This window comes from Amycolatopsis sp. NPDC051102 (genome assembly GCF_040682815.1).
In the GTDB taxonomy this organism is placed as follows: Bacteria; Actinomycetota; Actinomycetes; order Mycobacteriales; family Pseudonocardiaceae; genus Amycolatopsis.
Map to the genome: position 1 here is coordinate 1 of NZ_JBFBBT010000023.1, position 110,681 is coordinate 110,681.

Below are 110,681 nucleotides of genomic sequence, written 5' to 3' on the forward strand. Positions count from 1 at the left end.
CAGTTCGGCGAGCAGGCGTTCGTGCAGTTGCTGCCAGACGCCGGCCTCGTGCCATTCGGTCAGCCTTCGCCAGCAGGTGGCCCCGGAGGCGCCGAACAGCGCGGTGGGCAGGCGGTTCCAGCCGATGCCGGTGCGGATGACGTACAAGATGCCTTCGAGTGCGGCGCGGTCGTCGGCGCGCTTGCGGCCGGGATAGCGGAACCGCCGTGGATGCACCGGAAGGAGCGGCTCGAGCCGCCCCCACAGCTGGTCGGTCAGAACCTCCTCACGCATGCGAACATTCTGGAAAGCCCCGCATACCAGGCAAAGCCGACACGCCGACTCATTCTGAACTGACCCCTTAGTGGCGGAATGCCTCCGCCAGCCACCACGACCCACCGTCGTCCGCGATCTTCGCGTCGATCACCAGCGGGGCCGTGCGGGGTTCCGTCAGCCACTCCCGGACCGCCGACAGGTCTTCCCGTGTCCGGATCGTGACACCTGTGCAACCGAAGCCGCGGGCTATTGCCGCCAGGTCCGAATCCGGGAAGCGGACCGTTGACATGTCGGCGTCGCCGAAATGGTGGACCTCTGCTCCGTACGCCGCGTCGTTGTAGACGATCACCACCAGTGGCAGGGACAGGCGGACCGCTGTATCCAATTCGGACAGTGCCATGTGGAATCCGCCGTCGCCCGTGCCCAGGACCGGGAGGCGGTCCGGGCGGGCCAGGGCCGCTCCGATCGCCGTGCCCAGGCCCAGGCCGATGCTCTGGAACGCCTGGGTGAAACAGAAACCCTGCTCGTCCGGCACCGACAGGTACGCGCTCGGGTAGCCCATGAAATTGCCCGAGTCGATCGAGACGATCCGCTCCGCCGGCAGCAGCTCGTCTAGGAGCCTGCTCAGCGTGCGCGGGTCGATCCGGTCCGCCGTCGACAGGTCCTCGTGCTCCACGTCGTTCCAGCGGCCGGTTGCCATCCGGGTCGCGACGTCGTCCGTTCGGTAGCCTCGCTGTTCCGGAACCAGGGAGAGCACCTCGGAGGCGGTGCAGCCGACGTCGCCGACGATGCCCAGGTCGATCGGGCGGTGGGCGCCCAACGCCGCCTGTGAGACGTCGACCTGGACCAGTTTTGCGTGCGGGCTCAGCAGCTTTCCGTGGCGGGTCGTCCACATGTTCAGCGCGCAGCCCCAGCCCACGACCAGGTCCGCGCCCACGATCAGCTCCGCCGCCACCGGGGAGGCGAACCCGCCCGAGATGCCCAGTGCGAACGGGTCGTCGTGGAACAGGCCGTGCGCGACGGCGGACGTCGCCAGCAACGCGCCGCACCGCGATGCCAGCCGGCGCAACGGTTCCCGGCTCGCCCGGGCGCCGCGGCCGGCGATGAACACCGGGCGCTGTGCCGTGGCCAGGAGGTCCGCGAGGGCGGCCGCCGCCGCGGTGTCCGGCCGGATCGGGGCCGGTCCGGGCACCGGCGGCAGGGGGAACTCCGGTGGGGCCGGCTCGGCCTGGACGTCCAGGGGCAGGTTCAGCACGACCGTCCGGCGCTGCTGCACCGCCGTCCGGAACGCCCGTACCGTGTCCGCGGCCGCGCTCGCGGCCGAATGCACCCGCTCCGGCACCGCGCCGACCGCCGTGGCCAGGCCGTCCTGGTCGATGCGGAAGTTCGACAGCACCGACGACCCGGCCGAGTCGGCGGCCAGCACCAGCATCGGCGTCCGGCTCTTGGCCGCCTCGGTGATCCCGGTGACCGCGTTGGTCAGGCCGCAGCCCTGGTGCAGCGACAGCACCGGCACCTTGCCGCTCATCCGGGCGTACCCGTCGGCCATGCTCGCCGCGCCGCCTTCGTGGCGGGCGGCGACGAACCGGACGCCGCCCGCGCGCAGCGCGTTCGTCACCTCGAAGTTGCCGCTGCCCACCACGCCGAACGCCGTGCCGGCGCCGAGGCGCGCCAGGGTCCGGCCGACCAGTTCGGCGACGTTCACCGCTCCACCAGGGCCAGCACGCGGGCCGGGCTGCCCGAGCCGCCGACGATCGGCAGCGGCGAGACCACCAGCAGCACGCCGGTCGGCGGCAGCGAACCCAGGTTCTGCAGCTGCGTCAGGCCGTGCTTGCCCGCGCCGAGCAGGAGCTCGTGGCACGGGAACATCGGCTCGAGCCCCGGCGCCTGGCCCGCGTCGGTGCCGACCGTCTCGACGCCGAGCCCGGTGATCGGCGTTTCCTCGGCGAGCCAGCGGGCGCACTCCGGGGCGACGCCCGGGGTGTGCGAGCCGGACTCGTCGGCGTTGAGGAACTCCGCCTGGTCGGCGCTGCGCGCGTCCCAGCCGGTGCGGTACAGCAGCCAGCCGCCGTCGGGCAGCGGGCCGTGCTCGGCCGTCCACGCGCGGACGTCGTCGACCGAAAGCAGGAAGTCCGGGTCCGCGGCCGCCCGCGCGGAGAAGTCGAGCACGACCGCGGGCGCCACCAGCGTCTTCAACGGCACCTGCGAGACGTCGTGACCGTCCTTTCCGGACACCCAGTGCACCGGGACGTCCAGGTGGGTGCCGGTGTGCTCGCCGGTGTGGATGTCGTTCCAGTACCAGCGCGGGCCCCGCTCGTCGTAGCGGCTGATCTCCTCCAGCCGGAACGGGATGGTGTTGGCGAACGGCTCCGGCAGCTGCAGGATCGGCGTGCTCGAACTCAGGGGAGCGGTGAGGTCGACGATCTCGATCGTGCCGCCCGCGATCGCCTTGCTCAGTCCGTCCAACAACGACATGCCTGCCTCCCGGTGCCGGTGTGCGTCCCGAGCGAACCCTATGCCCGCGGAGTCGTCCTTGACAGCCGAGCGCCGGCGGGTGTTGTCTTATTGTCGTAGGACAATAGGAAGGTGCCGGGTGATCGAGTTCGTCCTGGACGGCCGCTCCAAGGTCGCCACGTACATGCAGCTCGTCGTGCAGGTGAAGCAGGCGCTGCGCGTCGGCCTGCTGCGGCCCGGCGACCAGCTGCCGAAGGTGCGCGAGGTGGCCCAGGCGCTGGCGATCAACCCGAACACCGTGCTCAAGGCCTACCGCGAGCTGGTGCTGGAAGGGCTCGCCGAAGGGCGGCCCGGTGTGGGCACGTTCGTCACCGGCAGCCTGGCCGGGCCGTCGCTGGGGAACCAGGCGCAGCTGCGCGACGAGCTGGTGGCCTGGCTCGCGCGCGCCGAAGCCGCGGGGATGTCGGACGACGACATCGCCGCGCTGATCGATACCACGATGCGCGGCGCGCGGGCGCCGCAGGACCTGGCGTAGGGGAGTCCGGAAAATGGAACTTGCGGTGGAGACCCGGGGCCTGGGGAAGCGGTACGGGCGCACCTGGGCAGTGCAGGACTGCGCGCTCGAACTGCCCGCCGGCCGGATCGCGGCCCTGGTGGGCCCGAACGGCGCGGGCAAGACGACGTTGCTGCACCTGCTCGTCGGGCTGCTGCGGCCCGACGCGGGGGAGGTGCGCGTGTTCGGCCGCGACCCGCGGGCCGTGCTCGCCGACGTCGGGTTCGTCGCGCAGGACACCCCGCTCTACCGGGACTTCACCGCGGCGGAGCTGGTCACCATGGGCGGCAAGCTCAACCGCCGCCGCTGGGACGCCGCGCTGGCCCGCGACCGGCTGGCCATGCTAGGCATCCCGCCGGACAAGGCGGTGGGGAAGCTGTCCGGCGGGCAGCGCGCCCAGGTGGCACTGGCGCTGGCGCTGGCCAAGCGCCCGCGGCTGCTGCTGCTCGACGAACCCATCGCGACCCTGGACCCGCTGGCGCGCCGCGAGTTCATGCAGACGCTGATGGGCGCGGTCGCCGAGAGCGAGACGACCGTGCTGCTGTCCTCGCACCTGCTGGCCGACCTCGAACGCGCCTGCGACCACCTCGTCGTCCTGCAGCGGGCCCGCGTCCAGCTCACCGGCGGGGTCGACGAGCTGCTCGAAACCCACCGCACGCTCGTCGGCCCGCGGGCCGGCAGCGAGTCCATCGCCGGCGTCGCGCACGTCGTCCGCGCGAGCCACACCGAACGCCAGTCGACGCTGCTGGTCCGCCGCGGCGACGGCCCGATTGATCCACTGTGGACGGAGCATGAAGTGACCCTGGAGGACGTGGTGCTCGCGCACCTCGCCGAAGCCGAAGCCCGTGTCCCGGCGTCCGCGTGGGAGGTGCCGGCATGATCTGGCTGACCTGGCGCCAGCACCGCAGGCAGGCGCTGTTCACCCTCGGCGCGCTGGCCGTGCTCGCCGCGATCATGGTCCCCACGGGCCTGGCGATGCACGCGAAGTACGACAGCCTCGGCTTGCCCGGCTGCCGGGCCGCGCTCGGCACCGCGCCGTTGATCACGCAGACCGAGGCGGTGGCGCGCTGCGAGAACCTCGGCCACCAGTTCCAGGACCAGTTCAGCGGCCTGGTGTTCGTCGCCGTCCTGTTCGTGGTCCTGCCCGTGCTGGTCGGCGTGTTCTTCGGCGCGCCGCTGGTCGCCCGCGAGGTCGAGCAGGGCACCCACCGTCTCGTGTGGACACAGGGGGTCAGCCGCCTGCGGTGGGCGCTGGTGAAGTTCGGCCTGGTCGGCGCGATCACCGCGGTGCTCGCCGTCGGGTACGCGCTGGGCGTGTCCTGGTGGTTCCAGCCGCTGGTCGGCGCGACCACCGGCCGGCTGGCCTACGTCACGTTCGACGTCCAGGGGATCGTGCCGATCGCGTACACGCTGTTCGCGCTCGCCCTCGGCGTCTTCGCCGGGACGTTCTGGCGGAAAGTGCTGCCCGCCATGGCGATCTCCCTGGCCGGGTTCGCCGCGGTCCGGGTCGCGATCGAAGTGCTGGCCCGGCCGCGGTACCTGCCGGCGCAGACCCTCTCGTTCGGCCCGGGGGACCAGCGGACGCCGAACTTCGCGTCGGGGGACTGGGTGATGCAGCAGGGTGTCCGCAACGCGGCGGGCGAGCTCGTGCTGCCGGACGCGCAGATCGGCCCGTGCCCGCCCACCGGGTGCGGGGCCGGCCCGCAGGAGGCGGGACCGGGCGCGTACAACTGGCTGCAGTACCAGCCGGGCGACCGGTTCTGGCTTTTCCAGGGCATCGAAACGGGGATCTTCGTGTTGCTGGCGGCCGCGCTGGTGTTCTTCGCGATCCGCCGGTTGCGCACGATCGCGTGACGGGCGCGGGTTCCCCACCGGACGCCGTCGCCGGTTCGTGAGTTCTCCACGCGGCCAGGGGAGACTGCGGCCGATCGGGTGATCTGCCGGGACAAGCGGGCGAACCCTCGCCGGACTGTCGGCGCACCGTCGTAAAGTCGCACCCGGTGAGGGAGCACAACGGTTTTTCCGCTGGGCGCGCGGGGGATTCGGAACCGTGGCAGGTATGCCTGCTGAGTTCGTCGGGCCGGATACTGGGCGCCGGGATGCTGCTGGGCGAAGCCACCGTGCTGACCTGCGCGCACGTCGTGCAAGCCGCCGGAGAGGAAGCGCTTTCGGGGCAGCACTTGCGGGTCCGGTTCGTCGGCCTGGCCGGGGCGCCGGAAACGCGCGCCGGCGTGCGGCCCGGCTGCTGGGTGCCGCCGGCGGCGGACCACCGGGGCGACATCGCGCTGCTGGACCTGACCGACGCCTTCCCCCGGGTGGCCGGAGCGCCACTGGTGCGCCTCGGCGCCCTGCGCGGCCGGGCGGTCCACACCTACGGCTTCCCGCGCCCGCACGGCAACGGCGTCCGGGTGGACAACGCCGAGCCGGCCGGCGTCGCGGGGGAGCGGATCCGGCTCGACGCGAAACTGCCCGGGGAACGGGCCCGCGGCGGGTTCAGCGGCGCGGGCGTGATCGACGAGGCCACCGGTTCGGTGCTCGGCATGGTGGTGACCGAACACACCGGCCCCGCTTCCCTGATCCCGGTCGAGGTGATCACCGGGTACGTGCCGGAAGTGGCGCGGTGGGTGGGCGAACCCCCGCGGCCGGCGGACGGGCCGTTGATCGTGCTCATCGGGGAAAGCGGGGCGGACGTCTTCGGGTACCTCCTGGCGCAGGTGCGGCGGGAACGCCGGGTGTCCCGCCCGGCGGCGGCGGAGCGGGGGCCCGGCGATCGGCTCGCCGCGATCGTGGACGCCACCGGCCGGACCGCCGAGGAGGTGGCCGAGCACGTCAAGGCCGGCATCAGCACCGAAGAGGTCACCACCGTGCTGGCGAGCACGCCGGAGGCCGTCGCCGTCGCGGTGACCGGCATCGACTCGGCCCGCGCGCCGGAGGAGGTGCTCACCGGGACGGTCAAACCGTTGACGGACAAGGGAGCCACCGTGCTGGCCCAGTTCAGCTCACCGGACTCGCCCGGCCTGCGCCTCGCCCGCCGCTGGGAGCGGGAGCGGAACGCGCACGGCCTGGAGCGGCTGGCGCTGCTGGTCGAAATGGTGGAGCACGAAGAGGAACGGACGCGGGAGCTGGCCGCCCGGCTGGGATCGCGCACGGTGGTGCCCGGCCGATCGGCGGACCTGCGCCTGCGGCTGGGCGCGCTGCGGTCCGCGGGGGAGCGGGTCGAACCGGGCCGGGTGCGGCGCGCACTGGCGGCGACCGAGCGCGCCGCCGAGGCCGCGTGGCGGGAGCTCGTCGGGCGGCACGCCGACCTCGGCGCGCAGCGTGCCCGGCACGACGAACTGCACGGACGGCTGCGCGGCTACAACGCGAAGGCCACCGACGCGGGCTTGATGGAGGACGAGGACCTGGCGGAGCTGTACCGCCCGGCCATGGCGGCGCTGACCACGCGGCCGGACGAGCCGGAAGCCGCGGCCGGGCTGGTCGAGCGGTACGTGTGCGCGGTCCGCCGCCGGCTGGAGGGCACGTGACGGCCGAAACGGTGTGGTGCCACGAGCGGCCGGTCGGGCCGATCGGGTTCTGCGAGGTCTGCGGCCGCCGCCGGGTCCCGGCCGCCGCCCCGGACGTGGCCGCCCCGGCGAAGCAGAGCACCCGTCGCAGCGCCGAGCTCCGAGGCGGCGACGCGGACTTCCCGTCCCTGCCGGCGATCGAGGTGCCGGACCCGGAGAAACTCCTCCTCACCGACCCCGACTACCCCGAGCAGAACCGGTTCTGCGGCCGCTGCGGCGAGCCGGTCGGCCGCGCCTACGCCGGTGAGCCGGCGTTCGCCGAAGGGTTCTGCGAAAGCTGCGGCGAACGCTTCTCCTTCCTGCCCAAGCTGACCAGCGGCGAGCGGATCGGCGACCGCTACGACGTCATCGGGTGCTTCGCCCACGGCGGGCTCGGCTGGATCTACCTGGCCGCCGACACCGCGCTCGGCGACCAGCACGTCGTGCTCAAGGGCGTGATCAACAGCGGCAACGCGGTGCGGCGCGCGCAGGCGCGGGTCGAACGGGACGTGCTCGTCCGGCTCGACCACCCCAACATCGTGCGGATCACCGACTTCGTCGAGCACGGCGACGAGCCGGACACCTACCTGGTGATGGAGTACGTCGGCGGGCGGTCGCTGCGGAACCTGCTGCAGGAGGGCCCGCCGCCGCGGGTCGAGCACGTGATCGGCTACGGCCAGGCGATTCTCGCGGCCCTGGGCTACCTCCACGACGAGGGCCTGCTCTACTGCGACATGAGCCCGGCGAACGTGATCCACGGCGACAAGCGCGTCAAGGTGATCGACCTCGGCGCGGCGCGCCCGATCGGCGGCGCGGCCGGCCCGAGCGTCGGGACGAAGGGGTACCAGGCACCGGCGGAGGAGATCGAGAGGTACGGCCTGACCGTCCGCTCGGACCTGCACGCCGTGGGCGCGACCCTGAAGGACCTGTTCGACGCCGCGAGCGAGGGCCCCGACCCGGACCGGGTCGCCGGTGGCGTCGACTCGCTGCGGAAGGTGCTCGAACGGGCGGTCGCGCCGTTCGAACTGCGGTTCGCCACCGCGGCCGAAATGGCGGAGCAGCTCGAGGGCGTGCGCCGGGAAATCCTGTCCCTGCGCGACGAACAGCCGCGGCCGGCGCCGTCGGCGCTGTTCGAGGACACCGCGGAACTGCTCGACGACGGCCTCGGCGCGGTGCCCGGCCTCGACCACTGGGTCACCGGCGACCACGCCGCCGGCCGGCTGGACCTCGGCCTGCCCGCGGCCGCCGACGGCGCCGGCCGGCTGCCGGTGCCGCGGGTCGCTCCCGACGACCCGGCGGCCGCGTTCATCGCCGCCGCGGGCGCGCCCGGCCCGTACCGCTGGCTGGACAAGCTCGCGATGTTCGCCGGACGCTCGGCCGAGATCGCGTTCGCCAGGACGCGGGCGCTGATCGCGCTGCGGAACCCCGAAGCCGCCGCCGCGGCGCTGTCCGTGGCCGACGAACTGCTCGGCCTCGGGGCCGCCCGTGACTGGCGGGCCGGCTGGCACCACGGTCTGCTCGAACTGGCGCGGGGCAACGCCGAGGGAGCCGCCGGCAGGTTCGGCGAGGTGCACGAAAGCTGGCCCGGCGAAATCGCACCGAAGCTGGCGCTCGGGTTCTGCGCCGAACTGCGCGGGCGGACCGAGGCGGCCGAGCGCTGCTACCGCTCGGTGTGGCACCGCGACCACGCGCAGGTCAGCGCCGCGTTCGGGCTGGCCCGCTGTGCGCTGAGGAGCCAGGGCCGCGACGCCGCGGTCGCCCTGCTCGACGCCGTCCCGCCCATTTCGCGCCACTACGACGCCGCACGCATCGCCACCGTGCGGATCCGGGCGGGCCGCCTGCCGTCCGGCCCGCCGGGCCGCGACGACCTCGCCGACGCGGCCCGCCGGCTGCCCGAGGTCTACCTCGACCGGGAGGCCCAGGACCGGCTGGAAGCGCTCGTCCGGGAGGCCGCGCTGGCCGGGCCCGGCCACGACGGCTGGGACGGCGGCGCGCTCCTCGGCGAGCGCGTCACCGAACGCGGCCTGCGGTCGCTCCTGGAGCAGTCCCTGCGCCGGCTCGCCGAAGGGGCGCGCGACCGGAACGAGCACGGCGTGCTGGTCGACCTCGCGAACTCCGTCCGGCCGAAGACGAGAAGGTGATCGGATGCCCGCCCGGGAGCGCCCGTCGTTCACCCTCCAGCTGAGCCAGAACAAGTACCTCGCGCCCGCCGACGACCGGATGGACGTCGTCCTCACCGTGCGGGTGGGTGACGCGGGCGCGGCGGCCCCGGAACCGCCGCCGACCGCCGAACTGCTGCTGGTCGACTGCTCCAGCTCGATGGACTGGCCGCCGACGAAGATCGAGGCCGCGCGGCACGCCTGCCGGGCGGCCATCGGCACCCTGCGCGACGGCGTGCTGTTCGGCGTGGCGGAGTGCACGTCCCGGGCGCGGCTGGTGTACCCGGCCGCGCTGCCGCTGGCCGTGGCCGGCGAGCGGACGCGCCAGGAAGCGAAGGAGGCCGTCTCCGGTCTGATCGCCGGGGGCGGCACCGCCATGAGCACGTGGCTGGACCTGGCCCGGGAGCTGTTCGGGAAGACGCCGGCGACCATCCGGCACGCCGTGCTGCTCACCGACGGCCTGAACCAGTCCGACCGCCCGGGCGCGCTGGAGGCCGCGCTCGGCCGCTGCCGGGGCGAATTCGCCTGTGACGCAAGGGGAATCGGCGACAACTGGGATCCGCGGGACCTGCAGCGGATCGCGTCGGTGCTGCGCGGCAGCGCGGACGCCGTCCTGGAGGACGCCGAGCTCGCCGGGGACTTCCGGCGCCTGGTCGAGCGGGCGATGGGCCGGACCGTGCCGGACCTGCGGCTGCGGATGACCACCATGCCCTACAGCCGGCTGCGGTTCGTCAAGCAGGTCTTCCCCACCGAGGTCGACCTCACCGCGCAGTGCCGGACCGAGGGCCGCGTGCTCGAACTGCCCACCGGGGCGTGGGGCGAGGAGCTGCGCGAGTACCACCTGTGCCTCGACGTCGCGGCCGGCGAGCTGACCCGGTACGAAGACCTGCTGCTCGGCACCGTCACCCTGTTCCGAGGCGCCGACGACCCGGCCGGCGAGCCGCAGGCCGTGGTGGGCTACCTGACCGACGACCTGGCGCTGTCGAGCGTGCCGGACGACCACGTCGCCCGCGTCACCGGGCAGGCCGAGCTGGGGCGCGCGGTCCGGGCGGGCTGGGAAGCCTTCGAGCGCGACGACCGGGCGGCAGCGGCGCGTGAGTGGGGCACCGCGGTCCGGCTGGCGACCGAACTGGGGAACACCGAGATCCTCAAGCGGCTGGGCCGGCTGATCGACGTGCGTGCCGACGGCGGCTTCGCGTTCAAGGAGGGCGTGCGCCCGCGAGACGGGTTCTCCCTGATGCTCGGCTCGACCATCTCCACCTACACCGGTGCGGCCGAGCCCGCCGCGGCGGTGGTGGCCGAAGTGGACGGTGTCCCGCGCGACTGTGTCCACTGTGGACACAAGGTGCGGCCGTCGGCGAAGGTGTGCGGGCACTGCGGTGAACCGGTCGAGGCGGGGACGCCGTCGTGACGGCGATCAGCACGACCCGGCAGACCCTGTGGTGGCTGCGGCTCGGCCTGGTGGCCGGCAGCGTGCTGGTGCTGGCGACCGCGCTGGCGACCTTCCTCGGCGTGCGGGCCAGCATCGCTGAGGTGCGGGACCGCACCGCGCCCGCGGTGCTGGAGGTGTCCCTGGCCAAGGACGCGATCGTGGCCGCGCACAGCGCGGCGGTGAAGGCGTTCGACGCCAAGCAGGCGCGCCTGACCGGACCGAGCGAGCAGTACGAGGACGAAATCGCCCGGGCGAGCCAGCAGCTGACCCAGGTCGCCGAGCACAACGCGGCCGGCGAGGCGGGCAGCCAGACGCTGCGGCTGATCGAAGGATTGCTGCCTTCGTACAACGGCTTCATCGGGCAGGCCGACGCCCACTTCCGCCAGGACGCGGGCGGCCCGCTCACCGCGAGCAACCTGCAGTCCGCGTCGGACCTGCTGACCGCGCCGCAGAACGGGATCCTCGCCCGGCTCGACGCGCTCGAGGCCGCCCAGCGCGCCGCGCTCGACCAGCAGCTCGGTGCCCGCTGGCTGGCCCCCGTGATCACGGTGCTGTGGGCGGTGCCGCTGCTCCTGCTGCTCGCCGCGCTCGTGTGGACCCAGCGGTTCCTCGCCGGCCGGTTCCGGCGCACGGTGAACACCGCGCTGCTGGGGGCGACGGCGGCGTGCGTGCTGCTGGGCGCGGGAACCGCGCTGCTGCTGGGCATCCAGTCCGACGCGCGCCACGGCGGCGCCGCGCTGGAGCAGGTCGTGGACACGCGGTCCGTCGCCACCGCGGCGGCCGCCGCCTGGGCGCGGTGGACGCTGGCCCAGGTGCTGACCGCCCAGTGCGGCATCGAGGGAGTGGCCGCGTGCGGCGACACCGTGACCGCGTTCGCCGCCGGGACGCCCGTCCCGCCCGCCCTCCCGGCCCCGCCGCAGAGTCCCGTCGACGAGGCGGCGCTGCTGGGCCCCGGGCTCACCGAACCGGCCTGGAACGGGATCCTCGGGTACGGGATCCCGGTGCTGGCCGCCGGGATCGGCGTCCTCGCGGCCGGCGGCCTGCAACCCCGGCTCGACGAATACCGGTTCCGCGCGAGGAGAGAGCCGTGACGAAGCGGTGCGCCGTCCTGGCGCTGGCCGTCGTCCTCCTGGTGTCCGGGTGCTCGGCCGGGGCCGGCGCGGAGCTGGTGACGGTGCTGGGGCCGTGGACCGGCGACGAGCAGACGGCGTTCCTGCGGGTCCTCGACGGGTTCACCCGGGAGACCGGGATCCAGACGAGCTACCAGGGCACCCGCGCGCAGAACCAGGTGCTGCGCGGCGACCTGCAGCAGGGCACCCCGCCCGACGTGGCCGTGTTGTCCGACCCCGCCGAGCTGGTGGGGTACGTGCGATCCCGGCAGCTGAAGCCCCTGGACGACGTCCTCGGCGCGGAGGCGGCCAAGGCGTACAGCGCGCAGTGGCTGAACCTGCAGCAGCTCGGCACCGACGTGGTGTACACGGTCGTGGTCAAGGCCGATCTGAAGAGCATCGTCTGGTACGACCCGGACCGCTTCCGGGACGACCCACCGGCCACCTGGGACGAGCTCGTCGCGGTGTCCCGGCGCCTGTCCGCCGCCGGGCAGACACCGTGGTGCCTCGGCATGGGGGCGCCGCCGAACTCCGGGTTCCCCGGGACCGACTGGCTCGAGGACATCCTGCTGCACCAGGCCCCGGACAAGTACCGCCACTGGGCGGCGGGCGAGGTGGCCTGGACGGACTCGGCGGTGCGCGACGCGTGGCAGAGCTGGGGCACGCTGGTCCTGGCGCCGGGTGCGGTCCGCGGCGGCAGCACGGCCGCGCTGCTCACCTCGTTCGCCGACGCCGGGCGCGCCCTGTTCGCCGATCCGCCCGGCTGCCTGCTGGAGCACCTCGGCTCGTTCGCGATCGGCGACTACCTGACGGTGCGGCGGCCGGCCGGGCCGCCCGTGCCCGGCCGGGACTTCCGGTTCTTCCCGTTCCCCAGCGCCGGGAAGCCCGTGCGGTCCGAGGTGTCGGCCGACCTCGCCGGGATGTTCCACGACACCCCCGCCACGCGCCGGCTCATGGTCTACCTGGCCGGGGAGGCCGGGCAGCGGATCTGGCCGTCGGGCGGGACGACGTTCTCGGTGCACCAGGGGCTCGTCGGCCAGGACGTCTACCGCAGCGACGTGACCCGGGGGATCGCGACCACCCTCGCCAAGGGCACCGACCTGTGCTTCGACGCGTCGGACCTGATGCCCTCGGCGATGACCAGCGCGTTCTACCAGGCGGTGCTGGAGTACCTGGCCCACCCCGACCGGCTGGACAACCTGCTCGGGGAACTGGAGCAGGTGCGCCGCGGCATCGACCAGGATCAGTGGCTGGACCTGCCGTGCTGAACCCGGCCGGCCCGCCGGGGAGTTACGGTTTGTAGCCGACGATCCCGGCGACGCACCGCGCCGAGTCGCTCAGCGGGGTGAGCCGGGGGCCGTCCGGCCACCACTCGTCACAGACGGCCATGCCCGGCTCGGCCGTCGCGTTCGGCTGGACCAGCTCGAGACCGTCCATCATCGCCTCGATCTCCGCGCGGGTGCGGAAGCGGCCGGCTCCGAGCGGGCCCTGGACGAGGATCTGCTCGATGCGCTTGGCGATCGCGGTCAGTTCCGGCACCTCGGGGTCGTAGAAGTGCGACAGCACCACGTACGAGCCCGACGGCAGCGCGGCGATGTACTCGCGCATGATGTCGAAGACGCCGTCGCCCTCGCAATGGTGCATCGTGCCCACTTGCAGCAGGGCGACCGGCTCGGTGAAGTCGATGTGCCGCAGCACGTCCTCGTTGCGCAGGACCTGCGACGGGTCGAAGATGTCGGCCGCGACCATGTGCGTGAAGTCGTTCTCCACCAGCAGCGCCCGGCCGTGGGCGAGGACCACCGGGTCGTTGTCGACGTAGACGACCGTGTTGTCCTTGTCGATGCGCTGCACGATCTGGTGGGTGTTCTCGGCCGTCGGCAGCCCGGACCCGCAGTCGAGGTACTGGTGGATCTTGGTCTGGCCGGCCAGCATCCGCAGCGCGCGGTTGTGGAACCCGCGGTTGCCGCGGGCGATGTCCACCGCTTCCGGGACCGCGGTGCGGATCTTGTCCATCACCAGGCGGTCGACCTCGTAGTGGTTGTTGCCGCCGAGGAACCCGTCGTAGATCCGCGCGATGCTCGGCCGCTCGGGGTCCACGCCCACCGGCGTCTGGCTCGGGGACAGCGTGGACGGAACGTCGGACATGGCGACCTCGCAGGGCTTCGGCGGGCGGCGTTGGGCCACCCAGCGTAATAGGTCGCGTTCCGGCGGTGAACCCGCCCCGGTCAGCCGCTCGGGCGCAGCCGCTGGTCCGGGATCTCGGCGGCGCGCTGAGCGCGTTCCCAGCGCAGCCGCGCGAGGTGCTGCTCGATCCGCCGGTCGAGGTCCCGCGCGGCCTCGGACAGGTCCGTCAGGTCGCGACGGGACCCCGGGCGCCCGGCGGCTGCCCCGGTGTCCGCTTCGTCCCCTGCCCTGTCCACTACCGGCACCTCCCGGATCGGCCCTGGCCCCTGCCCTCTCGGCGTTACTGCCCCATCGGGGACTTGCCAAAACACCGGTGGGCGTGAGCCCGGGCACGCGGTGCGTCCGGGGATCGGCGGGACGGATTCATCCGAAACGCCCTGGTCACAATTTTGACCAGGTGGTAGAAATTGAGCTGGTGTGGCGGACGGCCGCCACCGGGAACTGGAGGAGCCGGGAATGAGCCTGCCTTCCGTACAGCTGTATTCGGTCCGCGACGCCTTCGCGGCCGACCCCGCCGGCACCCTGCGGCGGCTCGCCGAGATCGGGTTCACGCAGGTCGAGCCGTACGGCGTCGTCGAGAACGTCGAAGCCCTGCGGGCCGGGCTGCCCGCGAACGGCCTGACCGCCCCGACCGCGCACGCGCGCCTGCTCGGCGCCGACCAGCAGGCGGTCTTCGCCGCGGCGGCCGAGCTCGGCATCGGCCTGGTCATCGACCCCCTGGTGCCGGCCGAGCGGTGGCAGGACCCGGCCGACATCGCGGCCACGGCGGAAGCGCTCAACGCCGCCGCCAAGCTCGCCGCCGAACACGGCGTGCGCGTCGGCTACCACAACCACTGGTGGGAGCTGGAGTCCCGGATCGACGGGCGCAGCGCGTTCGAGGTGTTCGCCGAGCAGCTCGACCCGGCCGTCGCGCTGGAGGTCGACACCTACTGGGCCACCGCGGGCGGCGAGGACGCGCCCGCGCTGCTGCGGCGGCTCGGCGACCGCGTCCGGGCCATCCACGTCAAGGACGGCGGGCTCGCCACCGACGCCACCGGCCAGGTGCCGGCCGGCCAGGGCCGGGTCCCGGTCGCGGACGTGCTCGCCGCCGCGCCGGACGCCCTCCGGGTGGTCGAGTTCGACGCCTACAGTGGCCCGGCCGGGGACCTCTTCGCGGCCATCGCCGCCAGCCACGCCTTCCTGACCGGCGCCGGCCGGTGACCGGCGGGCCGGTCGGCGTCGGGATCGTCGGCGCCGGCGTCATCAGCGCCACCTACCTGCAGAACCTCACCAGCTTCCCGGACGTGCGGGTGCGGTGGGTGGCCGACCTCGACACCGAGCGGGCGGCGGCCCGCGCGGCCGAGTACGGCGTCCCGCATTCGGGCACGTTCGCCGAGCTGCTCGACGACGCCGAAGTCGAGCTCGTCGTCAACCTGACCGTGCCGGTCGCGCACGTCGAGGTCGGGCTCGCCGCGCTGGAGGCGGGCAAGCACGTCTGGGCGGAGAAGCCGCTCGCGCTCGACCGCCAGACCGGCCGCAAGCTGCTCGATCGCGCACGGGAGAAGAACCTGCGCCTGGCCAGCGCCCCCGACACCGTGCTCGGCGCCGCGCTGCAGACCGCGCGGCGAGCCGTCGACGCGGGCCGGATCGGCCGTCCGCTGACCGCGCTGGCGCTCTTCCAGGTGCCGGGCCCGGAGGTCTGGCACCCGGCACCGGAGTTCTACTTCCAGGCCGGCGGCGGGCCGCTGCTCGACATGGGCCCCTACCACCTGACGTCGCTGGTGCACCTGCTCGGCCCGGTCCGGCGGGTCACCGCGGCCGGCGCGCGGGCGCGCGACACGCGGGTCATCGGAGCCGGGCCGCGGGCGGGGACGGAGTTCCCGGTGTCGGTGACGACCACGGTCACCGCGCTCGTCGAGTTCGAAAGCGCGTCCGCGCAGCTGGTCCTGAGCTTCGACTCGGCGCTCAAGCGGCCCGGGCTGGTCGAGCTGACCGGCACGCTCGGCACCGCCGTCCTGCCGGACCCCAACCGGTTCGACGAGCCGACCCGGCTGCACCTGCTCGGCCACGCGGAGCCGGAAGAGCTGGCGCCGCAGGGGCACGCGGCCTCCCGCGGCACCGGCGCGCTGGAGCTGGCGCGCGCCATCCGGGCCGGTGTCCCGGAACGCGCGTCCGGCGAGCTGGCCTACCACGTGCTCGACGCGATGCTGGCCATCGACGAGTCGCTGACCCGCGGGCAGAGCGTCGAGGTCGCGAGCACGGTCGACGTCCCGCCGGTGCTGCCGGTGGGCTGGGACCCGTACGCGAAGACCCTCTAGAGCGGGACGGTGAGCAGGTTCTGCAGGTAGAAGCGCAGCGAGCCGACCAGGTCGACCTCGCCGGGGACGGTCAGCCACTGCACCTGCAAGCCGTCCATCAGGGCGATGAACGTCAGCGCCGCCAGCTCCGGCTCGACGCCCGCGCGCAGCTCGCCGCGGGCGGCGAGGGCGTCGAACGATTCGTGCACGCCGTCGCGGGCGGCCCGGTAGTGGCGCACGAAGTACTGATGCGCCGGGTGGTCCGGGGCGACCGCTTCGGCGGCGAGCCGGGAGTAGAGGTCGACGATCCCGGGGTGGCGGACGTTGTGCTCGGCGAGCGCGACGAAGTGGCGCAGGACCTCCAGCCCGGGCGGCACGGTCAGCTGCTCGCGCTCGGAGTCCTCGGCGTCCCGGCGTTCGAGCACCGCGGCGAGCAGGGCCTCCTTGGTGGGGAAGTAGTAGAGGAGGCCGGCGTGGGAGATCCCGACGCGCTTGGCGATCTCCCGCAGCGACGAGCCGTGGTAGCCGAGCTCGCCGTAGGCCGCGGCCGCCGCCGTGATGATGTCCTCGCGGCGGATCCGGCCCTTCAGGTAGCCCCCGGTCACGGGGTCGCGGTGGTCTCGGCGGCGTGCACGGCACCATCATGCCGCAGCGGTCGTTCGCACATCCCGCGTGATCGGACGGACAAAGCGGTTGAGCGAACGTCGGCAGCTTGCGAGCATCGCGGCGTGAAGAGCGCGGAGCGGCACCGGGTCATCGTGGAGCGGCTGCGCGACGCGGACCAGGTGGGCGTCGCGGAGCTGGCCGAAGCGACCGGCGCGTCGGAGATGACCGTCCGCCGCGACCTCGACCTGCTGGCGTCCCGGGGCGTGCTGCGGCGGGTGCACGGCGGCGCGATCCCGGCGTCGCCGTGGGGGATCGAGCCGCCGTTCGCGGCGCGCGCGACGGCCTCGATCGCGGCGAAGCGAGCCATCGCCGCCGCGGCGGCCGAGCTGATCCGCGACGGCGAAACGGTCGTCCTCGACAGCGGCACCACCGCGCTGGAGCTGGCGCGGCTGCTGCGCGGACGCCCGGTCACCGTGATGCCGCTGTCGCTGCACGCGGTCCGGGAACTGGCCGAAGCCCCCGGCGTCCGCCTGCTGCTGCCCGGCGGCGAACCACGGCCGGGCGAGCAGGCCCTGGTGGGGCCGCTGACGCTGGCTTCACTGCGGGCCCTGCGGTTCGACGTCGCCGTGCTCAGCCCCTGCGCGTTCGGGCTCGACGCCGGGTTCACCGCCTTCGACCTGGGCGACGCCGAGGTCAAGCGGGCCGCCCTCGAGGTCGCGGCCCGGGCGATCGTGCTCGCCGACGGCGCCAAGTGGGGCCGTGCCGCGCTCGCGCACGTCTGTCCGGCCGACCGCGCCGACGTAGTGATCACCGACCCGGGCGCGCCCGAGGACCAACGGGCGGCGCTGGCCGGCCGCGGTGTCCTCGTGCACGTCGCCGTTCCCCTGGAGAGCCGATGACCGCCCCGCCCCGCCCGCGTGCCGCCCGGTTCGCGACCTTCATGTTCTTCGGCCTCAACGGGTTCGCGATGGGCATGTGGGTGGTGCACATCCCGAACGCCGAGCGCGCGACCGGCATCTCGCACAGCACGCTGGGCGGGCTGCTGCTGGTGCTCGGCGGCGCCGCGTTCGCCGGCATGCAGGTGGCCGGCCCGCTCGTCGACCGGTTCGGGCACCGGCGGCTGGTGCCGGCCGCCGGCATCCTGATGGGCCTCGCGGTGTGCGCGCCCGGGTTCGCGAACTCGTGGTGGGCACTGGGCCTCTCGCTGGCCTTCTTCGGGTTCGGCAACGGCGCGATCGACGTCGGGATGAACTCGCACGCGGTCGTGGTGGAACGGGCCTACCCGCGCCCGATCATGGCGGCCTTCCACGCGATGTGGTCGATCGGCGGCGCGATCGCCGCGGTCATCGGCGCGGCCACGCTCGGCGCGGGCGTCCCCACCGGCGTCACCCTCACCGCCACCGGCCTGCTGTGCGTGCTGCTTTCCGTGCTGTCGGCGCGGTTCCTGATGGAGCCGGCCGACGCGCCCGCCGCCGCTTCCGGCACCGCCGAGCCGGCGGCCACCACGCGCCGGCCGCCGGGCCGCATGGTCTGGTTGCTCGGCCTGCTGGCGCTGGCGCTGATGTTGTCGGAGGGCGTGGCGAACGACTGGGCCGCGCTGCACATGGAGAAGGTCTTGGGCACGTCGGCGTCGACGGCAGCGCTCGCGTACGGCGCGTTCGCGGTGGCGATGACGACCGGCCGGTTCCTGACCGACCGCGTCGCGGCCTGGGCCGGCCCGGCGGCGATCGTCCGCTACGGCGCGACGCTGGCGGCGCTGGGCCTGACGACGGCCGCGGCGGCGCCGTGGGTCCCGGTGTCCCTGGCCGGCTGGGCGGTATTCGGCCTGGGCCTCTCGGGCGGCGTCCCGCAGCTGTTCACCGCGGCGGGCAACCTGGACACGCGGGCCTCGGGCGCACTGATGGCCCGCGTGGTCGGCCTCGGCTACGTCGGGCTGCTGGCCGGCCCGGCGCTGATCGGCGGCCTGACGCGGTGGATGCCGTTGAACGTGACCTTCGCGGTGCCCGTGGTGCTGTGCGTGCTCGCGGCCGTGTTCGCCGGCGTCCTGAGCCCGAAGCCGGAACCGGCGGAGCAGCCCGTCGGCTAGTGGTGGTGGGCGACGGTTTCGTGCGCCCGGTCCGCGCCGGTGGCCGGTTCGGTGTGGACCACCACCGCGGTCAGCCGCGGGATCGTGTGCAGCAGCCGGTGTTCCACCTCGTGGGCCAGCGCGTGCGCGGTCTCGACGGTCAGGTCCGCCGCCACCGTCACCGCGAGCTCGGCCCGCAGATGGTGGCCGATCCAGCGCATCCGCAGGTCTCGGGCGCCAAGCACGCCTTCGACGTCGAGGGCCGTTCGTTCGGCGAGCTCGACCGACGCCGGGTCGACGGCGTCCAGCAGCCGCCGGAACACCTCCTTCGCCGCGTCGCGCAGGACGAACAGGATCGCGACCGTGATGCCGAGCCCGACGATCGGGTCGGCGGCCGGGAAGCCGAACGCGACACCCGCGGCGCCGGCGACGACAGCCAGCGACGTGAAGCCGTCCGTGCGGGCGTGCAGCCCGTCGGCCACCAGGGCGGCCGAACCGATCTCGCGGCCGACCGTGATCCGGTACCGCGCCACGAGTTCGTTGCCGGCGAAGCCGATCACCCCGGCCACGGCCACCACCCACGGGTGCCCGACCGGCTGAGGATCGAGCAGCCGCAGCACGGATTCGTAGCCGGCGATCGCCGCCGAAGCCGCGACGGCGAGCACGACGACCACGCCGGCGAGGTCCTCGGCGCGGCCGAGGCCGTAGGTGTAGCGGCGCGTCGCCGCGCGCCGGCCGAGCAGGAACGCGACGCCGAGCGGCACGGCGGTCAGCGCGTCGGCGAAGTTGTGGACGGTGTCGCCCAGCAGCGCCACGGAGCCGGTGACGAGCACGAGAACGAGCTGCGCGACGGCGGTCACCGACAGCGCGATGAACGACCAGACGAGCGCCCGCACCCCGCGCCGGCTGGTTTCGAGGGCGTGGTCGACGCGGTCGGCGCTGTCGTGGCTGTGCGGCCGCCACTTCGAGTGGCGGTGGCCGTGTCCAGGCATGAAGGGAGTCTACCTGCGCAAGCACGCAGATACGCAAGTAGTAGGGTTTCGGTCATGCACACGTCGCTGCCGGACTTCGACATGCCCACCGAAGAGCAGGTCCACCTGGCGGCGGAGTCGTTCCGGCTGCTGGCCGACCCGACCCGGATCAAGGTGCTGTGGGCCCTCCTGCAGGGCGAGTCCTCGGTGGCCTGCCTGGCCGAACTGGCGGGCGCGGCCCCGACGGCGGTGAGCCAGCACCTGGCCAAGCTCCGCCTGGCGGGCCTGGTGAAGGGCCGCCGCGAAGGCACGTTCGTCTACTATTCGGCGGCCGACAACCACGTGCGCGGCCTGCTGGCCCAGGCATTGCACCACGCGGACCACGTGGACCGCGGCATCACGTCGGGCGATCACGCCCACCTGCCGCGGTCCAGCTGATCGGCTCCTGCAGCTCGGTCACCCAGCCCGCCGGGTCCGCCGGGCAGTCCAGGTACGCCTCACGCTGCGGGCCGGCCGAGCGGCCGCCGTGGTCGTCGATCCAGCGCACCACCGCCTGCCAGCCGGGCAGGACGCCGTCGATCGCGCCGCGGTGGACAAGCGTTGCCGCGCGGACCGCCGGCAGGTCCGCCACCGCCAGGCCGTTGAGGTCGCCGCCGCCGACCGAGGCCGGGACCGCTGCGTGCACGACGACCTCGTCCTCCGCGCGCTGCTCGTAGTAGCAGGTCAGCCGTCCGGCCGGGGTGACGTCCGCCGCCGGCAGGCGGCGGCCGAGCTCGGCGCACAGCGGGTGGACGACCGGCCCGATCACCTCCGGCGCGAAACCCGCCGCCATGCCCGTCAGCTCCACCACCCGCATGGCAGGTAGCTCCTTGACGACGACGTCGTGGGCGGACGGGCGGCCTTCCGCCTCGATCGTCCGCAGCCGGGCCTCGACCCGCGCCAGCCGGGCCGCGCCTTCGGCCAGCGCGGCTTCCAGCTCCGCGCGCCGCAGCGCGAGCATGCCGCGCACCTGCTCGACCGTGACCTCGTCGGCCAGCAACGTGGCCACCTGCTCCAGGGTGAACCCGAGGTCCTTCAGCGCGACGATCCGGTTGAGCCGCGCCAGCTGGCCCGCGGTGTAGCTGCGGTAGCCGGTCGCGGGGTCGACGCGCGCCGGCCGGAGCAGCCCGAGCGCGTCGTAGTGGCGCAGCATCCGGACCGAAACCCGGCCGTGGCGGGCGAAGTCACCGATCGAGAACACGGCCCGATCCTGCCCCAGGCGGGACGAAGCCGCCGACGACGTCCGCGGCGAGGTCCGCGAACGTGATCGCCGTGTCGTCCTCGTGCGCGGGCCCGACGACCTGCAGCCCGGCCGGCAGGCCCTCGCCCACCGGGGCGCTGAGCGACGGCAATCCGGGCAGCGACGCCTGCGCGATCCAGAACACCTGGTCGTCGTAGCGGTCCCGGTGATCGTGGGGCAACGCCGTGGTGAACACCGTCGGGCAGAGGAAGACGTCGACCCCGGCCAGGTACCGGGCCCAGGCGGCGGTCAGGGCCGCCCGCCGCTGTTCCTGTCCGGCGGTCCCGGCCGGTTCCCGGCCTTCCTGGCTCGCGAAGAACAGCTCCACCTGGAAGCCGAAAGCCTCGGCCTGGACGACCGGGTCGACGTCGGCCGGCCAGCCCTCCCGGACCCGCACCCCGGCGCGGGCCAGCGCGTCGACGGCGTCCGACAGCGCCGCACCGACCTCGCCGGTCACCGGGCACGCCGGGTCGTCGAGCACGACACCGACGCGGAAATCGCCGAGCCGCGTCTGCCGTGCCGGCCGCAGCGGCCCGCCGGTGACGCGCAGGGCGAGCCGCAGGTCGGCCGCCGACCGGGCCAGCGGTCCGGCCGCCGAGGGGAATTCGCGGGGGAGCGGCGCGGGTGGTCCCGGCGGCTGGAACCCGCGCAGCGGCACGGTGCCCGCGGTGGGCTTGAGGCCGTAGACACCGCAGTAGGCGGCCGGGATCCGGATGGACCCGGCCAGGTCGGAGCCGTACTCGAGGTACGTCAGGCCGTCGGCGAGCGCGGCCGCGGCGCCGCCGCTCGAACCGCCCGGCGTCCGGGCGGGGTCCCGTGGGTTGAGCGTCCGCCCGTGGAGCGGGTTTTCGGTCCGGCCGAAGTCGGCGAGCAGGTGGTGCACGTTCGACTTGCCCACGACGATCGCGCCCGCGGCCCGCAGCCGGTGCACGACCGCCGCGTCTTCGTCCGCGACGCAGTCCGCGAAGGCCGGCTCGCCCCAGGTCGTGGGCAGGCCCGTCGCGGCGAAGGCGTCCTTGATCGTCATCGGGACGCCGTGCAGGGGCCCAGTGTCGTCGCCGCGTGCGACCGCCCGGTCGGCCTCCGAAGCGGCTTCCAGCGCGGCTTCGCGGCAGGTCGCGATGACGGCGTTGACGGTCGAGGCGTCGATGCGGGCGAAGAGCTGTTCGGTCAGGGCGCGCGAGGAGAGCTCGCCGCGGCGGATCCCGGCGGCCACCTCGGTCGCGGTGCGGAAAGGCGTCATGGCTCCGGGGTAGTGCCTGACACGGTGTCAGGGTCAACGGGTTTCCGCGGCCCGCCGTTCCGGGTAGCCCACGGGGGTGATCGCCGTCCGAACCGCGGGCGGCGTCGCGTGGCGGAGGGAAAACCGATGACCGCACCCCCGGTGTCACCCGAGCCTGTCCAGCCCGACCCGGTTTTCCCGGGCGAGCCCGGGCCGCCCGCTCCGGTCCAGCCGCTGCCGGAGCCCGGTGTGCCCGTGCCCGACCCGCTGCCGCCGGAGCCGAAACCCGGACCGGACCGCGAGTAACTACGAGGACGAGATCATATGAGTTTCGTATGACATCGTGTACTGTCGCGGGCATGACAACAGCGCAGAACTACCGGCGGATGGTCAACGCCGGCAACCGGATCGTCGTGGGGTTGCAGCGGCTCGGCGTCGCGTTCGGCCCGATGCAGCTGCTCACCGTGCCCGGGCGGCGCACCGGTGTCCCGCGCACGTTCCCCATCGCCGTCCTCCCGATCGACGGCGAGCGGTACATCGTCCAGGCCTATCCGAAGGCGGCCTGGGTGGCGAACGTCCGGGCCGCGGGCGAGGTGACGCTCACCCGCGGCCGTCGCTCGTCGGCGGCGCGGCTGGCCGAGCTGCCCGTCGAGGAGCGGCGGCCCGTGCTGCGCAAGCTGGTCGAAACGAGCCCGCCGAGCGTGGGAAAGCGGTTCGTGACGACCGGCTTGGCCGACGAGCCCACGCCGGAGGGGGTCGCCGCGGCTGCCGGGCGCATCGCGGTCTTCCGCGTCGAACGGGCCTGAATCAGCGGCCTTCGAGCGCGCGCAGCAGCTGCTCGGCGGCACGGCGTGCGGCGGGCCGGGGAGTGATCGTCCGGTCGCCGTCCGGCTGGGGCGCCGGTGCTCCGGCGAGCAGCTCGACCAGGGCGACGGCGAGCTCGCGGACCTTGACGTTGCACTCCTGGCTCGCGCGTCGCAGGGTGGACCACGCTTCGTCGGGGTCGCAGCGGCGCAGGGCGATGACGATGCCTTTGGCCTCCTCCAGCGCCGCTCGTGACTGCACGAGGTCCAGCATCTGCTCGGTGCGGTCCGGCCGGGCTGCTTCGGCGACGACCAGTGCCATCGCGGCAAGCCGTTCGTAGCGCCGCAGCACGTTCACCGTCTCCTCGGTGGCCGGGCGGGCGAGCGTCACCGAAAGGACCAAGCGTCCTTCGCTGTCCCAGGTGACGGGCAGCGCCGCGACCCCGCGCACGCGCGGCCAGTCCGCCGCGAACCCGGGGTGCTGTTCCCGCAGGCCGCTCAGCGTCAGGGCCGGCCAGCGGTCGTCGGCGAAGACGTCGGCGGTCACCGTCGGCGCACCGGTGCGGCCGGCGGCCGGGACCGGGCCGTCGAAGCCGTTCAGCTGCGCGGGCACGAAGGCGGTGTCCGGACCGTACGTGGCCGCCGTGGACCACGGGCCACCGCGCGGGTGCACCGACACCGCCGCGCCGAGGGCGCCCGGCACGTCCGCCGCGATCCGGGCGAGCAGCTCCTCCAGTAACGGCGTCACGGCGGGCTTCGCCGACGTTCCGGTCACCGCAAACCCTCCTCGGCGCGGTGGAGGCGGGGCCGGGGCAGCGCCCGGCCCCGGTCGGGCTCAGGCTTCGATCTGCGTGCGGTCGCCGGCGCCGCCGATCTCGATGCGGCGCGGCTTCGCCTTTTCGACCACGGGGATGCGGACGGTCAGCACCCCGGCGTCGTAGTTCGCGGTGATGTGCTCGGTGTCCAGGGTGTCGCCGAGGAACAGCTGGCGGGAGAACACGCCGAGCCGCCGTTCGGAGACGTGCATCCGGACGTCGTCACCCGTCGGCAGGGGCCGTCGTTCGGCCTTGACGGTGAGGACATTGCGCTCGACGTCCAGCTCGACGGCGCCGGGGTCGACGCCGGGGAGGTCGAAGCACACCACGAACTCGTCGCCGGCGCGGTAGGCGTCCATCGGCATCGTGGCCGGTTTCGACCAGGTGCCGGCGCCGAAGGCCTGCTGGGCGAGCCGGTCGAGCTCGCGGAACGGGTCGGTGCGCATCAACATGGGATCCACCTCCTGGAACTTGACAGCACTGGTGTCAACACGCGCCTCTGTTCTAGCATGTCGTCAAAACGATGACAAGAACCAGGTCGTCGAAAGGATGACGATGGACGGAACCGATCCCGCCGGGGAACTCCGGCGGATTCACGAGGTCGTCGCGGCCGCGCGGGCCGGGGCGGCGGACCGGGACCAGTTGCTGACCGCGTTGTCCGGCCTGCGCCTGCTGCGGGAGGAGGTCGCGGGCTGGGAACCGGAGCTGATCACGGCGGCCAGGGCGGCCGGCGCCAGCTGGGTCGCCCTCGCGCCCGCGCTGGGCGTCGCGAGCCGCCAGGCCGCGGAACGGCGGTACCTGCGGCTGCAGCCGTCGCACACCGGCGAGACGACCGGCGAAGCGCGGGTCGACGCGGAACGCGACCGGCGCGCGGGCGATCGGGCCGTCGCCGACTGGGCCCGCCGCAACTCCGCCATCCTGCGCCGGATCGCCGGCCAGGTCAGCGCGCTCGACGGCCTCGGACCGGCCGCGCAGGAGAGCGCCGACCGGATCGGCGCGGCGCTGGGCGACGACGACCCGGCGACGCTGCTCCCGCCGCTGGCCGCCGCCTGGCCGCACCTGGCCGGCGCGCACGCCGGGCTGGCGGAGGAACTCGGTGAGATATCGGCCCGCACCGACCAGCTCCGCCGCGACGCCGCCGGTAACCGCCGCTCGCGCGACTGACGCCGGGTTTGCCCGGCTCCCGGCCGGGCACCCGCTGCGCGAGCGACGGAAGGACGTGCGTCATGACCGCCACACCCCCGGATCCGGACCCCCGCCGGACGCCGGACCTCGAACCCGGGGGCGGCGTGCCGCCGGGCAGCACGCCCCCGGACTCCGCGCAGACGTCGGGGTTGTCGCACCCGCAGCCGATGCCGTCCAAGGCGATGCCGGTGCTGTGGCTGGTCCTCACCGGCGTGCTGGTGCTGATGGTGGCCGCGCTGGTGCTCTCGCTGGCCGTCGGCTGGCTGAGTGTCTGAGACCGCGGGAGAACGGGTACTCGCGGGACATGGACGACACTCCCGACCGGACGGAAACCCGGGCCGAACTGCTGCCCGAAGAGCAGGCCGTCGACAGCGCGGACCCCGAGGGCCAGGCCCGCGAGGTCCTGCGCGACTCCGATCGCCGGACCGAGCACCCCGAGGCGACGCTGGGCCGCCGCAAGCCCGAAGACACGGTTTAGCCGGCGGTCACCGACGTCAGCCGCGCCTCCGTCCGCTTCTCGCCCCGGAGCAGGAGCACCGCACCCAGGCCGAACACGGCCACGACGGCGAAGAAGTAGAAGCCCCACGGATAGGCGACGCCCGCGGTCACGAGCGCGCCGGTGACGAACGGGCCGAGGATCGAGCCCAGCCGCCCGACCGCCGACGTCAGCCCGAGCGCGGTGCCCCGCGCCTGCGCCGGGAACGCCTGGGCGACGTAGCCGTAGATCAGCACCTGCGCCGAGAACACGAACACGCCGGTCAGCAGCACGACCGTGTTCAGCAGGACCGCGTTGCCGATGCGCAGGCTCAGCGCCGCCAGCAGGACGGCACCGGCGCCGAACCAGATCCGCGCGATCGGGCGGATGCCGAACCGGTCGGCGATCGTGCCGGCCAGCACCAGCCCGAGCACCGCGCCGATGTTGAGCACCAGCAGCAGCGTGATCGACGTCGAGATCGGGTAGCCCGCCGTGCGCATCAGCTGCGGCAGCCACGTGTTGAGCCCGTAGACCAGCAGCAGCCCCATGAACGAACCGGTCCACACGGCGATGCTGATCCGCCGGAACCGGGGGCCGAGCAGGTCTCGCAGGTGCACGCGCTCCGCCGTCTCGCGGGCCTCCAGGTAGGCCGCGGATTCCGGCAGCTTCCACCACATCAGCGGCACGGCCAGCAGGCCGACGATGCCGCCGCCGTAGAACAGCAGGTGCCAGTCCTCCTTCGCGTACAGCGCGAGGATCGACGTCAGCACCGCGCCGACGTGGTAGCCGGTCATGGTGAACGTGCTCGCGCTGGCGCGGCGCCGCGCGGGCAGGTTCTCCGACATCACCGTCAGCGCCACCGGCATGCACGCGCCGAGGCCGAGCCCGGCGACGAACCGGAAGACGCCGAAGGTCGCGACGTTCGGCGCGAGCGGCGTCAGCAGGGTGAACAGTGAGAACAGCAGCACCGAGCCGATCAGCATCACGCGCCGGCCGAACCGGTCGGTGAGCGGGCCGAGGGCGGCCGCGCCGACGGCCACGCCGATCAGCGACACCGTCGCGACCAGGGTCGCGCCGGCCGCGGTGAAGCCGAGGTAGCCGCTCTTCAGCAGGGTCGGGATGGTGGCGCCGAGCGCGACCAGGTCGTAGCCCTCGAGCAGGACGGTCAGCCAGCAGAGGACCGCCGTCCACACGGGACGGGCGGGAGACGTCGTCATTGCCGTGCTCCTTCTAGAAGGGGTAGCCCGCGATCTCGGCGCGGACGGTCAGCCACTGCGTTTCGGTGAAGGCTTCGATGTTGGCCTTCGCCCCGCCGAAGCGGGAGCCGTTGCCGGAGTCGCCGACGCCGCCGAAGGGCGCGGTCGGCTCGTCGCCGACGGTCTGCTCGTTGATGTGCACCTTGCCCGAACGCACTTCTTCGGCCAGCGTCATCGCGGTGCCGACGTCGCCGAGGATGCCGACGGACAGGCCGTACTCGGAGTCGTTGACCAGCCGCGCGGCCTCGTCGAGGTCGCGGTAGGCGCGCACCGGCGCGACCGGGCCGAAGATCTCCTCGCGCCACGCCGGGCTCGCGTCGTCCAGTCCGAAGAGGACGGTCGGCGGGTAGAACGGCGCGTCCGGTTTCCCGCCGGCCAGAACCTGCGCGCCGGCCGCCACGCTGCGGTCGACGACGTCGGTGACGTGCGCGAGCTGCCGGTCGTCGATGATCGGGCCGAGCGCGACGTCGCCGTCGGCGGGGTTCCCGACCGGCAGCCGGCGCGCCTTCTCGGCGAGGGCTTCGACGTATTCGTCCACCTGGGACTCGTGGACGAGGTGGCGGCCGGTCGTCATGCAGATCTGGCCCTGGTGCAGGAACGACCCGAACGCGCCGGCGGAAGCCGCCTTGGCGACGTCGGCGCCCGGCAGCACGACGAGCGCGTTGTTGCCGCCCAGCTCCAGGTGCACGCGCTTGAGCGAGCGCGCGGCGGCTTCGCCGACCTTCCGCCCGGCCGCGGTCGAGCCGGTGAACGACACCACCGAGACCTCCGGCGCGTCGACCACCGCGGCGCCGACGGCGGCGTCCCCCGGCAGCAGGTGCAGCAGCCCCTCGGGCAGGCCGGCTTCCTCGAAGACGCGCAGGATGCTGACCCCGCCCGACACCGCGGTGCGCAGATCGGGCTTGAGCAGCACGGCGTTGCCGAGCGCGAGGGCGGGCGCGACCGAGCGGATCGCCAGGATCAGCGGGAAGTTGAACGGCGAGATCACCGAAACCACCCCGGCCGGCACCCGCCGGGCCAGCGACCAGCGCGGCTCGCCGGTGCTCAGCACCTCGCCGAGGGGATGGGTGGGCAGGGCGGCGGCCTCGAAGCAGATTCCGGCCGCCATCTCGGTCTCGATCCCGGCCTTCGGCCGCGTCGAACCGGCTTCGCGGACGATCCAGTCCTGCACCTCGGCGGCGTGCGTCTCCCACAGCTCGCCGGCGCGGCGCAGCACGGCGGCGCGTTCGGCAGGCTTGCGCCGGGCCCAGTCGCGTTGCGCCTTCGCCGCCGCCATGGCAGCTTCCGCGACGTCGCCGGAGGTCGCGACGCCGACGCGGCCGAGGGTTGCGCCGGTGGCCGGTTCGACGACCGGGTGGGTCCCGCCGGAACCGCGGGTGAAGTCGTGCTCGAGCAAGGTCATGATCACTCCGGGGAGGTCGGTTCGGTGTCGACCTGGATCAGCCGCGGGCCGTCCGGGGTCGTCTTGAGCTGGGTGCGCAGGTGTTCTTCGTCGGTGACGGTGGTGGCTTCGACGCCGTAACCGGCGGCGATGGCCGTGAAGTCGAGGCCGGGGATCTCCGTGCCGGGCACGTCCGGCGTCCCGAGCAGCTCGCCGAACCACCGCAGCGCGCCGTAGACGCCGTTGCGCAGGATCACGAAGGTGACCGGGACGCGGTACTGCGCCGCGGACCACAACGCCGTGATGCCGTAGTTCGCCGAGCCGTCGCCGATGACGCCGACGACCGGGCGGTCCGGGCTGCCCATCGCGACGCCGACCGCGGCGGGCAGGCCGAAGCCGAGCCCGCCGGCGGCCGGGAAGAAGTAGGAGCCTTCGCGGCGCAGGTCCATCTGGCGCCACCAGGCCGAGTTCGTCGACGTCGACTCGACGACGTAGCGCGTGTCGCCGGGCTGGGTGTCGCGCAGGGCGGCGAACACCTGCTCCGGGTGCAGTGCTTTCCCGCCGGTCCTCGGGGCGGGGTTTTCGACGTGGCCGGCTTGGGTGGCTCGGCCGGGCACCTTGGCCAGCAGGGCCTCGATGACCGGCGCCGGATCGGCGACCAGCGCTTCGCCCATCGGCGCGCGGGCCGCGGCGCCGAAGTCGTCGGTCACCTGGATCAGCCGGGTGCCCGCGGGCAGGAACGGGCCGGGGACGTGCTGGTGGTAGCGGAACACCGGCGCGCCGAGCACGAGCACGACGTCGTGCCCGGCCAGCGCGTCCGACACCGGCGCGATGCCGGCCGGCAGCACCCCGCGGAAGAGCCGGTGCCGGTTCGGGAAGGGCAGCCGGTGCGGCGAGGGCGCCACCCACGTCGGCAGGTCCAGGTGCTCGGCCAAGGCGACGGCCCGGTCGAACAGGCCGCCGGCGTCGATGTCGCCGCCCAGCACCAGGGCCGGGTTCTTCGCCGCGGCGATGCTCGCGGCCAGGTCGTCGAGCTGGGCTTCGGTCGGGGCGAGACCTCGTTGGACCTGCCGGTCGAGCGTGGCGGTCTCGGTCAGCTCGGCGGCCCAGTCGTCGTAGGGCACCGAAAGGTAGGTGGGACGCCGGTGCAGCTCGGCCTCGAACACCGCCTGCGCGAGCGACCGCGGGACGTCCGCGGCGCAGCTCGGCTCACCGGCCCACGTGACCAGGGGGCGCATCAGCTGGGTGGCGTCGGTGTTGGCGAGCATCGCCTCCATCCCGATCGCCGAGCGGACCTGCTGGCCGGCGGTGAGCACCAGGGGCGTCCGCGAGTGGACGGCGTTGGTGAGCGCGCCCATCGCGTTGCCGGAGCCGGCGGCGGCGTGCAGGTTGACCAGCACCGGGCGGCCGGTCGCCTGCGCGTACCCGTCGGCCATCCCGACGACGACGCCTTCGTGCAGGCCCAGGACGTAGCGGAAGTTCTCGGGCAGCTCGGCGAGGAACGGCAGCTCGTTGGAGCCGGGGTTGCCGAAGATGGTGGTCAGGCCACGGCGGTCCAGGAACTCGTGGGCGAGCCGGCGGGCGGTGGGCATCGGTGGGGCCTCCTCGAAGTTGGCCCGACCCTATGGAGCTGCGCGCCTGTGTTCCAATAAATGTTGGCGCGTAACTTCATCGATGGGATCGATAATGCAGGATTTCGACCTGAACCTGGTGCGCACGTTCGTGCTGCTCTACGAGACCCGCAGCGTGACCGCAACGGCCGAGGCCCTGCACGTCACGCAGCCGACGATCAGCTACAGCCTGCAGAAGCTGCGGCGCCGGTTCTCCGACGAGCTGTTCCGCCGCACCGGCGGCGGCCTGGCGCCCACGACGACGGCCCGGACGCTCTACGAACCGCTGCACAGCGCGCTGTCGGAGATCGAGGCGGCGGTGAGCGGCGCGTGGTCGTTCTCGCCGTCGACGGCCCGGGCGGCGTTCACGCTGTGCCTGTCCGACCTGGGGGAGATCTCGCTGCTGCCGCGCCTGATGGCGGCGCTGCCGGCCGCGGCACCCGGCGTGACGCTCACGGTCCGGCCGTTGGACGTCGACCGCGCGGCCGACCAGCTGGGCCGCGGCGAGATCGACGCGTTCATCGCGTCGTCGCTGATCAGCTCCCAGCGCGTCGCCCGGATCCCGCTGTTTTCCGAGGGCTACCTGGGCATGGTGGCCGCGGACCACCCGCGGCTTTCGTCGGCGGTCTCGTTCGGCGAGCTGGCGGCGGAGCGCCACGTGACGGTGTTCGGCCCGACCGGCCACGACGGCCCCCGCCGCGCGCTGGAGGCGTACGGCCTGCTGGACCGGGTGGTCCTGGAGGTGACGCGCTTCGCGGCGCTGCCGTACCTGGTCCAGGACGGCGAGCTGGTGGCGATGGTCCCGCGGCTGGTGGCGGAGATGTTCGCGGCCGAGCACCGAGTCAGGCTGTTCGAGCTGCCGATGGAGGTCGAGCCGGCCCAGGTGTCGGTCTACACGCGACACACGCACGCCCGCAGCCCGGCCCAGCACTGGCTGGTGGGCTTCATGCGGTCGGTGCTCGGTTAGCGCGTCTCGCAGCTCGCGCCGTCGAGGGTGAATCCGGAGGGCGAGGGGTTGCCGTGGTCGAAGGCGCCGTTGAAGCCGATGTCGACGGTCGCACCGGGGGCGAGGGTGAGGTTGTAGGAAACCGCTTTCATGGTGACCCGCGAACCGCTCTGCGAGAAGTCGCCGTTCCAGCTGTGCGTGACGCGCTGCCCGGCGGTGAAGGTCCAGGTGACGGTCCACGGCGAGAGTGTCCGGCTGCCGGTGTTGGTGACGGAGACACCGGCGGTGAAGCCGTTGTCCCACTGATCGGTGACGGCATACCGGACAGAGCAGGCAGAGCTGACAACGGGCGGCGGCGGTGGCGGCGCGGCCGTCTTCTTCGTAGTCGTCGAGGGCGTCGTCGTGGGCGCGGCAGAGGTCTGCCGAAGCACGGTGGGCACCGGCGTCGCACTGGCGGAAGGGCCCCGGGAAACGGTGACCGGAGTGGTGGTGGCAGGCGCAAGCGGCCCAGGAGCCAGGGCGGCCTGCCGCCCGGGCGAGCTCTCGGAGGTGACGGCAATGATCACGAGGCTCCCAAGGACGACAACGGCCCCACAGAGAGCGGAGACCCACCGAATCCGCCGCCCGGCCCGCTGCTGAGCGGCAGCGGCCTCCCGCGCCCGCTGCTCGAGCCGTTCCCGATAGCCAGCACCGGTGTCGTCATCCCGAACCCGCAGATCGGGAGCGGATTCCGACAGCGCCCGCGGAGTGGCCCCGGTCTCCCGAAGAAGATCATCAACGGAGAACCGATCCCCACCCGCCCACCGCCCGGCCCGCGCCATAACGGAACCTCCAGTCCCTGAGGGCGCTAGAACGCGCAGTCTCGCGGGCCGAATCCTAGGAAGCCATGGCGCTCTTGTAAACCACGAGGTTCCGGTGGTCCGGTGCCGGGATCACCGGGGTACGTGCCAGGAGTTTTCGGGTCTGGATCGATGCAGAGGAGGCAAACTTGACGATCATGCCAGAGAGGGCGGGGGAGCGGATCCGCACCCCCCTGAACGAGGGAGAGGAGGGGCCGTATACTCTTTCTTCAGCAGGTCCGAGTGGCGGAATGGCAGACGCGCTAGCTTGAGGTGCTAGTGCCCTTAACGGGCGTGGGGGTTCAAGTCCCCCCTCGGACACCAAAGTGGTCACGTTTGAACCCCGGTCCCGGTTGGGTCCGGGGTTCGTTGTATCGGCGGGAAGTGGGCCGTGCGGGCGCTGTATGGCGTCCTCGGGCCGCACCAGTTCCAGACCGGCGCTCCGTGCGCCGGTGGGCCGTCCCCGGCCCCTGCCGGGCCGCGAACGGGTTTCGATCTTGGCGACTTCGCCGTCCTTCGGCTCGGCCAGCTGTGCGGCAAGGTCGGGCGCGAGAAGGTGGGCGAAACCTTCGGTCAGGTCTGCGCCGTGCACCTGGTCGTCAATGATCCAGAAGCGGGCGAAGACGGCTTGGTTGAGTTGTCGGCGTACGTCGAGCGGAGCGCTGACGTACAGTCGGTGTGCGTTGGCGCAGAGTAGCAATGCTTCCTCGACCACCTTCATGACGGCCTCGATCTCGGTCGAGCAGTGGTCGATGATCTGCTGCGCCTGGCCAAGCTCGCGGGTGATGCGTTCCTGCTCAGACTTGAGGTGTTCGAGCGAGATGGCTTCGGCGTAGCGCATCTCGATCAGCTTGAGCTGTTGGTTTTGCAGTTCCTTCCTGCGCTTCTCCTGTCTGTCGAGCTCAGCTCGATTGCTGTGTTGTCGGCTCACGAGCCCCGCCATGACCTGCTCGCGGATGGCCGCGATACGGCTCTCGGTGAGCTGGACGCGGGACCAGTAGTCCGCAACGGCTGCTTCGACGTCACTGATCAGGATCGTTGACTGGGTGCAGCTCTCCTTCTTGGCACGGCCGAGGCAGTAGAAGTACGGGTAGATCGTGCCCCAGCGGTTGCGAGCGTTCATGACCCCGAAGCGACCACGGCACTGGCCGCAGAAGATCGAGCCTTTCAGGTAGTGCGGGTGCTTCTGGACCTTCTCCCGTGCCGCAGCGCGGGCGGTCCGAACGGCCTGCACCTGCTCGAAGGTCATCGTGTCGATGAGCGCCGGATGCCGGCCGTCGTACTCGACGCCCTCGTAACTGACGTAGCCGATGTAGTAGCGATTGACGAGCATCTTGTCGATGTGCTGGTAGCGCAGCGGGCGTTCCGGGAGCTTTTTCGTGGCCGGGATGCGCAGCCCTCGACGGTTGAGTTCGTCGGTGAGCTGCCGCATGGTCCACTCGCCGGTGGCGTAGGCGCTGAACATCCACTGGATGAGCGGGGCGCGCTCCGGGTCGACAGCGACGGTGCGAATTTCGCGTCCGTCGATGCGTTCCCGGACGTTGCGGTAGCCGAGAGGGGCGTGACCGGGTGTGCCGCCGGACTTGGCCTTCTGCCGCATACCCTTCTTGGACTCGGAGGCCAGGTTGGCGGAGTAGAACTCGGCGATGCTCGCCATGATCCCGTGCAGAAGCTTGCCGGAGGGTGTCTCGTCGATGTTCTCCTTGGAGGAGACGAACTGCGCTCCGGCCTTGCGGACGGCCATGTTGATCAACACGTCGTCTTCCCGGTTACGGGCGAGTCGGTCAACCTTGTCCACGATGACGAAGCTGATGACGCCCAGTTCGCGGATGAAGCTGAGCATCGCTTGGAGTTCGGGACGGTCGGCAGTCTTGGCAGATTCAGCCGCGTCGACGAACTCCGCCACGATGACCGCACCGAGCTGTTCGGCCTTCTTCTGGTTGGCGTCGCGTTGGGCCGCGATGGACAGGCCCTCTTCGTCGTAGCCGGTTTCCGTCTGCGCCTTGGTCGAGACGCGCAGGTAGCTGACGGCGAACTTCATGTCTTCGGGCAAAGGCTGCGTCAGGTCGAGAAGTATGCGCATAGCGCTGTCCCTTCATGGGTGGTCGGTGGGCTGAGGTGAGCGGGTACAAGACCGGCTCCTTTCGGGGTTGTCGAGATAGGGAGGGAGCGCATCTGGTGGGTTGGAGGGCCGCGTTCACGGTTTCGTGGTCGATGTCTCATGCCGACCACGCTTTCGGCCGCTCGTGCAGACAAACGTTCTGCCATGAACTGTAATTCGCCGGAGCTTGGTTGACGGCAAAGTTGACGGTGACGCATCCGAGTTTCCACGTCTGCCTACGCCTTCGTGATACCTGATTTATATAGGTAATTCGGTCTGGTAAGGGGGCGTGGATGGGCCTCTTAAGCCGCGTGTCCTGGGTTCGAGTCCCAGGTGGCCCTCCAGATAGAACTTCGCCGATTAGGTGGAGTTTTTTCTTTTCTGACGGCAGGGTTTGACGGCTACCAGAGTTCGCTTCCACGAACTGTCCGGTGAACAGATGGTCGTCTACCTTTTCTAAGGCATCTCGCTTGTTGGTTAGACTTATGTGTTCGTAGATGCGCGTTGTATGCACGCTGCTATGTCCGAGGACAGCCTTGATGTCAAGCTCGGACACCTCAAGGTTCATCAGAACAGTAGCGTTCGTGTGCCGCAATTCGTGGAGCTTGATGCGTCGTATGCCGTTCTTCTCGCAAATGCGGTGGAATGAGCGGTAGAGGTTACGCGGTTCGATTGGGGCTCCAGTCCGCGTCGTGAAGACAAGCTCGTCATCGCTACCTTTGCCTCCCCACTTACTCTCGGCTGCTAGTCGGGCAGCAGCTTGCTGGCTCCGCTGCCTAATCAGCACCTCGCGCGCGGTCTGCACTAGCGGCTCGTCTCGCTCGCTGGATTCGGTTTTAAGCGGTACCTCCTGTAGCTGTTTGCCGATTCGCTGAATCTGTTGCCTAATGCTAAGCACTCCCTTGTTGAAGTCCACGTCTCGCCATCTGATTCCAAGCACTTCGCCACGACGCAGGCCGTAGAGGGAGATTAGGATGAAGGCATGGTATAGCGGGTCTGATCGAGCTGCCTCTAAGAAGGCGAGAGCTTCTTCGGTAGTCCAGTATTGGCCCTCATTTGGTTTATAAGACTCTGGAACTTCTGCCAGCTTCGCAACGTTACGAAGTAGATATTCCTTGCGCATCGCGTGGGTTAGCGCTGCGCGGAGCACTTTCTTTACTTGGTATAGCGTGTTGCGGCTACGATCTTTTGCAAGAAGTTGGCTATAAGCATCCTCAACCATGCGGACGGATAGCTGGTGCAGTGATTTTTGACCCAGGACAGGTTTTATATGGAGCCGGACTACTGGTTCGTATCTTCTATGGGTGTTGAAACGTCGTTTCTTCTCGACTTCGTGATCGAGCCAGTAGTCGAGGTAGTCGCCTAACTTCCAGGTGCGATCTGGCAAGCGGATACCCCGTAGTGCCTCTGCTTGCGCTTCAATGAGCTTCTGTCGCGCTTCCTCTTTCGTTTTTCCATAGAAGCTTCGCCGTTTGCGTCGATCGTCTATGGTGTCGAACCAGGCCGCAGCTTCCCATCGTCCACCCCCGTCCTTGCGTTGGTAGTAGGTGCCTTCACCGTTAGAGCGAGCCATTACGCAGTTGCCTCGATAGTTAGCTTCTCGACCAGGGCGCGAATAGCGCTGCGTGGAATCAGGCGGCGACTGCGCAGCTTGATGCTGGCAAGTTGACGTGAATGGATGTACTGGTAGAGGGTCCACTTGCTGACGCGCAGCTCGGCGCACGCTTCGGCTACGGTAAGCAGGTCATCGGAACCCTCGGCCGTGGTCCGGAAGTAGGTTGGTAGGTAACTTTTGATCATAGACATTCCTCCCTTATGGTGTTGTTGTATTAAGTTTGGGTTGCGCTACGGGTAGGCGTCGGAAGTAGTTACGAACTGGGCGGCCGATTGCAGGTAAGCGGATGCTGCGAAACTGGGGCTCTATGAGGCCGACCTCTTTTAGTCGGATGCCCATTGCGGCCTCGGACACATGAAACTTGGCGGCGAGCGCTGTTTGATCTTGAATGCCGCTCGCCCAGGCCCGTTTGAGCCAGTTGCGTGGCATGAGTAGGCACGCTGCGAAGTAGTCGCAAATTCTCTCTGTCAGGTAATCGCGCTCTTCCTCGGTTTTCCCGAGCTTGCTGTAGATGACCCCTATGTACGGGTGGTCCAAAATGTGCTTAAATTCGTGGCTCAGAGTAAAGCGACGCCGAGTAGTGCTGTCGTCTCGGTTGACGACAATAAGCCAACGGCCACGGCTCCAATTTGAGAAGCCAAGTATGCCTGTGCCGCGAAGAGCGGAATCGACTTTGACTTCTACTAGTGGCAGCTCGGTAATGAGTCCGACGTCAACGGCCGGCGCGTGCTGCTCAAGCAGCTCAAGCAGCTTTGTTGCCTGTCGTTCCGCGATGCTGCGAGCCTCGTGCTCTTCGAGAGGCCGAACCGGCATGAGAGAGCGAAGCTGCTTAATGATTGGTTGTGGGATGTCGTTCATAAGCAGTCTCCTCTCTATGAACAGTTAGTTGTTGTGTCTGTCGATAATCTCTTGAATCTCCTGGGTTGCCTCGTCGAGTTGTTCGCCTCGAAGCCCGAATTTCTCTCGTAGGTAGAGCTTGGTACTTGGCAGTCCACGTGGCCGCACGACGCCTATATAGGCGAGGGCGTCAACAATGCTGAGTTCCAGTACCCTTGCCAGCTGTTGAACCTGTTCGGCCGAGGGCTTCTCGATCTGGTCCTTCAGTAGCCGATTGACTGTAGATTCATGTACGCCACTCGCGCTGGCTAGCTGACGATGGCTAAGTCCTGCTTGTTGCCGCCCTTGTTCAAGGTACTGACCGAGTGTACTCGGTAATGGTTTTTCACTTGCTTTCATAACTTCCCCTTGAGTAAATTTATACACCGGGTGTTTCGTTTTCGAAACAGTGGAATTGACAACGATCACGAATTGTCGCGTTCAGTCTCTGGTAGTTCGCGTATTTTTCGCAACAACTCGCTTGCTCGTCCGGTGCCCACGTGCAGTGCCTTCCGCAGCTCGTCGCGCGTGATCGGCTTGCCGTGCTCGGCGCGGTGGGCGTCGTCAGCGGCGCGAGCAGCTTCAAGGAGGTCGTCCCCGCTGGCATCGGTCCCGTCCTGGTGCTCGTACAGCTCCGTACCGAGCGGTGCGGCTTCGTCCTCGTCGTCCTGGACGCGCAGGACAGCCAGGTGCGAGAGCAGTCCGAGGACGGCGGGCGGGACGGCCCCGACGAGCACGACGATCGGCCACGTCACGGCGAGCACCTTCGCGGCAATCAGGTGCCACGCGGCGTTGCCGATCAGCGACAGCCCGATAGCCCCGATTGCGTTCCAGCGCGCGAACCGGCGAGCCGCCGTTGAGCCGGTGGCCTTGGACAGCCACACGCGGGTAGCGGTCATGGCGTAGGCGTCGACCGTGAACGGCATGAGCGGCGCCAGCGCGTCCGGCCAGCCAGTCGCCGTTGCCAACGAGCGGAGACCCGAGAAGCTGCTGACGGCCGCCGCGCAGGCGGTGATGGTCATGCCCGCGATCACCCACCAGTCGCGCGGTCGCTCCCTACTCATGGGTGGCCTCGCTGAGTTCCGCGGTGAGCCAGCCCACGGCCTCGTCGTGCAGCACCACGGCGAACAGCTCGTCGGCGGGAGGGGGCAGCTTGGTGACGACACTGGTCATCACGTCACGCCGTTCCAAGGTCGGCACTGTGACGAGGACGCGCGGCACAACGTCACCAGGGCCGCGCTGCCCAAGGCTCACGAAGTCGATGTAGGCGAGGAACTTTCCGCGTAGCGTGGGCACGGCCTCGGTGGCGAGATCGACCTCCACCCACCAGTGGTCGGTGAACTCACCTGCGGAGATCGACAGGTAGGCGTCCGGCTTCATCCATCCGCCGGCCCCGTTTGGCCACCAGGCGGCGGGCTCGGCCTGGAAGTCGTCGAGCGTGAAGCCCTCCGCTCTGGCGCGTTCGACCAGCTGCACGTACAGCTCGCTCGTCGCCAGCGTGTGCGCCACGAAGCGCTCTCCGATCGGTCCCGGTCGTCGGATGCGCTCCTTGGTCTGCGACAGGTTGCGGCGAAGGCGGAGCAGGCGCTCCCCGGCGGTGTCCAGCGCGTAGGTGAGCTGCGCCGAGCCGCGGAGGCTTCCGCCCACGCGACGGGTGAGCGGCATGAGCGCCTGGGCGTCGACCAGCCGCTTGAGCACTCGCCAGCGGACGACGGATCGGCTCTTGCCGGTTAGTTCCGCGAAGTGCAGCCGTTCGAGCTGGAGGCCGGTCGCCAGCCGGAGCAGGTTGACCGTCGTGAGGATCGACCACTCGCGTTCGGTCAGTGTCTCGGCCAGAGCCAGGACGTGTGCTGTGCTGATTCGGCGGGCGCGGGCGGTCATACCTGGTCCTCCTGAAGGACTAGGTGTTTCGTTGGCGCTATCGGCACTGGCACGCGGTTTGACGTCGGTGGCAGCAGAGCAAGGTGCCGAGCGATTCCAACGCCGAAACCAATACGCGACGTAGCCCGGTTCATGACGCACTCCCGCGCCGCGTGCGGCCGAGCTTGCCTGTCGCCGGAGTCTCGATGCGGGCGCGAAGCGCGGCCTCCACGTCGGCCCGAGCCACGCCGAAGCGCTGGCGACTCTGCCTGGCGAGCGCGGCCGGATCGTGGGTTGGCTCGCTGAGCGGGTGCGTGATACCGGTTGTCGGCGGACGGGTCTGGCCGTTGATGCTGGGCCGGATGGCGACCTCGTAAGCAGGTAGGCCCATTAGGTCGGCAGCGGTCAGCGCCGGGGCGAAGCGCTTCTCCAGAGTGCGAGCGTCGTCATGGTCGAGCTGGAAGGCGACTTGCGAGCGGGCCGTGCCGAGGACGGCGGCCTGCACCTGGCGGGGAAGCTGGTCGAGGTACTGGTGCGCCAGGGTCAGCCCGAGCCCGAGCCCGCGCGCCTGGGCCAGCATGTCGGCCAGCTCGCCATCGGTGCCGAGCCGCAGCACGTCTTGGAACTCATCCAGGTAGCCCCACGCCGGTCGGCGCTTCTCGGCGGGCACGGTGGCGCGGGCCAAGGTGGTCTGCCACAGCGCAGCCATGAGCAGGGAGCCGAGCAGGTGCGCTGTCTCGGTGCCGACCGTGCCCTTGCTGAGCGCGACCAGTACGACGCGACGCTTCGTGAACACGTCGGTCAGGTCGATACTGCTGCTCTGGCCGAGCATCAGGCGCAGTGACGTACGAGTGGTCAGGCTGCGCAGCTTGTTCATACTGGGGCCGATTACCTGCGCGCGTTCGCCTTCGCTCATGCTCTCGTAGGCCGACCAAAAGGAGCGCACCGAGTCCGGAACGCCGGCTTGTGCGGTAACGAACTTGCGGAAGGTCGGGTTGAGCAGCAGCTCGGGAACCTCGGTCAGCGCGAAGGCGGAACCGTCGTGGGCGCGAGTGTGGGTGAGCGTCAGCAGGCAAGTACGGAGCACATCACTCGTCCTCGGCCCCCAGGACGAGCGCCAGAGTTCCGAGAAGACATGCACGACGTGATCGACAACCAACTCTCGCTCGTGCTCGCTGCGACCGACTTGGAGGACGTTGAAGCCGATCGGGAAGTCGGTGGCGGACGGGTCGAGGACGATCACGTCCTTCGTCCTGGCATCCGGTACGCGGGCCAGGACGTCTGACACGAGGTCGCTCTTGGGGTCCATGAGCACCAGGCCGTCGCCCCGCTCGATGTCCTGGAGCGCCGCGTTGGCGATGAGCGTGGACTTGCCCACGCCGGTCGGTCCGATCAGGTGCAGGTGACGGAGCCGGTCATCGGTACGCAGAGCCAACGGCCGGTCCTGCGCACCGGGGAAGTTGCTGGCCGCGAGTACCAGCCCAGAGCGCGCCATGCCTTCGGGCGGGGGCAGCTGCCGGGCGCGGCCGAGTTCCAGTCCCGGAAGGTGCACATTGCCGAGCGGGAAGCCGAGCAGTCCAGCCACCTCGTGGGTGTTGAGGCGCATCGGCCAGACGGTCAGCGGCACGGCGCGCCTCTGGAGGCGTCCGGTCACGATGGGCAGCGGTAGAAACCGCGGGAGAACCGAGACGCCGGGAGCGTCCAGCATCTTGAAGGCGCTCGTCACGCGGCCGAGCAGGTTCACGGCCCGAGCGCGCGACGGTGCCGATACAGATACGCGGGCCACTGCGTTGAAGACCGGCGCAGCGTTCTTGGCGCGCACTGCGCGGGCCAGCTCGCCCGCGTCATCCTTACTCGGCAGGAAGACGCGACCGCCGGACAGCAACCACTGCACGTGTACCGCTTCGCCATGCGCAAAGGGGTGCAGGCCGGAGAGCAGGGAGGTTACGGCGGCCTGGGCGCGGTCGGCGGCGAGTGGGCGCCGCGAACTCGTCAGCTTGAACTCACGCGCCGCGCGCACCGCCGGCCGCGACTCGAGGTAGTCAGGCAGGAGGTCGGCGCGAACTCCGGGGAGCGCCGAGCGGAGCCGGGCCAGGGTGCTCGTCTCGTGCGACCGAGTCGTGAGCAGGTAGAACGCGATGCCATCGCGCGTGGCTTCGATCTCGATACCGACCGGCCAGTGGTGGGAGTCAGCCGCGACAGACGCCAGCCAGCCACTGACCTGCTCGGCGGTCAGGCCGGACGGTAGCCGGAGCTGGTAAGCGACCAGTCGACGACGCCAGCTCACGGCGTCGAGCCAGCGTGCGCCGAGGATCAGGCCCAGGATCGCGAGGCCGCCGAGAGCGAGGAGGACAGCCAGCATCATGACGGCCGCTCCTGTTCAGGTTCGGCGGCGGCCGGCTGGGCGGAGTGGTCGGCTGCGGCCTTCAGGCTCAGGGTGTGCAGAGCGAAGGCGATGAGGGCATCAGCGAAGCGCTTGATGTCGAGTTGGGCGCGTCGTTCGCCAACGATGCGGATTTTCTTTCGAGGTTTGTCCATAGGGAGCCTTTCCGTTAATTAGGGCTGCGTGAAGCAGCCGAGCTTGCGAAAACACGGATGCACTCCCTTCTTGTTGTTATGGAGCGGATGAGCGGACGAGTCGAGCCGTCAAAATTACAGCTGCGGGTTCACCGAAGAAGGCGGCTGTCAATTCCGCAGCACGCGGGCTTTCCGCCTAGCGTCGCCTGATTCCCCGGAAGATGAACCAGTAGACGACTCCCAAGGCGACCACCGTCACGAGGACCGGGACGAGCGGCGCGAGCAGCCAGTAGGCCACCCGCGCCACCCCTGCCACCAGGAGCACGAGCAGCAATGCACCGAACACACTGGTCAGGAGCTTGCTGAACATCCCCGAGTGCATGACCTGTCCTTAGCTGTAGTCGTAGGTTTCGAGATCGAGTGCTCGCAGCTCCTCCATGAGGTGCCGACGCTGGAACCGAATCTGAACGGGTCCGTCCACGTCGTTCTGACGCAGCCGCCGCCACGACTTCATCACGACCTGGTAGCGACGCCGCCGGGCTCCGCGGTACGGCTGATGGTGGCTCATCGCCACTCACCGCCCCGCTGGTGGCGTCGTGCTTCGGCGTCCAGCTCCTCCTTGGTTCGCCAGAAGGCCAGCCCGAGCCGGTTGGCGGTCCGGATGGCGTTCATCTCCCGGTTGACCTGCGACTTCTGGCGCTCGATGTCCTCCTGCTGGTCTTCCGTACGGACCTCCATCCAGCACCACCCGATGCCGAAGCCGAGACCGAGGAGTATTGCCGCGAACAGGACACAGGCGATGACCGTGTTCATGGCCGCTCCCGCTGCTGCCGGAGCACGCCGACCGACCGTCGCACCAGGTCGCCCATGGCGGACATGGCGCGCTCCGTGACCATGCCGGTCGTGTCGCGCTGGACGTCCACGACGTGCTGGAGTCCGGCCAGCCGAGCTTCGAGCTGGGCTTCCCGCTCCGACCGCTGCCGACGTCCCAACCAGAGGCCGAGAGGGAAGGCGATGCCGGCCGCGACCAGTGCGGCCAGCCCGCCGATGACCAGGGCACTCATCGCTGCCCCAGCTTTCTCACTTCGTCGGCGGCCAGCATGGCGAAGCTGTCCACGATGTGCTTGTAGCGAGCTTCGCCGAGCGGGGCTCCTTGGATGAGTTCTTCCTCGTGCTTGGAGAGTCGGGCGGCCAGCGACAGGCCAGTCTCGGTCACGAACGCGGCCAGCTCTACCCGCGTGTTCGCTTCGTAAGCGTCGGCCCGGGCGGCTGCTGCCCGAACCACCGCCAGCCCGGCTTGACGGTCCACGGCCCGCTGGACCTCGCGCGTCAGGCGCGCGGGTACCGGCGACTGGTCCTGGGACAGCAGGGCGTCACCGACGCGACGCATGAGTTCGTTGCTCATAGCTACCTCCTTCTGACGCTCGGCTGAGCGCCGCAGGAGTCAAGCTTGCATGGCTGACAAGTTTTCGTCAATGACAATCTGTCTGCCATGGTAGAGTGAAGAACGTGGAGCACCAGGGCTTTAGGCAGCGAGCAGCCGAGACCAAGCGTGCGCGAACCCGGCTGGCGCTGGTGACGGCAGCGCGCGAGCTCTTCGAGGAACGCGGCTGGCGCGACACCAGGCTTGAGGATGTGGCCAAGCAAGCCGGCGTCAGCGTCCCGACACTGCGCAACCACTTCAAGTCCAAGTACGCACTGGTGATGCGCGCTTACGGGCAGGTTGTAGCGTCGTTGATCGAGAAGACGGAAGGCCGCGTCTACGACCTGGACCTGGATGCGTCACAGATCATCAGTGAGATGCTGAAAATGTTTGTGAGCACAGCGGTCAAGAAGCGCCAGCTGACTATGGCGGTAGCGGCGGCACTGCTCGAAGAACCGTTGATCTCCTCCGAAGAATTCGAGGATATTGAAGCTGTCAAGGACGGCGGCTTGCCTGCGATCGCGGCAATTTTCGGTGAGCTTATCGAGATAGGTAAGCGAGAGGGCGCCTTCAATCCCGAGCTGAACGCTGACAGGGTTTCAGCCTATCACATCAGCGGCATCTTGCTCATGACAGCCATGAACTATGACATTACCGTCGAGGAGGCGGAGAGGCTTGTCCTTAGTCAGGTGATGCCCGCACTCAAGGCTGCACCAGTTTCTCGCGCAGATCCCGACGATGAATTTGATGATATGTCCGTGTGAACATGCGGCGATTAAAGCTTCTCTGGAATCCTCAACCACCTCTGGATGCGTTCTGCTATCTGGGTCGTCTCGGGACCTGTTAAGTTGTAAATTTCGTTAAGATATGTTATAAATTGACAGCTGGGGGCCAATTGGCTCCCACGTTCAAGCGCACTTTGCTTACACGCAAGCGGGATTCACTCTCGACCTCTCGGAGGCGCGATGAATTCCGACAAACAAGCGGCTGAGCGTTTACAGAAGCTCCGCCTTCACCTTGCCGATAAGACGAAGCGCATCGAAGCACTGCTTCAGCTCTTTGCGACTAATCCCACTCTGCCGATCGAGGCGATGGTGCGGGAGTACGGCGGCGTGCTTGATGCTACTGATGGTCGAGCATACCTACAACGAGTACAGCGGGACGCGGGCGCTGACGGTCTAGGATATCGTCAAAGGGCGGCCAGGACGAAACGAATTCGTACTCGTGAACGTCTGATAACGGCGGCAACGCAGCTCGTTGTAGAACGTCGGACAGAAGGCGGCAACTTCCTTGAGGCAGTTGCTCGGGTTTCGGGCGTGAGTGTGCCGACCATCTCCAATCACTTCCCCAGCAAGAACGATTTGCTGTGGGCTGTCTACGACCGCCTACTTCAGCCCATCCTCAACTCAACGACCAAAGGAAGGTAGCCAACAGGTCGTAAGGTCCAGTGCCTTGAACACCCATCAACCCCGCTCCGCGTGTAGCACCTGAAGTGCGCCGCAGATGAGCGGGGTACTTCAATTTCGGACAGAAATAATTGACTTCGCATGCCGCCTCCCACTGGAGTACTGTGCGTCCAGCGGATGACGGCACGATCAAGCGAGGACGAGACGCCATGGTTGACCTGAACTTCGCGCAGGGGCGCGGGCTGCGCGTGAGTGCCGGGCCCGGCAACGCCAGCGTGAACTTGTCCCCGGGTGCCGGGGTTCATCGGCTGGCTGTCACCGTGACCGTGGCAACGGTCGGCTTGGCTGAGGGGTTGCCGATCCAGTTGAGCGGTGAGCTGTACGCCGAGCTCAACGACGCGAACCGGTGGCTTGGGCCGCTACAGCCGAAGCAGCTGGCGACTCGCGGGTTTCAGGCGACCGAGCAGCTGACGTGCGCCCTCAGTGACGGCCAGCTCCAGGTCATTGAGGACATACGGGACGGCCGTGACCTTCCGCTTCGACTGCACCTCGACGCTGTCCTGCTCCAACCCGTCGACGGCTTGTATTCGCTCGTGCAGGCACAGGAGCCGGCTTTTGTGCAAGCTGAAGCATGGGCGCGGCAGCTTGAGGGGCTGGGTGCTGCGGTCGTGATGGAAGTCTTGGTGCCTCTGCCTCTGGACGGAAGCGAACTGCGAAAGGCCGTCAGCCGTATTCGAGAGGCCAAGGGTCACATCGTTGACGGCAAGTATGAGGAAGCCATAATCAAGGCACGTTCCGCACTCGACTATGTGAAGGAGGTCGTTCCTTCAGACTCGTCGGCACCGCAAAAGAAGGCGAAGGAACGGACGCAAGCACAGCGATGGAGCGTCTTGGTCGATAGTCTCTATAGCCTCGCTAGCGGTGCAAACCATGACGACGAAGTGACGGCCGACTTCGTATGGAGCAGGGACGATGCGATCATGATTGTGGCCGCCGTGGCTGGACTGTTGGGCAGACTGGCACCAGATACTCAGAAATAGGGGCTTTCAGTCATGTTCGGTGTGGATCGGCGGCGGTAGCCCCTCGCATCTCCTCTTCGAGGACCCAGACGAACGCAACGCCAGATCGTGGAAAGATCCAGCCATCGAACCCGATGTCGACCGATCGGGCGGGCACGGCTTCAGGACTGTGCTCAACGCGACTTTGCTGGGAGCTGGCGATGAAGTCGAGTGTGTTGACGCGGCGGATGCCGGCCTCGCTGTAGTTGAACTGGACTTTGAGGCCTTTGGTCGGGCGAGGCAGATCGAGGTACAGCAAGTGGCCGTGACGCTGGACGAGCACACGGTAGGTGTAGGCGACGGTAACGGGTTCGCCGCTCATGGCAGTGGTGCCGAGGCCGGCGGTGTAGAGCTGCGCCCCTTGGCGCTGCGTGCGCCGGATGGTGCGCTCTTTGCCGTTGACGGCGAGCTGGACGAGCTCGAACGCGTCTCGAGATGCAGCGTCGAGGCCGGATGACTGGCCGAAGTACCACGCTGACGTCGTGGCCTGGTCGCGGAGCAGGTCGCGGTACTCGGCGAGGTCGGACACGCAGGCGAAGCGCATGGTTGAGTTGGCTGGTGTCACGCGGTACTCCCAGCGCAGAGTGGCGACGAACATGGAGCCGCGGCCAGTAGTCGGACCAGCGGTCCAGGGCGCGAGGTCAACGGAGACGTTCACGTCGTGCCAGCGCTCGGGCGCGCCGATGATCTGGTTGCGTACGTCGGCGTAGACGTCTTGGGCCAGCGCTTGATCCTCGAGTCGCAGGCCAAGAGCGTTGGCTGCGATGCGGTCCAGAGTCTCGGGCGAGGCGATGTTCTTCAACGCCGTGGGGTCGAAGGCGAAGCTGTCGAGAACAGCATCGCGGATAGCTGGAGCCTCCTGGCGAATGACCGCGCGGAATCGCTCGGCGGCAAGTGCTTCCGATTCCTTGCGGGCGTAGTACTCGAAGATGACGGCGATGACGCCCGCGCTGAGCAGGGTGGTTCCAAGCTGGTTAGTCGGCCAGGCCACCAACCAACTCAACGTTGAGGTTGTCGCGACCGCCTGAGCGGCGAAGAGGAGCCCAATCCCGGCGATAGCAGTAACCAGCCCGGCGAGGCGGAGCTTGGTCCTGTAGAGCTGGTGAAGCAGGTCGGGCATATTCAAGATTATTATAACAATAATGAGGTTACTGTCGAATAGGCAGAGGATGCCCCTGGTGTCGGGACCGTGCCAGGGGCATCCCTAATGCTTCATGGGCGGACGAGATCAGGTATCGCCCCCGCCCCCGCTAAGTATCGCGCGCATGTGCCACCTCCTCTGATCTACTGTTGCGTCACCGAGACCGGTCGGACTCGGATGTCGGTAGACCGGATTCGCCGTAGATTCAAAGTTTCTTCAACCCCTCAAACACCTGTTGAAGAAGCTCCGGATCAGCCCCCGGCGCCGGCGGGCCCTTGGCTCCCGCGGTCTTCGGCCGCTTCGGTAGCCCCTGTTCGGTTAGCTCGTACACCGGTGCTTCCAGCTCGCACCACACGACCCGGCCGACGTTGGTCGGGTAGGAGCTCCACCGCGCGCACCGTGACGTCACGGCATCGGGCCACGCCGGCGGCTGGTTGTGGCGGTCAGCTACCTCGACAATGACGCCAGTCTCCAGCAGCACCAGCCGCACGTGGAGAAGTGCGAGGTCGCGAAGGTTGATCCAGCGTGCCGTTGGGTCGGGTACGCCGGTCAACTCAACCGCCTGGCCGATCAGCTCACGCAACACGGCTTCGCCGGTGCCGACCAGCTTGGCGCGTTGCCAGCCCGTCAGGGCGTAGCGGAGGAATAGCGCGCCGACGTTCGCCGCCGTGGACGTGGCCGCCAAGGTGAGGTCGGCTATCGCCTTGGGACGGGGCTGCTCAGCCATCGACCGCGGGGCGGGGATGGTCTGGCCGTTCATCTGCTCCGGCCGTAAGCGTAGGTCGCCCGCTATAACCGCCATCAACAACGCCTCCTTCAACGACCATTCCAGCCGTGCCGTCCGCTCGCTCCTTGATGCGCGCGGCCAACCGCACCAGCCGCAGCGCAAAAGTGATCTGGTCCTCTCGGGAGACGTCGTCGCTGAGAACTCCCGCTACGAACGCCCCGGTGTCGTTGTTGATGTCCTTGAGCTGGCCGACGATGTCCATGCCGAGGTCGCGCCGATCCATCACGTGCCGCCCGGCATCAGGGGTTTCATGGTCGGTCTCCGTGCAACTTGGGTGACAGGACCGGCGACGGGTTCCCAGGCGTCCAGGCATCGCCGGTCCTGCCGGTTCAGGGAGTGCTCGTGAGCGCGAGGTTGTGCTCAGCGAGCACGGCTCGAGCGCACGGGAAGGTGCAACCGCACACGGCGCATAGGCCGTAGTCGTCGGCGTGCTCGTTCAGGATTTCGGTGGCGAGCTGGTGCAGCGTGTCATTCTCGCTGTCCGCTTCGGTCGTCGTCTCGACCATGCCCGCTCACCCCGCCGCCGGGGCGAAGAAGGTCAGCAGTCGGTCACGAATCAGCGCCGCGGACTGTTCGGCCGGCTTCCGGTTCACGTCTACCCGCAGCACGTCGAAGCCAGCTTGGATCAGCCGCTCGGTGGCCTGCCGGTAGAAGTGTGCTTCGGCGTGGCTGCTGCCAGGCGAGAGTTGAAAGCGGTTATGCGGGCCACGTTCGCTCAGGCGCTCCGAGATGACCTCGGGATCAGCTTCGAGGATCACAGCAAGGTCGGGGCGGTCGGCTTCGGCATTGAGTCGCCAGAGGAATACCGGGTCGATGCCGTCGAAGCGCTGCATCACCAGGCCGGACGGGATGTAGCGGTCGCTGATCACCACGCGGCCGGCTTCGAGGTTCGGCCGGACTTCCGCCTCAAGGTGGTGGTAGCGGTCAGCCGCGTACAAGCAGGCCAGGGCGTATCCGGTGGTCGTATCGGTCAACTCATTGCACAGCGTGCCGATGGGGCCGGTGGACGGCTCGGCCGTCACGTGGACGTCTTCGCCAGCGGCGACGAGCAGTTGGGCGAGATGCTCCACGATCGTGGACTTCCCGGCGCCGCTCGGCCCGTCCACACTCACGAACAAGCCGCGTTGGTGATCAGAGAAGGGCCGGAGGCTCATCGTCGTATCCTCCCGTCCTCTGACCGCTCCGTTCTTCCGGGCTGTGCGCCTTGGCGGCCGCCAGCTCGATAGCGGTCATGGCCTCGCGGGTGAGGTTGATCTGATGGGCTGCCAGGTTCTCGTGGAGACGTGCGCTGCTACTCGTTCCCGGGATCGGCATCATCACGGGGGACCGGTTTAGCAGCCACGCCAGCGCGAGCTGGGCAGGTGTGGCGCTGTACTGGGTAGCCAGCTCGTGAAGCAAGCCGTGAGGCTCGACGAGGCGACCTGAGGCCAGCGGGGCGTACGGCACGAAGGCGATGCTGGCGAGTTCGCAGTAGCGAAGAACCTCTTCGAACATCAGGTTCGACACGTTGTATTTGTTCTGCACGGCTGCGACGTCGATCAGCTCGCTGGCCCTCTGGACCTGATTGAGGTCCACCTTGGATAGCCCGATGTGGTGAATCTTCCCTTCGGCCTGCATGTCGGAGAGCACAGCGAGCTGGTCCTCCATGGCTACGGCGGGGTCGATGCGGTGGAGGTAGTACAGCTCGATCCGTTCGATCTGGAGCCGCCGAAGACTCATCTCGACGCACTGGCGCAGGTACTCCGGCCGCCCACACGGTGCCCAACGGTTCGGACCTTGGCGAGTGAGACCGCCCTTGGTGGCGATGACCAAGTCGTCGGGGTAGGGATGCAACGCCTTGCGAATGTACTTTTCTGCCGTGAACGGGCCGTAGGCGTCGGCGGTGTCGATGTGTGTCACACCCGCGTCGACGGCATCGCGGAGTACCTGCATGGCACGATCCGGGTTGTCCGGAGCGGCCCAATGGCCAGGGCCGGTGAGCTGCATCGAGCCGAAGCCGATGCGGTTCAGGCTAGAAAAGAGCATCTTGATCGACCTTCTCGGGAGGCTGGCCGCGCAGCTCTTCCAGGCTGGCGGCCTTGGTAGCGACCAGCACGAACAGCCGCGCGGCGACCAGCGCGTCATACGTCGCGCGGTGGGGGCTGAGGTCGTCCGGCAGCCCCTCGGCCAGGCTGAAGGATTCGACCAGGTTGCCGAGCCGGTAGGCGCCCATGCCGGGCATCAGACGGCGCGCCAGCTTGAGCGTGTCGAATACTTCCGGCGGCTCCCAGTTGGTGAGCTTGCGCTGAAGAACACCCAGGTCAACGTGGGCGTTGTGGGCGACAAGGGCGTCAGCGCTCAGGGCTGCCAGCACGTTGCCAGTGATGTCCTCGAACGACGGGCAGTCGGCCACGTCCCTGTTCGTCAGGCCGTGGATGCGCGTGGCGAAGTGCTTGATTGAGGTCTCCGGCTTGACCAGCCAAGACACGGGCTCCCCGATGATCCCGTCGACCACCGGCACGGCGGCCAGCTCCACCAGGTCGGGCGGCTGCTGGCCGTTGCCCTCGACGTCCACGACCACGAAGTTGAGGCTCGTCCAGTCAGTCATCTTGCGTTTCGCCCTTCCATCCGATGTCGGCACGACCGTGCCGACGCTCACGGTGCGGGTGGCGCACGTCGTGAACCTGGAAGCCGAGGGCGTGTTGCAGGTAATAGCGCGGCTGCTCGGTCTCCAGGCCGGACACCACGGCCGCCCGCTCGGTGATGTCCACGACCACAAGACCACGAGCCTCCGGCAGCGTGCTGGCGACCTCCTGCAACCGCTCGGGTGACGGCACGCGGTGGGCGCCCGCGCAGAGTTCGAGCTGACTCAGCGGGCAGATGTCGCACAGCTCGCGAATGCCGTAGTGGCCGTTGTAGTCGGGCAGGCCATGCGCGTAGGCGACTGCGCAGCTGGTCTTGCGGAACAACGGCGTGGAGTTGCCGAACGCCGCGAGCACCCGCTGTTCCAGCGTCTCGGGCACGATCTTGCGGCGCGCGGTGTCCTCGTACGGCTCGGGCAGGTTGTTGGCCTTGTAGTACGCCGCGATCTCGCCCCTGTAGAACAGGCCGGTGAACACCGTGGCGTCGGCGTGCTGGGCCAGCTCGTGGGCGGCCTCGAGGTGCTCCGGCGAGTCGTTCAAGCCGGGCACCAGCGGACGCCAGTACAGGATGGTCCGGTACCGCCGGCTTTCCGGCCTGCTCATGAGCGTCAGCGACTCAGCCGCCACGTGCGACGGGTAGGGCTCGATGGCCTTGTTCTGAATCCCGCTGTACGTGAACAGCAGCGTCACTTTGACGTGCTGGAGCTGGTTGAGTCGGTCGATGTCGTCCGGCTTCATCTGGTGGCGGGTGATGACGAGTACGTGATTGGTCAGGCCGCGCTCGTCCAGGTCTTCCAGCACGGCGAAGGTGTGCGGCCGGACGACCGGAAGGAACGGGTCGGTGGCCCTGTTGAACACCTGCACCGGGGTCACATGCGGCTGGAAGTACCGATGAGTGACCAGCTCTTCGACGGCCTGGGCCTCGCTCATGAGCGCCCGCGGCACCCGCTGATCCCACAGGCCGTAGGTGTGCCGGATGCAGTACGCGCAGTCGAGCGGGCAGCCCTGGATGTGGTTCAGGCTGAGGCCCGACTTGCGGTACTCGACGACCTCGCGGGCACGCTCCGGTAGTCGGTCGATCTGGTCCCTGCTCAGCAGGGCGACGCGAACAGTCACCTGGCTCTCTCCCGAGTCCGATGGGGACGGACGCCGCTACGGCGTCCCTGACGGGAGAGTAGGGAGAGGAAGGCCTGATGAACAGAAAATTTCTCAGTATTTCTAGAAGCGCCACGAAGGATACAAGGCAGTGGAAAAGGTGAGCAGCGCTCCTGCTGTCCAAGGGTTCATGCTGACTCGCCCCACGGTTGGCTATGCGGGACTGTCGTACATGTCCCCGTACGTCCACACCTCGGACTGTGGCAGTCCTGCGATTCGAGACTTAAAAGTGTCAGTAACGGACGAGAGTGCCGTCGCAAAGACGATTCGGTCGGGTTGCCGGCCCAGCATTCTTGTCATTTTTTCGAACTTTTCCGCGTCTTTGGGCTGCAAAGGTTCGGTCTTACATTCGCCGACGACGAGCTTGCCATCAACTACGCACGCGATGTCTAGTTCTCTCTTCTTTCCTGATGGTTCAAAGTTATAGAGATCGATCTCGGGAACATAGTGAAAAGTGGACTGCGACTGCATCTTGAGCTTATAGAGAGCTTGGGCGGTGACGTGAGAGTTATGGACGTAGAATTGGTAGACCGTCTCGGCTAGCCGGTAGTACCATTTCGGCTCAATTGGTTCTTTCCAATGGGCTTGCTTGAATTGCTGTCGAAACGAGCATCGACTGCAAGTAAAATCGGTTGTAAGAACCTCAAGGTCATACCAGGAGGCGAGTCGGCAGCGTTCGCATTGCAGGATGTATCCGCGGCGCAGAACACGTTTCCCGACAAGTTCATCGACAAGCGTGCCGGCTGAGTCCTCATTTCCAATGCTATCCATTATAGCCGCAAGACTAAGGTATGCCCGTTGATCATTAGTAAGATAGATCACGCTGCCATCTTGACTGTTTCTTGTCTCCATAAATTTGTCGAGTACGCTGCGCGTAGCGGCGTCCTTGATGAATGCGCCAACCTCATCTAGCCCGCCGAATCGATCGATAGTGTCGAGGAAGTAGTTACCTTTGTCGGAGTAGCCTATGGTGACTCCGCAATCCGAAAAGTAGGCTGCCATCACTGCCATCTCATCGGGCAGTGTTATTTTCGGCTTAACCAAAACTACATCGATGTCTCCGCCGAAGTACCCGACGTTAGGGCAATGGTAAGTAATTCCGTCTGACGCTACCCGCGACTCGTTACTCAGGCCATGGATGTTTATTATCGCAGATCCCAAATCTGGAAGCGCAGGAGGGCCGTACCCGTCGATCTGTAGCGAGGTCAACCAGTTGTGGCCAGACGGTTTGATGAAACCGAAGTTCTTCGGCTTTGGCGTGGGGAATGGACTTACGCTTTGGTTGTCGATGAACACGATTGTTTCACTATTTGTGTAGTTGTTCTCCTCGAACACTCGAAGGAGGCAGTCGGTGGAGGAGCGTTCAATGGGAACGCAATCTACCTTCGAGGCGTAACGGTCACGGTCGACGTATGAGCACTCGGCCATTTGTCTGCGGTATGCGATCAGCTGCCGCTGACTTAGGCTCATGCTGAGTAGTTGAACTCGGTTCTCGTGATGACCATAGTCAATGGTTTCGAAGTACAAGTTGATCAGGGCGCGTGTCAACTCCTGCGATGCGCCAAGTGTCTGCTGTTCCTCTCCGCGCTGGTATCGCCGACGATTTTCGGCGACGGCACGATAGCAGTCTCGCAGCCAGTCAAGTGGCAGCCAAAGAACCCGCTCATGAAGACGGGACAGGCAGTAGTAGAGGCAAAAATCATCTACCGCGTCTCCTACTACGACCACGGTTGGTTCTTTTTCTGTGTGGTGGTGATCGATTTGATAGTATTGGCCAAGGTGTAACATGCTAAGACCAAACGGTGTCCTCGGCATGTACTCATCGGAGGGACGCCAATGGTCAGCCTCCGTTTGCCAAACTGGACTCTGGCTCCCTAATACATGGCAGACGAATTCCTTCGTGTCATAGTTGTCGGGGAGTTGGTTCGTGGCGACCCCTTGTTTTTCCAATTCTTCACAGTAGGCGGAGCTCGCGATTCCCGTCTGGGAGTATGCTAGAAGGGCGGCGGTAGGGTCATCAATCGACTTCGGTAGAATGATCTCGGCAGGCTTGTTGTTCGCGTGGCTGACGATATCCGCGATCTTTGTAAATGGATAGCCGAATCCGGATTTTCGTGAGATTGGGTGACGCACTGACTTTCCATGAAAGTGGAAGGGGCTTAGTCTATTGATGAGCTGCCGTTCCAGTTCCTCGCTGATAACTAGCTTGTCGATTCGCGATGTGGCGGCGTTATCAGTAAACCATTCTTCAAAGTCGCCAGCGAAGCCCTCCTTGTCCCATCCCTCTTTGTACTTCTGTTTGGTTCGAGTGAACGCCTCTGGGTCGGCCTCCTGCATGTCTGAGAAGGAGATATTGTATGTGGTGATATTGTCGGGGTTGTAGGCTTCAAGTACCTCCCAGAACTTTTCCTTGATTCGCCTTCCGTCGGTGGGTACAAGGAGGAAGTATCTACCGCCCCATACTGCTGAGGCGTGTTGAATTGCACCCTTGGCGGCCGTCGGCCAAAGAGAACTTGCTTCGTTGATCAGTACGGCGCAACGGGGGGTGCGGACCGTTGCTGTTATATTTTTGTAGCTAGGGACTTGCTGCACTTGGCTCATTTCCTGCCGCCGATCCGGCACTTTGAAATAATATTTGTATTATACTTCGAGGGTAATGATTTAGTGCACAGAAGTTCTCAATGAGGCACTATGCATCACCTTCAGATGCTTCAGCCGCCAGGGACTCACTAACACCGTTGATAATCGCCCGCGCACTCCGCCCGTAACTCGCTACTGCCGCCAACTGCTCGAAGGCGTTGCCGTACAGCTCGATCTCTTGCGGCTGCCGCAGGTCAAGTGCCGCGCTAAACGTCTCGACCAACACTCGTTCACTGTCGTACATCCAGAAGCCGTGCCACGGCGAAGTGGCGTACTGCGTCTCAAACCCGATAATCCCCAACCGGACGTTGGGCAACTGGGAGAAAGACACCAAGCGGTCGAGCTGGCCGAGCATGACCTCGGGCGGGCACAGCCGGAAACGCAGTGCCGCCTCGGTTAGAACGAAGTGGAACCGCTTATCCGGCCGGTACAGAATTTCCTGACGCTGCACGCGAGCGGCTACCGCCTCGTTGATGTCGTTCGGCAACTTCAACCGGCGGATGCCCTCGGCGAAGCGGGCGCGCGCGTACTCGGCAGTCTGGAGCAGCCCCGGAATGACAGTAGCTTCGAACGCCCGGAAAAGCCGCGTCTTGTGGTCCCACTCGATCAACTCTTGCTGATGAGGTTTCAGTCCGACACGTAGGACACGCTGCCACTCAGCGTGCTGGACCTCAAGCGTGTGCAGCGAGGCAAGCAGCGCATCGGTCTCAACTTCGCTGTTCGTGGCATGGGTCCATGCGCGGATGTCGTCGTCGCTGGGCGTCTGACGCCCGTTCTCCAGCTTGGAAATCTTGGATGGTGGCCACAACAAGAACTCCGCGAGCTGCCGGCCGCTGAAGCCTGCGGTCGAGCGAAGCTCGCGGAGCCGTTTGCCGAGCGCGTTCCGTGCCTCGTGGACGTTAGACGCGCTTGAGGTGTTGTTCGGTGGCAAAGTCGTCCCGTTTCACAGCGTGGTGCCATGCGGCATCGCGCCAGTAGTTGTGCTGCACGACCTCGGACGGGTCCTCGATGACCTCGCCGCCAAGGAAGGCGTCGTTGTCGTCGAAGTGCATCCGCACCAGCTTGCGCGAGTCGAACAGCCAGTAGTCATGGTCGGGGAGGCCTGTGGCTTTGGCCAGGCCGCGCTCCAGGTAGCGGATATCCTCGCCTGCGCCGTTGGTGAACTGCGCACACCACACACCGAACCGGCTGTAGTCGGTGAGCGGCATGCTCACTACACGCACGCGAGCGAACCGCTTGCCGTCCGACGTAGCTGCGCGAATCATCTTCAACCAGTCCTGCATCCATGGCAGGTCGTCCTGCTCGCCCGCGAGAAATTTCTGCAACGACTCGTTCTCGTAGTCGGCGTCGTAGCGGTCGCGAGCCTCCAGGCGGAAGGCCGTGTGTTCGAAGGAATGGAAGAGCCGGCCGAAGTCGTCGCCGATGAGCAGGCTCAGCGCTCTCCCTCCTCGTTCATGTAGCGGCGGGCATACATCTTGAGCACGTCTTCGGGGATCTCGATCAGGGTCTCGTGGTCGGGCACCGGGCCGACGTCCGCGAGTACCTGGGGGTCGGTGACCTTCCACCCCTGGGCGATGTATGTCACCCGATCGGTGCGGTCCGTGGCGAACAGGGTAGGTGAGTTACCTACCTGCGAGTCGGGGTCCTTGCCGAGGAACCGTGCGCGCATCTGGCCTCCTTGCGAGAAACTTGCTGAAGCGTTCCTGCCCATGGTGCCGGAGGGCAGGGACGAGGTCAACGGCGTGCCCGCCACGATCGCCGCCCGGTGACTGCGTACGCCCGAATGATCGGTAGTTAGATGTACGCGCCCGGAGTGTCGGATGGCTGTTCGGGTATTCGACTGCCTTTTTATGGCATAATCTACTTATGGAAAGTGAGTCAAACAACCAAAGTGAGACGTCGATGCTGCAATGGCTGATCGGAGCCGTGGGCGACGAAGCTCTCGCCTATCTGCTCGGCTGCGATCTGGCGGATATTCCGGAACTCGCTTCCGGTGAAAAGCAGCCTTCTGGTGACCAGGCGGAAGTTGTTGACAATCTTTCTCTTTTGCGGGACAATATGCCGTCCCAGCTGGACGAGGGCAGCGTCAACGACGCGGTACGAGGTTGGTTAATGCAGGTCAGCTCCGAGGGCAGGACGGTCGCGGTCAAAATACACGAACATGTGTCGACAGCGGACGCCACACCTGCGGCAGATGACGAACTCGAACGCGCGATTGTGGCACTAGCGCTTGACGTCTACGTAGCCTTCTTATTCCCGTCTGATCTCCGAATGCCCACGATGATGCAGATCAGCAGCATCCATGTTGTCCGGGCGACTCTTCAGCACCCGGCGGGGAAGGCGTTTCAGGAGGCCGCTCTCGAAGACGCCGTTATCGGAGCTATCTTCGAGACCGAGGTCGAGCACAGCGGCCGTACAGCTATGATGTATGCCAACACTGGCTCTGGCGGTAGTCTGCAACTACTGATGCTGTCCGAGTTGTTGTTGAACAGGGCCTGGAGGCGAATGGACAGCGCTCGGCGAGCGCCGGCGTTGTTCGCTCAGCAGGCTGTAAGTGAGTTGCGCCTGGCACGCGACCTCATGGCGGGTAAGACTCGCGCCATTCCGGCGAAGATTGCCTTCGCGGGCGTCTTGCTACCTCCTGGCGCACAGCTGAAACTTGACTGCGGTGTTATCCGAGCTGCTTCCGGGGCGGATCGTAAGCTCGCCCCAGAGTCACTAAAAGGGCAACTGCAGGGCACGGATGCCGATGGGGTGACCACGCTAATCAACTATGACGGTGACGTCATCCTGGACTATGACTACCCATTCAGGGTCCGTTTTACGAAGACCGAGATGTCTGACCGGCCGCAGCCTTTTCCTGATGACATGCGCCCACCGGCAAGTTTCGCCAGTGCTGTTACCCGTCTTCGCTTCAGTCTCATGCTGGCCGCGGACCGTCCATCTCGGGTGCAGTTGGTGCAGACCTGGCAGAGTATTGATGCGCCGCTCAATGCTGGATCAACAATTTCGTGGTCCGACCCTCGGCAGGGAACTGGAATTATGCCCGTCCAGCTTACGGAATCCGAATTAACTGCTTGGGGTGAGTGGTATGAGCGGCTGAACACGACACATGTGGCGCGGATCGAACTGGCGTTGAGCCGCATCCTGCGTGCCATCGCTGAACGGCGCGAACCTTCCGATGTACTCATTGATTCCGTGATCGCTTGGGAAAATCTATTCGGAACGAGCGAGGGTGAGCCGACGTTCCGGGTCACGATGTGCCTAGCCGTTTTGTTGGAGGAGTCCACTGAGGCCAGGCAAGAGCTCAAGAAGCAGCTCGGTGCTATATATGGCCTGCGAAGCAAGGTGGTTCACGGTAGTCGCAACTTGAAGGAGAGTGAGTACCCACTGTGCCAGGAAGCCCTCGAAGTTGCCATACGGGCGATCCGGACACTGGTGAGCGAGCGTGCCGATATTCTCGAACTCTCAGACGGCGCTTTGCGGAGCACCAAACTACTGTTAGGTGGCTAGAGATTATGGCGGACTGGTGCTGAGTTCGGATAAGTCTAGAAACTAAAATAACCTGCTCCCACCGAGCAGGTCGTCTGCCTCAGCCCTTGGCGGGCGGGCTGCAAAGAAAGAGAGTGGTGAGCCAAGCTGGCCGGGCGTCGTCGCTGGCGGCGACGTATCGCCCGACCAGCTGGCCCGCTTCATCTTGGCAGGTCATCCCGGTAAGAGCCTACCGATCGACCTTGAACAGCACACTCGACGAAGGGCTGATGCCCGCAGCCCACCACGTCTCGTACACGAGGTCGCCCGACGCGGTGTAAACCTGCTGGGCTGCTCCGTCGTTGCTCTTGTCAAAGGACGTGATGTTGTTCTGACTGATGCGGATCAACTCACCGCCACCACTACTGGAGCCGTTCCACCAGTACTCTTGCACGTGGTCGCTCGTGGCCAGATACAGCTCGTGAACACCGTTGTACGTGGTCTTCTTGATCTGCATGGCGTTTGCTTGACCCGTTGCTATCGTGCCGTGTGACGGCGCGCTGTTCAGCCAGTAACTCTGCCACGCCGTCGTGCTGGTCCCGGTGTAGAGGAGCTGCCCGCCGTCAGGGAGGTTCTCTCCCTTGCTCAGACTGCGGATGTCACCCTGGGTGATGTTGATGATCGTCCCGGTGTGAACGCTGTTCTCTCCGGGATGCCACCACAGTTCGTACACCCAGGTTGGCGTGGCCACGTACAGCTGCTCGGTACCGTCCGGCCCCTTCGACTTGGTCATGGTGACCGGACCGTTGATGCTGTCGAGGTGACTCACGTGGACGCCGTCGCCGCCGTCACGCCACCAGACCTCGTACGGGCCGTCTTGAGCCAGCACGTAGAGCCGGTGTGTGTAGCCGGCGCTTTCCTGCTGCGGATCAGCGATGACCTGGCGGACGCCGCTGAGGCCGGTGACGATCTTATTGTGATGGACTCCGTCTCCTGGCCGCCACCACGTCTCCCACACCCCGTCAGGCACGGCCGTATAGAGCGACTGCGTCGTTCCATCCGGCTCGTTGACTTTGTCGAAGCCGACGATGTTGTCCTGGGAGATGTGGATGATCTCGTCGGTATGGACACCGTCCCCGCCAGGATGCCACCAGGCTTCCGTGACAGACGACTTCGTTGAGGCGTAAACCTCGTGGGTCGTCCCGTCGGGCGCGAGTGTCCGCTTCACGTGGGTGATGGTCGGTGGAGGGGGCGGTGCCGCTGGGGAGCCAGGTGAGGTGTCCGGCGGCGTGATGGTGTAGCTCGGCAATGAGAATGGCGTCGAATTCGGGTTCAGCTGGTTGAGCTTGTCCAGTGACCTGTTAGCGATCTCGTTAGCCGAGTCCGCTATCCACAAGTCCTGGTAGGCGCTACCGTGTGAACTCGCCGGGCTTGGCGGGATGTACCCGGCCTTCCCTGTGCAGACGCCGTCCCATTTGTCACACCAACTTCCTGTGCGGTTGTTGAGGGCGCTCGGCGTGTAGGGGTTTCGAGTTTTCAGTGAGCCGAGTGCGCAGCTTGCACTTCCTCGCCGCCACGGTACGCTGACGCCTTCGCCCGAACTGCAGGCGGTGGCGCGTGGATCGCCGTAGAGGGCGACGTAGCCGATGTGGCTTCGCGTGTAATCACTGATGCTCATCATGGCATATCCCACGACCTCGGCGCCTTGAGAGTAGCCGCCCACGACGATGGACTCTTTCGGGCACCGATTTGCGCGGTCGTTGAGATGTGCGGTCAGCTCGTCGACACCCTTCCAGACGCTGTTGTAGTAGCCGTCCATTCCGGTAAGGACGCCCCAGTCGGCCCAGCCGACGGCTGGGTACTCCCCGCTGTCGTTTGGCTGGGGTGGCGCGCCGCCGTAGTTCCAGGGTTCGATGTTCATGTCGACGGGAACGTCACCATCTTCGTTGCCCACTTCGACCCAGTTTGTATTGACCAGCCGCGGTGGCCGGTTCAGTACAGAGCGGACGTCCTTGTAGAATTCGTGCGCTCGTAGGTCATTGAGGTGCTCGCCGGAGCCTCGCGCGAACACCATGTAGACCCCACCATTCGTCATGCAGGCAGGGTCAGCGTTTGCGGGACTCGCCGGCCCGAAGACCACGAGACCAGCGCCGCTGAACAGCGTAGCCATACAGAGCATGAGCGCTCTGAGGCGACTATGCGCTTTCGTGCGCATAGGTCATCACCTTCTCTCTTGTTCTGAAATGAGCAAACCCGCCAATCCCTTTACCTAAACAAGGGGGGCGGGTCGTTACGAGAGAATAACATATTTTGAATTTAAATCAATAGAACGTCAGCTTTACCTCTTGTGGTACGGGTGCAACTCCCTTGCCATTTGGAAACCGCTAGATTATAGTGAGGTCAACTAAAAGGCGAGAAATACTTTGAACTCAGCTCAAACTAAGCAAACCAAAAAGATCAGTGTTAGGCGTGTAATTATCGGTGTTGTCGCCGTGCTGGCGGTTGCGGCGGTAGTCATTGGATTGGGGTTCTTCTGGCTAACTCACAATTATGCTAGCGATGACGCCAGGGCCCTTGAGTCTGCGCTAGCGTCAGCGGGTGCCAGTAAGCAATGCAGCAGAGGCGATGCGGGGCGAGGTCCAGACAACTACAGTCCATGGTACTACGCAATTTACAACGTCCCTGACGATAGAGCGGCGGCGGTGGACTTAGTTCGAAAAGCTGCACAGGAGGCAGGCTTAAGCCTGACAGACAAGACTGACGCCAATCCGCTGTACGACCAATACTTCTTGGGTGTGGCGAGCAAGAGCAGCGCTCACGCCGACCTTAAAGGTGGAAGCGCCAATTACTCGGTGCTGGTCTACAAGACCCGTGCATTCGTAGCCCCGCAAGATAAGCAATATTGCACAACCACGAGACAAAGCAGCCCTTCTTCTGGTACAACCACAATCCAGATAAGTGTCAACCTTCCGGAATTTAAGAGATAGCTGAGACTATCGGTTACGTCTGTGTTTGGTGTTGTATGCAGTGTCAGGTGGAAAAGAGTGGCGACTTATAGGCGTATCTATCTCTTACGGTCATTAGTGCTGAGCGTATGTTTAGTCGGCCCCGTCCTAGCCACTCGAATATCGAGGGCCAGGACGGGGCTTGTGATTGGTGTGCTCAGTACGTCAGCGCCTGACACTGCGCCTTTGACGCGGTCAGTAGCCTACGGATGAGCTGAGCGAACCTGCCTTCGTCGATAATCGGCTCCAGTGTCATGGACTCGAACGCAATCCCGTGCCGGATGGTCAGCCACTCGTCACCACCTTCGACCTGGTTGATAAAGCACAGGTCCCGGTAGTAGAACGCCGTGCCGATCGCCCAGTTGCCGTGTCCGATTCGCTCCTCCAGTTCGTCGACGCTGTAGCAACCAACGAAGCTGTTTCGAGTGAACGGCGGATCGTCCGCTGAACTGATCCACGGGTTCTCCAACCCGAGCTGGTACCACTGCTCCCGCAGCTGCTCGTCCAGCTCGGGCACGACGCGCACCTGCTCGATGACGTCCCACGTTTCGGTCAGTTGGACGGCGTAGCGGTATGCCTCCGACCAGTCAGTGAACGCCTGGTCGTCGCTGCTCCACCGTGGCTCGCTGCCGGTCCACATCTGGACGCGGTAGCTGCCGGTGTTCATGAGCAGGTGAACCAGGTCCTCGGGAGCCGACGTGTCGTCGCCGCGCCGGTTGGGTGGGCCGACGATGACTGCTGACCCTACGATGACGTCGTTTCCCCGGAAAGCCGAATTGTGTACCCACGCGAGCGTGGTCGCTCGGTGGTTGACACGCATCCGGTTGAGCTTGCCCTCCTCATTGAGGTAGATCGCGGCCGGCGGCCGGTCGAGACCGATGATCTGGAGGTTCCCTCCGACAATCTGTCGGTAGGCGTCCACGTCGTGGCGCTCGATCTGTTGGAGCCGAATCGGTTGACCCGGATCGACAGGTATGACGATGGCGGTAATCACTGCGCATCGCTCGCTTCTGGACCCTGTGAGGCTTTTGCCTGGTGGGCGGGTCCGCTTCCACACCAGGCCGCTCCCCGTTGCGAATCGGGGAAGGGTCCGGTGTGCAGGTGGTTGTGGGAGCGGAGGGCGGTCAAAGTGACCGCCGCTCCGCTCCGGGTTCAGCGGGGGCGTCCGACCTCAGTCGGAAGCCTCGCCGCTGCGCCGCCGACTCCGACCGGTGGTCGTGCCAGCGTCGGCCTGCGGGGCGTCGTCCCCGAACAGGCCTTGGATTGCGCCGCGCCGGGCGGCTGCCTCGCGCTCGATCTCCTCGAGCGCGGCCTGAGCACGGGCGGCGAAGTCCGGCTCAGCCTTCTTGGTGGTGACGTACAGCTCAACGGCCCTCACGGCCGCGTCGCCCAGCGAGATCTCGTCCAGCTGCGCCACCAGGGCGAATTGAGCGTGCAAAGAGTCGGGCACCTTGATGCCCAGGGTCTTCACGCCGCCGCTCTTGGGTTCCGACATGGCGGAGCCTCCTCGGTGTTGGTGCGGCCGGCCATCCCGGAGTCGGGATGACGACGACGGCCGCATGACACCGATGAGGTGTCAGGCCGCGCGGTCCTGCTTGCGCCTGGCTGCGGCGATGCGCTCCATGCTCATCTCGGCGTAAGCCGGATTCAGCTCGACGCCGATCCAGTCGCGGCCGTGCTTCTCTGCGACCAGCGCGGTCGTGCCAGTGCCCATGAAGGGGTCGAGCACCATACCGGGCACGCCGTCAGCGCCGCACACGCAGGTTGACTCCAGATCGCCAACGGCCAGCAGGCGGCCGTCCCGGCGTTCCAAGGCGCGGTGCCACGGCACACCGCAACTCGCGCAGACCCGTTCCGGGCAGGTTGCCAGCAACGGACGTTCGGCCAGGCTCAGCGGGAAGGCAGCGAAGTGGCCGCCTCGGAATCCGGCGGTCGGCAGTGACCAGACGTCGCCGGGATTCTTGCCGAGCGGGTGTCCAGATAGGCCGGAGGACTTCAGGCGGGAAAGCCCGCGGTTGTCGTTCAGCGTCCAGCCCTTGCGGTTCGCTGCCCCGATGCCTGCTGGTGGGTAGCTGCGGGGCGCGTCGCTGGGACTCTGGCGCTTGCCGGTCACGAGCGGCTGGCGAATGGGGTCGAGATCGAAGTAGTAGCGCGGCGAACGAGTGAAGAAGTACACCCGCTCGTGCGTCGTGGTCAGCCGGTCGGCCACAGAGGACGGCATGGGGTTGGTCTTGGCCCAGATGACCTCGTTGCGCAGTGTCCACCCGTCGCGGACCAGGGCCAACGCTACTCGCGAAGGGCCAAGGAGCAGACTTTTGGTGGCCGCACCCTCGGCAGGACGGCGGGAGTAGCTGTCGCCGAGATTGAGCCAGAGGGAGCCGGTTGGGCGGAGTACGCGAGCCAGTTCACGGGCGACGAGCCGCAGGCCGTTCACCCAGCCGTCTACGTCCGATTCGGCTCCGAGCTGCTGCTCATGGCCGTAGTTGCGGACGCCGAAGTACGGCGGGCTGGTGATGATGGTGTCCACGGACGCGGCCGGTAGTTCGGCCAAGCGCTCACGGACATCTCCAATGAGGATGGTGTTGCGGGGGAGATTCCTGGCGCCTGCTGCTTGCGGTGTGCCTTGAAGATCACCTCCTAGCTGTGTAGGTGGTTGCATGGATTGGTTCTCTGTTTAGTTGTTGAGGGGTGCCCCGACGTCCGGATGGGGACGCCGGGGCGTAGCCGGGCCGCGTGGCCCTGGCTGGGGTTGCCGAATTCGCTCTAGCCTTGAGCTGCGTTTTCGCGAACATATCGCGCGAGCGCAGGGTTCAAGATGAGTCCCCTTGGGGACACACACGTTACCCACACGGGGAGGCAGTCACCGCGACTGCCTCTTTTTTGTTGTCGTAGACCACCTGCAGGCCCAGGTCGCGGTAGACCTGCGTGATCCTCTCCGGGCTGCGCGAGTTGAGGTGCCTCGCGACGTCGCCCAGCTGGTCAAGCATCGCGTAGACCTCCGCAACGTCGACCGCTTGCGTGTCCGGCAGGTGCTTCAACTCCTCCAGGGCGGCCTGCCGCTCGGCCTGTGCGCGCTTCATCGGCTCGATGAAGTTGACGGGGTCCACGCCCGCCTCGATAGCCGCAAGGTGCCGCCGTAGCTTCTCCTCGGCGCCCTTCAGCCGCTTCTCCGCGTTGGCTCGACGGCCGTCCACCCGCCCGTCCTGCGACCCGATGAGCAGCCGTACCGTCTCGTCGCGGTTGTCCGGGGCGAAGATCTGGCACAGCCAGTCGTTGATCGGCGGGACCACGACGTCCTCGCGCAGGTTCACCGTCTTCGGATGATCGGCCAGCGCCGCCGATCCCGGCGCCATTGTCCGTGCGATGCACCGGTAGTAGACGCCCTTCCTGATCGCCGCACCCTGCATCTTCCGGGTGCAGATCTCACAGCGCACCAGCCCCTTCAATAGGTACGTGTGCTTGGTGGCTGCCCGATTCCTTTCGAGCTTGGCAATCCCGGGCAACCCGCCGGCCGCGCGGGATCGGCGCATCAGCTGTGCCTGCGTGAACGCCTCGACTGAAACAATCTCCGGGTGCGCAGGTCGCCGCGACCGAACAACGCGATCCGGCGCTGCCCGCTTGAACCGCACAACATGCCCCGCGCCGACGTCATCCGGATTCAGAAGCGTCTCGTGCTTGGTCCAGCGCCCGAAGATCGCGTACCCGGTGTACCGCGGATTCTCCAGAATGGACCGGACGGTGCTCCCTTGCCAGCCATCGGCGAGCCGGTGCCGGTTCTGGTCGGGCCGGCGTTCCGAAGGGCAGGGCACTCCGTCCTCATTGAGCCCCTTCGCGATCGCGCGGTCACCGACGCCTTCCATGTACTCGGAGAAGATCCGTTGGACCACCTCGGCTGCGTCGGGATCGATGGTCAGCACGCGCAGCCGAAACCCCTCAGCGGCCTTTCGGGGGTTCGGGTGCAGACCGCCGTCAACGACGACGTACCCGTATGGCGCCCGGCCGCCCTGGTGCCGCCCTTCGTTGACAACCTGCGCATCCATCGCGGCGCGGACACGAGCCTGGACGTGCTGGCGTTCCGATTCGCTCATCCCGCCGAGCACGCTCATGAGCATCTTGTGCGACGGATTCCGCGCGTCGTACTTCCCGCCAAGCTCCGGCACCCACAGGTCGACGCCGTACGCGGCGAACCGGGGCGCGATGAGCGAGAACTGATTTCCGAACCAACACCGGGTGCCCTCGCCGACCACTACGGCGTTCCACGTCCGCCGGGGATTCTTCAGCTCGGCGAGCAGCCGCGCGGCCTCGTTCCGGCGCTCCCAGGGCACCGACCGCGACTGCCCGACGTCGAAGTACTCCGCCACGACCCGGCCGCCCAGCGGCTCGACGAACTTCCGAGCGTTCCCGAACTGCCAGCCACGAGAGGTCTCCGGGTCCTGATTGTCCTCCGTCGAGCACCGGCCGTAGGCCGCCAGCTCACCGATCCCGTCGTCGACCGGCTCGGCTACCTCAAGACCCAAGATCTCGTCCAGCGTCGACCACGGGTCGTTGCTGATTTCAGCCGTCACGGTTCCTCCTCTGCTGGTCCATCCAGTACCGGCACCTCGGTAAGTTCGATCAGGATGGCCAGCAGTCCGCGTGCCGCCGCTGGCGTCAGCTCCGGCAATCCTGCAGGTAGGATAACCCGGATCGGTCGATTCTCGGAGTGAGTGGCGCTCATGATCGACCTTCCTGCCCGGTCGATTCGCCGCCTGCCCTTGCACGGTCGATTGCACTCCTGATTTCAGCCGTCCGGTACCCGCGGACCTGCCGGGTCTCGCCGTCTTCGCTGGTAACGCGGTCTCGTGTCGGTCGGCATCCCACCTCGGCCATCTGCTGCGCGAATGTCCGGGAGTCGACCTCCAGGACGTCCAGCAACTCGGCTGTGGGCACAAAGTCTCGGCCGTCCGGCCCGAGATCGTCTCCCAAGCACTCAACCAGCGACGCGAGCACCTCGGGCAGCTCATCGGCCGACTGTGCCGCGTGACCTGCACCGATTGCCTTGACCGCGGCCGCGTGGTCGAGCACCGGCATGGTGTCCTGCCCGGCCGCGTGCCCGGTGAGCGTCCCGGCTGCCTCGCGCAGCGTCCGGCCCTGCTCGCAGATGGTCCGCCAGTCCTCATTCGGCATGTAGTACGTCCGAACCGTCATGGCCAGCACATCGGCGCCGGCCGACGTGTCGCCGTCCGGTCGCAGGATGCCCACGCCCTTGTGCGAGGGCAGCAGCCGGCTGGAGTCGAATCCGCGCGTGTTCATCTGCTCGCCGAGCACGATGTTGGAGTCGCGCCAGTCCATCACGCGCAGCGCGAACCGCGACCCAAGCACCGCCCGCAACCCGGACGGGATCGTTTTCGAGTCCGGCCGCTGCGTCGCCAGAACGAGCACGATCCCAGCGGCCGGTCCCTTCTTCGCCAGCCAAGTCAACAGCTCGCCGACGTACTCGCCCGCAGTGAGCTTCTTGCCCTGCACGTCGACGGGCGTGCGATCCTCCAGAGGAACCTGAACCTCATCGATGAAGATCGCGGTGATCGGCATGTTCAGTGCCTTGTCGCGGGACATCTCCGGCGTCACCTTCGACTCCGGGCACGTCAGGTCGTCCAGGTCGCGCATCCGCCGAAACCGCGATTGGACCTCGCCGACCAGCTCAATCAGCCAGTCCACGAGCGCCAGGACGTGTTCGGGTTCGTCGCCGGACATGAACCGATGCGCCACCAAGCCGGCCGCGTCCCAGTCCTTCCCGGCCTTAAAGTCCGCCACGTACAGCCGCACCCACGCGTCCAAGATGAGCCCGGCCGCCGCGAGCCGGGCGGCGAAGGTCTTGCCCTGCCGGGGGATGGCACCGACCAGCAAGGACGTCCACACCAGCGGCAGGTCAATCCGCCGGTCCCGCGCATCCCGTCCGAACGGGATCGGCCGCCACGCATCCCACTGCGCCACGCCGAGCAGCGGCGTCCGCAACGGCGGAGAGGCATACGGGTCCTCGTCCGCCACCCACATCGACACCCGCCCAGCGTGTCCACCGTTCCCGCGGACCCGTTCGACGATCAACTGGACCTCATCGACGGCGAGCGCCGACGCGAGTGCATCCCGGTTCTTCACCACGTCGGCCGCCTTGCGCGTGGCCGGAAGGTCGACGGTGACCGCCCAGCCGTCACCGACACGCGTCGCGCGCTCGACGAGCCGCAACGCCTCGTCCTTGCCGATCAGCTTCGCGTCCCGGAACGCGTCCACCAGTACCTGCGGGTCCATGGTCCAGGTCAGCGTCCGCGGCCCGGCAAGCGCCGGCTTTCTGCCAGGACTGCCGTCCTTCTTGCGCCCGAGAATCGCGAGCGCTACGGAGGCGGCGGCCCCGCCAATCCACAGAGGATCGCTGCCATACACGAGGTCGACGAGAGCGACCGCCACGGCCGCCACGACCAGGGCAGCGCCGGTCACCTTCCAACGGAACAGCGTGAGCGCCCGAATCTCCGTGAACTTGTCGGCGAGCTTCTCCGACTCTTCGGCCGCCGTCCGGTAGTCCCGGACGGTGACCCACCCACGCCACCACCGCACCCCGACGACCAGCCCGCGAACAACCGCGCCGACGTACCGCCACGGCGACTTCACCAGCCCAACAACGGCATCCTTGCCTGCTTGGACGGCCTGCGGCTTGCTCTTCAGCCACAGCGGCACACGCGGCGAGTGCCGCCACCACCGGACGAAGCGGTTCGTCTTAGGCTCCCGCCGACGCGGTTGAGGCAACGTGTCGTCGACCAGTTCGCCGTCGAACACGGGATCAGCTTTGATCGGCAGTGAGTCAGCCATTGCCCACCTCCGACCGCAGCGCCCGCGCCAGCCGGGGCGACAAGCCCCGCGAGCAGCCGGTAGCCCGCCGCACCCACGCGGGCGTGATCTCGACGTCCGGCGTCCAGCTCTCCCGAGCGATAGCGAGGTAATCGGCGAACAGCACGCGCCGTCCGCCCGTCTCCTGCTGAGCGGGTCGCCGTTCAGCTGCGACCAACACGGCATCGGTGAGCTTGTCCCGCAGGTCGGTGATCGCCTCGACGGCGACGAACACGACGAGCGGCGGCACCGAATGCAGCACGATGGCGGCGGCCTCCCCGGCCGCGAACGACGTCCAGGTGTTCATGACGTAGGTGGCTGCGAGCGTGAACCACTTCGCCCGTCGCACCCAGACGCCGGTCCGGACCTGGTACCGCGCGGTGACCTGCTCGGCCCGCAGGATCGCCAGCAGAACGAGAGAGACAGTCGGGTCCAGCACCCATGCGGCCAGCCACGGCAGCGACCCCGGCCGCGTCCCGGCCGACGCGAAGCCCTGGACGTTCGTCATCGTGAAGGCGAGCCCGAGCACAATCCCGGACCAGCACATCCAGTCGACTTGCCGCCGCACCCGCTCGATCCGCAGCGCTACGACGTCCGGATCGGTCTGGTAGGCGCGCACCTCCGCAGCTTCGGCTGCGTCCTGCGCAAGCCGTTGCGCCCGGTTCATCGCCGACCACCCCGCTTCGAGGTGTCGACGGTGGTCACCGTCATGGCCCTGGTGAGCGCATAGGACGTGAACAGCGCCGGCAACCCGAGCACGGCGAGCAGCAGCCACGGGCTACCCGGGTGAGCGATTACCACCCACTGAACAGCGACGATCAGCCCGGCGTTGAACAGCACTCGCCCGGCCAGCGACACGAGCCGCGCACCACTCCGAGCAGCTTCGGCGGCGGCCTTCGCCCGGCGGGAACCAGCTCGCCAGACCCAGAACAGCACAAGCAGCACGCCAACACCGGCGAGAATCTGCGTGGGCGTCACGGTGAGTCCGTTCATCGCGCACCCCGATCGGTCCGCTCTCCGCGCCGCAGCCAGAGCGGATGTAGCTCGCGCCGGTCGTCGTCGGTCATCCCGCCCCATACGCCGACCGTGTCGACACCGGCAGTCCGCAACTCCAGCTCCAGGCACTCGTCCCGGACGGGGCACCCGCCGCACAGCCGCTCGGTCAGCTCGCCGTCGCTGCTCGCGTCGGGTGGCCCGTCGTCCGGCGGGGGCCACATGCAGACTCCCTCGCTGGTCACGACGTTGGTCAGGATCTCGGTCGGGACCCAGCGCAGCCGGTCCAGCCGCCAGGCGATGCCGATCAGGCGAAGGTCGTCGGCGCTCATACGGCACCTCCGGCCTGACGCGAACCCAGCAGGCGGGCCAGCTCGGTCGATGACACACGGAGCCCGGAACGACAGCGGGTGGCGCGCAGCTCGCGCGTCCGGATCGCCTGGCTCACCGCAGCGCGGGACACGCCGAGGAGCCAGGCCGCTTCTCGAATGGTGTGAAAGGTGATTTGCGAGTTCATGAGAAAGACCAATCTGATGATTTCAAGACTATGGTGTTGATTTCAGCTCTTCGACGGGCGGGTTTATCCGACGCGCCGTCGGCGAAGCGCTAGGCGGCGTGGTGAAAGCGCGAAGTACCGCTAATCTCGGCGCTGAGGCGGAGCGCGGAGGAATACGTGACGGAGGACTGGGCGGCAGTCGCCAAGGCGATCAACATGCGCGTGAACGAACTCGGCTGGCGACAACGCGAGTTGGCCGAGCGATCGCACGTGTCGCAGGCGATCGTGCGCGAGCTCCAGCACCACACGGTCGAACGTCGCCGGAGCGCGCGCACGCTCGAAGCGCTGTCGACGACGCTGGGCTGGCACCCGCAGCACCTGTTGGCCGTGCTGCAAAGCCGCACACCGCCACACCCAGACGAGCCGGCCGACGACGGCCACGAGCTGTGGTCCCGGTTGGACGCGCTGGAACAGCGCCTGGCCGAGATCACCGACCGGCTGGAGGACGTCCAAACGAGCCTCGCGACCGTGGTCGAGCACGTGAAGCCGAAGCGTTAGCGGAGTGCGATTCGGGCTGGTGAACCAGGTGATTTCCATACCTAGAATTCAAGGCCGAAACGATGTCCGATCCCATGCACAACCAGTGCAGAAGCACTGCGCAACCACTGCACATCCGCTGCACAAGAGTGCTTTGGGGCTGCAATGAGCGGGATAGGCGGCTGGACCGGACGGTCAGCGTCGGCGCTGCAATCGGCGTTGCGGCTGAGCAATGAGAAATTCGCCGAAAAGCTCGGAATCGGGGCGCGCACGGTCGCGTCCTGGCATCAGAAGCCGGACCTTCGCCCGCAATCGGAGATGCAGCAGGTTCTCGATACCGCGTATGAGCGGGCGTCGGACGCCGAGCGTGCCCGCTTCGCCGAGCTGACCGGCGACGGGCCGGCCGTCCACACCAGGCCGGACACGAAGGAAGCCGACCGGCGACTTGCTGCGGACCCCCACATCGGCGCAGCTCTCGAATGGCTCGACCAGCACGCCTACCGAAGCCCCGGCGCCGCACGCCGCGCCGTAGCCGAGCAGGCCGCACGCGTCGACGCGCAGGAGGCGTACGCCCGGGCCACGCGCCGCGCGTGGGTTGACCAGCGCGCCGTGACCGACGCACTCGCCGAGTACTACGGCCGCCGCCACAGTGACTACGGCTTGTACGCCGGAAGCTGCGGTGACCAGGCCGTGAACACCAGCATTCTGACCTGCGCTGATTGGCTCGATCTGGCTTGCGAGCTACGCCCGCCGCACGACGGGCTCACGATCGCGAGCGCCCGGCCAGACCCGCGGGAAGTGCTCGACGAGCACGCGGCGAGTGCAGCGGTTAACCGGCTGGCCGAGACGGTGGCCATGAACACGCGGCTCATGAACGCGCCGCTCTACCGGCTGCTGAGCACGGACATCCGTGAACGCCACCTCGGCGGCACGTTCGGCGTGGACCACTTCGTCCACTACGCCCTGACGATGGACCTGCTCGAAGGCGAGTTGCTCGACGCGCTCGCAGTCGGCGACACGACGTCACTGCCCCTGCGTGATCGCTACCTCCCGGACGTCGGCGCCGTCCTGGACGTCGGCGGCCGACTCTGCGCAGGCGGCGCTTTGGCCCTGGCAGCCATCGCTCGGCCAGCCGACCCTTACCGCGGCGAAGCCGACTACGTGCTCTTGGTCCAGGAGCGTTCCGGACACGTACTCAACGCCACGCGTCGGCTCGCCGTTATCCCGAAGGGCTTCCACCAGCCGCTCACGGACGTCCGGCGAGAGACACAGATCGGCGCCACCCTGCGGCGAGAGATGGAAGAGGAGCTATTCGGCCGGCCAGACGCGGACAACACCGTCGCCGACACGCTGACCGCGGACCCGATGCACCCGACCAGGCTCACGGAGCCGATGCGCTGGCTCCTCGCCGAGCCCGGCCGCCTGCGGATGGAGTGCACCGGGTTCGGCCTGAATCTCGTGAGCGGCAACTACGAGTTCGCAAGTCTGATCGTCATCGACGACGAAGAATTCTGGACACGCTACGGCGGAGTGGTCGAAGCAAACTGGGAATCCGCGACTCTTCGTCAGTATTCGACTACCGATGCGGAACTCGTCACCGAGTTGTTGGGTGATGTAGCGTGGAGCAACGAAGGACTGTTCGCCATGACGCAAGGGCTTCGACGCCTTGCGGAAATCGGCGGAGAGCGTGTGAAACTGCCCGCGATCGAATGGGAGATAGGCCAGTGAGCGACGGTTGGACCGCCGGCAACGCCAACGAAGACGCGGCCGACACGCGCGGCTGGTTGGTCGGCCACTTCATTGACCCGTCGCAGGGCGTCCGCGCCTCGAAGGACGTCGAAGTCAAGTGGGCAAACCATCCCGCGGGCGACAAGCGTCCCGAGTGGACGTCCGACGACCAGCGAACGACGCTGGTGATGCTGATCTCCGGTGAGTTCCGCGTAGAGGTCACCGGCGGCGGCAAGATTATGACGCGTCAGGGTGACTACGTAATGTGGGGACCGGGCATCGACCATTCTTGGGAAGCATTGGCGGATTCGGTCGTCCTGACCGTTCGCTGGCCCTCAGCAACTTAATTCGACGGCGGGTATCTTCACCCGATCACCGCCGATCTCGGCGAGCCGACGTAACCCCTGGAGAAACGCGAACAGTCCTTCGTTGCTCCAGTTTTCGTCACTGATCAGTTCTGTGACCAAGTCGCCGTCGAGCGTCGAATACTGCTGCAGGCCGGCTGCCTCCCAGTTCGCCTCCACGTCGCCACCGAACCGCGGCCAGAACTCCTCATCCTCGATCACGACCAGGCTGGCAAACTCGTAGTTCCCGCTGACCAGGTTGAGCCCGAACCCGGTGCACTCCATCCGCAGCCGGCCGGGCTGCTCGGTCAGCCACCGCATCGGAGCGGAAAGCCTGGTCGGGTGCATGGGATCAGCGACCCTGAGATCTCCGGCGGACCGGTCGACGTCGGTCCTGCCGAACAGCTCCTCCTCAAGCTCACGGCGCAGGGTGACGCCGATCCGGGCGTCCGCTCGCCGGTCCGCGAGCGGCCCATGGAAGCTCTTCGGGATCACCGACAACCGATCGGCCGTGTTCACAACCTGCGCGGACCTCTTCTGAATCAACAGCACAAAGTCGGCGTCACCACGGAACGGGTCCGCTGGCCGCGCAATCGCCGTCAACGCCAGCACCCCACCCGCACAGAGGCGGCCAGGCAGATCGAGCACCGCGGACACGCCAGGCAGCTGGCGGTCCCGGAGCGGCATGTGCCCCGGACGCGCGGTCCGACCGTTCGCCAAGTGCTCGGTCAACTCACGTTCCAGCAGGTCGACGCCAAGCGCGTACTCGACGAACGACGCGATCCCGACCCTCGTCCGTAGTGCCCCGGGCCGCGGGTCGACCTCGAGGAGCCGGTACAGGGGAACGTCGGTGATCCGGATGCCGGACGCCGCTGCGTCCGCAAGGCGCTGCACCGCAGCTCGCTGGTCAACCACCGCCGGCGGCCGCGCGCCGCCACCCTCAAAGGTGGTCTGTTCGCCCGTGGCCGTCAGCGAGCAGGCGAGATCCAGCCAAGCCGGGCGCGTAAGGACGCTGGTGGTCACCTCCACCTGACCGCAGCGCGCGACGTAGGGCCGGTGGTCGCTGGTCGGCGGGCCGTAGTAGTCAGCCAGGCCATCCGCGACGACGCTTCGCGGCGGATTCGGCCGGTGCCGAGTTGGGGCGGCTGCGCTCGCGTACACCTGTTCACGGGCTCGCCCCAGCGGCCACCCGGCGTGCCGATCAAGCCACGTGAACACCGGCTCGAACGAGTCGCCCGGGCTGAACTCCCGCGTGACAACGCTCGGGCCGATCAGGGTCTGCAACTCGTCTCGTGAACGACCGAGCACGCTCGCGAGCTTCGGCCAGAGATAGGGGAGTGGCACGTAGTCGCCCGCCTCCCAGCGAGCAACGGTCGACCGGTCGACATGCAGCACGTCCGCCAGACCCTCTTGAGTGAAGCCGGCGACCTTACGAGCTGAGATCAGCCGATCGCGACGTCGCCCTATGGGCATGACCAACCTCCAACCCTGCGTGACCAGATCAATGTAGCAGCAGTAACTGCAGCTCAGACCGACTAGTGCGACCTACACGCCACACAACTGCCGCACCGCTGCTCTGGTCGTCGAATCTGACTCCCGTTTGACTGATTTCATCAGTCGCGAGGTCGAAGGGAGGGGACGTGACAGGCACTAGCTGCAGGTCGGTGCACTCAGCGCTCTACATCAGCTGGTACCGGTGCGTGCTCGACGGCCTGACGCACGCGGTCACGGACGACGAGTTCCTGCGCGGCATCCGCCTCAAGGAAGGCCGTTACCACTCTCTCTGCGGCCACGAGGTGCTGATTCACTCCTGCCTGGCACCGGCCGACCGTTCATGTCCGACGTGTCGTGAACTCGTGAACGCCTCCGCGCGCGTCGCGGTGAGGCGACGATGACGCCGATCTCGCCCGCTTCGCGTACGGACCTCGACGCGCTGTTGCTGCAGCCGGTCCGCCTGTTCATCGCCTGCCTGCTGGCCGACACCAGTTGGCGTTCGCAACTGGCCGTCCAGCAGGCTCTGGGGCTCCCCACGCCCGACCTGGAACTGCACATCGAGTTCCTGCGCGCGGCTGGCTACCTCCGGTGCCGCGCCGAACCCCGCGAACTCCGCCTTACCCTGCTGGGCCTGGACCGGCTGCTAGAGCACATCGGCGCGCTAAAGACGGTCGCGGCAACAGCCGGCGCCCTGGTCGCGGAGGTCCGAGCTGTGCTCCCCAGCGAGAGTCCGCCATGACAACTGGCCATCCGACAACCAGACCGTTCTAACCGCAGCTCACGTGCACGCACCTGCTGCGAACAGCCCTCAGCAAGGATCTGAAATGCCCAAGCCGGTCATTTGTTCGCCCGCGACCGTTGCCGTCAGCAGCAGTTTGCGAGATGCCCGCGAGCGCCGACGAATCGGCTTGCGGAGGCTGGCCGACAAGATCGGTGTTCGTCCCGCGACTCTCTCGGCGTGGGAGCTGGGCATCAGAGTGGCGCCGGCGACGGCCGTGGCCTGGATCCTCGGATACCTCCGGGTCGAGTCGGCTGAGTACGACCGCGTGATGACGCTCGCCTCGCACGCTGGCGACGCGAACCTCGTCGACTCGTCTGACGCGCAGCTAGGGCACCTGCTGTGGACGTACGAACAGCTCTCCAGCTGCGTCGTGGAGTGGGCACCGTCGGGCATTCCCGAGCTTCTCCAGACGCGGGCGTATGCCAAACGAGTGCTCGACAAGGCCGTCGTAGAGGACGACCGCAGGGACATGGAGCAGCTGAGCCGCCAAGTCCGCCAGCAGGCACTGGATCGAGGGGGCCGGCGCTACCTGTTCCTTATCGGTGACCAGGCACTACGGGGCATGGACGACCTGCATAACGAGCAGATTGAGCACCTTCACGCAGCGGCGCAGCTCAAGCATGTGACCGTCCGGATCGTGCCGTCAACGGAGACCGCGCTGAAGTCGATCGGCGCCTTCACACTCTTCGAGGATCGATCCGATCCGATCGCCGTAATGCTCAGGCACCACCACTGCAACACCTACCTGACCGACCGAAAGATGCTGAGCCGCTACCGCGACACGGCAAGTGCCCTGCTGCGGCGCGCGTCGGACGAGCCGGCGAGCACGTCCGCCTTGAGCGCACCTGCGCTGATTCGAGCCACCCCGTGACAGCGGCAATCTACATCGACCCGCTTACGATCCTCCCGGTAATCGAAGGCGAGTGGCATCGAGCCCACTTGACGAAGATCCCGGCACCCGGGCAGGTCATCACGATGCTCTGCGGAGCCTCCGGCGCCGCGGTGTTCGAGCTGGCCGACGAGCGCCGACGACACCAGATCCCACGGCAGTGCGAGCGCTGTGACGTCATCTATCGACGGCAGCGCGGCATCCCTCTTCGACAGAATCGGGCCGGTCGTCCGTAATGGGTTGACCGCACTCTGCGGCGAGACGTTCGCCCGGCGAAGCCGACCTTCGACCGCCGGATGTGAACGGTTACGTGCGCCGACTTGAATCCTTTGCTGCCAGGCCCATGCGTGACGGCTGTGACGAGCCCGATCGCACCCGTCACAGCCGTCACGTGCAACGTCTGCGCAGGTCAACATGCCTTCGCGGCTGTCGCAGCGAGTGAGACGGCCCGCAGCAAGCCGTGACAGCCAATCACACGGGGTTTCTCCTGCGCGAATCACTCTGCAGGAGGGGACACTACCGTACACTCTGCGGCCGCGAAGTGCCGTTCCACTCCTGCTTGATGGCTCCCGGCCGTCGCTGCGCAGCGTGCAATACGCTGGTCCAACTCAGCGTCGCCCCGCCGCCGACCGAGCGCACGTACCGCAGCAATCCGTCACGCTGGTGCCGGCTCTTCGGGCCGCCACTAGTCTCGTCCGCCCTGCCACCGCGCCTGCCTCAACGCGTGCGGCCCATTTCCGAGCAGGGCCGCCGGGCCAGCACGTCGGCGAGACGGGTCGCACCCCGACCGCGCCCGCTCTCGCCCACTACCACGTCCAGTACAACTGTGCTACCGACTTGCAGAACGTGCCACCTCCGATAGATGGCACGGTCAGTTAACCCCGTCGCCTAGTCCATAGGTTCTCCATCTCGCTGGAGAAGTGGAACCGCAGCGGCCAGCCAACTGCTGTGGAAGATATGGAGCACGACGCGCTTGGGCGACTGAACGGCGAAGTCTGCTGCGGATCGAACGTCGTGCAAGATGATTCACGTGACATCCACGTGCTAAACGTGACGGATGATTGCAGAGCATGATGCTCCGGGCCTACCCACTCGGGGACAGTCGTGACGACCTTTGGGGGACTGGCTGTAGCTGTCACCTCCAGCCTGTGGAGGTCAACGCCTACCTGCCACCGTCACAGACCGGGCACCGGGGCGATTGGCGACTGTCACCTGTGCCAGTCATGCGGCTGGAGGCGGCAAGCCTTCCAGTACCCTTGATGCATGACCGGTCTAACAGGCGAACTCAAGGCGATCGCGACGGCTGCGCGAGAGCTTGCAGATAGCGAGTCAGAGCTAGACGATACAGCGCTCTCCGAGCTGGAAAAGGCTGTAGAAGTCGTTGCCCGGGCATGGTCAAATTCAAATCTCGGGTATCAGTCGAACGTCTACTACAAAGGGTTCGAGGCTCCGCCTGCTGGTCACGTTTTTAGTCGAGAGTGGGGCTTTCTGGGCACCTTCCACGGCTCGATAGGGGAATGGCGGCCGTATCAAGAATCCGAAGTTATCTCGTTTATAGAAAAGAAGGCGGGAGGCCCAAATCTCGAACCGCTCCAGGCTGCTTCTGCGACACTGCGTTCCCCTGTGCAAACCCTTATTGAGCGCGCGAAGTCGGTCGCTGCGCGGGTACGTCAGCCGCACGATAGTTATCTGACTGAGAACGTCGAAGAGCTAAAGAGTATATCCTTGCCTTCGGTCTCTCAATTGGCGGAGCTGCAAATGAATATATCTGTAGGCCGCTTTGCTGTTCGAGACATGAATGCGCTCGAGGGCGGATGGCAGCCGTCTGGTCACCAGAAGGTTTTAGCCAGCGTGATGTATATTCGTTCTCCTTACAAAGTTGCGAGTCAAATAGCCGACGTGTGTGAAAGGCTGGGCCGTCACTTGGAGGTCGTTAACTCTGCAGACGAAGCGATCTTAGTGCAACTGGGGCGCAATGTCTTCATCGGCCACGGCGGCGCGTCAAGCGAGTATTTAAAGCTCGGAGTTTGGCTCACGGAGCTTGGAATTGAATGGGACGTCTTTGACGGCAAGCCTACGGCTGGGTTGAGCACTAAGGAGCGAATTTCGGAGATGCTCGACAATGCTAATATTGCCTTTCTTTTCATGACGCCGGAAGATGAGATGGCAAACGGCAAAACGCAAGCTCGATCTAACGTGATTCATGAAGTTGGTCTATTTCAAGGCCGTCTTGGATTTACCAAGGCCATAGTCCTTCTGGAAGAAGGTTGTGAAGAATTCTCGAATATCGAAGGGCTGGGGCAGATTCGTTATCCGAGAGGAAACGTAAAAGCGGCATTTGACGAAATTCGTCAGGTCATGCGACGGGAGCGTCTGCTCGACTAGCGTTCGAACGCGCATCGTCCTCTCATGAACAGCCGCCCATTTCTCACTCACAGGTGCGATAATTCGCCAATGGTTTACGGATCGAACGCGCCCAGTGTCGCGATGTCGCGTCCGGTGTAGAATCATTGAGTGATGACTTCAGTATCTGGGAGTGAAAGTGCGTCAGGCGGACGTTCCCACGTGCCCGTGCTCATGGTTCCAGTTGACCAGCTTCGCGCTGAGATAGATGAGCGAATTAAGCGCGGGCACGAGTTGATCGAGCAGCTGATTGGCGATGATGACGAACTGAAAGCTCGTCGATCAGCTTTCAATACTTGGTCGGAGTATAACAAAGCCCTGTTACTTCGGTCGTTCGATTCGGCTTCGCTCTCCGAAGAGTATGGCAATAGGCTTGGAGTTAGGGCCGTTGCTGGGCGACGGGACCTTGAGGCGCGAAAACAGACTCTCATTGACGATATTACCGCTAAGATTCGGAGGCTAAATTCAATCAAGGAACGTCTTGAACTTTTTCCGCTGAGTCATGACGTTGCAATGACTGCTGTGCCGCCTCCGGATAGTTCTGTGATCGGCGAAGATATTTTCGTCGTTCATGGGCACGACAACGAAGCCAAGCATGCTGTTGCGCGGTTTTTGTCTAATCTCGTAAGCCGAGAGCCGTTGATTCTTCATGAACTGGCCGATATGGGAAGAACGATAATTGAGAAGTTTGAGGATCACGCAGCGTCAGCTGCTTACGCTGTAATCATTCTGACCGGAGATGATGTCGGTGGGGAGAAAAATGGAGAGTTGCAACCTCGAGCACGACAAAATGTCGTACTTGAACTTGGATTTTTCTTGGGAAAGCTGGGCAGGGATCGCGTGGCGATCTTGTATGAGCCGGAAGTTGAACTTCCAAGCGACTTGCAAGGAGTTCTATATATAGAGTTGGACAAATCAGGTGGGTGGCGTAATGCGGTTGCGCGCGAGTTGCAGGCGTGCGGCTTACAGGTAGAACTTAGGGCGCTACTAAGCAATTGACCTGTTCTGTCATAGCGCCTTATTCTTAAGGTATCATGAACCATGAGCGTCTTCAAAATCTGGAGTCTTTATGGCAAGTTCAACTGAACTTCTTCGCGAGTTACTCGGAGAGGTGGAGGGTCTGTCAAACCGTAACGATACAGCGCTGGATGCTGTCAGGCGAAAAGCGGAAATGTACATAAGAAATATCTTTGGTGAGACAAGTAAATATCTGACAGACCTTGAGAAAATCGGATTCCATCCGATGGTCTACCCTGCGGACGAGGAGTACCTCCAGTCATCGTGGTCCGGCGGCATAGGAGAGCTCAAGAACTTGATTCAGACCATGCTGACCGAAGTAAAGATATTTGGGAGCGAAAAACCTGACGAAAAGATCGGGGAGGCGAAGGCGCAGTCGCTCAACATGCAAGCCTTTGTTGTTCACGGTCACGATGATGTTTCAAAACTGAAAGTCGCAAGATTTCTGGAACGACTTGACGTCAAGCCGATAATATTACATGAGCAAGCTAATGGCGGCAGAACGATCATCGAAAAGTTCGAAGAGACGTCCTCCGTAGTTGATTTCGCGATAGTTATCCTCTCTGGAGACGATGTTGGATCTCGGCGTGATGAGTCAAATCCGCCACGAAAGCGTGCGCGCCAAAACGTCATATTTGAACTTGGTTATTTTGTTGGTCTACTTGGTAGGAGCCGAGTTGTGGCGTTGCGCGAGGTGGACGTTGAGCTTCCCTCCGACTACTCTGGCGTCATCTATATCGACCTCGATGACGGCGACGCATGGCGACTGAATGTTGCGCGCGAGATGAAATCGGCGGGAATGGTTATTGATATGAACAAGGCCTTGTGAGTGCTGCTTAGTTCCGTAATTTAGAATCGAGGTTTCTCGCGGGCGATTCCAATCCATTTTGCCATCTCATCGCGTTCGATCTTTGTGACCGCTGCAGCGAGCTCTTTATCCCGCGTATTCGCATTGTCATAGGGTGAGCTCGAGGTAAGGTATAGTCGACGTTCAGCCTCGATAGCTTCGCGGGCCTCTGAAAATCGTAAAAAGTTGTCCTGAAAATGAAAAATTGACCGTAGCCCCGTAAGCACAACCACCACGGCTCCGAGAATCGCTGGCGCGATTGTGTTATTGGGGAACAGAGCTGCGCTTACGGGAATTGCGGAGGCGGTAACGAGCATGGCCGTCTCGAAAGTTTTATAACGTTGGCGCGCCTTGATGGCTGCTGCTCGATACCAGGCATAGGAGTCATTGGCCAAATTCAGAGAGTAGCTAGCCTGGTTGGTCGTGTCTTTTCTGGGTGGAGTGGCCACAGTGGCTGTCTTCCTCTCGTCGCTGGCTGGACCTTGATCGACCGTAACCATACCTGGACCTTGATCGACCGTAACCATACACTGGCTGGGGGTGAAGACTTCAAATTGGGATGGTCTGCATTGCTCAATGCCTTTGCCGGGCTGGAGCGAGCTTCTAGGGATAGTGTAACCTTGATCTATGCCTAATGTGACGTTAGTAGCAAATCCGGCCGAGTTTCGGGCGCAACTCGAACGGCAACAGGTCGCGGGAAAAGAGCTTCTTGAGCTGCCGGTCGGGTCAAGTGAAGAGCTCGACAATTTCAAGCAGGCGTACTTTGAGTGGGATGACCTGAATGTTGCGCTTCTGGAGGCTTCCTTTGAGTCCAGTGGCTGGATGACTACGACCCCAGTGAGCGATTACCGAGGTACGGGCATGCCGGTGCTCGATGTCAAAGTCAGTCGAGCCTCCTCTGGGATTGCGCCCGATAGGCTGCCGGCGGTTATCGAAGATATTAAGGCGAAGTGCGGTGTTCTCCGATCGATTCATAATCGAGTGGATGTATATCCGCGCAATAGAGAAGTGCATCCGGAGGAAATTCCAGCATCGGGTCAGGCCATCTTCATTGTCCATGGACACGGACTTCTGGCCCGTGAGCAGGTGCGAAGTTTCTTGCAGAAGGTAACGAGCACCGCAGTGATTGTGCTGGAAGATGAAGCGAACTTAGGGCGCGACATTCTAGGTAAGCTGCTTGACTCTGCAAAGCTCGCCAAGTATGCGGTTGTCCTGCTTACGGCGGATGATGAAGGGCGCAAGATTGGGGAGGGGCAGTGGAATTCGCGTGCCCGCCAGAACGTGGTTCTTGAACTCGGATTATTCCTTGGATTACTTGGTCGTGACAAGGTGGCCGCCTTGTATGAGGAAGGTGTCGAGATTCCGAGCGATTATTCGGGAGTTCTCTATATTAGTTTGGGCGGAGAAGGTTGGAAATTGAAACTTGCCACCGAATTAAAAAATTCGGGCATTGACGTTGATTTGAATCGGGCTATCTGATCAAACCTTGGCGGCAGATAGGAGACGTCAAGTATTGTTGCTCTATTGTTGGGCTTTGACTCGTGAACGTTGGCTTCGTTTGCCCTTGGTTGCTCATCGGAGAATATCTTAGAGGCTAAGCGTTGTTGCTACCGAGCAAGATCGTCCTCGGACACATATTCGTGGCAAGCCTGCCACATCTGACGTATCAGTGCTCGAACGCACTTCAACACGCTGATCAAGAGCCTTCTCGGTTTCGCCGCCCCTCGGTGGGGTGGTCGTCATGACCGGCGCCGTTATCAAGCCGCTGGTCTTCCCGGCCCTTCCTGACGGCGGGCGTCCCACGGGTGCACCGGCTGGTCCGTTAACAGGTCGGCGAACGCTGCCGCTTCCCAGTGTTCCGGTGTCCCGCACGAGCAGCGTTGTGTATGGGCTGGCGGCCGTTGACTGCCGAGGTCGTGTTGCCGATCACGTGATCATTGCCGCCCTTGGCTGGCTGCCCGGCACCCGTCTCGATATTCACGAGTCCCACGGGCTTCTCGTCGTCCGCACTGACGCGCACGGCGTCTTCAGCGTGACCAACCAGGGGCATCTTCGGCTGCCCGCTTCAGTCCGGCACTGCTGCGGCTTGATTCCCGGGGATCGTGTCCTGCTGGCTGCTGATCCCGTGCGTGACGTGCTGATCGTGCACCCTCCGGCCGTGCTCGACGACCTGCTCGCCGCACGCCACGCCGAACTGCTCGGCGGTGATCTCGGATGACCGCGCAGCCATCGGCCGCGAGCGCCGCAGAGCTGGACGCCGCCCGGCTGTTGCTGGCCCGGATGGGCGTCTCGCCCGAAGACCTTCTCGCCATACCCGTCAGCCGTCCGCCTTTGCCGACGTTCGCGGAGTACATCCCGACCGTCTCGGCCGCGGTCACCGATGGCACCCGCCGCGTGTACGGCTCCTACTGGAACCGCATCGCCGAGCACTGGGGCCACCGCCACCTCGACGAGCCGACGCCGTCGGAGATCAAACAGCTGGTCGAGTACGTGAAGGGCAACGTCGTGGCCCGGCGCAACGCCCGCGGCGGACGCTGCGCTGGCGAGCACCTGATCGCCGCGTTGCGCTGCCTGTACCGGCACGCCGAAAACGACAAGCTGATCGACGCGGCCGACAACCCGGCTCGCAAGGTCGCCAAACCTCGCCGCCTCCCGTCGACCCGGCGCGCGGTGGCCGATACCCGGCTGGCCGAGATCAACGAAACCGCGGCAACGACCGGCAACGACCCGGCGCTGGACAGCCTGCTGCTGCGGCTGCACACCGAGACCGCCTGCCGCCGAGGCGGCGCACTCGCGCTCCGGCCCCAGGACCTCGACACCGACCAGTGCCTGATCTTCCTGCGGGAGAAAGGGGAGACGGTTCGCTGGCAGCCGGTCTCGCCGACGCTGATGGCGCACCTGGTCCGTCACGCCGCCGAGCGCGGCGCGCCGTGTGATGACCAACTGCTGCGCTACGCCGACGGCCGGCCGATCACCACCCGCCGCTACGACCACCTCTGGGTCCGGCTCGGCAAGCACCTGCCGTGGGTGGCCACGCAGCAGATCTCTACCCACTGGCTGCGCCACACCACGTTGACCTGGGTGGAACGCAACTTCGGCTACGCCGTCGCCCGCGCCTACGCCGGACACGCCGACTCAACCGGCGACGCCGGAACCACAACCACATACGTGCGGGCCAACCTCCAGGAAGTCGCTGCCGCGCTCGCCGCGCTCACCGGAGAACCGCACCCGCTCGCATGAGGATAGGCAAAGGACGAATCGGTGCGATCGAGAATTCCGAATGTTGCCAGTGACGGCGTTTCCTCAGAAAAGAGAGGCGCAGCTCGAGCCACCGGGAGTGGCTGCGTCTCGCAACGCGTAGCCCCGGCTGGGTGGTCTACCGCCGGGGACGACGCGGCCCGGGTGTCGCCGCCGCCGACTGTCGGTGGTGAGCGTTACCGTGGGTACCAGCCGGAGGGATGTGGATGGGTGACGGATCAGGAGTTGTTCTCGCGCAACTACCTGCGGACGTGGCTGGAAAAGCGGCAGCGCGACGCGCTGGCCGAGGTGCAGCGGGTCAGCGCCGATGAGATCTTGGCGCGGCCGCACGAGCAGGTCGCCGAGGAGATCATCGACCGCTACCTGGTGCCCGAACCCCGCCTGGATCTGGGTGCGATGACTGGTGAGGTCGGCGACCAGCAGGTCGACATCTCCCGCGATCCGATGCGGGTCGTGTCTAACCGGTCCCGGTCGTTCCACGTTCCCGGTAGCCGGATCAGTTTCCGGGTGCCCTACACCGGCCCGGCGGACGTGCTCTATATGCAGGCCAGCACGTACTCGTTCGCCCCGCCGCACGCCAGTGTCACCAACGGGTACGTCAGCGTGTCCCGTGATGTCCCAGCCGACGTCCTCGAGCGTGATCGCGACAGCATCGTCGCCGCGCTGAGGGCCGAGATCATGAAAATCGACACCCACCTCGACTACAGCCGCAGCGATATCGCCGCAGCGAACGAGCAACTGCGCGCTAGCGTGGCACAGGCCGCGCAGGCCCGCCGGGCGAAGGTGCTGGCCGACCGGGACACCGAAGCCATCTTGGGGGTCCCGCTGCACCGAGACCAGGAGGCGGTGAAGACTTACCGAGTCCAGCCCGTGTCTCGGCGGCAGGTAAAGCCGATGCGGCAGGCTCGCCCGCATCAGCCGTTCGCTCCGGAGCCAGCGATCACTGCGGACGACTTCGCGTACATCATCGGCGATATCGTCGCCACCACGCGTATGTTCGAGCGGCTCGCGCTCACCCACGCCGACCAGCGGGAAGAGCGTCTCCGGGACCAGATCCTGACGGCGTTGCACAGCATCTACGGCGCCGCGACCGGGGAGACGTTCAGCAAACGCGGCAAGACCGACATCTACCTGCCCTGGGAGGGCGGGGCGGTGTTCCTCGCCGAGTGCAAGTGGTGGTCGGGGCCGAAGAACTTCGCCGAGCACGACCTGCCGCAGCTGTTAGACCGCTACATCACCTGGCGTGACACACACGCCGCGATGGTGCTGTTCATCCGCAACAAGAACGCCACCGCCGTCATCGCCGACGCCGAAAACATTGTGCGCGGCCATCCCCGCTACTTGCGTGACGCCGCGCCGCTCAACGGCACGCCGGTGTTCGTGCTGCACAAAGACGGCGACCCCGACCGCGAAATCACCCTTGCGCTGGTCACTGTCGCTATCCACGACTGAAACACGGAATGACGGTGAGGAGACCCGTGTCGATGAATGACCGCATCGTGGCCGAAGTTCAGCGGATCAACGAGCACACGCGGGCGATGCTAGCTACGTACCTCGCGTGGGGCCGCAAGATCCGGGTCGGCCAGGTGCAGCAGTGGATGTACAACGAACTGATCGATTTCGCAAACTTCCGGATGGAGACCGCCGACACCTGCCTGCAACTGGTCGACCGGGGCAAGGTCGCCGACGCGCTGGGGCTGTGTCGGTCGCTGCTTGAGAACTATCTGCTGTTCATGCTCATGTGCCGGGGCCGCAAATACTTCCGGCTACAGGACCGCACTGATCTCACCGAAGGCCAGTTCAAAGCCTACGTCGCGGAACAGAAGGAACAGCTGGCCTCGGAGCACCAGGCCGGCACCGCCGCGCGTCTGGCCGTCGACAAGTATCCACGCGCGAAGCGGCACCTCATGCACGTCTTCGAGGGGCTCAAGGATGAAGATGACGCCGAGTTTGTGATCCCGGTTCACTACTTTCACTTCAGCAACTTCCGCCCTGAGGTGATGCGGCTGTGGCAGGGCGACTATTTCGAGTACGTCGCCTACGATCCCGACACCCAACAGGTACTGCGGGAGCACCAACGGGACGCCGCCGTCGTCTACAAGCACTACCTCTCTTACGACGCGCTACTGACCTGCCTGGAACTCAACGAGCTGGCAGACCGCGCCGTCATCGCCCGTATCGAAGCGCACTACACGTTCCTGGGCCAGTTCCTTCACCCCACCAACGATGCTGCCCGCAGCCTGCACGAATCCAGCAACTACCACCACGGCAAACCCGCCATCGGCATGGCCACCCCCTACACGCCAGCGGCGCACCTGCTCACAGCACTGTACGTATGCCACCTCGTTGCGGGCCTTCTGGACGAGATCGTCCACCTGCATGAGAACGCTCCACGGAACTTCATCGCCGAACCAGGAACCGAGGACCTGCGACGTCTCACCGCCGACGTGCCGATCAGGTACGGATATCTGTGGTTCCTCTTCAACGACCCGCCGCTCTACGACAAGTTCGTGCACTGCGTCAGCCACGCCACCGACCACGAACTCGCCGACTACGGCCACTACTCCCACACGCCGAACGACCGCATCATGTTCAACCAGCACATCTACGACCAGCTCACACAAGCCCTCAATGGCTGGAACAACCCCAGAGTCGGAACCTACACCCCACCGATCCCGTAGCTGGTCAGGGGTGTCGCCCGTGGACTGCAGCGGGCGGTTATGACCCGAATTGCGGTCGACAGGCCCACGGTTGGCCCAGTCATGACCCGAGGCAGCAACTCGATCAGGTTGACGGTACAAGGCACACCCACGTCGTCGGCGATGATGAGCCGTCCACGAGACGGGGCGAGCAGGTCGCCGAGCCAGTGGTCCTCAAGCGGGAGGAGTACCTCGATCCTTGTACTCTGCGAAATCAACGCGACTGGGCAGGTTCTGCTTCAGGTGTTCGGCCGACAGTCGCAGGAATAGTTCGACTGCGTCATGGAACGACAGGATCGCCGTGGCGGGCAGCGGCTCGGGTTGGTTGACCTGGTCCATGCTTTGGTCGTAGAGGAAGCGGATGAACGCCAAGCGCCGCATGACGTTCGCGTCGAGCGGTTGAGGCACCGGAGTTCCTGTCTTCTTCACGTGCGTGCGGTTGGAGCTCGCCGGCGACTATACCTAGTTGAGCCGTGCGTCGATGGCTGAGCTGATTAACCTGATGGTGCTCGTCGTCATCGTTCTGGTTGAATTCGAAGATGGTGACCTTGGCATCCGTTGACGGCGGTGAGGATCCGCTGGTTCCGGCGTATCCCTTCAACGAGCCCGGCGAAGACGTCGTGCTGTACGAGGGCCCTTTAGCTGATGACGACGGCCAGGAACTACTCGGTCGCGTGTTGTTGAGGTGTGGCTCGCGGCTCGACGTCGTCTGGCGGCTCGATGAAGTACCACTACGGTGGGAGATGAAAGGGCTGAGCGAACCGGAAGTACGGCTCCGAGTCCACCAAGCTTCGGCACTTCACGATGTGGTGGGCATGCGTCGTCGTCCTGCTGAAGGGTGGGTTAGGAACCAGTCGGTGGGCCTGGATACAACCCTGTTGAAACGAGTACTGCTTCACTGGATGAATCTCCCGGCGATCCACGGCCCGACGCTGCTCCATCGCAACGAAGGCGGTGGTGAGTCGTGGTGGACGGGTCGATGGCGGTTCGAGGTTGGTTCTTGGCAGATCACGCTCGATCGTCGCGAAGACCACGCGCGTGTGTGGGAAATTCTGGGAAGCGAGCACAACTTTGCCGCAACCCACGTGATGGAGATCGGCAGGCTCGATGGCGCGGAGTTCACCGCCACGGACCTCAAGCCGCTCCAGCAAGCCCTGCACTTCGGGATGTCGTTCGCCTTCGGGCGTTGGGTCGGGCCCGCTGCTCCGGTCGGGATCGATTCGAATGGAACGACGGTGTGGCAGCAGTGGGCCCAGGTCTTCTGTGATCCGGGGCGCAGCTACGGTCTCGCGTGGTTGCACTACACGTACACACACGATCTTCTCGATCTTCTGTCCTGCGTGCACTCCGCTTTCGCGGACCCGGATCGGAGCGACACCACCCGGTTTCTGCTGTCGATGGCTATCGAGGTGAACCACGCTGGCCGGGTCGAACAACGCACGATGACCGCGTTCTCGGCTTTGGAGTTGCTGAGCTGGGTAACCCTCAAGCTGAGCGGCGAATTGAGTAAAACCCAGTACGACAAACTTCACACCGATGGACGTATCCGGAGGCTTCTGGAAACGGCGGCCATCGGCGCCGGTATCGACTCGGCTCGGCAGCCCACGCTCGCGCGGTTCGCTGCGATGGAGTCGAATATGGATGCGCCGTTGGACGGACCGGCTGTGATCACGAAGATCCGCAACCGGCTGGTGCATCCGAACGCCCCGCAGGACGAGGTCTACCACTTGGAGGGCCTCGCCGCGGACACGTGGTTCCTCACCCGTCATTACCTCAACCTGCTGATCCTGCACTGGCTCGGCTACAACGGCTCCTACCAGACGGTGCTCGGACCGGGTGGCTGGGCCGGTGATTCGGACCCCGTGCCCTGGGCGGCTGCCCCGATCAAACGCTAGCCGAACGTTCGTCGCAGCGGCAGTGGCCCGGGCTCCGTCCTACCAGTGGGCCGCTCTGCTGCCGGACGGCCCGGTAGCACAGTCGTTCCGTGCCCGGATTGCCATGCGCCGAACCGGGCAACCCTGCGTCCATGCTCGTCAACCGGTCGGCCACCCGCTGCCCCTTGTCGTTCGGGGCTCTTCGTTGCTCAGCCGTTGCCGAGGCGGTGCAGGAACTCGAGCGAAGCCGGCGCGTCGAGGGCCACTCCTCTCAGTTGATCGATGGTCTCGCGATATCGTCCCGCCAAGGGTGGGCTCGTGATGTACAAGTTGCTGTGGTGATGTCGCAGCGCGACGGTTGGTCGGCGTTCTTCGTCTTCGAAGACACTGAACGGGTCGATCAGCCCGCACGGCCCGGCGTCGGCGGGCACAATCCTTATCGCCACAGTATTACGGCTTGCTAGTGATCTCAGGTGATGCAGCTGATCCTGGGGCGCAGGTGGCGAGGCAGGGCCGCCCACTAGAGCCGCTTCGCCAAGGAGGAACAGGTGCTGGTTGTCATGTTCGCCGCTCAGCACGTCCTGTCGGACTCGCCGCTGGAAGACCTCGATATCGATGTCGCTCTCGCCGCTGAGCGTTGCGCGCGTGTAAGTGGAAGTCTGCAGCAGATCGGGAAGAATCCGTGGTGCCCATTGAAGGATTCGCGACCTGCGCTCATACGTCCATAGTAGAGGCTCAGCGGCGGGGTCGACCGGCTCGACGAAGTTACTGTCGTTGCAGTGGCGGACGAGCTCCATGATCCGCTGGTATTCCTCCCGGCTGACTCGGAGAAACCCCAGCATCCATGCTGCGTCGGTTTCGGTAGGAGCCCGGCCGCCAGTTTCCCACTGAGAAAGGTTCTGTGGGTGGAAGCCGAGCTTGGTCGCAAGCTTGCGGAGGCTGATCCTGCGGCTCATCCGCGCCTCGCGCAAGCCGATGCTGGCCGCCAGGAGGGCCGGTGGTCGTGGGCTAGCGGTCAAGATGTCTCCTCAGAGGAATCGTGTCAGGTTCTTCACGGTTCGATGGCGGACGCCGAAGTCCTTCGACGACGCGTTGCATGGTCACCTGGCCGGGGTCTTCCGGAGGCCGACGTGGCAGTGGGCTCGACCGTCGCGCATGCTGGGGGCCCTCGGGCGGCTGAATTCGGGGAAGAACTTCGGTGGGGCGGCTGGCGAGCTCGGCTTCGGCCTGCTCTTGTGCCAATCGCCGCCGGATGCCCTCGACGCTGGTGCTGGGGTCGTCACGGACGCGGCGGTTGTGGCGAGCGTCCGCCACGCATACTGCCGCGATCAGAACCACCGGCACGGCCATGACGACGAGGACGAAGACGCCCCAGCCGTTCACGGCTTCGGCGGCTCTGGCGGGTCCGGAGGCGTGGGAGGGCCGCCCAGCTTGTCACCGTACAGTTCCAGCACTTCGGCGAAAGCGCGGAGCATGCCGGCGACCTCCTGAAAATCGCGATTGGTGAAGGTCTCGGCCTCCACCTCGTTCGCTACGTTCAGCAGGTCGCGGCCGGTGGTGGCAATCCGGTCGGCGAGGGTTGCCGATTCCTTGGGCTCTTGCTCGTTCGCGTGCTCGACCAGGAGCCGCGCCAGCCCTTCGAGCAGCCTGGCGAACTCGCGCTGCTTATCGGCGGGCATCGTCTCGCCCAGGAGTTCGCGCGAGACAAGCGGCACATGCTTCGCCACGCCTGCGAGCGCTCGGACCAGCTGGGGTGTTTGCCCGCTCACGGCTCGGCCCGCTGACGCATTGCCAACACGGAGGCGCCGGTGTCAAGGAACAGGCGTTCACACATGGCGTCCTGCAGCAACGTGTTCAAGGCCAGGTGCCGGAGGCTCGGCACGACCACGTGGTGCGCGCCGACCCGCACCAGTTCGGTCACCAGTTCGTCGAGGGCCTCCCGCGCACCACAGGTGAACTCGTGGAAGAAGCCGACGAAATGCAGCCCGCTGTTCTCGGCGAACCGAACGACGGCTTGTTCCAACCCACGCACCTTGTGGTCCGGTACGTGGGCGGGCACCCGCATGTAGCCGTACGCCAACGGTTGCCCCAACTCGGGAAGCGGCTCGCCTGGCGCAAGCGCACCGGCGGGTGCCGCAAGGGGTTCAGCGTCGAGAATCACCGCGGTCATGGGCGGCCCTTTCTCATGTGGTCGGTGCCGGTGGTCGATCTACCGGCAGCTGGGTTCCTGACCAGCAGAATTGTGTGGTTGACTATCTGAAGTCGAGGAATCACGGGCGGTTGTGAAGAACTGTCAAGGAGAGGGCCATGCCAGGGGACGCGGCGCTGGGTACCGTGTTACGGGACCTGCGGCGGGCTCGGAAACTGACGCTGGCTGCCGTGGCGCGACGGGCCGGGTGTGCCGAATCGCAGCTGTCCTACGTTGAATCGGGCCGGCGTCGGCTGCACCCGTGGCTTGCCGAGCGGCTCGAGTCCATTTATGACACCGGCGGCGTAGTCAAGAGCCTCCTAACCAGCGGAGACGCGGCGTCGTGTACCTCGTCGGGCGTTCGGGTATCCGATGACTACGTGCTGCACGTCCAGGTGCCGGGAGGAGGTGGGTCCGTGCCGATCTCACGTCGCGACCTGCTGGCCAGCCTGGGTATCGGTCTCCTTGCGAGTCCCACGCTGGCCCGGCTCGAGCAGGCGTTGGGCGACGTACGTGCTGATCGGGACTCCCTGGCCGTCCTGACCGAGGCGCTCGACCAGTACCAGGCGGCTGCCCGGATCCTGCCGCCGTCTCGGCTGCTCGACGCCTTGACCTCCCAGGTCGCCGTCCTCGACGGACTGCGTCGCCGGGCCGACTCGACGCTGAGGCGCGGATACTTGGCTCTCCAGGCGCGCTACGCCGAGTCACTCAGCTGGCTCAGCGAAGAAGCTGGCCGAGCCGAAGATGCGCTCTTCTGGACGGACCGGGCGACGCAGTGGGCCCAGAGCAGCGGCTGGACGGCCATGACGGCTTACACCTTCGTCCGCCGCTCGATGATGGCCGTCAGCTTCGCCGGCGACGGCCGCCGCGCCGTCGACCACGCCACTGCGGCCTTCGAGATGCCCGGCGCGCCCGCGCGCATCCGCGGTCTGGCTGCCAAGCAGATGGCTTTCGGACATGCGCTGGCCTGGGAGCCAGACGCGAGCGCCCGGGCCCTGGATCAGACGATGGCGCTCCTGGCCAAGCCGAGCGAGGACGGCCGGGAACTCGGTCAGCGAAGCGTCGTCAGCGACGACCTCTACGCCATTTTCCGCACGACCTGCGACATCTACCTGGGCAAGGGCGAATCGGCGATCACGGTGCTCGAACCACGGCTGGCTACGTTGTCGAACGCGTCGGCCCGGACCGCCACGATCACCCGAGCCAAGCTCGCCCGCGCCTACGCGAATGTGGGGCAGCCGTACGAGGCCGCGCGCTACGCATGGCAGGCGATCGACGAGGCCGCGACCTTGCAGTCGCTTTCGGCCCGCAGTGAGTTGCACCGGGCGGTCCCGGTGCTGCGGCAGTGGCACAAGCGGGGCGAGGTGGCCGACGTGCTGCACCGGCTCCGCGGCGACGCTACGACCGCTTGAGGCGGCGAACCTCCAGCACCGTTTCCTGCGCGGTACCGTCCGGTGCCTGCTCTACCCAGTAGGCGCCAGCCTGCTTCCGGTCGCTGATGGCCGCCACCAGCTCGGTGCCTTCGAAATGGAGTCCGGCACCCGCGTCGGTGGCGTATCCGGCGGGCAGCGTCTCGTCCGCGATGAGCTGCTGGAACTGGTCGCGCCGGTCGGCGTAGTGCACTGCGTTGGAGTACGGCAGCAGCCCAAGGCCGTCGGACACGGCTTCGACCTGACCGAACGAGTCCGTCGTGCCGCCGGTGAACCAGCACAGCGAGCCGGCTGACTCGCCGGCCAGCACCACGCCCGCCTCCCAGCACTCGCGCAGGATTTGGTCCAGTCGATGAGCCCGCCACACGGCGAGCAGGTTGACGAGGCTGCCGCGATCCACCCAGATCACGTCTTGTTCATGCAGGAACGCAGCCACGTCGTCCACGTTGGGCTTGTCGAACAGGGCCAGGTGCGACAGCTCCACAGTTTGATCCGCAAAAGCGGCTTCGAACAGCCGGAGCGTCTCCCGCTGGTCTCCGCCAGCGGTGGCAAGCAGGCACAGTTTCGGCGTCCCGGCAGGACGGGCGAGCTCGACGGCGTAGTCGAACACGGGTCCCGGCTGCCACGGTTCACGGGCGCGGTTAAGGCCCATCGACGTCGCGAGGATGGTCGGCGCGCTGGCGGTCACGTCGTGATCGTGTCATGGGTTTGCGGCTGTGCGCCGCGTGCAGGACTCGGGCTGAGCCGTTCGAACTATTAGCGCACAGTGATGATCATGCTGCGATCGGGTGATAAGTAGCTAGCAGTGCCCACGCGGACACGGAGCGGGCATACCGTGGTTCTTCCAGGTAGGGGGGCCTGCCGGGCGAGTTTCGACGGCGGTGGGGAGGGCCGATGACCAAAACCGGACACCGTGGTTTTGCGGCGGCGTTGGGCGGTCGTGAGTTCCGCGCGCTGTGGCTCGCCGAAGCCTTGTCGGTCTTCGGCGACCAGGTCGCGCGGGTCGCGCTCGCACTGCTGGTCTACGCACGCACGGACTCGGCGGCGCTGACGGCGTTGACCTACGCCCTGACCTTCGTGCCGGCGGTCCTGGGCGGCTTCCTGCTCTCCGGTCTGGCGGATCGCTATCCACGCCGGACGGTGATCGTCGTGACCGATGTCGTGCGCGCCGTGCTGGCGGCCGCGATGGCCGTGCCGGGGATGCCGCTCGGGATCCTCTGGGCGTTGATCGGCTGCCTGACCATGGCTGCGGCACCGTTCAAGGCCGCTCAACTCGCGCTCCTGCCGGACGTGCTTCCAAACGGGCTGTACCAGGCCGGTCTCGGCCTCCGGCAGATCAGCACGCAAGCCGCCCAGGTGGCCGGCTTCGGACTCGGCGGCCTGCTCGTGACGAGCTTGAGCACGAGCGGCGCCCTGCTGGTGAACGCCGCGACGTTCCTGGTCAGCGCCGTCGTGGTCGCCGCGGTGGTCCGAGCTCGTCCCGTCAGCCGAGCTGAGACCAAGTCGACGCTGCGGTCAGCGGCGGCGGGCAGCGACCCGCGCATGGTCGCTGTCTACATGCTGGCCGCGATGATCGGATTTCTTGTAGTACCTGAAGGCTTGGCGGCGCCGTACGCGAACGCGGTGGGCCTGACGTCGATCGGGGTCGGCGTCCTGATGGCTGCCGATCCCGTCGGCAGCGTGCTCGGCGGCTGGCTCGCCAGCCGGCTCCGGCCCGATACCGCGATCACGGCGAAGCTGGTCGTCGTGCCTGCGGCGGTGTCCGGCCTGCCCCTGATCGCCTGCCTCGCGCTACCAGGCGCTTGGTGGGCTGCAGGCCTCTGGGCGGTCTCGGGTGCGCTGTCGACCATCTACCTGATTCGGCTGCAGGCGGTCGTCGTCGAGCTGGTGCCGGACGCGCGTCGCGGCACCACGATGGGACGGCTGAGCACCTGCCTCTACAGCTCGCAGGGCATCGCGATCCTCGGCGCCGGTGTGGTCGCCGAGCGCATCGATCCTGTCTTCGTCGTCGCCGCATCGGGGGCGTTGGCGTCACTCTGCGCGTTCGCGGCCGGTTTCGTCTGGTGGGCGGCTCGACCTCGGCAGGCGAGAACTGTCGAGGACGAGCCCGCACCGGTGGATTCAGCGCGCTCAGAAGTCCTTGTTACGCATAGTGACCCCCTCCCGGAGCGTCCGGCGGCGGGAGGTGCCGAGGTGCGGCGGCCGGAGCTCGAGGACCTCGGGTCCTCCCCTGGGAACGGAAGCGAGATCAGTATGCCGAAGGAGGGGGTCGCTGAGCGCTCTGGTTGGTCACGATGGGCTATCTGGTTGCTGCCGCGGCCCGCGGCGGTGTTTCTGCTGGTCATCGACGCCATTGCGGTAGCTGCCGTCGTCATCGACGCGGGCGCCCCGATGGCATGGCGGGATGTCGTGTCCTGCGGGTTGATCGTCGGGCTCGGCATCCTGGCCGCGGAGATGACCCGCCGGGTCGAGCGCCGGCGACGGCGGTTTTCGGACACCCCGCACGTCAATTTCTCGTCCGTGTGGACCCTGGCCGCCGCGCTCACCCTCCCGACCGCCTTGGCGGCCCTCGTCGCCGTGCTGCTGTACCTGCACCTGTGGCTGCGCAGTTGGCGGGGCGTCGCCGGGATCCACGCGCACCGGGTCATCTTCAGCACGGCGAACGTGATCCTGTCCTGCCAGATCGCGGGGTGGGCTGCTCGGCAGCTGCGCGTCGTGCCGCCGGGCCAGGAAGCCGGGGTCTGGACCGCGGTCGGCTTGGCCTTGGTCATCGCGATCTACTTCGCCGCGAATTCGACGATTGTCGGCGTGGCGATCGCGCTCGCCAGGCGGAGCCTTTCGTTCAAGCGGATGCTCGGCGCGCTCAACGAGAACATCCTCGAGCTGGCGACGTTGTGCATGGGCGCGTTGACGGCGGTCCTCCTGACCTTGCGCCCGTGGCTTGTGATCGTGTTGTTCCTGCCGCTTTATGCGCTGCATCGGAGCGTCCTGATCCGCCAGTTCGAGCACGCTTCGACCACTGATTCGAAGACCGGGCTGCTCAACGCCGCAAGCTGGCACGCGATCGCAGCGAAGGAGATCGACCGCGCTCGCCAGCACGGCTTCGACGTCGGCGTCCTGATGATCGATATTGACCATTTCCGCGACGTGAACAACGTTCACGGCCACCTGACCGGCGACAAGGCGCTCGTGCTCGTCGGCAACGCGATCCGCAGCGAGGTTCGGAGCGACGACCTCTGCGGGCGGTTCGGTGGCGAGGAGTTCGTCGTGCTGTTGCCGGGCAGCTCGCCGGATGCGATCCACGCCATCGCGGACCGAATCCGTGAGCACGTCGAACGCACCACCATCGAGCCGGACTCCGGCCCCGGCTTCCACGTCAGCGTGTCGATCGGTGCAGCTGCCTTCCCTTCAGCGGGCAGGTCGCTGGAGGAGGTCCTGATCTCCGCTGACAACGCGCTGTTCGCGGCGAAAGACTCCGGGCGCAACCAGGTCCGAGTCGTGAAGACGACCGCTTAGCGATGGCCGCGGCTGTCGGTTCGAGCTTGGTCGTGTCGCTGCTGCGACCAGGTGGCCAACGGACGCAACGCGCGCAGGAGCGCGCGGCCGTCGGGTGACAGCTTGTACCAAACATTGGAGAAGGCGCTGCCCTCCGCGCGTCGTTCGACGAGCCCGTCCTGCTCGAGCCGCCGGAGGGTGTCGGTCAGCGTGCGAGCCGTCAGCGGCTTCGAGTGCGATATCCAGCCGGAGCGCTCCTCAGCCTCGTTCACCTCGTTCCGCAGCTTGGTGAACTCCAGTTCGCCAAGCGCCAGGGTTGCGAGGACGGCGACGGTCCAATCACCCCGCAGCAGGGCAAGCACCTCGTGCACGCTTTGCCGGTACGGCACGTCCCAGTCAGCCACACCAGCAGACCTATCACGAAGTGCCGCCCGGCTTGCCCCGTTCGAGATCTTGACGTCCTTTGGACAGGACACCTTCGTCCGAACGAGTGAAGATCCGTCGACTGAGTCCAGACTCACCCGTCGACTTACCTTGCACTCAGCCGAGGTCAGCCCGCTAAACCGAAAAGCCCCCGGGCTCCTGCGCCTGGGAACGGAAGAGGAATCGAAGAGGACGGTGGCCGGCCGTGTCTGGCGAGAAGGCCGGCCGGTCACCACCGAAGGCGTACGGGGGAGGGACGCTGAAATGACGTCAGCTGAGTTGCTTGAGCGGGTCGATCGGTTACCCGCCGGCAAGGAGCATGGCGGCCAGCGCGCCGGCGACCAGGAAAGGTCCCATCGGAACCGGGGTCCGGCCGCGTCCGAGACGCATGATCGCCACCGCGATCGCGGCGGCCAGCCAGGGCAGCAGACTGCCGAGCGCGAGCGTTTGCCAGCCGAACCAGGCGAGCACCGCGCCGAGAGGAACGGCCAGCTTCACGTCTCCGCCGCCGAGCTGGCCCGGTGCCATGAAGTAGACGGCGAGGAAGAAGGCAGCGGTCACGGCCGCACCGGCGAGGGCGCGAGCGAGCGAACCGGCCTCGTGGTCGAGGACGGCGATCGTGATGACGGCGGCGCCGACCGAACCGGCGAGTCCGAGAACAAGCAGATTCGGCAGGCGACGGTGGTGCGCGTCGGCGAAGGTCAGGGGTACCCCGAACGCCGCGACGCTCGTCGATACAGCGAACTGCGCCACGCCGGGAGCGCGCCAGGCGAGAGCGCCGACGAGTGCGGCCGCGATCACGAGCTGCGCCGCGACCTGCAGGCGGGGAGTACGGACCACGAGCGCACCGCCGATCACGACCGCGACGGCGGCCGTGATGCCGGTCAGGACGAACAGAGGTAGCGGAATGATGTCGACTCCATCAGGCGCGGTGCGTCCATCATGGACGAAGGTGCCAACCCACGCGATCTTGCTGAGCGTCGCCGCGCTCGCGCTCAGCGCGTGTTCCAGCGACGGTCCTTCTGCCCCGTCGACATCCGCGTCGAGCCCGCTCAGCACGAGTTCGTCCTCGACTCCGAAACCAGCCCCCGCACGGCAGCAGGCGATCGATGCCTACACCGGGATGTGGCGTGCCATGGTGAAAGCCAGCGAGACGTCGGACTGGCAGTCACCCGAAATGGTGAAGTACGCGACCGGCGATGCGCTCGGTGTGATCAACCGCAGCCTCTACACCGACCACCTCAACGGCGTGGTGTCGAAGGGCGAACCCACGACGAGTCCCAAGGTCATCAAGGAAGAGCCTCCGGACAACCCGAAGACCGTAATGGTTTCGGACTGTGGGGATGACACCCATTGGGTGAAGTACAAGAAGGATGGTTCGCCGTTCAATGACTCGCCGGGAGGGCGACGATCGATCACCGCGGAGGTCAAGAAGCAAGCAGACGGATCGTGGAGGGTCACCCGCTTCGCAGTGGAAGGAGTCGGGTCGTGCTAGGACGTGGAATCGCGATAGCAGGTCTTACGGCGTCCACCTTGGTCCTGGCCACCTTGCCGGCGTTGGCAAGCGGTTGGGGCTACACCGACTGCAGCCAGTACCCGAACCCCGGCTGCGAACTCGGAGCGGGCAAGGGCGGGCAGCAGGGCGACGACCACGGCAAGCAGCCGAACAAGCCCGGAGGCCCAGGACATCACAACTCCGGCGGCGGACCTTCGGATCCCGGCGGCGACACGATCATCGGCGGCGGCAACTTGGCCCAATGCGGCTACGAGCGCAGCGGATACCAGGGACCACCGCCCGGGAGCGCTCAGCCGGCCGCTTACCACGTCCTGTCGAAGACCGGGCCGGCCACGGCGGTGCCCGCCGTCTACCGGCGACTGGCGGGCGCGCAGCCGCCGTCCGGTGCTTGGTACGTCTACAAGTGCACCGGGCCCGGCGTTCGGGACACGCTGTACCGGCCGCCTGTCTGGATCGCGGACGGTGAGCCCGGTCCGGCGCCGCTGCCGTCGCCTGCTGAGCTCGCCGCGCAGGCGCGGAACCAGCTGCGTCTGCCCGCGCCGAAGATCAAAGCGAATCCGGCTGGCGACCAGCTGGTCACCTTGCCGACCTGGTTGTGGCTGGACCGGAGCAGCTGGGGCGACGTGTCGGCCACCGCGTCGGTGCCGGGCGTCTCGGTGACCGCGGTCGCCAAGCCGACTTCGGTGACCTGGTCGATGGGCGAGGGTGGGTCGGTGACCTGTACCGGCCCCGGTTCGCAGTTCCCCGGAGGCGGTGACCCGAAGAGCGCGTCGCCGGACTGCGGCTACACGTACAAGACGTCCTCGGCCGGCCAGCGCTCGGACGCGTTCCCGGTGACCGCCACGGTGAACTGGACCGTGACGTGGTCCGGCGCAGGCACGGGCGGCACGTTCCCGAACATGACGACCTCGGCCTCGGCGGCGTTCCGTGTGGCGGAGAGCCAGGGAATCGCGACCGGCTGAGGTCCGGTACGCACAACACAATCCCCATCGAGAAAGGGCACGTCGAACATCCGAGTCGACGCGTCGCGATGGCGTCATGCCTTGAGGAGGTCGGTGGTGACCACTACCGCAAGTTCAACCAGCTCGGACGCGAAACCCGCGTCGCTGAACTCGTGGGCGAGCCGTGATGGCAAGACGCCCGCACGCCTGAGTGGTGGAGGCCGGCGCCGCAGCGTGCCCCACCTGCTGCTCGGCGTCCTGCTGGTCGCTGTGTGCGCGGCCGGAGGCGTGTTCGCAGGGATGCAGCTCGGCGACCGTGAAAGCGTCGTCGCGCTGGCCCGTGCCGTTGCCGTGGGCCAGCTTCTCGAGGTTCAGGATCTCAAGCAGGTCAGTATGGCGGTGGATACCGGATTGGACGTTCTGCCCGCGTCGGCAGCGTCCACAGTGGTCGGCCGGCCGGTGGCATTCAGCCTGCCCGTCGGTTCGCTGGTGACCCGCGCGGTCCTTGGCGTTCCTCAGATTCCTGCGCCCGGCAAGGGCGTCGCGGCGGTGGGGCTCAAGCCGGGACAGTTTCCGCCCGACCTGGCGCCCGGAACCACGGTGGCGGTCCTCGCGACGCCGGGGCAAAGCCCAGCTGTCGGAACGCCGCTCGGCCAGACGTCGTCGTGGACCGCGGTGGTGGCCGCCGTCGCTGCCCGGGAGACCGAGCAGATCACCGTGGTGTCCCTGCAGCTGGCCGAATCGGACGCTCGTGCGTTGGCTTCGGCCCCGGCGGGCCAGCTCAGCCTCGTGGCGATTGCCGGGGGAGGACGCTGATGCTGATCGCCGTCTGCTCCCTCAAAGGCTCGCCTGGTGCGACCACCCTGGCGACCGCACTCGGGGCCTGCTGGCCGACCCAGCAGAGTCCGATCGTCGTCGAAGCCGACCCGGCCGGCGGCGACCTGATGGCCCGCTTCCGGTTGCCCGACACACCGGGCCTGGTCAGCTTGGCCGCAGCCGCCCGAGGCCGTGGAGGTGCCGACCCGAGCCTGCTCGTCCAGCACTCCCAGCCTCTGCCGGGCGGCTTGCGGGTCGTGCCTGGCCCGGTCGGCGCTGAACAAGCTCGTGCAGCGCTCGCGGTGCTGGCCTCCGGAGTCTCGTCGCCGCTGCGTCGCGCGGCTGGCCAGCCGGACACCGTGGTCATCGCCGACTGCGGCCGGGTCGATCCCGGTTCTCCCGCGCTGCCGATCGTCCGCGGTGCGGACGCGATGCTGCTGCTCTCCCGCCCGCACGACGACGAGCTCGCCCACGTCGCGCTCAAGCTGCGGGCCGCCCAGCAGTGGTCACGCCGACCGTGCCTCGTCCTGGTGGGCGACGGCTACCCGACTGCGGAGGTCTCGCAGACGCTGCAGATCCCGGTGATGGGCCGGGTGCCCGCCGACACCAAGGGCGCGGCGATGTTCAGCGGCCAGGGCACAGGCCGGCGCGGGGCGGACAAGTCCGCGCTCGGCCGGGCCGCGGCAGCGATCGCGCTGAACCTCCACGCGCACGGGCGCCAGCCGACTACTACCGACGGAAGCCGAACACCGCACCTGCGGCTGGCGGTTGTCGGCGAGTCGGTGCCAGGCGTACCCCCACAGCGGGTCGGCCCGCACATCTGGAACGGGGCGACGCCATGACGCGCCCCGACCTGGCTGCGCCGGTCAACGGCCGTCCGCACGTGCCTGGGCCGACAGACCTTCCGCACCGGCCCGCTGGTGAGACCGCGGCGGTGGAACGCCTGCGGCAGCACCTGCGCGACGAGCTGTCCAGCCAGCTCAGCCACCGCGTCCGGGCCGACGAGTCCGCCGGTCGGCCGGCGATGGACGCACCGGCACGACGTCGCCTGGCCGAGGCCATCCTGACCGACGCGGCCGAGGCACACGCGCAGGCCGAGCTGCGAAACTCCGCGGCTGGCGGGATTCTCGTGGCCCCGGAGGTCGAGCAGCGCGTGATCCGCCAGGTCCTCGACGAGATCTTCGGCCTGGCCGGCCTGGAACCGCTGCTCGCCGACACCGACATCGAGAACATCAACATCAACGGCGACCGCGTCTTCGTCAAGCGCGCCGACGGTGGTCGCAAGCGTTTGCCTCCGGTGGTCGGTTCCGACACCGAGCTGATCGAGCTCATCCGGGATCTCGCTACGCGTTCCGGCGTGGAGGAGCGAAGGTTCGACCGCGGCAGCCCGATCGTGAACTTCCAGCTGCCCGGAGGCGAGCGCGTCTCAGCGGTCATGGCGGTGACCGCGCGGCCGTCGGTGTCGATCCGACGGCACCGGTTCACCAAGGTCACCCTCTCCGACCTGCGCAAGAACGGGACGATCGACCTCGCCTTGGAGAGCTTCCTGAAAGCCCTCGTGAAGGCGAAGCGCAACATCCTCGTCACCGGCGGCACGGCGATCGGCAAGACCACCATGCTGCGTGGCCTGGCCTCGGCCATCCCGTCGTGGGAGCGCCTGGTGACCATCGAGGACGTCTTCGAGCTCGGCCTCGGCGAGGACGCCGAGCTCCACCCGGATGTGGTGGCGCTGCAGGCCCGCGAACCGAACATCGAGGGCCAAGGCGAGATCTCGCTGTCGGACCTCGTGTGGCAATCCCTGCGGATGAGCCCGGACCGGGTAATCGTCGGCGAAGTCCGCGGCCCCGAGGTCATCCCGCTGACCAACGCGATGTCCATGGGCAACGACGGCAGCATGGGCACCCTCCACTCCTCCAGCAGCCAGGGCGCGTTCACCAAGCTCGCCGCCTACGCGGTGCAAGGCCCGGAGCGGCTACCGATGGAGGCAACCAACCTCCTGGTCGCCGCCGCGCTGCACTTCGTCGTGCACCTGGAAAAGCCCCGAGACGACCCCAGCAAGCGTGTCGTTTCATCGATCCGCGAAGTCGTCGGTGCTGACGGTGCCCAGATCATCAGCAACGAGGTCTGGCGGCCCGGCCCGGATGTGCGCGCGGTGCCAGGCGCGCCGCTGCGCACCGACACCGTCGACTTGCTCGTCGAGGCGGGCTATGACCCGGACCTGTTCGAGCGGCGCGAAGGTTGGTGGACGCCATGACCATCGTCTTGCTTGGGGTGCTTGGGGGCGGTCTCGCCGTCGGGGCCCTGCTCATCGTCGCCGGTCTGGGCGGTCGACCTGCGCGTGTGGCGACGTCGTCGCGGCTGAGCACCTGGCTGGCCGCACGGCACGACCGCAAGCAGGTCGGCCTGCTCGTCATGGCCATGCTGGTCGGCCTGGCGGTGGGCATGGTCACCGGCTGGGTGGTTGGCGGCATCCTGGCCGTGGTCGCGGTGGTCGGGGTGCCGCGGATCCTCGGCTCCAACGTCGACCACCAGCGCCAGCTCCAACGCATCGAGGCGATCGCCGGGTGGACGGAGATGCTGCGCGACACCCTCGTGGCCGCGGCCGGACTGGAGCAGGCCATCCTCGCTACCGCCCCGGCCTGCCCGGAGGCGATCCGCGAGGAGATCACCGAGCTGGCCGTCCGGCTGGGACGCGGCGAACGCCTCGCACCGTCCCTACGCCACCTCGCCGATCAGCTCCGTGACCCGACCGCTGATCTGGTGATCTCCGCACTCGTGCTGGCCGCCGAGCACCAGGCCCGGCAGCTGGCCGATCTGCTCGGCGAACTGGCTGGTGAGGCACGCGAGCAGGCGTCCATGCGCATGCGGGTTGAGGCCGGCCGTGCTCGCACCCGGACCAGCGTGCGGGTCGTCGTGATCACCACGTTGGTCTTCGCGGTCGGGCTGGTGCTGCTCAACCGTGGCTATCTCGTCCCCTACGACTCGGCGTTCGGACAGATCATGCTGCTGCTCGTCGGCCTGCTGTTCACGGTCGCCTTCACCTGGCTCGGACGGATTGTGCGCCAGCGTGACCCCGAGAGGTTCCTGACCGAGCTGAGCGCGATCCGCCAGCACGATCCCGATGCCGATGGCCTGCTCACCGGGAAGGGAGCGTCATCATGATCGAGGCGTTGCTGTGGGGAGCCGGGCTCGGCGTCGGCTTGTGGGCGCTTGTGGTTTACGTGTTCCCGCCGCGGCCGCCGCTGCGGGCCCTGGTCGACCGGCTGCACGCGGCGCCGGCGCCGCTGCCGATCCTCACCGCGGAATCCGACGGTTGGGCGCTGCAGGTGGGCCGTCCGTTCGTCAAGCCGCTGGCTGCTCTCGGGTTGCCCAACAGCAAGCTACGCAACGACCTCGCGGTCACTGGTAAGGGCATCGAGCACCACCTGGCCGAGAAGGCGTCGCTGGCGCTGGCCGGGTTGCTGCTGCCGACCGTGATGCAGGTGCTGCTTGTCGTGGCCGACGTCGGCCTCTCCTGGGAAGTTCCCGCGGTCGCCGGTCTCCTCTTCGGGCTCGGCGGATTCCTGCTCCCGGACATCCGCGTTCGAAAGGAGGCCGAGCGGCGCCGTTCCACCTTCCGGCACGCGTTGTCGGCCTACCTGAACCTCATCCGGGTCCTGCTGGCAGGCGGCGCCGGTGTCGACGGCGCGCTGTCGGACGCGGTTGGGATTGGCAAGGGCTGGGCGTTCCAGCAACTTCGTCGCGCCCTGATCACCGCCAAGCTGACCCGCACCACGCCGTGGGCCACCTTCGGCCAGCTCGGCGGCGAACTCGACGTGCATCAGCTCTCCGAGCTCGCAGCGTCGGTCAGCCTCGCGGGTACCGAAGGCGCCCGCGTCCGCGCGAGCCTCGCGGCCAAGGCCGCGGCACTGCGTACTCGCGAACTCACCGATGCCGAAGGCGATGCCCAGGCAGCGACCGAACGGATGAGCTTGCCCGTGGTGATGCTGTTCATCGGCTTCCTCGTCTTCATCGGATATCCGGCCCTTGCCAGCGTGCTGGCCGGCTTATGAAACTCCCGTGAGTTCACGAATTCTGAAGCTTTGATCGGTCGGAACCGAAGGACGGAGGTGCTGAAATGATGCTACGAGAACCCTTGGGTTGTCGAACTGGTGGTGTGGCTGGTGACTGTGCGAACGTAGCGCTCGGCGCCTTGTGTCGTGATACCGAAGAAGTCGCTGAGGCGGCGGGCATCTCCGTCGGTCGCCGTTGCTTCGTGCAGGATGCGGTCCTGGCGGATTGCGTCAGCGGACGCGCCGATGGTGTTGGTGATCCAGCTTGGTGTGACGGTGCATGTTCTGACACCGGTGTGTCCGTTGATGAACACGTGCGGGTTGACCGTGTTGGGCCAGTGTCGTGCGCGTTCGTCCAGCCACGCGGCGATCTTCTCCTGAACGTATGGCGCCACGAGGATTGTTCGCTGTCCGATGTGGAGTCGGTGGTCGTGAAGGTCGGTCAACATGAGGTGCCTCAGTTCACTCGACCGCAGCGCGTGAAAGGCCACAAGTGCGGCCAGGGCTTCGCGGACTGGTTTGCCGCTGTTGATCGCCTCACGAACTTTGGTGAGTTCCATAGGCATGGGTTCGCTTTCCCGCACCAGGATGCGGGGCAATCTTGCGGCTGGATTGGTGAAGATGACCTGCTGGCCCTTGAGGACGCGGAACAGGTCGCGCACAGCCGACAGAGTTCGCCGCTGGTCTGTGGCGGCGTCAGGAAGGACATCGAGGATGGCCTGCCGGTCGATCTCGCGCAACGATTGGTAGCCGGCTTCGGCCCAGGTACTCAGGATTGCCCCGAGGCTGGCTACATGGCGACGGAGTGTGGACTCGCCGGTCGGTTTGTAACGAGGCGGTGTTGTGGTGCCGTGCCGCCGAATGTCGAACCACTGGCCGAACTCCCGGGCGAGCTGTTCAGGCAGTCGTGCCGCGTGCTGAGCGAAGAAGCCATCCAAGGCGGGTCGCCGGTCGTCGTCGAGCATTCCGGCCGAGGCCAGGACTTCCAGGACCGACTTGAGGTTGTCGACCCCGCGTCCCTTCGTGACCGCGGCAACGTCGCTGACGGGAATGGCTGCTCCTGGGGTGTCTTGGAGGGCAAGAAGAATTCGGATGACGCCACGGGCGTTGACGATGAGCGCGTCGCGCCAGCCGAAGCTCGCAGCGTGATCGAGAAGCGCGTACTCCAATGCGGCTTCCAGGTCCGGCAGTGGTGGGTCGGGGGGGCACCGTCGCGTGCGTGGATGTCGCCGTGGCAGGTCGAACAGGGTCAGCTGGCGGTGAGCCACCGGATAGCGCACTGGCCAGCTGCGCGGATAGTTGGACTCGGCAACGGGGTCGGGCCGTTTCTCGCGGAACATGTCTGCGAGGAACAGCTGCTGGCCAAGCCTGTTGGCCTCGCGAACGTCCATGCTCTGGTGTGCTGGCCGGACCAAGTGGGCCTGACGGCAGCACAAGCGGCAGTAGCCACGAGCGTTGACGATGACCAGCCGCAGGCACGACGGACATGGCGCAACCGGTTCGGGAAGTCGTTTGTGCCAGCTGTGGCATCCCTGGCAGAGGCCGCCGTAGGTGCGGGTGACGCCCCAGCCCAGGCAGTCTCGGCACGACTCGACGACCGGTGCCTGTCGATGGCACTGGTGACACAGATTTCCGGTGTAGTAGTTGTCGGTCGAGCCGCATCGCTTGCAACGCGGCGGCCGCTTCCATACTCGCGGAACGCAGTCGTAGCAGCACTCTCGCCCGTAGTAGGGGCGCGGCTTCACGCCGCATCGGGCGCATTGTCGGACCTTGGTCATGCTGGTGGTGTCGTCCGGTTGCGGCCGAGCCGGGGACGGACGACAGGCACACCGTCCGCGGTCGTGCGTTCGCGCTGGGCGGGCCGTCGAGCAGCGACCTTCTCGGGCTCACAGATCAACAGGTCCGAGGGTAGGCAGTCCAGAACCGTGCATATGATGTCGAGGTCATCGAGCCGGATGGTGGTCGGGGTGCCGGTCCAGAGGCCGGACATCTTGCCTGCGCTGATCTCCAGGCCGGCCTCGGCCAGCCGCCGGCGGAGCTCGGTGGACTTCCAGATCCCGCGCTCGGCGGCCTTGAGCCGCAGATTCCACAGCACCGGGTCACTCCTGTTCGTCTGCGAGACGAGCGGCCACGCGATTGTTCGCTGCGTCCCAAGCTTGTTCGATGTGCTCGGCCTGGACGTGGATGTATCGAGTCGTGGTCGAGAGCCATTCATGGCCGAGCAGGTCTTGAATGGCCTTGAGATCCATGCCGTGCGCATAGAGCGACGAGGCGCAGAAGTGTCGCAGTCCGTGCGGCGTCAGCGTGCCTGCCCACGCCGGGAGCCAGCGGGACACCGCATCGGCCAGCCCCGAACGCAAAGCATCATCCCCGGCACGAAGACACCTTCCGGTCTCGCGATCACGTCGTTCGCTGGGCAGCATCGGGGCGTCCGGATCGGCCCAGTCGTCGCCGAACTGATGGCGAATGTCCATGAACCACCACGACATCAAGGCATCAACGGAGTTGATCGCGGGGACCAGGCGGGTCTTTGGGCCGCGTCCGCAGCTGCCCTTGCCGAACCGGACATGAAGCTTTCCGTAGTCGCCGAGGTCAGGGCGCCAGTCGCGGATGTCGAGCATTACTGTCTCCTGAATTCGCAGGCCTGCCCGCCGCCACAGCGATGCGGCAAAGTAGTCGCGTGCCGCGGGCAGGAACTTGCGTGCTTCCTTGAGACTGGTGGCCCAGGCGCTGAACAGGGTGTCGACCTCGGACTCCGAGGGCGGTACGCGACCGGCGCCGTGTTCGGTGCGAGCAGGCCGATTGTGCTCATCGATCGGCTGGCTGACCACGTGACCGGTCAGCGCATGAATGTCACCCTGGTACCGGGAGATCAGAAAGTCGTAGTACCCGGCCAGCGACAACGCTTTGTGTCGCACGGTGGCCTTCGCCGAGCCGCGCTCACGTCGGAGGTAGACGAGGTATCGGTCGGCGTCGGCTGGTTCTGCCGTCCACACTGGACGACTGAGGAAGTGGATGAAGTCGAACACGACTGCGCGCTCACGGGACACATAGCTGTCGGTCAGCCCGGCGCCGACCATCGCCAGGGCGTACTGGTCGACCAGTTCCTGCTCGAACTCATCAAGCTCCTGCGGCGTCCGAAGCCGTCGGCCGGACCCGAGCGAGCGCACCACCGCCAGCGCCACAGGCACCCCACTTCATCGGAGACGACCAACCATCACAATCTCCGACATCCGTTCAGGAATCGCGACCGGACGTCAACATCTCCACGCGATCGAGTGAACCCGCCGCTACCTGCACAGCAGGCCAAACCAACGATCTTGCCCGCAAACGAACTCGCGGGTATCCCGACAGTCCACTTCAGACCGTCGTACCTTTAAGGAGAAGCTGATGTCGAACGAAGTTCAGATTCTGATCGCCCGCGTCCGCGCCGAGCTGGAACGGCTGCGTCATGACGAAGGCGGCTACTCGACCGAAGCCGTCGTGGTGACCGCTGCCTTGGTCCTCCTGGCGATTGCCGTGATCGCAATCATCGTCGCCAAGGTGACCGAGAAGGCCAACGGCATCACTCTCTAGGCAGGTGACCACGATGCCTCGAAACGTACTGCGCCGACTTCGCACGGATGAGCGCGGCGCCGGCACAGCCGAGCTCGTCATCGCCACACCGCTGCTGTTACTGCTGGTTCTGCTCATCGCTCAATTTGCGCTGTACATGCACGCCGTCCACATTGCTCAAGCCGCTGCGTCCCAGGCACTGTCCGCGGCACGAATCTCCTCCGGGAGCTCAGCCACAGGTGACACCGAAGGACAACGAGTCCTCACGCAACTGGGCAACGGACCGTTGCGGGAGACCTCGGTGAACGTCCAGCGTGGAGCTGCCCAAGTATCCGTGACGGTCACAGGAACCGTGACCAGTCTGATCCCGTTCACAACCCTCGCGGTCCACGCAGAAGCCGTTGGGCCAGTAGAGGAATTCACCCCGCCGAGCGGAGCCGGGGCGGTGACACCATGACCGCGGCCCGCACCCTCCTTGCGCTACGGCGGGACGACCGGGGATCCGCCGCGGCCGAGCTCACCCTCCTGACCCCGGTGCTGATCCTGCTCTTACTGTTCGTCGTCTTCTGCGGCCGGCTGGCCGACACCAAGCTGCGAATCAACGACGTCGCCCACCAAGCCGCCCGAGCCGCCACTCTGGCCCGCAGTCCATCGCAAGCCACCGCCAACGCCCAGGCCACCGCCAGCGCGGCCTTGCGCTCGGCCGGGATCGCATGCCAGTCGCTGTCGGTGTCCGCCGAAACCCAGGGGCTCAAACCTGGAGCCACGGTGACAGTCACCGTGACGTGCAGCGTCGGACTAGGCGACCTGACCTCGCTCGGCGTGCCCGGCAGCCGGACGTTCGAGTCCACCTTCTCCTCGCCAGTCGACGTCTGGCGCGGCACCTCTGGAGGAACGGCATGAGGTCGATCGCAGTGCTACGTCGGCTGCGCGACGATGAAGAAGGCCGGGTAACCGCCTTCGTTGTCACCATCGCGCTCGCGGCCCTCCTCTTCGCCGGCCTCGTGCTCGATGGCGGGCTGGCACTGGCCGCCAAGGTCCGCGCCATCGGCGAGGCACAGGAAGCGGCGCGGACCGGCGCCCAGAAAATCGACCTCGCTGCGTACCGCGCCGACGGCTCGCTGCGCCTGGTCCCGCAGCGGGCGGGGGCCGCGGCCCGGAGTTACCTCGCTGCCGCGGGGCACACCGGCAGCGTGTCGGTCACCGGCAACAAGGTCGCCGTAACCGTCACCATCGACCAGCCCACTCAGCTGCTCGGGCTCGTCAGCATCGCCTCGATCACCGTAACCGGAGCCGGACAAGCTGAACCACAGCGCGGAATCTCCGGCGTACTTCCATGAGAGGACTCGAAAATGGCGACTACCGAAGAGATCGAACGCCGCGTCGAGGAAGCTGACGCAGCCCGCAGCGCGAAGAGGACCGAGGCCGCGCGGCGCGTCGGCGAGCTCGTTCAGCAGCGGACTGAAGTGGCCGAGAAGCTCAGCGAGATCGACCGGAAGCTCGGGGACATCCTCGTCGGAGCGAGCGACGTCATCGGCGTCGACGAGCTGGCCAAGTTCACCGATGTCCCGGCTGCCGACCTCGCCCAGTGGCGCGACGGCCGCAAGACGACCCGGGCCAGGCGTAAGCGGCAGGCCGCGAGCGCGCCTGCCTCGAAGATCAGCCCGAGCGCGCCGCCGACGCTCGCCGGGACACGGACATCGGCCGCCGATGCGTCCACCCGGGCTCCCGTACCAGTGCCGTGACCGTGCCGGCCCTCTCTCGCTGGACGCGGGTGTTCGTCGCAGCACTCCGGTGCGCCCGCGGACTGCTCGCGTCCGGCGCCCTGCTCGGCCTCGTGGCGGGCCTGCCCTGGGCGCTGGTGCAGTTCGTGGGCTGGCCGCTGCCGGACGAGCTGCCGACCTGGGACGAGATCCAGGCGACCCTGCTCAACCCGATGAGCGTCCGCTTCCTGCTGGACACCTTGGCGGTGGTGTGTTGGATCGTCTGGTTCTTCTTCGTTGTGGACGTTCTTCGCTGCTGCGTCGACGCGGTGCGCGGAATGACGTGGCCGAGTCGCCGTCCCGGCCTGCTGCGCGGGGTCGCCGCGGTCCTCGTCGGGACCATCGTGCTTACCCTGCTCGGCAGCCGAAGCTCGTACTCGGCGCCGCTTGCGGGCACCGCGGCGCCCACCGTCGGCCTCCGGCCGGTCGTCGCCGTCGCATCGCTACCTCCAGGTCCGGCACCACAGGCGACCAGCGCGGTGATCGATCCCGCCGCGCCGCCTCCGGCCGGCATGGTCCAGGTCACCGAGCAAGTCCGGCTCCCACACGACGGGGTCTACGACAGCCTGTGGCGCGTCGCCGAGCGCCTCTACGGTCCTGGCGGCGGCAGCCGTTGGCCCGAGCTCTTCCAGCTGAATCGCGGCGTGGAGCAGTCCGACGGACGTGCGCTGACGAAGCCCAATCTCGTGCGGCCCGGCTGGAAGATCACCGCGTACATTCCGGCGCCCAAAGAGGAGCGTCCGTCAGTGCCGCCCCGACAACCACCACCTCCGACGACCACGGCGCCGACGGCGCCCACCCAGCCCGCTCCGGAACCAACCGCGGCGGGGGAGCACCGCGAAGACCGTCCCGAGCCTGCCGTGGACCTGGTGACGGGCGTGTTCGTCAGCCTCGGCCTCGCCGGAGCGATCGCCGCGGCGGTGGTGTCGACCAGGATGTGGCGTCGGCGGCGCTATCGGATCGGAAGCGGCGACCGTGCTGACCTTCAGCGCCCGATCGCCCCCGTGGTCCGCGCTCTCTGCGCCGCGCACGGCGACGGCGACCTGCAGCGTGGTGAAGTTGCCGAGCTCGTCGACCTGGCCTTACCGGGGGAGTCGCACCTCGGCGGCGAGCTGGCCCAGGTACCCGCGAAGATCGGCGTCCGAGAACGTCGCGAACTGGCCCTGAGCCTCGCCAGCACCCGCGGGCTTGGCCTCGCGGGCCCCGGAGCGACCGCGTCCGCTCGTGCGCTGCTCCTGCACCTGCTCGCCGAGCAGCAGCCTGGCAACGCCGTCGGCGTGCTCGTGCCCGTTGACGACTTGCGTCTGGTTTTCGACGGCGTCGCCGTTGAGGACCTGCCGACCACTGTTCGCGTCGTCGCGACGCTCGACACCGCGCTCGACGAGATGGAGGCGGCCCTGCTGACTCGTACTCGCCACGCGATCGAGGAGCCCGGAACTCGGCCCGCTGTACCTTCGCTTGTACTGCTCGCCAGGCCCGCGTCCCACGCTGATCGTCGCCTGCAAGCCGTCCTCGACAACGGCTCGACGCTCGGCCTGGCCGGCGTGCTCCTCGGCCAGTGGCGTCCCGGGGCGACGCTGCTCGTCCGCCAGGACGGCACCGTCAGCGCGGCCAGCCCTGGGGTCGACGACGTCCTTACCGGTACGCGCCTGTTCAACGTTCCGGTCGCTGACGCCGCCTCTCTCCTCGAAGTGCTCCGAGCTGCAGAGAGCGCCGCTGAACAGGCTCGGGAACCGGTTCCCGAGCAGCGATCGACGGAGGTCGAGGCGAGCAGCTCGCTCGAGCAGGAGGGGCAGCACGCCGAGGACAACCAGCGGGCGGCCCGCGAGGAACCGCCGGTTCGCACCAAGCAGCCGCGGCTGTTCCTGCGTGTGCTGGGCCGAGTCCAACTCGCCGTACGGGATGAAGCAGGTGATCGCGAGCTGGGCGGTGCGTTGACGCCGAAGCAGCGGGAAGTGCTCGTCTTCCTCGCGCTGCATCCCCAGGGAGTCCGGCGCGAGGTCCTCAATGAGGCCGTCTGGCCCGACAGCCGCCCGCCACGGCCGTACAACTCGTTCCACAACACCCTCTCGACGTTGCGCCGCGCGCTCGCCGACGCCACCGACGGCCAGACGGGCAACATCGTCCTCAACGAGGACGGCCGCTACCGGCTCAGCGACGACCTTCTCGACGTCGACTTCTGGCAGCTGCAGCGCGTTCTGCAGGCGCAGCGCCCACCGGACGAGCACGGTGGTGCCGGCCTCCGCGACGCGGTCGAGCTGTACCGCGGCGACCTCGCCGAGGATCTGCTTGCCCAATGGATCGAACCCTTCCGTGAGTCCGTCCGCCGAGACGTCTTGGACGTGCTCGGCGCGCTGATCCGCGCCGACGGCGACATTTCCCCGGAGACCGCGCTGGTTCTGCTCGAACGAGCTCGCAAGTTCGACCGGTACAACGAAGGCGTCTACCGCGATATTATTCGTATTCAGGCTCGGTTGGGCCAGTACGCGGCTATTCCGCGGACCGTCGCGCTCCTGACTACAACGCTCGCCGAGATCGACCAGCAGGTGAGCGCCGAGACTCTCAATCTTGCGGATTTCCTCCAGCGTCGAGGCGGCGCGCGGTGGAAGGATGCCGCCGGCAGTGCGGCAGCCAGTTGATCGGCGGAGGGGGCGACCTCCGCAAGGTCCTGGCGACGGTCTTCTCGCGGTACCTGCTAGAGCGGTAGCCCTCGCTAGTATGTGAAGCGCCAGGTCGGCACGCTTATTGTGCCTACCGATGTGGCGCCCGACTCGGATGCCGGCAGGCATGTGAACAGTCAGGAGGGGCTGGCTGCCGACAGGCTTGTGACCGTGCAACCGAATTCATTCGAATAAAATCCTCGCGCTCGTCTTCTTATCTTTATCTCCTATGGTCTATTTATCTTGGTCTTTGTTTATTCCTGTATCTGCTTGTCTATGTTCGGTGGCGCGCTGACCTGCGCGTTTACTCCCATCTATTGACCTCTCGCCCTGGCGTGGCGAGTCTGCGAGGGGCACATAATTGTCGGCAAATAACCCGTTGGGGTCTTGATTTCCTGTGGCTCAGTCCTAAAATGGATTGTAGGAGAGAACGGGACGGCAACCCCAAACTCTCCGGTTCGCTAACCAACACCGCTCACCTGACTGAAAGCTCAGTGATGACCATGCTTGAGGCGTGCGTGTCCCAATTTTCCCTTACCGTCGACGCGGCGGAGACCATTCAAGCCCTGGTGGACAGCTCCGACCACCCTTGGGGCCGACGGCTCCACGATGCGCTGAAGTTCGCCACGTACGCGGAGTGCGTGTACGCCGTTGAGCCGTACGCGCGTGTCGAAGTTGCGGACTTCCGGCCGGACGCGCCCAAGCATCCCGACGTCGCCGACCGGTCGGTGTCCGGCGTGCTGGGTGAGCTGCAGGCGGCCGGGTACGTCGACACGCGCGACGTACTGCAGGAAGACCCGGGCCAGACCTACCTGTCCGAGGGACGCACGGTGACGGCCGTGCACGTCGTCCGGCCCTTCGCGCTGGTCGGCGTCGACTACCGCTTTTCCCGGGAAGCCAACAGCCGAGCGATCCGGTACGGGCACGCGTACGCCGACCGATGGGAGATCACCGAACGCGCCTATACCGTCCCGGCCGGGTGGTACCTGGTTGGCGAGACGGGCGACTTCACGACGGGCCTGGTCGGCGTCGCCGGCATCTCAGGGGACAGCGACGACTTGCTGTGCTCGCTGTTCGAAATCGAAGGGTTCGGCGCGTCAACCTGTCTTGCCGGGTGCGGATCGTGCGGGATGCGCTGGTCGGCGGAGTCGGGATCCTGGCACTTCCGGCCCGACGACTGCGACGCCGACGCCTGGGACTTCGACGATGCCGCCGAGATCGACGACGAATCCGGCACCGTCGCCTGCCCGGCATGCGCTACCGGTCGCATCGGCTTCTCCATCTTCTGATCTTTCACCGTTGCGCGGGCGATCCCGCGTCTTCGTGAGCTGTGCGCTCACCCCTACTTCTCTGTGAGGCTGCAATGTTTGCTGTGCTCTCCGTGGACGGAAACCCGATCGGACTGTCCGACGACGTCGCCGAATCGATCACCCTGCAGCTCGACACGGACTCGGGTCCGACGCATCGGTGCCGAGCCTGCGAGGAGGAGTTGACCGAGACTCGGGATGGCTACGAATCGATGTCCGGCGACACCACGTGTGCCGAGTTCGAACCGACGGCCGACACCGACCCGGACTACGGCGAGGGCCCGCACGACCCCGAGCGGATCCCGCTGTCCTGGTGCAACAGTGCGGCCGTGCACACCGACGAATCCGAAGACTCGGTCACGGTGTCGATCTCGGTCGGTGACCCGCGCGGCGCCTTCACCTTCACCATCCGGCGCGTGCCGGATGACGCCGACGGCGACCTCGCCGGACGGCTGATCATGCACACCCCGTACGCCGGAGAACCGATGCCGCACGCCCCCTTGACCGTGCTGCACGAAGGAACCCACGTCGTCGGCATCTACGCGCCGACTCGACGTCTGCACTCGGTTCCTCCCGCCGCCTGAACGCCTACGGAGGCTTCTGATGAACACAGCGCCAGCATTCGATCGCGCCCAGCCGGGCGAGGTTTACGTGACCGTGGCCGACTCCGGCGTCGTCTTCCCGGCCGTAATCGAGGATGAGCGCTGGAACGGTTTCGCTCGCCCGCGCTTCAGCCGCATGGTGGCCGAAGCTGTGGTCGCCTGGCTGAACGACGCCACGGGTGCCGTCGTCGCAGCATTCGACGGCGAGGCAGTCGCCGTCACCGAAACCGCGGCTGGTCGCGTGGAACGCATCGAACCGGGCGCCGACGGCCGCTACCCGATCGGCACCGGTGCGTGGGAATGGGAACTGACCACGCCAGCCGCCGACATCGCTGCCGAGCAAACGTTGCTCGCCGATGCTCACCGGCTCTCACCCGAAACGGGTGAAATCTCGGTCACGCTCAACGCCACGGGCAGTGACCCCGCGTTCCCGGCCCTGGTGGATCCCGTGTCCGGTTGGAGCCGGTCGGGGACTCCGCGCTTCCGTCCCTGCGTCGCGGTTGTCGTCGTCGCCTGGCTCAACGCCTGCGGGCGGCAGTATCCGGGTGCCACGGTCGCGTACTGGGAGGGCAGCACGATCGTGCTTCTTGACCCGCTCGCAGCGCCCCAAGACGGATACCTG

General features: G+C 66.8%; 120 protein-coding genes, 1 tRNA gene and 1 pseudogene (1 of these 122 running past the window's edge). 59 read left to right on the forward strand and 63 right to left on the reverse strand.

Annotated features, from left to right (window positions below; all coding sequences use genetic code 11):
* The 3 genes from AB0M93_RS39780 to AB0M93_RS39790 all read right to left on the reverse strand — a co-directional run.
* A partial coding sequence (locus AB0M93_RS39780) for a transposase (RefSeq protein ID WP_364284385.1) occupies positions 1-273 on the reverse strand: 273 nt, incomplete at its 3' end.
* A 67-nt stretch (positions 274-340) separates the two neighbouring features.
* On the reverse strand, positions 341-1,960 hold the full coding sequence (locus AB0M93_RS39785; protein WP_364284388.1) for a thiamine pyrophosphate-binding protein: 1,620 nt from the start codon (positions 1,958-1,960) through the stop codon (positions 341-343).
* Entirely contained in the window at positions 1,957-2,730 is a 774-nt protein-coding gene (locus AB0M93_RS39790) for a cyclase family protein (protein ID WP_364284391.1), read from the reverse strand. The genes AB0M93_RS39785 and AB0M93_RS39790 overlap by 4 nt, the downstream gene beginning before the upstream one ends.
* 118 nt (positions 2,731-2,848) lie before the next feature.
* On the opposite strand from AB0M93_RS39790, the gene AB0M93_RS39795 reads away from it, so the two are divergent.
* The 8 genes from AB0M93_RS39795 (at position 2,849) to AB0M93_RS39830 (ending at position 12,772) form a co-directional block, all read left to right on the forward strand.
* On the forward strand, positions 2,849-3,244 hold the full coding sequence (locus AB0M93_RS39795; RefSeq protein WP_364284393.1) for a GntR family transcriptional regulator: 396 nt from the start codon (positions 2,849-2,851) through the stop codon (positions 3,242-3,244).
* A 13-nt stretch (positions 3,245-3,257) separates the two neighbouring features.
* Entirely contained in the window at positions 3,258-4,142 is an 885-nt protein-coding gene (locus AB0M93_RS39800) for an ABC transporter ATP-binding protein (RefSeq protein ID WP_364284396.1), read from the forward strand.
* Complete coding sequence (locus tag AB0M93_RS39805) at positions 4,139-5,116, forward strand: ABC transporter permease (protein ID WP_364284399.1); 978 nt, start codon at positions 4,139-4,141, stop codon at positions 5,114-5,116. Before AB0M93_RS39800 ends, AB0M93_RS39805 begins: the two co-directional genes overlap by 4 nt.
* 146 nt (positions 5,117-5,262) lie before the next feature.
* On the forward strand, positions 5,263-6,786 hold the full coding sequence (locus AB0M93_RS39810) for a serine protease (RefSeq protein ID WP_364284401.1): 1,524 nt from the start codon (positions 5,263-5,265) through the stop codon (positions 6,784-6,786).
* Complete coding sequence (locus AB0M93_RS39815; protein ID WP_364284404.1) at positions 6,783-8,945, forward strand: tetratricopeptide repeat protein; 2,163 nt, start codon at positions 6,783-6,785, stop codon at positions 8,943-8,945. The genes AB0M93_RS39810 and AB0M93_RS39815 overlap by 4 nt, the downstream gene beginning before the upstream one ends.
* A 4-nt stretch (positions 8,946-8,949) precedes the next feature.
* Positions 8,950-10,374 carry a VWA domain-containing protein gene (locus AB0M93_RS39820; protein WP_364284407.1) on the forward strand — a complete coding sequence of 475 codons (1,425 nt, stop codon included), beginning with the start codon at positions 8,950-8,952 and terminating at the stop codon, positions 10,372-10,374.
* Positions 10,371-11,486 (forward strand): hypothetical protein, encoded by a 1,116-nt coding sequence (locus AB0M93_RS39825; RefSeq protein ID WP_364284409.1) that lies wholly within the window; start codon positions 10,371-10,373, stop codon positions 11,484-11,486. The genes AB0M93_RS39820 and AB0M93_RS39825 overlap by 4 nt, the downstream gene beginning before the upstream one ends.
* The gene (locus tag AB0M93_RS39830; RefSeq protein ID WP_364284412.1) at positions 11,483-12,772 is read left to right on the forward strand and encodes an ABC transporter substrate-binding protein; all 1,290 of its coding nucleotides are present in this window, start codon (positions 11,483-11,485) and stop codon (positions 12,770-12,772) included. The genes AB0M93_RS39825 and AB0M93_RS39830 overlap by 4 nt, the downstream gene beginning before the upstream one ends.
* Before the next feature lie 22 nt (positions 12,773-12,794).
* Here AB0M93_RS39830 and AB0M93_RS39835 read toward each other — a convergent pair whose 3' ends face one another.
* Together AB0M93_RS39835 and AB0M93_RS39840 are read right to left on the reverse strand one after the other, a co-directional pair.
* Positions 12,795-13,649, reverse strand: coding sequence for an SAM-dependent methyltransferase (locus AB0M93_RS39835; RefSeq protein ID WP_364284415.1), 855 nt, complete (start codon positions 13,647-13,649; stop codon positions 12,795-12,797).
* An 80-nt stretch (positions 13,650-13,729) separates the two neighbouring features.
* Entirely contained in the window at positions 13,730-13,924 is a 195-nt protein-coding gene (locus tag AB0M93_RS39840; protein ID WP_364284418.1) for a hypothetical protein, read from the reverse strand.
* A gap of 220 nt (positions 13,925-14,144) precedes the next feature.
* On the opposite strand from AB0M93_RS39840, the gene AB0M93_RS39845 reads away from it, so the two are divergent.
* The gene (locus AB0M93_RS39845) at positions 14,145-14,888 is read left to right on the forward strand and encodes a TIM barrel protein (RefSeq protein WP_364284421.1); all 744 of its coding nucleotides are present in this window, start codon (positions 14,145-14,147) and stop codon (positions 14,886-14,888) included.
* Positions 14,885-15,985 carry a Gfo/Idh/MocA family oxidoreductase gene (locus tag AB0M93_RS39850; protein ID WP_364284424.1) on the forward strand — a complete coding sequence of 367 codons (1,101 nt, stop codon included), beginning with the start codon at positions 14,885-14,887 and terminating at the stop codon, positions 15,983-15,985. The genes AB0M93_RS39845 and AB0M93_RS39850 overlap by 4 nt, the downstream gene beginning before the upstream one ends.
* Here the strand turns inward: AB0M93_RS39850 and AB0M93_RS39855 are convergent.
* Entirely contained in the window at positions 15,982-16,569 is a 588-nt protein-coding gene (locus AB0M93_RS39855; RefSeq protein WP_364284426.1) for a TetR/AcrR family transcriptional regulator, read from the reverse strand. The genes AB0M93_RS39850 and AB0M93_RS39855 overlap by 4 nt on opposite strands.
* 123 nt (positions 16,570-16,692) lie before the next feature.
* Here AB0M93_RS39855 and AB0M93_RS39860 point away from each other — a divergent pair, with 123 nt between their 5' ends.
* Together AB0M93_RS39860 and AB0M93_RS39865 are read left to right on the forward strand one after the other, a co-directional pair.
* Positions 16,693-17,469, forward strand: a complete 777-nt coding sequence (locus AB0M93_RS39860; protein ID WP_364284429.1) for a DeoR/GlpR family DNA-binding transcription regulator — start codon at positions 16,693-16,695, stop codon at positions 17,467-17,469.
* Positions 17,466-18,656, forward strand: a complete 1,191-nt coding sequence (locus AB0M93_RS39865; protein ID WP_364284432.1) for an MFS transporter — start codon at positions 17,466-17,468, stop codon at positions 18,654-18,656. Before AB0M93_RS39860 ends, AB0M93_RS39865 begins: the two co-directional genes overlap by 4 nt.
* Here the strand turns inward: AB0M93_RS39865 and AB0M93_RS39870 are convergent.
* The gene (locus tag AB0M93_RS39870; RefSeq protein WP_364284435.1) at positions 18,653-19,627 is read right to left on the reverse strand and encodes a cation diffusion facilitator family transporter; all 975 of its coding nucleotides are present in this window, start codon (positions 19,625-19,627) and stop codon (positions 18,653-18,655) included. The two genes, AB0M93_RS39865 and AB0M93_RS39870, sit on opposite strands and share 4 nt — an antisense overlap.
* 54 nt (positions 19,628-19,681) lie before the next feature.
* Between AB0M93_RS39870 and AB0M93_RS39875 the strand changes: the two genes are divergently transcribed.
* Positions 19,682-20,044, forward strand: coding sequence for a metalloregulator ArsR/SmtB family transcription factor (locus tag AB0M93_RS39875; RefSeq protein WP_364284438.1), 363 nt, complete (start codon positions 19,682-19,684; stop codon positions 20,042-20,044).
* Here AB0M93_RS39875 and AB0M93_RS39880 read toward each other — a convergent pair.
* On the reverse strand, positions 20,004-20,846 hold the full coding sequence (locus tag AB0M93_RS39880) for a MerR family transcriptional regulator (protein WP_364284441.1): 843 nt from the start codon (positions 20,844-20,846) through the stop codon (positions 20,004-20,006). The two genes, AB0M93_RS39875 and AB0M93_RS39880, sit on opposite strands and share 41 nt — an antisense overlap.
* A complete protein-coding gene (locus tag AB0M93_RS39885; RefSeq protein WP_364284444.1) occupies positions 20,830-22,128 on the reverse strand; it encodes an amidase family protein in 1,299 nt (432 codons plus the stop codon). The genes AB0M93_RS39880 and AB0M93_RS39885 overlap by 17 nt, the downstream gene beginning before the upstream one ends.
* Before the next feature lie 126 nt (positions 22,129-22,254).
* Here AB0M93_RS39885 and AB0M93_RS39890 point away from each other — a divergent pair, with 126 nt between their 5' ends.
* Together AB0M93_RS39890 and AB0M93_RS39895 are read left to right on the forward strand one after the other, a co-directional pair.
* Positions 22,255-22,413: a hypothetical protein gene (locus AB0M93_RS39890; RefSeq protein WP_364284447.1), complete on the forward strand. Its 159-nt coding sequence runs from the start codon at positions 22,255-22,257 to the stop codon at positions 22,411-22,413.
* 53 nt (positions 22,414-22,466) lie between these two features.
* A complete protein-coding gene (locus AB0M93_RS39895) occupies positions 22,467-22,913 on the forward strand; it encodes a nitroreductase family deazaflavin-dependent oxidoreductase (protein ID WP_364284450.1) in 447 nt (148 codons plus the stop codon).
* 1 nt (position 22,914) lies between these two features.
* Here the strand turns inward: AB0M93_RS39895 and AB0M93_RS39900 are convergent, their stop codons facing one another.
* Complete coding sequence (locus AB0M93_RS39900) at positions 22,915-23,685, reverse strand: ANTAR domain-containing protein (protein WP_364284453.1); 771 nt, start codon at positions 23,683-23,685, stop codon at positions 22,915-22,917.
* Between the two features lie 60 nt (positions 23,686-23,745).
* Positions 23,746-24,177, reverse strand: coding sequence for an Hsp20/alpha crystallin family protein (locus AB0M93_RS39905; RefSeq protein WP_364284456.1), 432 nt, complete (start codon positions 24,175-24,177; stop codon positions 23,746-23,748).
* A 103-nt stretch (positions 24,178-24,280) separates the two neighbouring features.
* On the opposite strand from AB0M93_RS39905, the gene AB0M93_RS39910 reads away from it, so the two are divergent.
* The 3 genes from AB0M93_RS39910 to AB0M93_RS39920 all read left to right on the forward strand — a co-directional run bounded on the left by AB0M93_RS39910 (position 24,281) and on the right by AB0M93_RS39920 (position 25,388).
* Positions 24,281-24,889, forward strand: coding sequence for an HSP18 transcriptional regulator (locus tag AB0M93_RS39910; protein ID WP_364284459.1), 609 nt, complete (start codon positions 24,281-24,283; stop codon positions 24,887-24,889).
* A gap of 62 nt (positions 24,890-24,951) precedes the next feature.
* A complete protein-coding gene (locus AB0M93_RS39915) occupies positions 24,952-25,185 on the forward strand; it encodes a DUF6480 family protein (RefSeq protein WP_364284461.1) in 234 nt (77 codons plus the stop codon).
* Between the two features lie 29 nt (positions 25,186-25,214).
* A complete protein-coding gene (locus tag AB0M93_RS39920; RefSeq protein ID WP_167344367.1) occupies positions 25,215-25,388 on the forward strand; it encodes a hypothetical protein in 174 nt (57 codons plus the stop codon).
* Here AB0M93_RS39920 and AB0M93_RS39925 read toward each other — a convergent pair.
* The 3 genes from AB0M93_RS39925 to mdlC are packed head-to-tail and all read right to left on the reverse strand — an operon-like array spanning position 25,385 to position 29,614.
* Entirely contained in the window at positions 25,385-26,602 is a 1,218-nt protein-coding gene (locus AB0M93_RS39925) for an aromatic acid/H+ symport family MFS transporter (protein ID WP_364284464.1), read from the reverse strand. The genes AB0M93_RS39920 and AB0M93_RS39925 overlap by 4 nt on opposite strands.
* Positions 26,603-26,615: 13 nt before the next feature.
* Positions 26,616-28,043, reverse strand: coding sequence for a benzaldehyde dehydrogenase (locus AB0M93_RS39930; RefSeq protein ID WP_364284467.1), 1,428 nt, complete (start codon positions 28,041-28,043; stop codon positions 26,616-26,618).
* Between the two features lie 2 nt (positions 28,044-28,045).
* Positions 28,046-29,614 carry a benzoylformate decarboxylase gene (mdlC, locus tag AB0M93_RS39935; protein WP_364284474.1) on the reverse strand — a complete coding sequence of 523 codons (1,569 nt, stop codon included), beginning with the start codon at positions 29,612-29,614 and terminating at the stop codon, positions 28,046-28,048.
* 94 nt (positions 29,615-29,708) lie between these two features.
* Between mdlC and AB0M93_RS39940 the strand changes: the two genes are divergently transcribed.
* Positions 29,709-30,599, forward strand: a complete 891-nt coding sequence (locus AB0M93_RS39940) for a LysR family transcriptional regulator (RefSeq protein ID WP_364284477.1) — start codon at positions 29,709-29,711, stop codon at positions 30,597-30,599.
* Here AB0M93_RS39940 and AB0M93_RS39945 read toward each other — a convergent pair.
* Positions 30,596-31,018, reverse strand: a complete 423-nt coding sequence (locus AB0M93_RS39945; protein ID WP_364284480.1) for a cellulose-binding domain-containing protein — start codon at positions 31,016-31,018, stop codon at positions 30,596-30,598. The two genes, AB0M93_RS39940 and AB0M93_RS39945, sit on opposite strands and share 4 nt — an antisense overlap.
* 636 nt (positions 31,019-31,654) lie before the next feature.
* Between AB0M93_RS39945 and AB0M93_RS39950 the strand changes: the two genes are divergently transcribed.
* The 3 genes from AB0M93_RS39950 to AB0M93_RS39960 all read left to right on the forward strand — a co-directional run bounded on the left by AB0M93_RS39950 (position 31,655) and on the right by AB0M93_RS39960 (position 32,459).
* Positions 31,655-31,741, forward strand: a tRNA-Leu gene (locus AB0M93_RS39950).
* Positions 31,742-31,808: 67 nt separating this feature from the next.
* Positions 31,809-32,114 carry a hypothetical protein gene (locus tag AB0M93_RS39955; RefSeq protein WP_364284483.1) on the forward strand — a complete coding sequence of 102 codons (306 nt, stop codon included), beginning with the start codon at positions 31,809-31,811 and terminating at the stop codon, positions 32,112-32,114.
* A gap of 48 nt (positions 32,115-32,162) precedes the next feature.
* Positions 32,163-32,459, forward strand: a complete 297-nt coding sequence (locus AB0M93_RS39960; protein ID WP_364284486.1) for a hypothetical protein — start codon at positions 32,163-32,165, stop codon at positions 32,457-32,459.
* A 12-nt stretch (positions 32,460-32,471) separates the two neighbouring features.
* Here the strand turns inward: AB0M93_RS39960 and AB0M93_RS39965 are convergent.
* From AB0M93_RS39965 to AB0M93_RS40030, 14 genes and pseudogenes are all read right to left on the reverse strand, one after another.
* Positions 32,472-33,500 (reverse strand): annotated as a pseudogene (locus AB0M93_RS39965) (recombinase family protein); the annotation flags it as partial.
* A 136-nt stretch (positions 33,501-33,636) separates the two neighbouring features.
* Positions 33,637-35,091, reverse strand: coding sequence for a site-specific integrase (locus AB0M93_RS39970; protein ID WP_364284489.1), 1,455 nt, complete (start codon positions 35,089-35,091; stop codon positions 33,637-33,639).
* Positions 35,091-35,318, reverse strand: a complete 228-nt coding sequence (locus AB0M93_RS39975) for a helix-turn-helix domain-containing protein (protein ID WP_364284491.1) — start codon at positions 35,316-35,318, stop codon at positions 35,091-35,093. The genes AB0M93_RS39970 and AB0M93_RS39975 overlap by 1 nt, the downstream gene beginning before the upstream one ends.
* 13 nt (positions 35,319-35,331) lie before the next feature.
* The gene (locus tag AB0M93_RS39980; protein WP_364284494.1) at positions 35,332-35,991 is read right to left on the reverse strand and encodes an ImmA/IrrE family metallo-endopeptidase; all 660 of its coding nucleotides are present in this window, start codon (positions 35,989-35,991) and stop codon (positions 35,332-35,334) included.
* Positions 35,992-36,015: 24 nt separating this feature from the next.
* Positions 36,016-36,438 (reverse strand): helix-turn-helix transcriptional regulator, encoded by a 423-nt coding sequence (locus AB0M93_RS39985; protein WP_364284497.1) that lies wholly within the window; start codon positions 36,436-36,438, stop codon positions 36,016-36,018.
* Positions 36,435-37,031: a DUF2637 domain-containing protein gene (locus tag AB0M93_RS39990; RefSeq protein WP_364284499.1), complete on the reverse strand. Its 597-nt coding sequence runs from the start codon at positions 37,029-37,031 to the stop codon at positions 36,435-36,437. The genes AB0M93_RS39985 and AB0M93_RS39990 overlap by 4 nt, the downstream gene beginning before the upstream one ends.
* Before the next feature lie 34 nt (positions 37,032-37,065).
* On the reverse strand, positions 37,066-37,890 hold the full coding sequence (locus tag AB0M93_RS39995; protein WP_364284502.1) for a replication-relaxation family protein: 825 nt from the start codon (positions 37,888-37,890) through the stop codon (positions 37,066-37,068).
* A gap of 130 nt (positions 37,891-38,020) precedes the next feature.
* Complete coding sequence (locus AB0M93_RS40000) at positions 38,021-40,234, reverse strand: type IV secretory system conjugative DNA transfer family protein (RefSeq protein ID WP_364284504.1); 2,214 nt, start codon at positions 40,232-40,234, stop codon at positions 38,021-38,023.
* Positions 40,231-40,407 carry a hypothetical protein gene (locus tag AB0M93_RS40005; RefSeq protein WP_364284507.1) on the reverse strand — a complete coding sequence of 59 codons (177 nt, stop codon included), beginning with the start codon at positions 40,405-40,407 and terminating at the stop codon, positions 40,231-40,233. The genes AB0M93_RS40000 and AB0M93_RS40005 overlap by 4 nt, the downstream gene beginning before the upstream one ends.
* 175 nt (positions 40,408-40,582) lie before the next feature.
* On the reverse strand, positions 40,583-40,768 hold the full coding sequence (locus tag AB0M93_RS40010) for a hypothetical protein (protein WP_364284510.1): 186 nt from the start codon (positions 40,766-40,768) through the stop codon (positions 40,583-40,585).
* A gap of 9 nt (positions 40,769-40,777) precedes the next feature.
* The gene (locus tag AB0M93_RS40015; protein WP_364284513.1) at positions 40,778-40,954 is read right to left on the reverse strand and encodes a hypothetical protein; all 177 of its coding nucleotides are present in this window, start codon (positions 40,952-40,954) and stop codon (positions 40,778-40,780) included.
* A complete protein-coding gene (locus AB0M93_RS40020) occupies positions 40,951-41,199 on the reverse strand; it encodes a hypothetical protein (RefSeq protein WP_364284516.1) in 249 nt (82 codons plus the stop codon). Before AB0M93_RS40020 ends, AB0M93_RS40015 begins: the two co-directional genes overlap by 4 nt.
* Positions 41,196-41,450, reverse strand: coding sequence for a hypothetical protein (locus AB0M93_RS40025; RefSeq protein WP_364284519.1), 255 nt, complete (start codon positions 41,448-41,450; stop codon positions 41,196-41,198). The genes AB0M93_RS40020 and AB0M93_RS40025 overlap by 4 nt, the downstream gene beginning before the upstream one ends.
* Positions 41,447-41,791: a hypothetical protein gene (locus AB0M93_RS40030; protein ID WP_364284522.1), complete on the reverse strand. Its 345-nt coding sequence runs from the start codon at positions 41,789-41,791 to the stop codon at positions 41,447-41,449. The genes AB0M93_RS40025 and AB0M93_RS40030 overlap by 4 nt, the downstream gene beginning before the upstream one ends.
* 95 nt (positions 41,792-41,886) lie before the next feature.
* Here AB0M93_RS40030 and AB0M93_RS40035 point away from each other — a divergent pair, with 95 nt between their 5' ends.
* The 3 genes from AB0M93_RS40035 to AB0M93_RS40045 all read left to right on the forward strand — a co-directional run bounded on the left by AB0M93_RS40035 (position 41,887) and on the right by AB0M93_RS40045 (position 44,255).
* Positions 41,887-42,573 carry a helix-turn-helix domain-containing protein gene (locus AB0M93_RS40035; RefSeq protein ID WP_364284525.1) on the forward strand — a complete coding sequence of 229 codons (687 nt, stop codon included), beginning with the start codon at positions 41,887-41,889 and terminating at the stop codon, positions 42,571-42,573.
* A gap of 201 nt (positions 42,574-42,774) precedes the next feature.
* Positions 42,775-43,236, forward strand: a complete 462-nt coding sequence (locus tag AB0M93_RS40040; RefSeq protein WP_364284528.1) for a TetR/AcrR family transcriptional regulator — start codon at positions 42,775-42,777, stop codon at positions 43,234-43,236.
* A gap of 188 nt (positions 43,237-43,424) precedes the next feature.
* The gene (locus tag AB0M93_RS40045) at positions 43,425-44,255 is read left to right on the forward strand and encodes a hypothetical protein (RefSeq protein ID WP_364284531.1); all 831 of its coding nucleotides are present in this window, start codon (positions 43,425-43,427) and stop codon (positions 44,253-44,255) included.
* 10 nt (positions 44,256-44,265) lie between these two features.
* Here the strand turns inward: AB0M93_RS40045 and AB0M93_RS40050 are convergent, their stop codons facing one another.
* The 12 genes from AB0M93_RS40050 to AB0M93_RS40105 form a co-directional block, all read right to left on the reverse strand.
* Positions 44,266-45,393 carry a hypothetical protein gene (locus tag AB0M93_RS40050; RefSeq protein WP_364284534.1) on the reverse strand — a complete coding sequence of 376 codons (1,128 nt, stop codon included), beginning with the start codon at positions 45,391-45,393 and terminating at the stop codon, positions 44,266-44,268.
* A 226-nt stretch (positions 45,394-45,619) separates the two neighbouring features.
* Positions 45,620-46,174, reverse strand: coding sequence for a hypothetical protein (locus tag AB0M93_RS40055; RefSeq protein ID WP_364284537.1), 555 nt, complete (start codon positions 46,172-46,174; stop codon positions 45,620-45,622).
* Positions 46,134-46,424, reverse strand: a complete 291-nt coding sequence (locus AB0M93_RS40060) for a hypothetical protein (protein ID WP_364284540.1) — start codon at positions 46,422-46,424, stop codon at positions 46,134-46,136. The genes AB0M93_RS40055 and AB0M93_RS40060 overlap by 41 nt, the downstream gene beginning before the upstream one ends.
* A 106-nt stretch (positions 46,425-46,530) precedes the next feature.
* Entirely contained in the window at positions 46,531-46,707 is a 177-nt protein-coding gene (locus tag AB0M93_RS40065) for a hypothetical protein (RefSeq protein WP_364284542.1), read from the reverse strand.
* A 6-nt stretch (positions 46,708-46,713) separates the two neighbouring features.
* Positions 46,714-47,355: a dTMP kinase gene (gene tmk / locus AB0M93_RS40070; protein WP_364284544.1), complete on the reverse strand. Its 642-nt coding sequence runs from the start codon at positions 47,353-47,355 to the stop codon at positions 46,714-46,716.
* Positions 47,333-48,226, reverse strand: a complete 894-nt coding sequence (locus AB0M93_RS40075) for an aldo/keto reductase (RefSeq protein ID WP_364284547.1) — start codon at positions 48,224-48,226, stop codon at positions 47,333-47,335. The genes tmk and AB0M93_RS40075 overlap by 23 nt, the downstream gene beginning before the upstream one ends.
* On the reverse strand, positions 48,213-48,788 hold the full coding sequence (locus AB0M93_RS40080; RefSeq protein ID WP_364284550.1) for a 3'-5' exonuclease: 576 nt from the start codon (positions 48,786-48,788) through the stop codon (positions 48,213-48,215). The genes AB0M93_RS40075 and AB0M93_RS40080 overlap by 14 nt, the downstream gene beginning before the upstream one ends.
* On the reverse strand, positions 48,781-49,938 hold the full coding sequence (locus tag AB0M93_RS40085; protein WP_364284553.1) for a radical SAM protein: 1,158 nt from the start codon (positions 49,936-49,938) through the stop codon (positions 48,781-48,783). Before AB0M93_RS40085 ends, AB0M93_RS40080 begins: the two co-directional genes overlap by 8 nt.
* A 192-nt stretch (positions 49,939-50,130) precedes the next feature.
* Positions 50,131-52,599: a hypothetical protein gene (locus AB0M93_RS40090; protein WP_364284556.1), complete on the reverse strand. Its 2,469-nt coding sequence runs from the start codon at positions 52,597-52,599 to the stop codon at positions 50,131-50,133.
* Positions 52,600-52,666: 67 nt separating this feature from the next.
* On the reverse strand, positions 52,667-53,548 hold the full coding sequence (locus AB0M93_RS40095) for a helix-turn-helix transcriptional regulator (RefSeq protein WP_364284559.1): 882 nt from the start codon (positions 53,546-53,548) through the stop codon (positions 52,667-52,669).
* On the reverse strand, positions 53,517-54,053 hold the full coding sequence (locus AB0M93_RS40100) for a DUF6879 family protein (RefSeq protein WP_364284743.1): 537 nt from the start codon (positions 54,051-54,053) through the stop codon (positions 53,517-53,519). The genes AB0M93_RS40095 and AB0M93_RS40100 overlap by 32 nt, the downstream gene beginning before the upstream one ends.
* The gene (locus tag AB0M93_RS40105) at positions 54,050-54,286 is read right to left on the reverse strand and encodes a hypothetical protein (protein WP_364284562.1); all 237 of its coding nucleotides are present in this window, start codon (positions 54,284-54,286) and stop codon (positions 54,050-54,052) included. The genes AB0M93_RS40100 and AB0M93_RS40105 overlap by 4 nt, the downstream gene beginning before the upstream one ends.
* A 233-nt stretch (positions 54,287-54,519) precedes the next feature.
* Between AB0M93_RS40105 and AB0M93_RS40110 the strand changes: the two genes are divergently transcribed.
* Entirely contained in the window at positions 54,520-56,130 is a 1,611-nt protein-coding gene (locus AB0M93_RS40110; protein WP_364284565.1) for a hypothetical protein, read from the forward strand.
* Positions 56,131-56,338: 208 nt separating this feature from the next.
* Here AB0M93_RS40110 and AB0M93_RS40115 read toward each other — a convergent pair whose 3' ends face one another.
* From AB0M93_RS40115 to AB0M93_RS40160, 10 genes are all read right to left on the reverse strand, one after another.
* The gene (locus AB0M93_RS40115) at positions 56,339-58,183 is read right to left on the reverse strand and encodes a cutinase family protein (protein WP_364284568.1); all 1,845 of its coding nucleotides are present in this window, start codon (positions 58,181-58,183) and stop codon (positions 56,339-56,341) included.
* Between the two features lie 1,067 nt (positions 58,184-59,250).
* Positions 59,251-60,087 (reverse strand): DUF3846 domain-containing protein, encoded by an 837-nt coding sequence (locus tag AB0M93_RS40120; protein ID WP_364284571.1) that lies wholly within the window; start codon positions 60,085-60,087, stop codon positions 59,251-59,253.
* Between the two features lie 177 nt (positions 60,088-60,264).
* Complete coding sequence (locus tag AB0M93_RS40125) at positions 60,265-60,588, reverse strand: hypothetical protein (RefSeq protein WP_364284574.1); 324 nt, start codon at positions 60,586-60,588, stop codon at positions 60,265-60,267.
* Between the two features lie 81 nt (positions 60,589-60,669).
* The gene (locus AB0M93_RS40130; RefSeq protein ID WP_364284577.1) at positions 60,670-61,620 is read right to left on the reverse strand and encodes a site-specific DNA-methyltransferase; all 951 of its coding nucleotides are present in this window, start codon (positions 61,618-61,620) and stop codon (positions 60,670-60,672) included.
* Positions 61,621-61,933: 313 nt separating this feature from the next.
* Positions 61,934-63,658, reverse strand: a complete 1,725-nt coding sequence (locus tag AB0M93_RS40135; protein ID WP_364284580.1) for a recombinase family protein — start codon at positions 63,656-63,658, stop codon at positions 61,934-61,936.
* A 148-nt stretch (positions 63,659-63,806) separates the two neighbouring features.
* Entirely contained in the window at positions 63,807-65,933 is a 2,127-nt protein-coding gene (locus AB0M93_RS40140) for a cell division protein FtsK (RefSeq protein ID WP_364284583.1), read from the reverse strand.
* The gene (locus tag AB0M93_RS40145; RefSeq protein WP_364284585.1) at positions 65,926-66,618 is read right to left on the reverse strand and encodes a hypothetical protein; all 693 of its coding nucleotides are present in this window, start codon (positions 66,616-66,618) and stop codon (positions 65,926-65,928) included. Before AB0M93_RS40145 ends, AB0M93_RS40140 begins: the two co-directional genes overlap by 8 nt.
* Positions 66,615-66,944 (reverse strand): hypothetical protein, encoded by a 330-nt coding sequence (locus AB0M93_RS40150; RefSeq protein ID WP_364284588.1) that lies wholly within the window; start codon positions 66,942-66,944, stop codon positions 66,615-66,617. Before AB0M93_RS40150 ends, AB0M93_RS40145 begins: the two co-directional genes overlap by 4 nt.
* The gene (locus tag AB0M93_RS40155) at positions 66,941-67,276 is read right to left on the reverse strand and encodes a WhiB family transcriptional regulator (RefSeq protein WP_364284591.1); all 336 of its coding nucleotides are present in this window, start codon (positions 67,274-67,276) and stop codon (positions 66,941-66,943) included. The genes AB0M93_RS40150 and AB0M93_RS40155 overlap by 4 nt, the downstream gene beginning before the upstream one ends.
* Positions 67,273-67,461: an excisionase family DNA-binding protein gene (locus tag AB0M93_RS40160; RefSeq protein ID WP_364284594.1), complete on the reverse strand. Its 189-nt coding sequence runs from the start codon at positions 67,459-67,461 to the stop codon at positions 67,273-67,275. Before AB0M93_RS40160 ends, AB0M93_RS40155 begins: the two co-directional genes overlap by 4 nt.
* A 156-nt stretch (positions 67,462-67,617) precedes the next feature.
* Between AB0M93_RS40160 and AB0M93_RS40165 the strand changes: the two genes are divergently transcribed.
* The 3 genes from AB0M93_RS40165 (at position 67,618) to AB0M93_RS40175 (ending at position 70,052) form a co-directional block, all read left to right on the forward strand.
* Positions 67,618-67,998 carry a helix-turn-helix transcriptional regulator gene (locus AB0M93_RS40165; RefSeq protein WP_364284597.1) on the forward strand — a complete coding sequence of 127 codons (381 nt, stop codon included), beginning with the start codon at positions 67,618-67,620 and terminating at the stop codon, positions 67,996-67,998.
* Between the two features lie 144 nt (positions 67,999-68,142).
* Positions 68,143-69,705, forward strand: a complete 1,563-nt coding sequence (locus AB0M93_RS40170; RefSeq protein WP_364284600.1) for a transcriptional regulator — start codon at positions 68,143-68,145, stop codon at positions 69,703-69,705.
* Positions 69,702-70,052 (forward strand): signal peptidase I, encoded by a 351-nt coding sequence (locus AB0M93_RS40175; protein ID WP_364284603.1) that lies wholly within the window; start codon positions 69,702-69,704, stop codon positions 70,050-70,052. The genes AB0M93_RS40170 and AB0M93_RS40175 overlap by 4 nt, the downstream gene beginning before the upstream one ends.
* Here AB0M93_RS40175 and AB0M93_RS40180 read toward each other — a convergent pair.
* Positions 70,041-71,522 (reverse strand): helix-turn-helix transcriptional regulator, encoded by a 1,482-nt coding sequence (locus AB0M93_RS40180; protein ID WP_364284605.1) that lies wholly within the window; start codon positions 71,520-71,522, stop codon positions 70,041-70,043. The genes AB0M93_RS40175 and AB0M93_RS40180 overlap by 12 nt on opposite strands.
* 227 nt (positions 71,523-71,749) lie before the next feature.
* Here AB0M93_RS40180 and AB0M93_RS40185 point away from each other — a divergent pair, with 227 nt between their 5' ends.
* The 6 genes from AB0M93_RS40185 to AB0M93_RS40210 all read left to right on the forward strand — a co-directional run bounded on the left by AB0M93_RS40185 (position 71,750) and on the right by AB0M93_RS40210 (position 77,462).
* Positions 71,750-71,944 (forward strand): hypothetical protein, encoded by a 195-nt coding sequence (locus AB0M93_RS40185; RefSeq protein WP_364284607.1) that lies wholly within the window; start codon positions 71,750-71,752, stop codon positions 71,942-71,944.
* Complete coding sequence (locus AB0M93_RS40190) at positions 71,941-72,282, forward strand: MarR family transcriptional regulator (protein WP_364284609.1); 342 nt, start codon at positions 71,941-71,943, stop codon at positions 72,280-72,282. Before AB0M93_RS40185 ends, AB0M93_RS40190 begins: the two co-directional genes overlap by 4 nt.
* An 85-nt stretch (positions 72,283-72,367) precedes the next feature.
* Positions 72,368-73,195 carry a Scr1 family TA system antitoxin-like transcriptional regulator gene (locus AB0M93_RS40195; RefSeq protein WP_364284611.1) on the forward strand — a complete coding sequence of 276 codons (828 nt, stop codon included), beginning with the start codon at positions 72,368-72,370 and terminating at the stop codon, positions 73,193-73,195.
* A gap of 1,281 nt (positions 73,196-74,476) precedes the next feature.
* Positions 74,477-75,598 (forward strand): TIR domain-containing protein, encoded by a 1,122-nt coding sequence (locus AB0M93_RS40200; protein WP_364284613.1) that lies wholly within the window; start codon positions 74,477-74,479, stop codon positions 75,596-75,598.
* 180 nt (positions 75,599-75,778) lie between these two features.
* Complete coding sequence (locus AB0M93_RS40205; RefSeq protein WP_364284615.1) at positions 75,779-76,615, forward strand: nucleotide-binding protein; 837 nt, start codon at positions 75,779-75,781, stop codon at positions 76,613-76,615.
* 70 nt (positions 76,616-76,685) lie between these two features.
* A complete protein-coding gene (locus AB0M93_RS40210) occupies positions 76,686-77,462 on the forward strand; it encodes a nucleotide-binding protein (protein WP_364284617.1) in 777 nt (258 codons plus the stop codon).
* A 20-nt stretch (positions 77,463-77,482) separates the two neighbouring features.
* Here the strand turns inward: AB0M93_RS40210 and AB0M93_RS40215 are convergent, their stop codons facing one another.
* Positions 77,483-77,980, reverse strand: coding sequence for a DUF4231 domain-containing protein (locus AB0M93_RS40215; RefSeq protein WP_364284619.1), 498 nt, complete (start codon positions 77,978-77,980; stop codon positions 77,483-77,485).
* A 127-nt stretch (positions 77,981-78,107) separates the two neighbouring features.
* Here AB0M93_RS40215 and AB0M93_RS40220 point away from each other — a divergent pair, with 127 nt between their 5' ends.
* The 5 genes from AB0M93_RS40220 (at position 78,108) to AB0M93_RS40240 (ending at position 83,419) form a co-directional block, all read left to right on the forward strand.
* A complete protein-coding gene (locus AB0M93_RS40220; RefSeq protein ID WP_364284621.1) occupies positions 78,108-78,959 on the forward strand; it encodes a nucleotide-binding protein in 852 nt (283 codons plus the stop codon).
* Between the two features lie 262 nt (positions 78,960-79,221).
* Positions 79,222-79,698, forward strand: coding sequence for an AbrB/MazE/SpoVT family DNA-binding domain-containing protein (locus AB0M93_RS40225; protein WP_364284623.1), 477 nt, complete (start codon positions 79,222-79,224; stop codon positions 79,696-79,698).
* On the forward strand, positions 79,695-80,720 hold the full coding sequence (locus tag AB0M93_RS40230; RefSeq protein ID WP_364284625.1) for a site-specific integrase: 1,026 nt from the start codon (positions 79,695-79,697) through the stop codon (positions 80,718-80,720). The genes AB0M93_RS40225 and AB0M93_RS40230 overlap by 4 nt, the downstream gene beginning before the upstream one ends.
* 228 nt (positions 80,721-80,948) lie before the next feature.
* Positions 80,949-82,190: a hypothetical protein gene (locus tag AB0M93_RS40235; protein WP_364284627.1), complete on the forward strand. Its 1,242-nt coding sequence runs from the start codon at positions 80,949-80,951 to the stop codon at positions 82,188-82,190.
* Positions 82,191-82,222: 32 nt separating this feature from the next.
* A complete protein-coding gene (locus tag AB0M93_RS40240) occupies positions 82,223-83,419 on the forward strand; it encodes a hypothetical protein (protein ID WP_364284629.1) in 1,197 nt (398 codons plus the stop codon).
* A gap of 192 nt (positions 83,420-83,611) precedes the next feature.
* On the opposite strand, the gene AB0M93_RS40245 is transcribed toward AB0M93_RS40240, so the two are convergent.
* Positions 83,612-83,866 (reverse strand): hypothetical protein, encoded by a 255-nt coding sequence (locus AB0M93_RS40245; protein WP_364284631.1) that lies wholly within the window; start codon positions 83,864-83,866, stop codon positions 83,612-83,614.
* Positions 83,867-83,976: 110 nt separating this feature from the next.
* On the opposite strand from AB0M93_RS40245, the gene AB0M93_RS40250 reads away from it, so the two are divergent.
* Positions 83,977-85,332 carry a hypothetical protein gene (locus AB0M93_RS40250; protein WP_364284633.1) on the forward strand — a complete coding sequence of 452 codons (1,356 nt, stop codon included), beginning with the start codon at positions 83,977-83,979 and terminating at the stop codon, positions 85,330-85,332.
* A gap of 188 nt (positions 85,333-85,520) precedes the next feature.
* On the opposite strand, the gene AB0M93_RS40255 is transcribed toward AB0M93_RS40250, so the two are convergent.
* The 3 genes from AB0M93_RS40255 to AB0M93_RS40265 all read right to left on the reverse strand — a co-directional run bounded on the left by AB0M93_RS40255 (position 85,521) and on the right by AB0M93_RS40265 (position 87,481).
* Entirely contained in the window at positions 85,521-86,330 is an 810-nt protein-coding gene (locus tag AB0M93_RS40255) for a helix-turn-helix transcriptional regulator (RefSeq protein WP_364284635.1), read from the reverse strand.
* Positions 86,331-86,690: 360 nt separating this feature from the next.
* Positions 86,691-87,038, reverse strand: a complete 348-nt coding sequence (locus AB0M93_RS40260; RefSeq protein ID WP_364284637.1) for a hypothetical protein — start codon at positions 87,036-87,038, stop codon at positions 86,691-86,693.
* 38 nt (positions 87,039-87,076) lie between these two features.
* Positions 87,077-87,481 carry a hypothetical protein gene (locus AB0M93_RS40265; RefSeq protein WP_364284638.1) on the reverse strand — a complete coding sequence of 135 codons (405 nt, stop codon included), beginning with the start codon at positions 87,479-87,481 and terminating at the stop codon, positions 87,077-87,079.
* A gap of 137 nt (positions 87,482-87,618) precedes the next feature.
* Between AB0M93_RS40265 and AB0M93_RS40270 the strand changes: the two genes are divergently transcribed.
* Complete coding sequence (locus tag AB0M93_RS40270; protein WP_364284640.1) at positions 87,619-88,911, forward strand: helix-turn-helix transcriptional regulator; 1,293 nt, start codon at positions 87,619-87,621, stop codon at positions 88,909-88,911.
* Here the strand turns inward: AB0M93_RS40270 and AB0M93_RS40275 are convergent.
* A complete protein-coding gene (locus tag AB0M93_RS40275) occupies positions 88,898-89,617 on the reverse strand; it encodes a peptidase E (RefSeq protein ID WP_364284642.1) in 720 nt (239 codons plus the stop codon). The genes AB0M93_RS40270 and AB0M93_RS40275 overlap by 14 nt on opposite strands.
* A gap of 206 nt (positions 89,618-89,823) precedes the next feature.
* Here AB0M93_RS40275 and AB0M93_RS40280 point away from each other — a divergent pair, with 206 nt between their 5' ends.
* Positions 89,824-92,445: an MFS transporter gene (locus tag AB0M93_RS40280; protein WP_364284644.1), complete on the forward strand. Its 2,622-nt coding sequence runs from the start codon at positions 89,824-89,826 to the stop codon at positions 92,443-92,445.
* Here the strand turns inward: AB0M93_RS40280 and AB0M93_RS40285 are convergent.
* Both AB0M93_RS40285 and AB0M93_RS40290 read right to left on the reverse strand, forming a co-directional pair.
* Positions 92,442-92,828, reverse strand: coding sequence for a helix-turn-helix domain-containing protein (locus AB0M93_RS40285; RefSeq protein WP_364284646.1), 387 nt, complete (start codon positions 92,826-92,828; stop codon positions 92,442-92,444). The two genes, AB0M93_RS40280 and AB0M93_RS40285, sit on opposite strands and share 4 nt — an antisense overlap.
* A 319-nt stretch (positions 92,829-93,147) precedes the next feature.
* Complete coding sequence (locus AB0M93_RS40290; protein WP_364284648.1) at positions 93,148-93,906, reverse strand: A24 family peptidase; 759 nt, start codon at positions 93,904-93,906, stop codon at positions 93,148-93,150.
* Positions 93,907-93,982: 76 nt separating this feature from the next.
* Between AB0M93_RS40290 and AB0M93_RS40295 the strand changes: the two genes are divergently transcribed.
* The 7 genes from AB0M93_RS40295 (at position 93,983) to AB0M93_RS40325 (ending at position 100,172) form a co-directional block, all read left to right on the forward strand.
* On the forward strand, positions 93,983-94,342 hold the full coding sequence (locus AB0M93_RS40295; RefSeq protein WP_364284650.1) for a hypothetical protein: 360 nt from the start codon (positions 93,983-93,985) through the stop codon (positions 94,340-94,342).
* Positions 94,343-94,404: 62 nt separating this feature from the next.
* Positions 94,405-95,325: a hypothetical protein gene (locus tag AB0M93_RS40300; RefSeq protein ID WP_364284652.1), complete on the forward strand. Its 921-nt coding sequence runs from the start codon at positions 94,405-94,407 to the stop codon at positions 95,323-95,325.
* Positions 95,326-95,421: 96 nt separating this feature from the next.
* The gene (locus tag AB0M93_RS40305) at positions 95,422-96,120 is read left to right on the forward strand and encodes a hypothetical protein (RefSeq protein WP_364284654.1); all 699 of its coding nucleotides are present in this window, start codon (positions 95,422-95,424) and stop codon (positions 96,118-96,120) included.
* Positions 96,120-96,962: a chromosome partitioning protein gene (locus tag AB0M93_RS40310; RefSeq protein WP_364284656.1), complete on the forward strand. Its 843-nt coding sequence runs from the start codon at positions 96,120-96,122 to the stop codon at positions 96,960-96,962. The genes AB0M93_RS40305 and AB0M93_RS40310 overlap by 1 nt, the downstream gene beginning before the upstream one ends.
* Positions 96,959-98,374, forward strand: a complete 1,416-nt coding sequence (locus tag AB0M93_RS40315) for an ATPase, T2SS/T4P/T4SS family (protein WP_364284657.1) — start codon at positions 96,959-96,961, stop codon at positions 98,372-98,374. Before AB0M93_RS40310 ends, AB0M93_RS40315 begins: the two co-directional genes overlap by 4 nt.
* On the forward strand, positions 98,371-99,282 hold the full coding sequence (locus tag AB0M93_RS40320; protein WP_364284659.1) for a type II secretion system F family protein: 912 nt from the start codon (positions 98,371-98,373) through the stop codon (positions 99,280-99,282). The genes AB0M93_RS40315 and AB0M93_RS40320 overlap by 4 nt, the downstream gene beginning before the upstream one ends.
* A complete protein-coding gene (locus tag AB0M93_RS40325; protein WP_364284661.1) occupies positions 99,279-100,172 on the forward strand; it encodes a type II secretion system F family protein in 894 nt (297 codons plus the stop codon). The genes AB0M93_RS40320 and AB0M93_RS40325 overlap by 4 nt, the downstream gene beginning before the upstream one ends.
* Before the next feature lie 71 nt (positions 100,173-100,243).
* Here AB0M93_RS40325 and AB0M93_RS40330 read toward each other — a convergent pair whose 3' ends face one another.
* The 3 genes from AB0M93_RS40330 to AB0M93_RS40340 all read right to left on the reverse strand — a co-directional run bounded on the left by AB0M93_RS40330 (position 100,244) and on the right by AB0M93_RS40340 (position 103,363).
* On the reverse strand, positions 100,244-101,563 hold the full coding sequence (locus AB0M93_RS40330) for a hypothetical protein (protein WP_364284663.1): 1,320 nt from the start codon (positions 101,561-101,563) through the stop codon (positions 100,244-100,246).
* 383 nt (positions 101,564-101,946) lie between these two features.
* On the reverse strand, positions 101,947-102,267 hold the full coding sequence (locus AB0M93_RS40335; protein ID WP_364284665.1) for a helix-turn-helix transcriptional regulator: 321 nt from the start codon (positions 102,265-102,267) through the stop codon (positions 101,947-101,949).
* Between the two features lie 4 nt (positions 102,268-102,271).
* Complete coding sequence (locus AB0M93_RS40340) at positions 102,272-103,363, reverse strand: tyrosine-type recombinase/integrase (protein ID WP_364284667.1); 1,092 nt, start codon at positions 103,361-103,363, stop codon at positions 102,272-102,274.
* Between the two features lie 199 nt (positions 103,364-103,562).
* Here AB0M93_RS40340 and AB0M93_RS40345 point away from each other — a divergent pair, with 199 nt between their 5' ends.
* From AB0M93_RS40345 to AB0M93_RS40385, 9 genes are all read left to right on the forward strand, one after another.
* Positions 103,563-103,748, forward strand: coding sequence for a hypothetical protein (locus tag AB0M93_RS40345; protein WP_364284669.1), 186 nt, complete (start codon positions 103,563-103,565; stop codon positions 103,746-103,748).
* 13 nt (positions 103,749-103,761) lie between these two features.
* Positions 103,762-104,184, forward strand: a complete 423-nt coding sequence (locus tag AB0M93_RS40350; RefSeq protein WP_364284745.1) for a TadE/TadG family type IV pilus assembly protein — start codon at positions 103,762-103,764, stop codon at positions 104,182-104,184.
* On the forward strand, positions 104,181-104,630 hold the full coding sequence (locus AB0M93_RS40355; protein ID WP_364284671.1) for a TadE/TadG family type IV pilus assembly protein: 450 nt from the start codon (positions 104,181-104,183) through the stop codon (positions 104,628-104,630). Before AB0M93_RS40350 ends, AB0M93_RS40355 begins: the two co-directional genes overlap by 4 nt.
* Positions 104,627-105,067: a hypothetical protein gene (locus AB0M93_RS40360; protein ID WP_364284673.1), complete on the forward strand. Its 441-nt coding sequence runs from the start codon at positions 104,627-104,629 to the stop codon at positions 105,065-105,067. The genes AB0M93_RS40355 and AB0M93_RS40360 overlap by 4 nt, the downstream gene beginning before the upstream one ends.
* Positions 105,068-105,079: 12 nt before the next feature.
* Positions 105,080-105,472 (forward strand): hypothetical protein, encoded by a 393-nt coding sequence (locus AB0M93_RS40365; RefSeq protein WP_364284675.1) that lies wholly within the window; start codon positions 105,080-105,082, stop codon positions 105,470-105,472.
* The gene (locus tag AB0M93_RS40370; protein WP_364284677.1) at positions 105,469-108,129 is read left to right on the forward strand and encodes a hypothetical protein; all 2,661 of its coding nucleotides are present in this window, start codon (positions 105,469-105,471) and stop codon (positions 108,127-108,129) included. The genes AB0M93_RS40365 and AB0M93_RS40370 overlap by 4 nt, the downstream gene beginning before the upstream one ends.
* A 518-nt stretch (positions 108,130-108,647) precedes the next feature.
* A complete protein-coding gene (locus tag AB0M93_RS40375; RefSeq protein ID WP_364284679.1) occupies positions 108,648-109,439 on the forward strand; it encodes a hypothetical protein in 792 nt (263 codons plus the stop codon).
* 92 nt (positions 109,440-109,531) lie between these two features.
* Positions 109,532-110,041, forward strand: coding sequence for a hypothetical protein (locus AB0M93_RS40380; protein WP_364284681.1), 510 nt, complete (start codon positions 109,532-109,534; stop codon positions 110,039-110,041).
* 19 nt (positions 110,042-110,060) lie between these two features.
* Positions 110,061-110,681 carry the 5' portion of a hypothetical protein gene (locus AB0M93_RS40385; RefSeq protein ID WP_364284683.1) on the forward strand. It continues 78 nt past the right edge of the window, so only the first 621 of its 699 coding nucleotides appear in the window; it begins with the start codon at positions 110,061-110,063; the stop codon falls past the right edge of the window.

Coding starts and splice junctions, on each gene's coding strand:
- AB0M93_RS40310 (WP_364284656.1), top strand. CDS start 96,120: ATGCTGATCGCCGTCTGCTCCCTCAAAGGCTCGCCTGGTGCGACCACC.
- AB0M93_RS39930 (WP_364284467.1), bottom strand. CDS start 28,043: ATGACCTTGCTCGAGCACGACTTCACCCGCGGTTCCGGCGGGACCCAC.
- AB0M93_RS40160 (WP_364284594.1), bottom strand. CDS start 67,461: ATGAACTCGCAAATCACCTTTCACACCATTCGAGAAGCGGCCTGGCTC.
- AB0M93_RS39805 (WP_364284399.1), top strand. CDS start 4,139: ATGATCTGGCTGACCTGGCGCCAGCACCGCAGGCAGGCGCTGTTCACC.
- AB0M93_RS40330 (WP_364284663.1), bottom strand. CDS start 101,563: ATGGACGTTCGCGAGGCCAACAGGCTTGGCCAGCAGCTGTTCCTCGCA.
- AB0M93_RS40000 (WP_364284504.1), bottom strand. CDS start 40,234: ATGATGCTGGCTGTCCTCCTCGCTCTCGGCGGCCTCGCGATCCTGGGC.
- AB0M93_RS39990 (WP_364284499.1), bottom strand. CDS start 37,031: ATGACCATCACCGCCTGCGCGGCGGCCGTCAGCAGCTTCTCGGGTCTC.
- AB0M93_RS39920 (WP_167344367.1), top strand. CDS start 25,215: ATGGACGACACTCCCGACCGGACGGAAACCCGGGCCGAACTGCTGCCC.
- AB0M93_RS39845 (WP_364284421.1), top strand. CDS start 14,145: ATGAGCCTGCCTTCCGTACAGCTGTATTCGGTCCGCGACGCCTTCGCG.
- AB0M93_RS39915 (WP_364284461.1), top strand. CDS start 24,952: ATGACCGCCACACCCCCGGATCCGGACCCCCGCCGGACGCCGGACCTC.
- AB0M93_RS40225 (WP_364284623.1), top strand. CDS start 79,222: ATGACCGGCGCCGTTATCAAGCCGCTGGTCTTCCCGGCCCTTCCTGAC.
- AB0M93_RS40110 (WP_364284565.1), top strand. CDS start 54,520: ATGCTGCAATGGCTGATCGGAGCCGTGGGCGACGAAGCTCTCGCCTAT.
- AB0M93_RS39835 (WP_364284415.1), bottom strand. CDS start 13,649: ATGTCCGACGTTCCGTCCACGCTGTCCCCGAGCCAGACGCCGGTGGGC.
- AB0M93_RS39875 (WP_364284438.1), top strand. CDS start 19,682: ATGCACACGTCGCTGCCGGACTTCGACATGCCCACCGAAGAGCAGGTC.
- AB0M93_RS40365 (WP_364284675.1), top strand. CDS start 105,080: ATGGCGACTACCGAAGAGATCGAACGCCGCGTCGAGGAAGCTGACGCA.
- AB0M93_RS40190 (WP_364284609.1), top strand. CDS start 71,941: ATGACGCCGATCTCGCCCGCTTCGCGTACGGACCTCGACGCGCTGTTG.
- AB0M93_RS40020 (WP_364284516.1), bottom strand. CDS start 41,199: ATGAACACGGTCATCGCCTGTGTCCTGTTCGCGGCAATACTCCTCGGT.
- AB0M93_RS40195 (WP_364284611.1), top strand. CDS start 72,368: ATGCCCAAGCCGGTCATTTGTTCGCCCGCGACCGTTGCCGTCAGCAGC.
- AB0M93_RS39940 (WP_364284477.1), top strand. CDS start 29,709: ATGCAGGATTTCGACCTGAACCTGGTGCGCACGTTCGTGCTGCTCTAC.
- AB0M93_RS39925 (WP_364284464.1), bottom strand. CDS start 26,602: ATGACGACGTCTCCCGCCCGTCCCGTGTGGACGGCGGTCCTCTGCTGG.
- AB0M93_RS39995 (WP_364284502.1), bottom strand. CDS start 37,890: ATGACCGCCCGCGCCCGCCGAATCAGCACAGCACACGTCCTGGCTCTG.
- AB0M93_RS40015 (WP_364284513.1), bottom strand. CDS start 40,954: ATGAGCCACCATCAGCCGTACCGCGGAGCCCGGCGGCGTCGCTACCAG.
- AB0M93_RS40170 (WP_364284600.1), top strand. CDS start 68,143: ATGAGCGGGATAGGCGGCTGGACCGGACGGTCAGCGTCGGCGCTGCAA.
- AB0M93_RS40315 (WP_364284657.1), top strand. CDS start 96,959: ATGACGCGCCCCGACCTGGCTGCGCCGGTCAACGGCCGTCCGCACGTG.
- mdlC (WP_364284474.1), bottom strand. CDS start 29,614: ATGCCCACCGCCCGCCGGCTCGCCCACGAGTTCCTGGACCGCCGTGGC.
- AB0M93_RS40230 (WP_364284625.1), top strand. CDS start 79,695: ATGACCGCGCAGCCATCGGCCGCGAGCGCCGCAGAGCTGGACGCCGCC.
- AB0M93_RS39895 (WP_364284450.1), top strand. CDS start 22,467: ATGACAACAGCGCAGAACTACCGGCGGATGGTCAACGCCGGCAACCGG.
- AB0M93_RS40200 (WP_364284613.1), top strand. CDS start 74,477: ATGACCGGTCTAACAGGCGAACTCAAGGCGATCGCGACGGCTGCGCGA.
- AB0M93_RS40025 (WP_364284519.1), bottom strand. CDS start 41,450: ATGAGTGCCCTGGTCATCGGCGGGCTGGCCGCACTGGTCGCGGCCGGC.
- AB0M93_RS39820 (WP_364284407.1), top strand. CDS start 8,950: ATGCCCGCCCGGGAGCGCCCGTCGTTCACCCTCCAGCTGAGCCAGAAC.
- AB0M93_RS40010 (WP_364284510.1), bottom strand. CDS start 40,768: ATGCACTCGGGGATGTTCAGCAAGCTCCTGACCAGTGTGTTCGGTGCA.
- AB0M93_RS39885 (WP_364284444.1), bottom strand. CDS start 22,128: ATGACGCCTTTCCGCACCGCGACCGAGGTGGCCGCCGGGATCCGCCGC.
- AB0M93_RS40030 (WP_364284522.1), bottom strand. CDS start 41,791: ATGAGCAACGAACTCATGCGTCGCGTCGGTGACGCCCTGCTGTCCCAG.
- AB0M93_RS40040 (WP_364284528.1), top strand. CDS start 42,775: ATGAATTCCGACAAACAAGCGGCTGAGCGTTTACAGAAGCTCCGCCTT.
- AB0M93_RS40360 (WP_364284673.1), top strand. CDS start 104,627: ATGAGGTCGATCGCAGTGCTACGTCGGCTGCGCGACGATGAAGAAGGC.
- AB0M93_RS40240 (WP_364284629.1), top strand. CDS start 82,223: ATGAATGACCGCATCGTGGCCGAAGTTCAGCGGATCAACGAGCACACG.
- AB0M93_RS40250 (WP_364284633.1), top strand. CDS start 83,977: ATGGTGACCTTGGCATCCGTTGACGGCGGTGAGGATCCGCTGGTTCCG.
- AB0M93_RS39975 (WP_364284491.1), bottom strand. CDS start 35,318: ATGATCAAAAGTTACCTACCAACCTACTTCCGGACCACGGCCGAGGGT.
- AB0M93_RS40150 (WP_364284588.1), bottom strand. CDS start 66,944: ATGAACGGACTCACCGTGACGCCCACGCAGATTCTCGCCGGTGTTGGC.
- AB0M93_RS40050 (WP_364284534.1), bottom strand. CDS start 45,393: ATGCCCGACCTGCTTCACCAGCTCTACAGGACCAAGCTCCGCCTCGCC.
- AB0M93_RS40075 (WP_364284547.1), bottom strand. CDS start 48,226: ATGCTCTTTTCTAGCCTGAACCGCATCGGCTTCGGCTCGATGCAGCTC.
- AB0M93_RS39910 (WP_364284459.1), top strand. CDS start 24,281: ATGGACGGAACCGATCCCGCCGGGGAACTCCGGCGGATTCACGAGGTC.
- AB0M93_RS40325 (WP_364284661.1), top strand. CDS start 99,279: ATGATCGAGGCGTTGCTGTGGGGAGCCGGGCTCGGCGTCGGCTTGTGG.
- AB0M93_RS39800 (WP_364284396.1), top strand. CDS start 3,258: ATGGAACTTGCGGTGGAGACCCGGGGCCTGGGGAAGCGGTACGGGCGC.
- AB0M93_RS40180 (WP_364284605.1), bottom strand. CDS start 71,522: ATGCCCATAGGGCGACGTCGCGATCGGCTGATCTCAGCTCGTAAGGTC.
- AB0M93_RS40045 (WP_364284531.1), top strand. CDS start 43,425: ATGGTTGACCTGAACTTCGCGCAGGGGCGCGGGCTGCGCGTGAGTGCC.
- AB0M93_RS40210 (WP_364284617.1), top strand. CDS start 76,686: ATGGCAAGTTCAACTGAACTTCTTCGCGAGTTACTCGGAGAGGTGGAG.
- AB0M93_RS40280 (WP_364284644.1), top strand. CDS start 89,824: ATGACCAAAACCGGACACCGTGGTTTTGCGGCGGCGTTGGGCGGTCGT.
- AB0M93_RS40055 (WP_364284537.1), bottom strand. CDS start 46,174: ATGAACGGCCAGACCATCCCCGCCCCGCGGTCGATGGCTGAGCAGCCC.
- AB0M93_RS40350 (WP_364284745.1), top strand. CDS start 103,762: ATGCCTCGAAACGTACTGCGCCGACTTCGCACGGATGAGCGCGGCGCC.
- AB0M93_RS39970 (WP_364284489.1), bottom strand. CDS start 35,091: ATGGCTCGCTCTAACGGTGAAGGCACCTACTACCAACGCAAGGACGGG.
- AB0M93_RS40220 (WP_364284621.1), top strand. CDS start 78,108: ATGCCTAATGTGACGTTAGTAGCAAATCCGGCCGAGTTTCGGGCGCAA.
- AB0M93_RS40375 (WP_364284679.1), top strand. CDS start 108,648: ATGACCATGCTTGAGGCGTGCGTGTCCCAATTTTCCCTTACCGTCGAC.
- AB0M93_RS40355 (WP_364284671.1), top strand. CDS start 104,181: ATGACCGCGGCCCGCACCCTCCTTGCGCTACGGCGGGACGACCGGGGA.
- AB0M93_RS40215 (WP_364284619.1), bottom strand. CDS start 77,980: ATGGTTACGGTCGATCAAGGTCCAGCCAGCGACGAGAGGAAGACAGCC.
- AB0M93_RS40060 (WP_364284540.1), bottom strand. CDS start 46,424: ATGGATCGGCGCGACCTCGGCATGGACATCGTCGGCCAGCTCAAGGAC.
- AB0M93_RS39790 (WP_364284391.1), bottom strand. CDS start 2,730: ATGTCGTTGTTGGACGGACTGAGCAAGGCGATCGCGGGCGGCACGATC.
- AB0M93_RS39865 (WP_364284432.1), top strand. CDS start 17,466: ATGACCGCCCCGCCCCGCCCGCGTGCCGCCCGGTTCGCGACCTTCATG.
- tmk (WP_364284544.1), bottom strand. CDS start 47,355: ATGAGCCTCCGGCCCTTCTCTGATCACCAACGCGGCTTGTTCGTGAGT.
- AB0M93_RS40080 (WP_364284550.1), bottom strand. CDS start 48,788: ATGACTGACTGGACGAGCCTCAACTTCGTGGTCGTGGACGTCGAGGGC.
- AB0M93_RS39890 (WP_364284447.1), top strand. CDS start 22,255: ATGACCGCACCCCCGGTGTCACCCGAGCCTGTCCAGCCCGACCCGGTT.
- AB0M93_RS40105 (WP_364284562.1), bottom strand. CDS start 54,286: ATGCGCGCACGGTTCCTCGGCAAGGACCCCGACTCGCAGGTAGGTAAC.
- AB0M93_RS40005 (WP_364284507.1), bottom strand. CDS start 40,407: ATGGACAAACCTCGAAAGAAAATCCGCATCGTTGGCGAACGACGCGCC.
- AB0M93_RS39905 (WP_364284456.1), bottom strand. CDS start 24,177: ATGTTGATGCGCACCGACCCGTTCCGCGAGCTCGACCGGCTCGCCCAG.
- AB0M93_RS40065 (WP_364284542.1), bottom strand. CDS start 46,707: ATGGTCGAGACGACGACCGAAGCGGACAGCGAGAATGACACGCTGCAC.
- AB0M93_RS40155 (WP_364284591.1), bottom strand. CDS start 67,276: ATGAGCGCCGACGACCTTCGCCTGATCGGCATCGCCTGGCGGCTGGAC.
- AB0M93_RS39870 (WP_364284435.1), bottom strand. CDS start 19,627: ATGCCTGGACACGGCCACCGCCACTCGAAGTGGCGGCCGCACAGCCAC.
- AB0M93_RS40125 (WP_364284574.1), bottom strand. CDS start 60,588: ATGTCGGAACCCAAGAGCGGCGGCGTGAAGACCCTGGGCATCAAGGTG.
- AB0M93_RS40320 (WP_364284659.1), top strand. CDS start 98,371: ATGACCATCGTCTTGCTTGGGGTGCTTGGGGGCGGTCTCGCCGTCGGG.
- AB0M93_RS40295 (WP_364284650.1), top strand. CDS start 93,983: ATGGTGAAAGCCAGCGAGACGTCGGACTGGCAGTCACCCGAAATGGTG.
- AB0M93_RS40140 (WP_364284583.1), bottom strand. CDS start 65,933: ATGGCTGACTCACTGCCGATCAAAGCTGATCCCGTGTTCGACGGCGAA.
- AB0M93_RS40270 (WP_364284640.1), top strand. CDS start 87,619: ATGCCAGGGGACGCGGCGCTGGGTACCGTGTTACGGGACCTGCGGCGG.
- AB0M93_RS40265 (WP_364284638.1), bottom strand. CDS start 87,481: ATGACCGCGGTGATTCTCGACGCTGAACCCCTTGCGGCACCCGCCGGT.
- AB0M93_RS40345 (WP_364284669.1), top strand. CDS start 103,563: ATGTCGAACGAAGTTCAGATTCTGATCGCCCGCGTCCGCGCCGAGCTG.
- AB0M93_RS39980 (WP_364284494.1), bottom strand. CDS start 35,991: ATGAACGACATCCCACAACCAATCATTAAGCAGCTTCGCTCTCTCATG.
- AB0M93_RS40145 (WP_364284585.1), bottom strand. CDS start 66,618: ATGAACCGGGCGCAACGGCTTGCGCAGGACGCAGCCGAAGCTGCGGAG.
- AB0M93_RS40115 (WP_364284568.1), bottom strand. CDS start 58,183: ATGACGAATGGTGGGGTCTACATGGTGTTCGCGCGAGGCTCCGGCGAG.